The 115,343-nt window shown below is 45.8% G+C and carries 81 protein-coding genes and 2 pseudogenes (2 of these 83 running past the window's edge); 36 read left to right on the top strand and 47 right to left on the bottom strand.

Annotation, left to right across the window (positions count from 1 at the left end):
• Window positions 1-192 carry the 5' portion of a DeoR/GlpR family DNA-binding transcription regulator gene (locus D7D25_RS04835; RefSeq protein ID WP_122967812.1) on the bottom strand. It extends 594 nt beyond the left edge of the window, so only the first 192 of its 786 coding nucleotides appear in the window; its start codon is at window positions 190-192; its stop codon lies off the left edge, out of view.
• A 345-nt stretch (window positions 193-537) separates the two neighbouring features.
• Here D7D25_RS04835 and D7D25_RS04830 point away from each other — a divergent pair, with 345 nt between their 5' ends.
• The 13 genes from D7D25_RS04830 to D7D25_RS04770 all read left to right on the top strand — a co-directional run bounded on the left by D7D25_RS04830 (window position 538) and on the right by D7D25_RS04770 (window position 20,125).
• Window positions 538-1,665: an SIS domain-containing protein gene (locus D7D25_RS04830; RefSeq protein WP_122967811.1), complete on the top strand. Its 1,128-nt coding sequence runs from the start codon at window positions 538-540 to the stop codon at window positions 1,663-1,665.
• 7 nt (window positions 1,666-1,672) lie between these two features.
• A complete protein-coding gene (locus D7D25_RS04825) occupies window positions 1,673-2,902 on the top strand; it encodes a class II D-tagatose-bisphosphate aldolase non-catalytic subunit (protein ID WP_122967810.1) in 1,230 nt (409 codons plus the stop codon).
• Window positions 2,899-3,852: a carbohydrate kinase family protein gene (locus D7D25_RS04820; protein ID WP_122967809.1), complete on the top strand. Its 954-nt coding sequence runs from the start codon at window positions 2,899-2,901 to the stop codon at window positions 3,850-3,852. The genes D7D25_RS04825 and D7D25_RS04820 overlap by 4 nt, the downstream gene beginning before the upstream one ends.
• Window positions 3,853-3,856: 4 nt before the next feature.
• The gene (locus D7D25_RS04815) at window positions 3,857-4,675 is read left to right on the top strand and encodes a class II fructose-bisphosphate aldolase (protein ID WP_122967808.1); all 819 of its coding nucleotides are present in this window, start codon (window positions 3,857-3,859) and stop codon (window positions 4,673-4,675) included.
• 95 nt (window positions 4,676-4,770) lie between these two features.
• Window positions 4,771-6,825 (top strand): glycoside hydrolase family 36 protein, encoded by a 2,055-nt coding sequence (locus tag D7D25_RS04810; protein WP_122967807.1) that lies wholly within the window; start codon window positions 4,771-4,773, stop codon window positions 6,823-6,825.
• An 81-nt stretch (window positions 6,826-6,906) separates the two neighbouring features.
• Complete coding sequence (locus D7D25_RS04805; RefSeq protein WP_158602541.1) at window positions 6,907-9,894, top strand: SusC/RagA family TonB-linked outer membrane protein; 2,988 nt, start codon at window positions 6,907-6,909, stop codon at window positions 9,892-9,894.
• A 13-nt stretch (window positions 9,895-9,907) separates the two neighbouring features.
• A complete protein-coding gene (locus D7D25_RS04800; protein ID WP_158602540.1) occupies window positions 9,908-11,578 on the top strand; it encodes a RagB/SusD family nutrient uptake outer membrane protein in 1,671 nt (556 codons plus the stop codon).
• A gap of 31 nt (window positions 11,579-11,609) precedes the next feature.
• Window positions 11,610-12,491, top strand: coding sequence for a PKD domain-containing protein (locus tag D7D25_RS04795; protein WP_122967804.1), 882 nt, complete (start codon window positions 11,610-11,612; stop codon window positions 12,489-12,491).
• 83 nt (window positions 12,492-12,574) lie between these two features.
• Window positions 12,575-13,978, top strand: coding sequence for a DUF4832 domain-containing protein (locus D7D25_RS04790; RefSeq protein ID WP_122967803.1), 1,404 nt, complete (start codon window positions 12,575-12,577; stop codon window positions 13,976-13,978).
• A gap of 281 nt (window positions 13,979-14,259) precedes the next feature.
• Window positions 14,260-15,003 carry an HAD family phosphatase gene (locus D7D25_RS04785; protein ID WP_122967853.1) on the top strand — a complete coding sequence of 248 codons (744 nt, stop codon included), beginning with the start codon at window positions 14,260-14,262 and terminating at the stop codon, window positions 15,001-15,003.
• A gap of 60 nt (window positions 15,004-15,063) precedes the next feature.
• Window positions 15,064-16,485 (top strand): transglutaminase family protein, encoded by a 1,422-nt coding sequence (locus D7D25_RS04780; RefSeq protein WP_255417183.1) that lies wholly within the window; start codon window positions 15,064-15,066, stop codon window positions 16,483-16,485.
• A 194-nt stretch (window positions 16,486-16,679) separates the two neighbouring features.
• On the top strand, window positions 16,680-18,641 hold the full coding sequence (locus D7D25_RS04775) for an NAD(+) synthase (RefSeq protein WP_185140215.1): 1,962 nt from the start codon (window positions 16,680-16,682) through the stop codon (window positions 18,639-18,641).
• 59 nt (window positions 18,642-18,700) lie between these two features.
• Window positions 18,701-20,125, top strand: a complete 1,425-nt coding sequence (locus D7D25_RS04770) for an RNase adapter RapZ (protein ID WP_122967801.1) — start codon at window positions 18,701-18,703, stop codon at window positions 20,123-20,125.
• 33 nt (window positions 20,126-20,158) lie between these two features.
• Here D7D25_RS04770 and D7D25_RS04765 read toward each other — a convergent pair whose 3' ends face one another.
• The 3 genes and pseudogenes from D7D25_RS04765 to D7D25_RS04755 form a co-directional block, all read right to left on the bottom strand.
• Window positions 20,159-20,581 (bottom strand): hypothetical protein, encoded by a 423-nt coding sequence (locus tag D7D25_RS04765; RefSeq protein WP_122967800.1) that lies wholly within the window; start codon window positions 20,579-20,581, stop codon window positions 20,159-20,161.
• A 103-nt stretch (window positions 20,582-20,684) separates the two neighbouring features.
• Window positions 20,685-20,930 (bottom strand): annotated as a pseudogene (locus D7D25_RS04760) (integrase); the annotation flags it as partial.
• A gap of 110 nt (window positions 20,931-21,040) precedes the next feature.
• Entirely contained in the window at window positions 21,041-22,240 is a 1,200-nt protein-coding gene (locus D7D25_RS04755) for a dicarboxylate/amino acid:cation symporter (protein WP_122967851.1), read from the bottom strand.
• A gap of 280 nt (window positions 22,241-22,520) precedes the next feature.
• Here D7D25_RS04755 and D7D25_RS04745 point away from each other — a divergent pair, with 280 nt between their 5' ends.
• A complete protein-coding gene (locus D7D25_RS04745; RefSeq protein WP_255417182.1) occupies window positions 22,521-25,139 on the top strand; it encodes a DEAD/DEAH box helicase in 2,619 nt (872 codons plus the stop codon).
• A 4-nt stretch (window positions 25,140-25,143) separates the two neighbouring features.
• Entirely contained in the window at window positions 25,144-25,980 is an 837-nt protein-coding gene (locus tag D7D25_RS04740) for a nucleotidyltransferase family protein (protein WP_122967797.1), read from the top strand.
• Between the two features lie 73 nt (window positions 25,981-26,053).
• Here D7D25_RS04740 and D7D25_RS04735 read toward each other — a convergent pair whose 3' ends face one another.
• Window positions 26,054-27,343, bottom strand: coding sequence for an ATP-binding protein (locus tag D7D25_RS04735; protein WP_122967796.1), 1,290 nt, complete (start codon window positions 27,341-27,343; stop codon window positions 26,054-26,056).
• A gap of 458 nt (window positions 27,344-27,801) precedes the next feature.
• Between D7D25_RS04735 and D7D25_RS04730 the strand changes: the two genes are divergently transcribed.
• The 11 genes from D7D25_RS04730 (at window position 27,802) to D7D25_RS04680 (ending at window position 46,390) form a co-directional block, all read left to right on the top strand.
• Complete coding sequence (locus tag D7D25_RS04730; RefSeq protein WP_122967850.1) at window positions 27,802-29,004, top strand: AGE family epimerase/isomerase; 1,203 nt, start codon at window positions 27,802-27,804, stop codon at window positions 29,002-29,004.
• Between the two features lie 121 nt (window positions 29,005-29,125).
• Entirely contained in the window at window positions 29,126-32,407 is a 3,282-nt protein-coding gene (locus D7D25_RS04725; RefSeq protein ID WP_122967849.1) for a TonB-dependent receptor, read from the top strand.
• Between the two features lie 27 nt (window positions 32,408-32,434).
• Complete coding sequence (nanU, locus tag D7D25_RS04720; RefSeq protein WP_122967795.1) at window positions 32,435-33,994, top strand: SusD family outer membrane lipoprotein NanU; 1,560 nt, start codon at window positions 32,435-32,437, stop codon at window positions 33,992-33,994.
• A gap of 90 nt (window positions 33,995-34,084) precedes the next feature.
• Entirely contained in the window at window positions 34,085-36,178 is a 2,094-nt protein-coding gene (locus tag D7D25_RS04715; RefSeq protein WP_122967794.1) for a GDSL-type esterase/lipase family protein, read from the top strand.
• Window positions 36,179-36,238: 60 nt separating this feature from the next.
• Window positions 36,239-38,206 (top strand): family 20 glycosylhydrolase, encoded by a 1,968-nt coding sequence (locus D7D25_RS04710; protein ID WP_122967793.1) that lies wholly within the window; start codon window positions 36,239-36,241, stop codon window positions 38,204-38,206.
• 7 nt (window positions 38,207-38,213) lie between these two features.
• Window positions 38,214-39,422 (top strand): cyclically-permuted mutarotase family protein, encoded by a 1,209-nt coding sequence (locus tag D7D25_RS04705; RefSeq protein WP_221407954.1) that lies wholly within the window; start codon window positions 38,214-38,216, stop codon window positions 39,420-39,422.
• A gap of 29 nt (window positions 39,423-39,451) precedes the next feature.
• Window positions 39,452-40,726: an MFS transporter gene (locus D7D25_RS04700; RefSeq protein ID WP_122967847.1), complete on the top strand. Its 1,275-nt coding sequence runs from the start codon at window positions 39,452-39,454 to the stop codon at window positions 40,724-40,726.
• A 58-nt stretch (window positions 40,727-40,784) separates the two neighbouring features.
• Window positions 40,785-41,711 carry a dihydrodipicolinate synthase family protein gene (locus D7D25_RS04695; RefSeq protein WP_122967792.1) on the top strand — a complete coding sequence of 309 codons (927 nt, stop codon included), beginning with the start codon at window positions 40,785-40,787 and terminating at the stop codon, window positions 41,709-41,711.
• Window positions 41,712-41,817: 106 nt separating this feature from the next.
• On the top strand, window positions 41,818-43,446 hold the full coding sequence (locus D7D25_RS04690) for a sialidase family protein (RefSeq protein ID WP_122967791.1): 1,629 nt from the start codon (window positions 41,818-41,820) through the stop codon (window positions 43,444-43,446).
• A gap of 256 nt (window positions 43,447-43,702) precedes the next feature.
• Window positions 43,703-44,557 (top strand): sugar phosphate isomerase/epimerase, encoded by an 855-nt coding sequence (locus tag D7D25_RS04685; RefSeq protein ID WP_122967790.1) that lies wholly within the window; start codon window positions 43,703-43,705, stop codon window positions 44,555-44,557.
• Window positions 44,558-44,674: 117 nt separating this feature from the next.
• On the top strand, window positions 44,675-46,390 hold the full coding sequence (locus D7D25_RS04680; RefSeq protein ID WP_122967789.1) for an FAD-dependent oxidoreductase: 1,716 nt from the start codon (window positions 44,675-44,677) through the stop codon (window positions 46,388-46,390).
• Here D7D25_RS04680 and D7D25_RS04675 read toward each other — a convergent pair.
• The 13 genes from D7D25_RS04675 to D7D25_RS04615 form a co-directional block, all read right to left on the bottom strand.
• Entirely contained in the window at window positions 46,360-46,668 is a 309-nt protein-coding gene (locus D7D25_RS04675) for a type II toxin-antitoxin system RelE/ParE family toxin (RefSeq protein ID WP_122967788.1), read from the bottom strand. The two genes, D7D25_RS04680 and D7D25_RS04675, sit on opposite strands and share 31 nt — an antisense overlap.
• The gene (locus D7D25_RS04670; RefSeq protein ID WP_255417180.1) at window positions 46,661-46,942 is read right to left on the bottom strand and encodes a type II toxin-antitoxin system ParD family antitoxin; all 282 of its coding nucleotides are present in this window, start codon (window positions 46,940-46,942) and stop codon (window positions 46,661-46,663) included. Before D7D25_RS04670 ends, D7D25_RS04675 begins: the two co-directional genes overlap by 8 nt.
• 2 nt (window positions 46,943-46,944) lie before the next feature.
• The gene (locus tag D7D25_RS04665) at window positions 46,945-48,219 is read right to left on the bottom strand and encodes an ATP-binding protein (RefSeq protein WP_122967787.1); all 1,275 of its coding nucleotides are present in this window, start codon (window positions 48,217-48,219) and stop codon (window positions 46,945-46,947) included.
• Between the two features lie 161 nt (window positions 48,220-48,380).
• Window positions 48,381-48,836, bottom strand: coding sequence for a hypothetical protein (locus D7D25_RS04660; protein ID WP_148038853.1), 456 nt, complete (start codon window positions 48,834-48,836; stop codon window positions 48,381-48,383).
• 285 nt (window positions 48,837-49,121) lie between these two features.
• Window positions 49,122-51,641: a hypothetical protein gene (locus D7D25_RS04655; RefSeq protein ID WP_255417179.1), complete on the bottom strand. Its 2,520-nt coding sequence runs from the start codon at window positions 51,639-51,641 to the stop codon at window positions 49,122-49,124.
• A 139-nt stretch (window positions 51,642-51,780) separates the two neighbouring features.
• Window positions 51,781-52,074 carry a hypothetical protein gene (locus D7D25_RS04650; protein ID WP_148038852.1) on the bottom strand — a complete coding sequence of 98 codons (294 nt, stop codon included), beginning with the start codon at window positions 52,072-52,074 and terminating at the stop codon, window positions 51,781-51,783.
• A gap of 309 nt (window positions 52,075-52,383) precedes the next feature.
• Window positions 52,384-53,103 carry a DUF1080 domain-containing protein gene (locus D7D25_RS04645; protein WP_255417178.1) on the bottom strand — a complete coding sequence of 240 codons (720 nt, stop codon included), beginning with the start codon at window positions 53,101-53,103 and terminating at the stop codon, window positions 52,384-52,386.
• 5 nt (window positions 53,104-53,108) lie between these two features.
• Complete coding sequence (locus D7D25_RS04640) at window positions 53,109-54,419, bottom strand: Gfo/Idh/MocA family protein (protein WP_255417177.1); 1,311 nt, start codon at window positions 54,417-54,419, stop codon at window positions 53,109-53,111.
• Between the two features lie 414 nt (window positions 54,420-54,833).
• Entirely contained in the window at window positions 54,834-56,159 is a 1,326-nt protein-coding gene (locus D7D25_RS04635) for an Ig-like domain-containing protein (RefSeq protein WP_122967781.1), read from the bottom strand.
• A gap of 31 nt (window positions 56,160-56,190) precedes the next feature.
• A complete protein-coding gene (locus D7D25_RS04630) occupies window positions 56,191-57,123 on the bottom strand; it encodes a BT_3987 domain-containing protein (protein WP_122967780.1) in 933 nt (310 codons plus the stop codon).
• A 26-nt stretch (window positions 57,124-57,149) separates the two neighbouring features.
• On the bottom strand, window positions 57,150-59,132 hold the full coding sequence (locus tag D7D25_RS04625) for a RagB/SusD family nutrient uptake outer membrane protein (RefSeq protein ID WP_122967779.1): 1,983 nt from the start codon (window positions 59,130-59,132) through the stop codon (window positions 57,150-57,152).
• A 12-nt stretch (window positions 59,133-59,144) separates the two neighbouring features.
• Window positions 59,145-62,279: a TonB-dependent receptor gene (locus tag D7D25_RS04620; protein ID WP_122967778.1), complete on the bottom strand. Its 3,135-nt coding sequence runs from the start codon at window positions 62,277-62,279 to the stop codon at window positions 59,145-59,147.
• Window positions 62,280-62,307: 28 nt separating this feature from the next.
• On the bottom strand, window positions 62,308-63,627 hold the full coding sequence (locus tag D7D25_RS04615) for an IPT/TIG domain-containing protein (RefSeq protein ID WP_122967777.1): 1,320 nt from the start codon (window positions 63,625-63,627) through the stop codon (window positions 62,308-62,310).
• A gap of 1,081 nt (window positions 63,628-64,708) precedes the next feature.
• On the opposite strand from D7D25_RS04615, the gene D7D25_RS04605 reads away from it, so the two are divergent.
• Window positions 64,709-65,542 (top strand): DUF4377 domain-containing protein, encoded by an 834-nt coding sequence (locus tag D7D25_RS04605; protein ID WP_122967775.1) that lies wholly within the window; start codon window positions 64,709-64,711, stop codon window positions 65,540-65,542.
• A 90-nt stretch (window positions 65,543-65,632) separates the two neighbouring features.
• On the opposite strand, the gene D7D25_RS04600 is transcribed toward D7D25_RS04605, so the two are convergent.
• The 19 genes from D7D25_RS04600 to D7D25_RS04510 all read right to left on the bottom strand — a co-directional run bounded on the left by D7D25_RS04600 (window position 65,633) and on the right by D7D25_RS04510 (window position 92,019).
• Entirely contained in the window at window positions 65,633-68,125 is a 2,493-nt protein-coding gene (locus tag D7D25_RS04600; protein ID WP_122967774.1) for a glycoside hydrolase family 2 TIM barrel-domain containing protein, read from the bottom strand.
• 171 nt (window positions 68,126-68,296) lie between these two features.
• Window positions 68,297-69,469 carry an AGE family epimerase/isomerase gene (locus D7D25_RS04595; RefSeq protein ID WP_122967773.1) on the bottom strand — a complete coding sequence of 391 codons (1,173 nt, stop codon included), beginning with the start codon at window positions 69,467-69,469 and terminating at the stop codon, window positions 68,297-68,299.
• Window positions 69,466-70,851 carry an MFS transporter gene (locus tag D7D25_RS04590; protein WP_122967772.1) on the bottom strand — a complete coding sequence of 462 codons (1,386 nt, stop codon included), beginning with the start codon at window positions 70,849-70,851 and terminating at the stop codon, window positions 69,466-69,468. Before D7D25_RS04590 ends, D7D25_RS04595 begins: the two co-directional genes overlap by 4 nt.
• A gap of 69 nt (window positions 70,852-70,920) precedes the next feature.
• A complete protein-coding gene (locus D7D25_RS04585) occupies window positions 70,921-72,081 on the bottom strand; it encodes a glycosidase (protein WP_370453829.1) in 1,161 nt (386 codons plus the stop codon).
• A 239-nt stretch (window positions 72,082-72,320) separates the two neighbouring features.
• Window positions 72,321-73,997, bottom strand: a complete 1,677-nt coding sequence (locus D7D25_RS04580; protein ID WP_122967770.1) for a glycosyl hydrolase — start codon at window positions 73,995-73,997, stop codon at window positions 72,321-72,323.
• A 68-nt stretch (window positions 73,998-74,065) separates the two neighbouring features.
• A complete protein-coding gene (locus tag D7D25_RS04575; protein WP_122967769.1) occupies window positions 74,066-75,310 on the bottom strand; it encodes a glycan-binding surface protein in 1,245 nt (414 codons plus the stop codon).
• Window positions 75,311-75,319: 9 nt separating this feature from the next.
• Window positions 75,320-77,119: a RagB/SusD family nutrient uptake outer membrane protein gene (locus tag D7D25_RS04570; protein ID WP_122967768.1), complete on the bottom strand. Its 1,800-nt coding sequence runs from the start codon at window positions 77,117-77,119 to the stop codon at window positions 75,320-75,322.
• A gap of 21 nt (window positions 77,120-77,140) precedes the next feature.
• Window positions 77,141-80,350, bottom strand: coding sequence for a TonB-dependent receptor (locus D7D25_RS04565; protein WP_255417176.1), 3,210 nt, complete (start codon window positions 80,348-80,350; stop codon window positions 77,141-77,143).
• A 252-nt stretch (window positions 80,351-80,602) separates the two neighbouring features.
• A complete protein-coding gene (locus D7D25_RS04560; protein WP_122967766.1) occupies window positions 80,603-81,496 on the bottom strand; it encodes an AraC family transcriptional regulator in 894 nt (297 codons plus the stop codon).
• Between the two features lie 46 nt (window positions 81,497-81,542).
• Window positions 81,543-82,700 (bottom strand): molecular chaperone DnaJ, encoded by a 1,158-nt coding sequence (dnaJ, locus tag D7D25_RS04555; protein WP_122967765.1) that lies wholly within the window; start codon window positions 82,698-82,700, stop codon window positions 81,543-81,545.
• A 1-nt stretch (window position 82,701) separates the two neighbouring features.
• Entirely contained in the window at window positions 82,702-83,307 is a 606-nt protein-coding gene (locus D7D25_RS04550) for a nucleotide exchange factor GrpE (protein ID WP_122967764.1), read from the bottom strand.
• A gap of 332 nt (window positions 83,308-83,639) precedes the next feature.
• The gene (locus D7D25_RS04545; RefSeq protein WP_122967763.1) at window positions 83,640-84,176 is read right to left on the bottom strand and encodes an HD domain-containing protein; all 537 of its coding nucleotides are present in this window, start codon (window positions 84,174-84,176) and stop codon (window positions 83,640-83,642) included.
• Window positions 84,177-84,340: 164 nt separating this feature from the next.
• The gene (locus tag D7D25_RS04540; RefSeq protein ID WP_122967762.1) at window positions 84,341-84,802 is read right to left on the bottom strand and encodes a hypothetical protein; all 462 of its coding nucleotides are present in this window, start codon (window positions 84,800-84,802) and stop codon (window positions 84,341-84,343) included.
• A 668-nt stretch (window positions 84,803-85,470) separates the two neighbouring features.
• Window positions 85,471-87,879 carry a TonB-dependent receptor gene (locus D7D25_RS04535; RefSeq protein WP_122967761.1) on the bottom strand — a complete coding sequence of 803 codons (2,409 nt, stop codon included), beginning with the start codon at window positions 87,877-87,879 and terminating at the stop codon, window positions 85,471-85,473.
• 496 nt (window positions 87,880-88,375) lie between these two features.
• Window positions 88,376-88,762 (bottom strand): hypothetical protein, encoded by a 387-nt coding sequence (locus D7D25_RS04530; protein WP_122967760.1) that lies wholly within the window; start codon window positions 88,760-88,762, stop codon window positions 88,376-88,378.
• Between the two features lie 107 nt (window positions 88,763-88,869).
• A complete protein-coding gene (locus tag D7D25_RS04525; RefSeq protein WP_122967759.1) occupies window positions 88,870-89,814 on the bottom strand; it encodes a hydrogen peroxide-inducible genes activator in 945 nt (314 codons plus the stop codon).
• Between the two features lie 9 nt (window positions 89,815-89,823).
• Complete coding sequence (locus D7D25_RS04520) at window positions 89,824-90,798, bottom strand: dihydroorotate dehydrogenase-like protein (RefSeq protein WP_122967758.1); 975 nt, start codon at window positions 90,796-90,798, stop codon at window positions 89,824-89,826.
• 109 nt (window positions 90,799-90,907) lie between these two features.
• Window positions 90,908-91,570, bottom strand: a complete 663-nt coding sequence (locus D7D25_RS04515; RefSeq protein WP_122967757.1) for a YggS family pyridoxal phosphate-dependent enzyme — start codon at window positions 91,568-91,570, stop codon at window positions 90,908-90,910.
• A complete protein-coding gene (locus tag D7D25_RS04510) occupies window positions 91,570-92,019 on the bottom strand; it encodes a DUF4494 domain-containing protein (RefSeq protein ID WP_122967845.1) in 450 nt (149 codons plus the stop codon). The genes D7D25_RS04515 and D7D25_RS04510 overlap by 1 nt, the downstream gene beginning before the upstream one ends.
• 132 nt (window positions 92,020-92,151) lie before the next feature.
• Here D7D25_RS04510 and D7D25_RS04505 point away from each other — a divergent pair, with 132 nt between their 5' ends.
• Complete coding sequence (locus D7D25_RS04505; RefSeq protein WP_122967756.1) at window positions 92,152-92,829, top strand: DUF554 domain-containing protein; 678 nt, start codon at window positions 92,152-92,154, stop codon at window positions 92,827-92,829.
• Window positions 92,830-92,869: 40 nt separating this feature from the next.
• On the opposite strand, the gene D7D25_RS04500 is transcribed toward D7D25_RS04505, so the two are convergent.
• Complete coding sequence (locus D7D25_RS04500; protein WP_122967755.1) at window positions 92,870-95,248, bottom strand: TonB-dependent receptor; 2,379 nt, start codon at window positions 95,246-95,248, stop codon at window positions 92,870-92,872.
• Between the two features lie 355 nt (window positions 95,249-95,603).
• On the opposite strand from D7D25_RS04500, the gene D7D25_RS04495 reads away from it, so the two are divergent.
• The 4 genes and pseudogenes from D7D25_RS04495 to D7D25_RS04480 form a co-directional block, all read left to right on the top strand.
• Window positions 95,604-96,077: a radical SAM-associated putative lipoprotein gene (locus D7D25_RS04495; RefSeq protein WP_122967754.1), complete on the top strand. Its 474-nt coding sequence runs from the start codon at window positions 95,604-95,606 to the stop codon at window positions 96,075-96,077.
• 18 nt (window positions 96,078-96,095) lie between these two features.
• Window positions 96,096-97,226, top strand: coding sequence for a TIGR04133 family radical SAM/SPASM protein (locus tag D7D25_RS04490; RefSeq protein ID WP_122967753.1), 1,131 nt, complete (start codon window positions 96,096-96,098; stop codon window positions 97,224-97,226).
• Window positions 97,227-97,309: 83 nt separating this feature from the next.
• Window positions 97,310-97,855 (top strand): nicotinamidase, encoded by a 546-nt coding sequence (locus tag D7D25_RS04485; protein WP_122967844.1) that lies wholly within the window; start codon window positions 97,310-97,312, stop codon window positions 97,853-97,855.
• A 57-nt stretch (window positions 97,856-97,912) separates the two neighbouring features.
• Window positions 97,913-98,053 (top strand): annotated as a pseudogene (locus D7D25_RS04480) (DUF3037 domain-containing protein); the annotation flags it as partial.
• Between the two features lie 18 nt (window positions 98,054-98,071).
• Here D7D25_RS04480 and D7D25_RS04475 read toward each other — a convergent pair.
• A complete protein-coding gene (locus tag D7D25_RS04475) occupies window positions 98,072-99,229 on the bottom strand; it encodes a dipeptide epimerase (protein ID WP_122967752.1) in 1,158 nt (385 codons plus the stop codon).
• The gene (locus D7D25_RS04470; protein ID WP_158602539.1) at window positions 99,226-100,335 is read right to left on the bottom strand and encodes a C40 family peptidase; all 1,110 of its coding nucleotides are present in this window, start codon (window positions 100,333-100,335) and stop codon (window positions 99,226-99,228) included. The genes D7D25_RS04475 and D7D25_RS04470 overlap by 4 nt, the downstream gene beginning before the upstream one ends.
• Before the next feature lie 269 nt (window positions 100,336-100,604).
• On the opposite strand from D7D25_RS04470, the gene D7D25_RS04465 reads away from it, so the two are divergent.
• The gene (locus D7D25_RS04465) at window positions 100,605-101,369 is read left to right on the top strand and encodes a protein-L-isoaspartate(D-aspartate) O-methyltransferase (protein ID WP_255417175.1); all 765 of its coding nucleotides are present in this window, start codon (window positions 100,605-100,607) and stop codon (window positions 101,367-101,369) included.
• A 77-nt stretch (window positions 101,370-101,446) separates the two neighbouring features.
• On the opposite strand, the gene D7D25_RS04460 is transcribed toward D7D25_RS04465, so the two are convergent.
• From D7D25_RS04460 to D7D25_RS04440, 5 genes are all read right to left on the bottom strand, one after another.
• Window positions 101,447-102,721 (bottom strand): LVIVD repeat-containing protein, encoded by a 1,275-nt coding sequence (locus D7D25_RS04460; protein WP_122967750.1) that lies wholly within the window; start codon window positions 102,719-102,721, stop codon window positions 101,447-101,449.
• Window positions 102,722-102,815: 94 nt separating this feature from the next.
• Window positions 102,816-104,189: an outer membrane beta-barrel protein gene (locus D7D25_RS04455; RefSeq protein WP_122967749.1), complete on the bottom strand. Its 1,374-nt coding sequence runs from the start codon at window positions 104,187-104,189 to the stop codon at window positions 102,816-102,818.
• Window positions 104,190-104,201: 12 nt separating this feature from the next.
• On the bottom strand, window positions 104,202-104,738 hold the full coding sequence (locus D7D25_RS04450; protein ID WP_122967748.1) for an RNA polymerase sigma factor: 537 nt from the start codon (window positions 104,736-104,738) through the stop codon (window positions 104,202-104,204).
• 269 nt (window positions 104,739-105,007) lie between these two features.
• Window positions 105,008-106,486: an IMP dehydrogenase gene (gene guaB / locus D7D25_RS04445; RefSeq protein WP_122967747.1), complete on the bottom strand. Its 1,479-nt coding sequence runs from the start codon at window positions 106,484-106,486 to the stop codon at window positions 105,008-105,010.
• A gap of 216 nt (window positions 106,487-106,702) precedes the next feature.
• Window positions 106,703-107,896, bottom strand: coding sequence for a pyridoxal phosphate-dependent aminotransferase family protein (locus D7D25_RS04440; RefSeq protein ID WP_122967842.1), 1,194 nt, complete (start codon window positions 107,894-107,896; stop codon window positions 106,703-106,705).
• Window positions 107,897-108,120: 224 nt separating this feature from the next.
• On the opposite strand from D7D25_RS04440, the gene D7D25_RS04435 reads away from it, so the two are divergent.
• Together D7D25_RS04435 and D7D25_RS04430 are read left to right on the top strand one after the other, a co-directional pair.
• Window positions 108,121-108,642 carry a ferritin gene (locus tag D7D25_RS04435; RefSeq protein WP_122967746.1) on the top strand — a complete coding sequence of 174 codons (522 nt, stop codon included), beginning with the start codon at window positions 108,121-108,123 and terminating at the stop codon, window positions 108,640-108,642.
• A 196-nt stretch (window positions 108,643-108,838) separates the two neighbouring features.
• Complete coding sequence (locus tag D7D25_RS04430) at window positions 108,839-109,753, top strand: TraB/GumN family protein (RefSeq protein WP_122967745.1); 915 nt, start codon at window positions 108,839-108,841, stop codon at window positions 109,751-109,753.
• Window positions 109,754-109,789: 36 nt separating this feature from the next.
• Here D7D25_RS04430 and rlmD read toward each other — a convergent pair whose 3' ends face one another.
• Together rlmD and D7D25_RS04420 are read right to left on the bottom strand one after the other, a co-directional pair.
• Complete coding sequence (rlmD, locus tag D7D25_RS04425; RefSeq protein WP_122967744.1) at window positions 109,790-111,199, bottom strand: 23S rRNA (uracil(1939)-C(5))-methyltransferase RlmD; 1,410 nt, start codon at window positions 111,197-111,199, stop codon at window positions 109,790-109,792.
• A 137-nt stretch (window positions 111,200-111,336) separates the two neighbouring features.
• A complete protein-coding gene (locus D7D25_RS04420) occupies window positions 111,337-112,860 on the bottom strand; it encodes a glycoside hydrolase family 172 protein (RefSeq protein ID WP_221407953.1) in 1,524 nt (507 codons plus the stop codon).
• Window positions 112,861-113,640: 780 nt separating this feature from the next.
• Between D7D25_RS04420 and D7D25_RS04415 the strand changes: the two genes are divergently transcribed.
• Window positions 113,641-115,343, top strand: partial view of a hybrid sensor histidine kinase/response regulator transcription factor gene (locus D7D25_RS04415; RefSeq protein ID WP_122967742.1) — the beginning only. 2,251 nt of this gene lie beyond the right edge of the window; 1,703 of the gene's 3,954 nt are visible here — the first part of the coding sequence; it begins with the start codon at window positions 113,641-113,643; the stop codon falls past the right edge of the window.

Here is a 115,343-nt window from a genome sequence, read left to right as displayed (position 1 = left end):
TGACGGAATACGAATGGCTCCACCCCGAATCCGAAAAAGCAAGTGGCGCTTTTTTAAGATCTCCAAATCTTTTCGTATAGTTACTTCCGACAAACCATACCTTTCGCAGAGTTCCGAAATTACAACTCTGTCTTTTTGATTAAGTATCTGGATGATATCGGCTCTTCTCTCGTTAGTTGAATAATTCTCCATCGTTTTTAGGTGCAAAAATAATGCTTTTACTTTAAAGCGAAACACATCAAAAGATATATTTAAGAAATAAACTCTTTCGAAACATTTCGAAATAAAAACCCGATGCACAATATATTCGTATTATGCTTATTTTCAGCATATTGACAAACAAACAGCAAATATATGTTTTATAACATGTATTCCGATAATTTCGCTTCTTTCGCTAAAGACTACTTTTGCCATAAATTATATTTTAACTCAACTTTCGCAAGTGGCATGATTGCGACTAAAGGTTTCCGCTTTAGTTGCATACATTTCAAACTTACATGCGAAACTTGAATATCTTAATAAAAAAAACAAGAGATTATGCTAAGTATTGATTGCTCCGGCACCCATACTCATCGGGAGATATTTCAACAACCGGCAATGTGGAGGAAGACCTATAACCGCATTCTTGACAAGAAAGAAGAGATATCATCCTTTTTATCCACTTATTATAATGATGAGGTTACCATCATATTCACCGGCGCGGGCACTTCATCATTTATTGGCAACATCCTCATATACATGTTGCCGAAGTACAATATATACAATATAAAATCAGTACCAACCACTGATATTACGACCCATCCGAGTGCCATTTTTCAAAAAAACAAAAAATATATGCTGGTTTCACTCGCCAGATCGGGTAACAGTCCGGAAAGCATAGCAGCTGTAGACTCTGCGAACTCTATCTGTGGAGATCATATAGCCCATATCTTTATCACATGTAACGCGAATGGCAAACTGGCAAAAAAAGCTCAAAATAAGAATAGTCTCTCACTGGTTCTTCCTTCTGAAACAGACGATAAAGGTTTGGCAATGACAAGCAGTTTCACCTCCATGCTTTTGGCTTCGATATTGATTTTTGACATTGAACATATCGAAGCTAAAAAAAACGGTATTGACATATTGAGTGAAAAGGCGAGAAGCATGCTTACCGATCATACGGGTAAAATCGAGGAAATTGCTGCTTATGAATTCGAGAGAGCCGTTTTTCTGGGTTCAGGTGAAAAAAAAGGGATTGCCGAAGAGTGTCATTTAAAATTACAGGAATTAACCGACGGTAAAGTTATTTGTCAGTTTGATTCATTTTTAGGATTCCGCCACGGTCCCAAAGCCGTACTAAATGAGAAAACACTACTTGTTTATTTGTTTTCGGAGGATGAGAAAGTTTTTCAATACGAGAGGGATCTGGTAATTCAGATTAACCAACAGGCAAAACCCATAGCGCAAGTCTATGTAGCACAAAAAAAACAACAGATAATGGATATTGAATTTGATATGGAGATGATTCCGGGAATTCAAATTCAAACTGAATACGATGCAATATTATATGTACTTATCGGACAAATGCTTGGAATGCTTAAATCAATGATATTTGATCTTGATCCCGACAATCCATCAGTCAACGGAAAAATATCCAGGGTAGTAGAAGGTGTAATAATATATTAATAATAAAATGGCAAAAACAGAAAAAATACTGGAGAGAATAGAAGAATTAAAATCACAAACAGGTGTTCCCCGAACATTATTTGCTGTTTGTCCAAACTCCATGTCCGTCATAAAAGCCTCATTCAGGGCGGCAAAACGGAACAACGCGCCGATTAAGTTTGCAGCCACACTCAATCAAATCGATTCGGATAAAGGGTATGTGGGCATCACGCAGAGAGAGTTCACCAAACTGCTTGCGGACGAAGCCAGATCGGTCAATTTCAATGGACCTTACATTGTAGCCATAGATCATGGAGGTCCCTGGTTAAAAGATAAGCAATCGCAGGAGAGATGGGATTTGGAAAAAGCTATGGCAGGAGTTAAAAAATCGTTTGAAGATGCCATCGAAGCCGGATATGACCTGATCCACGTAGATCCGACTGTAGATATTTTCGTTCCCGCTGGAGAGATCATTGATATCCGGATTGTTGCTCAAAGAACGGTAGAGCTAATCAAGCACAGCGAAGAATTCAGGCGTCAGCGCAATTACCCGGCCATCTCCTACGAAGTGGGCACTGAAGAGGTCCATGGCGGCCTTGCCGATGAGAATACTTTCGACACATTTATCGAGCTCCTGAAAACCGGCCTGGAAGAGGAAGGATTACCCGAGGTGTGGCCCTGTTTTATTGTGGGAAAAGTAGGCACGGACTTACATACAACCACTTTCGATAAAGAAATGGCTACCACGCTCGCCCAAAAAGTCCGTAAATTTGGGAGTTATATTAAAGGGCACTATACCGACGGGGTTGTGAACCCTGATGATTACCCGATTTGTGGAATTGGAGCCGCGAATGTAGGTCCTGAATTCACCATAAGCGAGTATGATGCCCTGATCGAGCTCGAACAGATAGAGAAAGCTTTATTCCGGCAGAATCAGATTGCCGTGCTTTCAAACATGAAAAAAACACTATGGGAGTTGGTCGTTGAGTCCAACCGTTGGAAAAAATGGTTGCAGGCAGATGAGAGGGATATACCATTTGAAAATATCTCCGCCGAAAGGAAAGAATGGCTGATAAAAACCGGATGCCGGTATATCTGGCAAAACCCGAAAGCGCTGGTTGCGCGTTACCGCCTCTTCGAAAACCTGAAACGGAACGGTATAGATGCCGAAGAAGTCGTGCTCTCGAGAATAGAACATGACATGGATAAATATTTTAACGCGTTCAATTTGGTGAATCTAAATGATTATTTATTATGAATAAGTTCGATGTTATCGCGATTGGAGAACTCAATGTGGATGTGATTCTCAACAGTATTGACGGTGAGCCTGAGGTCGGGAAAGAGAAATTCGCAAAAGAGATGAATCTGACGCTGGGCAGTTCCACAGCCATTTTTGCGGCAAATATCGCTTGTTTGGGGTCAAGGACAGGTTTTGTCGGCATGATCGGCCGGGATACCTTCGGACATTTAATAGAGTCCAACCTTTCCGGTAAAGGCGTGGATACATCCATGCTCATAAAATCAGACAAATATTCTTCCGGCGCGACCATTTGTCTGAATTACAATGAAGACCGCGCAAATGTGACGTACCAGGGAGCCATGGATTTCATGACCTTTGACGATATGGATAAAACCCTTTTCTCGAAAACAAAACACATCCATCTATCCTCAATTTTCATGCAGTCCGGCATTAAGAAAGACTTGAGCGATATCCTGAAAACCGCGAGGGACAATAATGTGACCACTTCGCTCGATACCCAATGGGATCCCAACGAAAAATGGGATATGGATTATGAAAGTATCCTCCCGTATGTGGATGTTTTTCTTCCCAACGAAACCGAACTCAAATTTATCACACAAGCAACAACATTGGAAGAGGCGGTCGGGAAAATAGCTCCTTACATTCATATTTGCGTGGTTAAACGCGGCAGAAAGGGATCCCTGCTATTGCAGAGGAATCGGGAACCAATACATCTTGACGCTTTCCTGAACAATGATGTCATTGACGCCATTGGCGCGGGAGACAGCTTTAACGCGGGTTTTATCCATGCTTTCGTGAAAGGCGAAACAGCTGGAAACGCGCAGATCGTCGGGAATTTAACGGGTGCAATAAATACAACCGCAGCCGGTGGAACAGGAGCATTTACCTCAAAAGAAGCTGTAAAAGCTATTGCACGGACAAGATTCAACCAAACGCTAAAAATCTGATCGCATGACTTTACAGGAAAAACTAAAAGAGTATCAACGGGATCAAAAGGCGATCCTTGCGACCAATTTTTACAATCTGGAAACCCTTCAAAGTGTCCTCACGGCGGCGGAATCCTGCCGGCTGCCGGTCATTCTTCAACTGACCAGAAGTTCCATTGAATATATGGGACTGAGAGAGTCGGTGGCACTGGCACGGCAATCACTCGAAGACTATGGGGTAAAGGGATGGATTCACCTGGATCATGGCGATTCGGTAGAACTTGTGCAGGAATGTTTGGATGCAGGCTTTGACTCAGTGATGATAGACGCAAGTAACAAACCGTTTTCCAAAAATGTGGAAATTACGAGACAGGTGGTGGAAACAGCCCAAAAATACAATGCGAATGTTGAAGCAGAACTCGGGTATATAGCCAAACCGGGACAGGAGCAAACGGGCGAATTCACAACGGCCGATGAAGCGTCGGAATTTGTCGAGCAAACCGGGGTAGACGCGCTGGCAATCGCCGTAGGCTCAGCCCACGGATTCTATAAATCGGCACCCAACCTGAACATTGAAAGAATCGCGGAAATACACAAAGCGACAGACGCGATCCTTGTCCTCCACGGAAGTTCCGGCATTCCGGATCCGATGATACAAAGCGCGATTAAAAATGGAATCACCAAAATCAATCTCGCCACCGAAATAAAAGACACGTTTATGAAGGCACTCAAAAACACGCTTCTCACCACCGATGAGATCGACTTAAGAAAAGTCTTCCCAAAAGCGTGTAAGCCCGTGGCAGATTTGCTGATCCATAAATTCAAAATCGTGAACTTCAGCTGAGATATCCCCGCCTACCCATCAATTTGATTGCGGAAATAGAGGATAGATAATTACAAGAAACTAAAAACAAGCAACATAACAAACTCCAATATACGATGAAGAATATTAGAAAGTTTACATTATGGAGTTCCTTATGCCTCATCCTTTTGTCGTGCGGAAATGTGTCTAACAACCTATCGAACGGGAATTTGGGATTCGAGATCAATGACCGGATGCGAACCCGACTACAATGGATACCGGCGAATGCGAACCAACTGGTTGATTTTAATTCCTCGGATCATTTGATCATGGACGACGGGACTGAATATGAACTGTTTGTCCTGAACAAAAAAATAAAAGCCCCGATCTCCGATTCGATAGGAAAGGGGGAGGTTTATTCTTTTACAGGCGACACAACATTGCATAACGGAAGGTTGACCAAGATACTGACTGTTATTAAATACCGCGATTTTCCGGACATGTTGTTGACCAAAACCTCCTATATCAATCATACGGAAGGACCGTTATTCGTCAAGGGCATAAGGAATAACAACTATGAAATAATCGGAGGATCCGCCACTCCCGGCTTCTGGTCTTTTCAGGGTGAGTCGACTTCAGAAAGGGCTGATTGGATACTACCGGTAGAGGGTCAGTTTTTCCAGCGCAACTACATGGGGATGAACAATTCCGATTATGGCGGAGGAATCCCGGTCACCTGCTTATGGCGTCCCGACATGGGCATAGCCATAGGGCATGTTTCAAAACATCCCGAACTGGTTTCATTGCCCGTGGAGAAAAAAGACAACTCTGACAATGCTACCATCGCCATGGAAAAAATGTATGACGATGCGAAAGAGCTGTTGCCCGGGGACACCATATCTTCACTGCTGAGTTTTGTGCAGTTATACGAAGGGGATTGCTTCAGGCCCTTACGCCAATACGCTGAATTGATGCGGAAATCGGGGATCGTGATGCCCGAATCGGAGCCGGCCGCGTTTGAATCGATGTGGTGCTCCTGGGGCTATGAACGTACGGCTACTTTTCAAGAAGTCTTGGGCACTTTGCCAAAAGTAAGGGAATTAGGCATTCGATGGGCTACAGTCGACGACGGTTATCAGATTGCCGAAGGCGATTGGGATCTGGATCCCAATCGCTTCCCCGGCGGGGATCAGGAGATGATAGATTTAGTCAGAGAGATGAAAAAAGACGGATTAAAAGTCCAGCTTTGGTGGGCACCGCTGGCTGCAGACCCCGGAACAAAAATACTGGAAGAAAATCCTGAGGTATTGATGCTTTCCAAAGAGGGAGAGCCTTATGGTATTTCATGGTGGAATAGTTATTATATGTCTCCGCTAGCCGGTAAAACCATTGAAGAGACCAAAAGGCTTGTGCATAAGTTCTTATCGGTATATGATTTTGACGGATTAAAACTCGACGGCCAACATCTGAATGCCGTGCATCCCGACTACAGCGCGGCCAATCATCCCCAGGATCCGCAATTATCGGTAAGGGAACTGCCTGATTACTTCAAACTGATTTATGAAGAATCGCTGAAGGTCAAGCCCCACGCAGTTGTCCAGAATTGCCCTTGTGGCACCTGCATGTCTTTCTACAATATGCCCTATTGTAACCAGGTGGTTGCGTCCGACCCATTGAACAGCAGCCAGATCAGGTCAAAAGGCTATATCTACAAGGCTTTAATTCCGAAAACGGCATATTTTGGCGATCACGTGGAATTAAGCGACCACGGAAACGATTTTGCAAGTTCGTTTGGTATTGGCGCGGTATTGGGAACCAAATTCACTTATCCGAAAAACAATCCTAATGTCAAAGAAGATTATCTGTTAACACCTGAAAAAGAGAATATATGGAAGAAGTGGTTCTCATTATATGACGAGAAAAAGCTTTCCACAGGGACCTATCTTGGTGGACTTTACGACATAGGCTTCTTCAAACCGGAAGCACACGTAATTGAAAAGGATGGCAAAATGTACTACGCATTTTACGCCGATGAATGGAGTGGTGAAATAGAATTGAGAGGATTAGAAAAAGGCCGGGAATACACCGTCGTGGAATATACCACCGATGAAAAAAGGTCTTACACCATCAACGGCGACAATCCTGTCATAAATCGGGATTTTAAAGCCAATTACCTGATTGAGGTATATTAAGCGGATACGAGACAGGTATCATACGTATCTGAACATATTATAGGGAGACTGGAATAAAACACAATTTTACACTTTATGATCATGCGAAGTAGATTTAAGTTAACATGCCTATTGATTCTTTTGTTTTCATTAGGCTCCTATGCACAAGTTACGGTTCGGGGGACAGTCACGTCAGCCGAAGATCAACAGTCACTGCCAGGAGTGAGTGTAGCCATAAAGGGAAGCACCGCCGGAACCATTACCGATATCGACGGGAACTATTCCATCGAGGCAAAATCCGGCGACGTACTTCTCTTCTCGTATGTGGGGTTTAAAACCCAGGAACGTGCCGTAGACGGGAGAGAGATCATCGATATTGCTCTCGAAACCGACACATATTTGATGGAGGAAGTCATTGTAATGGGATACTCCAGCCAGAAAAAAGCCGAACTTTCCAGTTCATTGGTGACCCTGTCGTCGGAACAATTGACAGACGTGAACACTTCCGATGTGGGAAATATGCTGCAAGGAAAAGTAGCCGGTGTTGTTGTCTATAACTCCACAGGACAACCCGGAGCGAATGCCGAGATACGCGTTCGCGGGACAGGCTCGATCACGGCGGATGCTGATCCGCTTTATGTGGTCGACGGAATACCATATGGGACATTCAATCCGAACGACATTGAGACTATCACGGTACTGAAGGACGCGGGTGCGACCGCTTTATACGGTTCCGCAGCGGCAGGAGGTGTAATCGTTGTCACCACCAAGTCGGCCTCAAAAAACCAAGCAACAAAAGTGAACTTCAAAACAAAGGTCGGACAGAAAAGCCCCTTGTTCGGGAACTTTAAAATGATGGACTCAAAAGAGCTGTTTTTAATGCACAAAGACATGCTAAGCGCGTCATTGTTCAAGCAGCTTCGTCCATTCTATCTCTTGGGACAGGATTATAACTGGCAGGACGCATTCTTCTCTCCGGGATGGCTACAGAATTATTACACATCCATTTCGGGAAGTACGGGAAAGATAGGCTATTTTGCCAGCGTAGATTATTATAACGAAGAGGGAACACTGATTAATACCAATTTCGACAAGATCTCCACCCGTCTGAATCTGAATGCTCAACTCTTTTCGAACTTGGATATGAATATCCGGCTGGCATATACGACCTCACGCGACCGGAGCGCGTCGAGCTGGACCACACTCAATGACGCATACACCAAGATGCCTTGGGACAACCCCTATGACGCCAACGGAGAGATTGTCAAGATCACAAGCGCAGTCAGGCCTGATAACGGGAAGACATGGTATTCTCAGGATAAATGGAATGCCCTGCACAATGAGCAGTACAATTACAGCAAATCCAAATCATATGGGATCGTTGCCGACGTACAGTTCAACTGGTCAATCCTGCCATGGTTGATATTCACAACCACAAACAGATTCTCCCAGAACACATCGAAATATGATCAATTCATAGACCCAAGGTCATACAGCCCCTCTTACGCAAAGGGTTATTTGCTGAACAATGCCACATTAAGCAACTCTTTTGGCACTACGAATATTTTAAAAGCCAGTAAAGAAAGGGGGAATCACTCCCTAAACGGACTCATCGGATGGGAATATGGCATATACGGCACTGACTACATGTCGGCATCAGGGATCGGCATGCCCAATGGAATGGATGCATTGAATGCCGCCGCAGTCTATAAAATCGGCGGATACAAAATTCCGGGAGCCGGATGGTCTGCCTTCGCGCAGGCCCAATACAGCCATTCAAACCGGTACTTCGCCACCGCTTCCTACAGAATGGATGCCAGCTCCACCTTCGGGCCGGAACGGAGGATCGGCTACTTCCCCTCGGTTGCCGCTTCGTGGCTGTTAAGCAACGAAGATTTTCTGAAAGGCAACGACGTGATTTCATTTTTAAAGCTTCGGTCGAGTTACGGGGTCACGGGAAACTCAAACATCGGGTCTTTCCGCTATCTCTCGACATTCTCCCTCAACAGCTCCTATCAGAACCAGGTCGGCGCAACCCCCGAACGTTCAGGGAATCCCTATCTGGGTTGGGAGACCGCCTATATGGCCGGCGTGGGGGTGGATGTCAACCTGTGGAAAAACATCGAATTGAATTTCGACCTTTACAATATCGAGAACAAGGATCTGCTGTTGGCCGTACCCCGGAAACCTTCCACCGGTTTCTTCGAAGGAATGGAAAATATCGGCAGCGTGCGTAATCAGGGAATGGAGATACAATTAAACACCAAAAACATCCAACGCCCCACTTTCACATGGAACACCATGTTCAACATAGGATTCAATAAGAACACCGTGATGGGAACTCCCAACGATGAACATTTCTTGCTTACAAGGAATATGGTCTACCAGGAAGTAAAGCGTGGACAGGATATCTACAGTTGGTACATGCCCAAATGGTTGGGCGTGGATCCTGAAAACGGCGATCCGTTATGGGAAAAAATAGTGCGGGACGATAACGGCAATATCACCGAACGGTCAAGCACGAATGATTTTACCCAGGCAGATCCGCAAGTTGTCGGAAAAGCAACCCCAAAATTCAGTGGAGGGTTCATCAACAACCTCACGCTCAAAGGGTTCAGCCTCAACATCAACACAAATTTTGTTTACGGAAATAAAATATTCAACTATAACCGTTTATCGACAGATGCGGACGGGGCCTATCTGGGATATAACCAATTGTCCATCGATGACAACCGGTTGGGATGGGTAAGATGGAAACAACAGGGCGATATCGCCACCCATCCGAAAGCGGTCATGAATGGAAATAAGGGATCGAACAACATATCATCGCGTTATCTGGAAAACGGCAGTTTTTTCAGGATAAAAAACGTCACATTGGGATACAATCTTCCGCAAAGTTTACTGAAAAAAGTGTCTATATCTAATTGTAAAGTATACATATCCGGTGACAACCTTCTCACTTTCACCCGTTTCTCGGGAATGGACCCGGAAGTAAGCCTTAAAACGACCGAATATTCGCTCGCCGGATTGTATGCCGATAATTACCCTATCAGCCGCCAGGTTTTGGCAGGTGTGGAAATCAACTTTTAATAGAGTGAAATTTATGAAAAAAATAATACGATACGCCGTATCATTTCTTTTATTGGCGACAGTATCATGTAATCTGGACTATTTTCCGTCCGATGCCTTGACCCCGGAACAACTTTCAAAAGATCCGGGAGGAGCGATATATATTACCGACGGTAATTATTCGATGTTCAAAGATGAATATGAATATAAGGGGTTGTACGCAAGCGGGAATACCTATATCCGCCATTACATGCAGATGACCGAATATCCGAGCGACAATGTGACTCTCTCGGGACGTACCACCGACCCGTTGTATGAGGCGACCGTCTATCGGACGAACAATACATTGAAAAACGTCTCCACTGTCTGGTGGCTGGGCTACAGGATTATCCTCGGTGCCAATTCCGTCATTGAGAATGTACAGGACGGAGCATCGGTAGAATCGGACCATATCAAAGGAGAAAACTATTTCCTGAGGGCAATTACGCACCTGCATCTGGTAACCCTCTATGCAAAGCCCTATTCCCACGGCAGGGACAATCAGGGGATTATATTAAGAACAAGCACTAACACCATGGAGGCTTCTTTTGCTACCGTGGGAAAGGTATATGACCAGATAGCGGAAGACCTTCTGCGCGCCATTCAGCTTATGAGTACGGGCTCCCGCAGGGGAAATGCAGGATACGTGTCGAAGGAAGCCGCACAAGGATTGCTCTCGAGGGTATATCTGTATATGGACAAAAATCAGGAAGTGGTGGATCTGGTGACCGATGAAATGTTGAACGGAGCATCACCTGAATCGAAACTGGAACCCACCGCCTCCTACCCTTCCTATTTTGCCAATGCGCTGTCCTCAAAAGAGACGCTTTGGGCAATTGCACACACATCGCTGGAGACAAAAGGACAATCGTCCATCGCCTCCATGTATATCAACGACGGCATGGGATGGGGAGAAGTGTTTTCATCCGATCCGTTGAATAACCTGTATGAGAGATACCCGCAGGATGTGCGATACACCTCTTACGTGATCCCCAAATATGACAGTGACGGATCGGCCATGATGATCAGCTGGCCGGTAGAAAGCGCCGGAGGCGACGATTTCCGGACAAACGAACTGAGGGATGTGGAATATGATGCCATAAGCAGAAAATATTTCTTTACGGAGGGTTCACAGAATATAAATGTGGAAACCGAGACTGTCAATGGGTATCCTCAGCATTATATCACATCGGATGGAAAAAAACACGATGTCCGGCTGACAAGGAAAATGCAGCACAGAAATAGTTTCCCGCTATATTATATCAGCAAGTTCTCTTATCAGGACCAAGATCCGATGCTGAGCTCGCCGGTAATGTTACGATGGGGCGAAGTATTGCTCAACCGTGCCGAAGCGTATGCCAAACTGGGAAAGGACTCCGAAGCGCTGGCCGATGTAAATGTGATCCGTCAACGGGCAGGATTATCGGGAGACGCGCTTTTCACGACCCGGAACTTCAGGGAAAAGGGATATGAATCGGCTCTCGACGTCGTATTGGATGAAAGGCGACTGGAATTGGCTTTCGAAGGACATCGCATGTTCGACCTCTATCGCAACAAAAAAGATATGGATCGCCGTTTTGCCGGAGTACAACCTTGGGAGATCGTAAAATATGACGATCCGAAAATACAATATCCCATTCCGTTTGATGAAACCTCGGTGAAGTAGAAACAAATAATCACAATTAAATAGTAAAACAATGAAAAATTACATTCAATTTTCGCTTATAGGCCTGATCGCGTTCATTGTTGTCTCCTGTGAGAAAACAGAAGCCCCTATGGCCTTGTTTGACTACCAAGTCGATGGAATAAAGGTGCAATTCACCAATTATTCCACCGACGCGACCGAATATCTATGGGATTTCGGGGACGGAAATACATCGACCGAGGAAAATCCGCTCCATGAATACTCGGAATCGGGAAACTTTATCATCACGCTGACAGTGACAGGAAAAGGTGGAACCAAAACAATCAAAGAGATGCTTAAGATCCAAAAGCCGGCTCTTATACAGATTGACGGTAATTTCGAGGACTGGAGGGCGGTTTCCTCCGAACAGTTATCTTCCTCTACCAGTTCTTCAGGAGCGTCACTGACCGCACTTCGGGAAATGAAAGTTTGTGCTGACGATAACTATATCTACATATACTTGGTATATGACCAGAGTAATGTGGCTCCTTTAGATATCTTTATCAATACCGATAACGATCCGGCGTCAGGCGGAAATTCATGGTTATGGGATCCCTGCGGTGCCGATTTCCTGATTGAAGGGTTCTCCACGAAGAAAATGGAAGACGCGGTTGTCTATAATTGGCCGCCAGACAAACCCCAAGATGGATGGGAATGGGTGGAGGTGCTCGGTGCCGGTAGCGGGATCGTTAATATGTCTGAACCCAAAACCGTCAACGGAACCATTGTGGAAACGGAGATGAGTATCATTAAAGAGATGCTGCCCACCACACTTGCTTCCGAAATCAGCATCGGCATATTCTCTTCGAACGAAGACTGGGCGGAAACAGGTTCATTGCCAAACGCCTCTTCGGGTGAACCGACTCAATCACTCATGAAAGTAAAAATCCAATAACATCAGACTATTTCTGAACCCGGCAAAGTAATTGAATTTACGTCTCGACCGATGAACGAAATAGCGCGATAAACAACCGTAATATGCGAAGAAAAAAACAATTCACTTTTGCCTGGCTACTTCCCTTTATCATTATTGCCTCTGCTTGCGGCCATTCGGGGCCGGAAAACGGAGGCGAAAATGACGGGGGTATGGTCAAGGTCACATACAAGGAGTCGGACGAAGCCATCATCAACCCTGAAAGAGGTTTCTACAACTATAACTCATTCAGCACCAAGGATGACAACGTGCTGACCGCCGAACAGGTAAAAAGGAACCGGAACGCAGGCAGATCTTTGATGTTGAATCTCTATTATCTGTATGATTTCCGGGACAAACCTATCTCCTCCGAATTTCTGAACAGGATTGAAATCAACATGAAAGCCCTTCGTGAAGGTGGCGGAAAATGTGTTCTTCGATTTGCCTATTCGGATAGCGAAGGGGACAAACCGTGGGATGCCCCTCTCGATTTGGTGTTACAACATATTGAACAGTTGAAGCCGTACCTCACCCATTACGCTGATGTGATATTTGCTGTCGAGGCCGGATTTATTGGCGCGTGGGGTGAATGGTATTATACCGATCACTTCAACATGAATCCCCAGACACCGCAGGATTATGTCCCGCGCAAAAAAGTGCTGGAAGCGTTGTTGAACGCCCTGCCAAAAGAAAGGATGGTTTGCGTAAGGACACCCGCATACAAACTTCATTGTTTCAACATCGGTTATCCGGACACAATCACAGCGGCAAAAGCATATAACGGGTCACTCCTGTCGCGGATCGGTTCGCACAACGATTGTTTCCTGGCCAGTTCAAACGATGTAGGCACATTCCACAATTCACAGGAGAGGACATTCTGGGAGAGTGAGACAAAGTATACAGTAATGGGTGGTGAGACTTGCGGTTTGTCAAGTTACTCGGCATGTGAGAACGCTCTTCTTCAGATGGAGAAATATCACTGGTCGTACCTCAACTCCGATTACCACCCGTCTGTCCTCTCGGATTGGAGAACCAAGGGATGTTTTGAGGAAATCTCTAAACGGATGGGATACAGGTTTGTCGCCACAGAAGGTGAATTCACCAAAGAACCCCGCGCGGGAGAAAAATGGAGTGTGAAACTGAAAATTAAAAATGTCGGATTCGCGGCCCCGGTCAATCCCAGAAATGCGGAATTGTTGTTGGTCCCTGAATCGGAAACCGGGGAGACCTTTACTATTAAGATAGAAACAGATCCCAGGAAATGGTTCGCGGGAGAAGAACAATCGTTGGATGTTACCCATACCCTCCCTCCCGCAACGAAGGACAACAAATATGCAGTCTACCTGAATCTGCCCGACCCGGCCTCTACCCTTTCTGTCAGACCCGAATACAGCATCCGGATGGCCAATCAGGACATGTGGGAGGCGGAAACAGGGTATAACAGGATTCACACAATCGCTGTAAGATAAGCGAAAATATCAATGGGGTTAAGTGCCTGTTGTTGGATGATGTTGTATTTCGTCCATAAGGGCGTTGATTTTTGAAAGGATTGATTTCTGCCCCGTTTTTTATGTGACGGCAAAAGGATATCAACAATGCCTTTTTAAGGCAAAATGCTAATCTGTTAAAATAGAATTAAATAATAAAATGGTTAGTGGAGTGGCGGGACAAAAAAGGTTCCGCCCTTTTTAATTTATATATCAGGAAAAAGGTTGTAAATTTGCTTGTTGTAAATCCCTTTTCCAAAAAAATGAGAATTCCTTTCTTAAACTATCTGAAGCAAAATCATTATACTGGTTTCGATCTCAAAGCAGTACTTTTTGACATGGACGGTGTTTTATATGATTCCATGCCCGCACATGCCAGATCATGGCAAGAAACGATGGAGCAACGGGGATATACTTCAACAACCCCCGAAGAATTCTATTTTCACGAAGGGAGGATAGGTTCCTCCACCATCGATATTATTACCGAGCGGGAATTCGGCCGCAATGCCACCGAAGAGGAGATCCGTGATATTTACGCAAGAAAATCAGCGCTTTTTGCCCAATATAATCAAGGTGAAATTCTTCCCGGAATAAAAGAAATAATTGGATGTGTGAAGTCGCGCGGACTTGAACCCGTGCTGGTCACAGGATCCGGTCAACCTTCCCTACTGGATCGGCTCGACATACATTTCCCTGGAGTGTTCACACCCCAAACCATGGTGACTGCTTTCGATGTGGAACACGGCAAACCCGACCCTGAACCCTACCTGATGGGGCTACAGAAAGGCGGCGACCTAAAGCCCAACCAGGCCATCGTGATAGAAAACGCGCCCCTCGGGATCGAATCGGCCGTCGGGGCAGGCATCTTTACCATCGCCGTGAATACAGGCCCCCTCCCCGACTCCGTGCTGGGCGACGCGGGCGCGTCGGTTGTTTTCAGTTCCATGGAAAAACTGCTTGAAAGAATGCCGGAAATACTACGGCTCACACAGACAATCAGTATTTAGACCCATTCTCTCCCTGAATAAAAAACTTCAACTTTACAATCACCACCGATGAGAACTATTTTGAGCTTATTTATTCTGCTATTCCTGCTCGATTGTTCATCTCCAAAACAACCAGATACCACTGGAGAGATCGACAAAGAGATTGCCTCAGGCAATTTCACAAGAGCCGCGGGACTGATCGACTCGCTTATCGCGGGAGGGCAGGTCAGCGAAGACCTACAACACGCTCTTCTCTTTACGCGAGACTCTTTGCACAGGGTAAAACTGGATTTCAACAGAACAAAGGATGAAATAGTCGATTGGATCGAAAAAAACTGGATGTTTACCCCCTCCGATTCACTTTTGGATACCTGGGAACGTTCAAAGACGCTTGAATTCAGGATCATTGACGGCGAGAAACGATATTTCCGGAATGCCGCGCCCAATATATTCCGGGTAGATATATCGGCAAGGAATCTGACTCAAACACCTTCCCCGAAAACTGACACGCCCCTTGATTCATTATTGATGGATGCTTTCGAAAACAAAACCGGTAGCGCCACTAAAGGGAAATACCTTCTGCCTAAAAAGACAATGAAGGCGCGTTACACACTGACAGTAAACGCGGATGCCGTCCCCGACGCGGAATTATTGAAAGTCTGGTTGCCGTTTCCAAGAGGAGATGTTCGCCGGCAGACGGATGTCAAATTACTTGCCACCTCGCAACCCGACTATACCCTATCGGACGACAAGACAGCACATGCCAGCCTGTATATGGAGCAAAAAAACCTCAGGGGCAAGCCGACGGTTTTTTGGGCCGATTTCGAATTCACTTCCCAGGGAGAATGGTTTGATCTCTTTGAAATAGAGGTAAAACCCTATGACAAAAATGATCCTCTGTTCCTGAAATATACCGCGGAACAAAAACCACATATTCAGTTTTCAAAAGAGATCCGGAATCTGACCGACAGCGTGACCGAAAATGCGCAAACACCAGTGGAAATCCTTCAGGCGGTTTACCGTTACATCGCCTCCAACTTTCCTTGGGCAAGCGCATTGGAATATTCCACCATTGCCAATATCCCCGAATATGTTATCGAAAACCGCAAAGGCGATTGTGGGCAGGTAACACTCTTGATGATGACTATGCTGCGATACAAAGGCATTCCCGCGCGTTGGCAAAGCGGATGGATGACTCACCCGGGAGAAGTGAACCTGCACGACTGGGCGGAAGTCTATTTCGAAGGTGTCGGTTGGATTCCGGTCGACATATCCTTCGGCCGCGGCGACTCGGTGTCTATCCCGCCGGGACGCGGATTTTTCATGAGTGGCATCGACTCCTACCGGTTGTATATCAATTCCGACTTTTCCGGGGATTTCTTTCCTGAAAAGCGATTTCCGCGCAGTGAAACTGTCGATTTTCAACGAGGCGAAGTGGAGTCCGACCGATGGAATCTTTATTTCGATCAATGGAAATATAAGATGGATTTGATTTACCGATAATGGATTCTATTCATTATCTTTGCAATAAAGATTGCAACTCCATCAGAAAAGAAATGGATAAGCAATCAACTATCACACAGCGACATGTAAAATAAAAAACACACTAAAGCCGGTTATTTTAATTTGTCATACCGGTGAGTGAGTATTTTAAACATCAAGGTTTCACACACCGAATTAAAAAACAAAATAATCAAATGAACATCAATGATTACGGGTTTCTGCGTGTGGCAGCAGCGTCACCTAAACTCAAGGTGGCGGACTGCGATCACAACACCGAAGAAATAAAACGGGTTATAAAACAGGCACAGCAGGAAGATGTGCAGATACTTTGTTTTCCCGAATTATGCCTGACAGCTTATAGCTGCGGCGATCTGTTTTTCCAGAAAGCGCTGCAACAGAAAGCGCTGGAGTCGTTATCCAAACTGGTCCGCTTTTTGGAAGAGAGGCCATCGATTATCACCATCGTGGGGCTTCCCCTGCATATCAAAAACAATCTCTACAACGTGGCTGCCGTATTGTCTGGTGAGGGTATCCTTGGCTTTGTCCCCAAAACCTATGTTCCCAACAATAATGAGTATTATGAAAAAAGATGGTTCACATCCGGAAACGATCTCACCGATCTCACGGTAAATATCGAAAGCGACAAATTCGACCTGACAGTGGATAGTGAAAGCAGCAAGGTGCCGATCTCCTCGAAAGGGTTGATCTTTCATACCTCTTTCGGCAACTTCGGCATCGAAATCTGCGAAGACCTCTGGATGCCTGTTCCACCGTCATCCGCACTGGCCATGCAAGGGGCTGACCTCATCTTTAACCTCTCGGCAAGCAATGAGCTGGTGGGCAAGAACCGCTACCGGAAATCACTCGTGCGACAGCAATCGGGCCGGTGTAACGCGGCTTATATCTACGCTTCGGCGGGTTGGCACGAATCTACTACCGATATGGTCTTTTCCGGAGCCTGTCTCATTGCCGAAAACGGCACCTTATTGGCCGAGTCGGAACGGTTCTCCCCGGTAAGCGAACTGATCATTGCCGATATCGACATCGAGGCATTACGCCACGACCGATTGAAAAACACCAACTACACGTCAATGACATCATCCAGCGAGACCACCGGAATCGACTGCTATATCGATTTCGTCACTCCCGACAAGATGTATCGCAGCTTCAACCCGCATCCTTTCATCCCTTCAAAAGAAACCAGAGACGAGAGCCTCTCCGAGGTTTTCAATATCCAAACACATGGATTGGCGAAACGACTGCTGCACACTGGCATGGAGAAAGCCACCATCGGCATATCGGGCGGGCTGGATTCTACGCTGGCACTGCTGGTAACCGTCAAAGCATTCGACCTGCTGGGCCTCCCCCGCGAGAATATCCACGGCATCACCATGCCCGGTTTCGGGACTACCGCCAGGACCTACGGCAACGCCGTCGCCCTGATGAGATCACTGGGGGTGACCGTGAAGGAAATACCCATTGTGGATGCTGTCACCCAACATTTCAAAGATATCGGCCACGACGCCGACAACCACGATGTAACCTATGAGAACAGCCAAGCCCGCGAACGCACCCAGATACTGATGGATTACGCCAACAAAATAGGAGGGCTGGTGGTAGGCACCGGGAATATGTCGGAACTGGCCTTGGGATGGGCCACCTATAACGGAGACCATATGTCAATGTACGGCGTGAACACAAGCGTGCCGAAAACGCTCGTCGCTACCCTTGTGAGGTGGATTGCCGATACCCGGACAAACGAGGAGGCTTCCGGAAATATCTTGCATGATATTCTCGACACTCCCTTCAGCCCCGAACTGCTACCGGCCGGCAAAGATGGCGGAATCGCGCAGAAAACGGAACATTTCGTGGGGCCTTACGAACTGCACGATTTCTTTTTGCACCGTATGCTCCGGTATGGAGACTCACCCTCACGCATACGATTTATGGCAGAACAGGCATTTGCCGGACAATACCCCGCCCAGGAAATAGTGAAATGGCTGAAACTGTTCTACAGACGTTTCTTCGCCCAACAGTTCAAACGCTCCTGCATGCCCGACGGACCTAAAGTAGGATCCGTAAATCTATCCCCCCGGGCCGACTGGCGCATGCCAAGCGACGCATCGGCAGACAGCTGGCTCGCGGAACTGGAGTAATTCCAATTCACAACTCATCGCACCCCCAATCAACCGGATCTGGAACCTATGTAAGAATAATGGATATGCAACAACTTATAACCCTTTTTACGACATTTACCGGCAAGGCCAATCCCACGCTGGAGGCATTGCCTTCTTCAGGATCGAACCGTAAATATTTCCGGCTGAAAAAGGATGACCTCTCACTTATCGGCGTGCATGGGGAGTCGCGTGAGGAGAATCGGGCATTCATCGCCCTGTCGCGTCATTTTCACAAACAACGGTTAAATGCCCCGCAAGTACTTGCCGTTTCAGATGATGACATGTTCTACATTCAACAGGACCTGGGAGACGAGATCCTGTTCGACGCCATTAAGGGGGGCCGCCTCACAGGCGTTTTCAGCCATGAGGAAAAGGCCCTCCTACACAAAACCATCGCGATGCTTGCCGATTTTCAGGTGAAAGGTGCGGAGAAACTGGATTTCAATGTCTGCCATCCCCTGCCGGAATTCAACCAGCGTTCCGTATATTGGGATTTGAATTATTTCAAGTATAATTTCCTGAAAACTACCGGCATGGATTTTCAGGAAGATCAGCTGGAGAATGATTTTGAAAAACTGGCGGAAAACCTGCTGCAGGACCAATCGGAGGCTTTCATGTACCGCGATTTCCAGTCACGGAATGTAATGCTGGTAGACGGAAATCCCTGGTTTATCGATTTTCAGGGCGGCAGGAAAGGTCCTGTCTATTACGATGTGGCGTCATTCCTCTGGCAAGCGAAAGCCAACTTTCCCGACGAGTTACGCAACGAGCTTATTCACACATATATAGAGTCATTAAAAAAATACCAACATGTGGATGAGTCCGGTTTTCTGAAACAACTCCGTCAATTCGTCCTTTTCCGCACATTACAGGTTCTCGGGGCTTACGGTTTCAGGGGATATTTCGAGAAAAAACCCCATTTTATCCAAAGCGTGCCATTCGCGCTTAACAATCTCCGGGATTTACTGAAAGAGGGTTTTGAGGAATATCCTTATCTCAGTGGCTTGTTAAGGGAGATGACCGAACTGAAACAATTTGCCGATTCCCGCAAGCGTGAACTGGAAGTACGCATTTACAGTTTCGCCTATAAAAAAGGGATCCCCGACGACACTTCCGGCAACGGAGGCGGATATGTGTTCGATTGCCGCGCCATCAATAACCCAGGAAAATATGAACGGTACAATAATGTGACCGGTCTGGATGAACCGGTAATCCAATTCCTTGAGGAGGATGGAGAAATGCTGGAATTCCTTGACAGCATCTACCCTTTGGTGGACAGGCATGTGAAGCGATACAAAGACCGCGGCTTCACCGACCTGATGATCTCCTTCGGGTGTACCGGCGGGCAACACCGCTCGGTCTACGCCGCCCAGAAAACGGCAGAACACATCTCCAGGAAATTTGGCATCAAAGTCTCACTGGTACACCGGGAACAGAATCTGGAGCAGGTTTTTAGAGATTGAATTGAATTTAATATTTTTGCACTCGGCAGTTTTTCACTTCTTTAAATATTCAATAAAAAGATTGATTTTGGCATTTTGCTTTTCTATATGGCACCTTTCTGCGTCTTTCCTTATTTCTTCTATGGATTGTTCCAGTATTTTTTCTTTTTGATTACACCTTGTTCCGTTGAACGTTGTTTCATTGGAAACATTATCATCTGTGATTGTTGAAGCCGTCTTCTGTTTATTCGGTAGTTTTTTCATAATCCACGGGACAATAACATGAGACAATGTTGCCAGGATAATCAGATACGCAACAACGCACACGCCAAGGATGATCACAAAGGTCAAATTTGCCGTACCTGTATCAACTCCTTTCTCAAGGACAATCAATCTGCCTACCATCGTTATTGCTAAACCAACAATAGAAACGATCAGTAGTAGAATGACATGGCTATTGATTTTACGATAATCCATGTTGATGTCGTTTTCCTAATTAAGCAAGATAAAACTAATAATCAGCAACTTAAATAAAATGTCGTTTTGCGAGTTAAGCAAGAAATCATTTTTACAAAGTTAATCATTCTAATAGATTAATGAGTTCTTTTTTCATCTCATCATCGATAGTCCGGTATCGGGCAAAAGCTTTACTGCCTTCTTTATGTTCGCTTAATGCTCCTACCAAATTGGGATCTTTGACTTTCTTATAGATATTACCAATAAAACTGCGTCTGGCCATCTGGGATGATGCCACTTCATATAATGGTCGTTGTACTTCCTGTCGGAATTGTTGATCCAATACCGTAACCATACGATAAAGTCCGGCTTTCAACAATCCGCCCACCATGTGGAAAGAGCACAACTTTTCTTCAAGGAACAACACTCCACCAAGGATAGTACGTATAGAGCATCATGCCCGCGTAGGCTTTGAATTCCTCACCGATCTTTCGCATTGAAATGATTTTTATTCATGGTGTCTCCCGCGACCCTCTCCATAATCAGCGCGATGGCTCCGTCGCCCGTTACGTTGCAAGCGGTCCCGAAACTGTCCACCGCAATATAAAGGGTCATCATCAACCCGATCATCTGTTCGTCAAAGCCCAGTATGCTCTGGATAATCCCGATGGCCGCCATAATAGCTCCGCCGGGGACACCCGGCGCCGCGATCATGGTGATCCCCACCATCACGATAAACCCGATAAAAGTGCCCGGATCGACCGGTACGCCGAAGAAATAGAGGATCGCCAGCGAAAAGCCGGCAATTTTCATCACGCTTCCGGCCAGGTGAATGGTGGCACACAGCGGGATCACAAAAGAGGCGATGCTGGGATTGATCTTATTGTTGAGCGCGCATTGCAGCGTCACGGGGATGGTTGCTGCCGATGAGGCTGTTCCCAGTGCCGTCATATAAGCCGGCAGCATCCTCTTCAACGCTTTCAGCGGATGACGCCGCGAGACGGCGCCTGCCACCGCATACTGGATAACCAGCAGCAGGATATGCAGCACGAAAATCACCGAAATCACTTTCAGGAAAAGCATGATCACGGAATAAACCTGCCCGGTGATGGAGATGGAGAGAAACATGCCAAAAACATAAACGGGCAGCAACGGAATGATTACCGCGCGGATAATCATCGTCACAATATCGCGGAAATCCGAAAAAACTTTCTGTAACGTGTCGCCTTGGATGAGTGAGAGCCCGATCCCTATGCAAAACGACAGAATCAATGCCGACATCACTTCCATCACGGGAGGCATCCCTATACTGAAGAATGTTTTCACGGCGCCCTCCCCCATGCCCTGTAGCGATTCCGCGTCGATGGCGCCGGTTATGATATTCGGAAAAACCGCCCGACACGAAAAATAGGTGAAAAACCCCGAAAAAAGGGTGGACAGATACGCGATAACCGTTGTGATCAGCAGAAGCCTCCCCGCTCCTTTCCCCAACTCGCCAATCGCGGGAGCCACCAGGCCGAGAATGATCAGCGGAATGATAAACGAAAGGAAATTACCGAATAAATCGTTAAACGTGGCAAAAATCCGGGCAAACCACACCGGCACAAACTGCCCAAGGAGGATCCCCGAGAGGATGGCGATAACCACGCGTCCCAACAAGGGTATTTTAGATAGTTTCATTTTTCCGGATAAAATATTCAGCGCAAAAGTAAATCTTTTTCCGGATAAACCACGCTTAATCTCCATTGAATTGGGCATCGCCCTCATCGTTGTCTGAAAATAAATGAGTATCCGGGGGCTAAATCATCCTCCATGGCAGATGCGAAGCGCTTTCTTCCTAAATATAAAAGTAAAAGACACCGGAATATTATTTCATCATCCCGCATCATTTTATGGTTAATTTATTACTTTTGCACCGTGGCAACAACAAGGAACCCGGACAAAAACTTCATGGACAACTATGGCGACCAAAACAACCGCGTCAAAGAGTACGACTACACGCAAAAAAAACAGTAAAAAGAACAGTAAAAAAACACTCCCGAAAGTATCCTTACTCCAGCGGCCAGAAGGAATGGGCCTGGAAGAATGGCAGATAGCCCTTCGTAAGCAAGCTGCCCAGAAAGAGTTACTCACCATTGAACCTGTCGACAAAAAACTGTCGCCCGGCGATTTTTACGTCCGCAATCCAAAAACCGACCATGTATATAAGGTGGCGTTCAGGGGAACCGACAGCGCGTGGAACTACTGCTCGTGTCCCGACTTCAAAACCAACCAGCTCGGCACCTGCAAACATATAGAGGCGGTGCGACTCCATCTCGGGAAACAACGGGAACGTCCAGCCAAGGAACTCATACCGCCCTACACTTCCGTCTATTTGTCGTACCGGTCCGAACGCGACGTGCGTGTCCGTATCGGGTCGGACAACCGTGAAGCGTTTACCGCACTGGCAAGCCACTACTTTACCGAAGAGGGTGTGTTGGACGAATCAAACTATGCGCGGTTCTACGATTTCTTGCAGAAAGCGAGACAGATAGACGACACATTCCGTTGTTATGACGATGCCTTGGACTTCATCATTGAAAAGAGGGCGACCCTCTACCGGAACCAGGTGCTGGACAACAAATATCCGGACAACACATTGCCAGGTTTGCTCCGCGCACGGCTCTACCCTTATCAGGAAGAAGGCATCCTGTTCGCCGTGCGCAAGGGGCGCAGCATCATTGCCGACGAGATGGGATTGGGGAAGACCATCCAGGCCATCGGGGCGGCCGAGTTGCTGCGAAAGGAATTCAATCTCTCGTCCGTGCTGATCCTCTGCCCCACTTCCCTCAAATACCAATGGAGGAAAGAAATCGAGAAATTCACCGGCGACACGGCGCTCGTGATCGAAGGAAACCACCTGAAAAGACGCGAACAATACAACCGGGATGTGTGCTATAAAATCGTGTCGTACCAGAGCGCGAATAACGACATAAAAATACTGAAAACGCTATCCGCCGACCTGCTTATCATGGACGAGGCACAACGGCTCAAGAACTGGAACACACAAATCGCGAAAGCCGCCAAAAGGATAGAATCGCAATACACCGTGGTCTTGTCCGGGACGCCACTCGAAAACAAGATCGAAGAACTCTATGCCATAGCGCAGTATGTGAACCCCTATTGCCTGGGACCTTATTATAAATTCATCGACAAGTGTTTAGTCCGGTCCGACACTGGGAAAACCGTCGGATACAAGAACCTGAACGAAACGGGCAGGATGATCCGCAACATACTGGTCAGAAGACGGAAACGGGACGTAAACATACAACTTCCGGCACGCATGGATAAAATCCTGTTCGTCCCTATGACCGCCGAACAACGCGGGATGCACGACGAGTTCAAAAGCAGCCTGGCACAACTGATCATGAAATGGCAGAAAATGCGTTTCCTGAGCGAAAGCGATCGCCGCCGGCTGTTGCTGCTGATGAACCAGATGCGTATGGTGTGCGACAGCACCTATATCCTGGATCAAAAAACACGTTTCGACACGAAGATCGATGAGCTGATGAGTGTATTGGATGAGTTTCTTGAAGAAAGCGATGAAAAGACGGTCATCTTCAGCCAATGGGAACGCATGACCCGCCTTGTGGCCGCCGAATTGGACAAACGGAATGTCGCCTACGAGTACCTGAATGGAAGCGTGCCGTCGGCAAAACGCAAAGAGCTGATCGACAATTTTACGGAGGAACCCGATTGCCGCGTATTCCTCTCCACCGACGCCGGAAGTACGGGGCTGAATTTACAGGCCGCCTCGTTGATCATCAACCTGGATCTGCCGTGGAACCCGGCCGTGCTGGAACAGCGCATCGCCCGCATCCACCGGATGGGACAAAAGAACAACGTGCAGGTGATCAATTTTGTATCCGCGGGCACCATCGAGGAACAAATGCTCACGAAACTCAACTTCAAATCATCAATGTTCGAAGGCATCCTTGACGACGGCGCCGACTCCATCTTCCTTGAAGAAAGCAAGTTCGACAAGCTGATGCAGACCGTGCAGGAATTTGCCGCCAACGGAACCGACGCGGATACGGATGAAAATCTCACCTACGGGATCAATGCCGATGAGCGGGAAACACCGGTTTCGGAAGATGAGCGGGGCAGTAACGAAGAACCTCTTCTGAGCGAAACGATGATCCCCGACGTGGAACCGGAGGAGGAACAAAAGATATCCGCCATTTCCTCCGATGCAAGAGAAATGTTACCCGGCCTTCCTTCGGATGCCGGTACAGGGGAAAAGAGCCCCGGCCGTTCTGGCGGCGATGACGCGGAAGAAGAACCATCCCGGACGCCGGTTAAACCGACCGGGGTAGTGGACATCGGCAACACCGATTCTCCCGAGCGACTGATTGCACAGGGGATCCACCTGCTGGGGGCTTTCGCCCGTACGCTCTCGTCGCCCGAAGCAACCGGCAAGTTAGTCGATTCGCTGGTCGAAACAGATAAGGAGACAGGAAAGACCTCGCTCAAAATACCCGTCCCCGACCGCGACACGGTGGTGCAGGTGATGAGTGTAATTGCTAAATTGTTTAAATAACCGGATGAAAGCGATGATATTTGCCGCGGGACTCGGCACGAGACTGAAACCCCTCACCGACACTATGCCCAAGGCGCTGGTGCCGATCGGGGGAAAACCGTTGTTGCAACATGCCATTGAAAAACTGAAAGCCGCCGGGTTCGATGAGATCATCATCAACGCGCACCATTTCGCCGGACAGATTATCGACTTTGTGGAGGCAAACCGCCATTTTGGCATTCATATCGAGTTTTCCGATGAACGGGAAAAACTGCTCGATACGGGAGGAGGGATCAAAAAGGCGTCCCCCTTCTTCAACGACAACAAGCCGTTTCTGGTGCATAACGTCGACATTCTCTCCAATATCGACTTACGGAAATTATACGAAGCACACGCGCGGAGTAGGGTCCCGGATTCGAAAAACCTGTCCGCCCCACCCGCTCATGCCGGATCCAAACCACAACCCGCTCAAGCCAGCCCTTCCGCGCGCGCCGCCCAACCCAATCCCCTTGGGACCCTTGTCTGCAACGAGCGGAAAACCACCCGTTACCTCCTGTTTGATGGCAACAACAGATTGAAAGGCTGGATCAACGAAAAAACGGGGGAAGTGAAATCCCCTTTTCCCGGTCTCGATCCCAGGCACTACCGGAAATTGGCCTTCGCGGGGATCCAGATTCTCCAACCATCCATTTTCCAATACATGGCCGGCCTTCCGGATCGTTTCCCTATCATCGAATTCTACCTTTCTATCTGCGATAAAGAAGAACTCACCTGTTATATTCCGGATAACCTGAAACTGGTCGATGTGGGAAAAACGGACTCACTGGAAGAAGCCGCGCAATTTTCGGATACACTCTTCTGAGAATTTTACGGTAAATAGCAGTACGGCCGTCTATACCGGAAATAACACTGAATATCAAGTTTGCATGCTGTTATCAGATACAGAAAGCCGCATATAAAGGCACTGATTTTATTCCGTTCTCAAAGCCAAAATTCTTTTTGGATATGCGGATGCCATAAGTGCATTTATATTGTGTCATAAAAATATGCATACTTTTAGAACGGACCCGTACTCCGGCTTTCACTTCAACCGGAATCACATCTACTCCTTTTTGGATCACAAAATCCATCTCGGCAGTATTGTTGTTTTTCCAATAAAGTAGCGGAATTAAATTTGCGGAAAAAGCTTGTGCAACATAGTTTTCAGCAATGGCTCCCATGAACGGGGTTTCTATTTCAAAAGGGGAGAGAATAGCTTGTGCTGCCATGCCCGATTGCATGATAAGCATACCAACATCCGACATATACAGTTTAAAATCACTCAAATCAACATGAACTTTTATAGGCATAATCCCCTGAGTCGTTTTCTGACATTTAAGGACAATTCCGGCATATCTGAGCCATTCTATTGATTCTCCGAAAATAGTAGCACTCCCTCCTTTTTGCACAACACTGTATTGAAACTTGCGATTCTCCTTTGCCAATTGAGCAGGAATAGATTCATAGCATGCTCGTATCTTAATACTTATGGAAGGTTCTGCATACTTCGCCATATCAGCAATATATTCGTTCAGAATTCTGTTTTGGATATCAGCAACCGCAACAAAGCTATTGGTGTTTATAAACTCCTTGACAGCGGCGGGCATACCACCCACAATCAGGTATTGATTATAAAGATCTACTGCCATCGAATGTACATCCAACGGTTCATTAGATTCATAATGTTCACGGATCAATTCTACAAAATTTTCTCTACCTAATGCCCATAAGAATTCCTCAAAATCCATTGGAAACAAGGTTATTTCATTGACTTTTCCAACCGGAAAAGAATATTTTTGCCGGTTTATAGCTACGCCAAGTAAAGAACCGGCCGCAACAATATGATATTCGGGGGCTTGCTCACAAAAATATTTTAGTGATGTAAGAGCTCTTTCACATGCCTGGATTTCATCCAAAACAATAAGAGTTTTACCCGGAGTGATCCGCTGCGAATGTGCCGATTCTAAATATTGGATAATAGTAGCAGGGGTAAAGCTTTCATCAAACTTCTCTACCAAAGCTTTATCTACTTCAAGGTTGACAATAATATAATTATCAAATTCTTGTTTGCCGAACTCTTGCAAAATATAACTTTTCCCAACCTGACGTGCTCCATTAACAATAAGCGGCATCCTCCCGGACTTGTTTTTCCAGTTGATTAACTCACTATATATCTTTCTTTTCATTGCCTTATCTATTTTTTTGCAAATATACGATTATCTATTAAAAAATAAAAACACCATATATTTATTCGTAGATAAAATTTGTTTTAATCCTAATAACTTTACACTCTATATTTTTTATTTGAGTAAAAATATATTTAAAACATATTTTTACTCAGATAAAATTATTTTTGATTGATTTATCCATTGCGGACTCTTATATCATCTGCAAAAAATCTCTATTGGCTATAACCTTTGCTGCGATTCAATATTAATAAAAACTTCATCTTTTAACTTAAATTCTTACTAATCACCCCACACCAAATAGTTAAATATGGTTAATAATACTATATATAATAAATTATTTTACTTTTATACTTGCATATATAAATTTATTAATTTTAATTTGCGGATATATTTAAAAACAATTGCATTGCACGGGATTAAAATAGAATTAAATTATTAGAAAAAAAATGGCGGGAATGAACAATTTTAACATATTGGCGTCGCAATATAGAACGGAATTATTGGAGAATGTGATTCCTTTTTGGCTGTCACGCTCTCAGGACAAGGAATTTGGCGGATACTTCACTTGCCTCGACCGGCGGGGGAACGTGTTCGACACCGACAAATTCATCTGGCTCCAGGGCCGTCAGGTCTGGATGTTCTCCATGCTGTACAACAAGGTGGAAAAACGCCCGGAATGGCTCGATTGCGCCATACAGGGCGCTGAGTTCCTGAAGAAGCACGGGCATGACGGCGACTTTAACTGGTATTTTTCGCTTACCCGGGAAGGAAAACCATTGGTGGAACCATACAACATTTTCTCCTACACTTTCGCGGCCATGGCGTTCGGGCAATTGAGCCTGGCGACGGGCAATCAGGAATACGCCGATATTGCCAAACGCACTTTCGACACCATCCTTTCCAGATGGGACAATCCAAAGGGGAGATGGAACAAATCCCATCCCGGCACCCGTCCGCTCAAAGGCTTCTCCCTGCCGATGATCCTGAGCAACCTCACACTGGAAATCGAGCACCTGCTCGACAAGGAAATCGTCGAACAAACCATGGAGGAATGCATCCACGAAGTGATGGAAGTGTTCCCGCGTCCCGAGTTGGGAGGGATCATAGTGGAAAACGTGAATCACGATGGCTCCCTGTCAGACTCTTTTGACGGACGTTTGATCAATCCGGGGCACGGAATCGAAGCCATGTGGTTTGTCATGGATTTGGGCGTGCGGCTCAACCGACCCGCACTGATCGAAAAAGCAACAGAGACTACCTTGAAGACCCTAGAATATGGGTGGGACAAAGAGTATGGCGGCATTTTTTACTTTATGGACAGGAAAGGGGTTCCTCCACTGGAGCTGGAGTGGGACCAGAAACTGTGGTGGGTGCATGTGGAGACACTCATATCGCTCATCAAAGGTTATCAGCTAACGGGATCGCAGGAATGCCTGAAATGGTTCGAAAAAGTACACGACTACACCTGGGGGCATTTCAAAGATCCGGATTACCCCGAATGGTGGGGATACCTGAATCGCCGCGGGGAAGTACTGCTCGACCTGAAAGGTGGCAAATGGAAAGGCTGTTTCCATGTGCCGAGGGGATTGTACCAGTGCTGGAAGATACTGGAAAAAATCGATGTGAAATCTAAAAATAGAAGAGTGATGACAAGCTAAAATCTGAAAACGAAACAAAGGATCGGATAAGACCTTGTAGGTTGGAATAACTATTCCTTAGCCAAATGCAGTATTATTATATATCAAAAACCATGTACAATGTCAAATTGAAAGGATGAAAATGAAAAATATTTTAAAACATTTACGAAAAGCGGGAATATTCAGTCTGTTCCTGCTATCTTATACAATTTCACTGTATGCACAAGACATCACAGTGAATGGAACTGTGACCGACGTACAAAACGAACCGCTCATCGGTGTTACGGTATTGGTAAAAGGCACTACCAACGGGACCATAACCGGCCCGGATGGAGATTTTCAACTGACAAACGTTCCCTCGAACGCCCAATTGGAATTCTCATACGTGGGTATGAAATCTCAAACAGTGGCGGTAAACGGTCAAACGACCATAAACGTTACGCTGTTAGACGATAGTGAATTGCTTGAAGAAGTAGTAGTAACTGGATATGGCGGATCACAAAGACGAGGAACACTCACCACAGCCATTTCAAAAGTAGATAACGCCGTATTGGAGAATGCAGCCTTCAGCAATGCAGGACAATCATTACAAGGAACGGTTACGGGTCTTCGTGTGGTAAATAAAACAGGGCAGCCGGGTTCCGAGCCGGACATCACGCTACGGGGTGGCGCAACGATTACCGGAGATAACAGCCGTGCCCTCATCGTGGTCGATGGTATTATCAGAAATAGTTTGAATGACATCAATACTTCCGATATCGAATCGATCCAGGTACTGAAAGACGCTGCTGCTACGGCCATCTATGGTTCACGCGCAAACGGTGGAGTTATTCTGGTGGAGACAAAAAGAGGAAAACAGGGTGTCACATCTGTCGATTATAAATTCAAAACAGGTGTGAATTTTGCCCGTAAGGGGTATGACTTTCTCAACGCGGAAGACTATATTTATTACAACAGGATCGGATACAAGCGGACCGGACGTACAGGCATAGACACTCAACAAGGCTACGGTGTCGGAAACAACCTTTTCGATATACGATATTTAAGTCCTGACACAAAACATCTATTAGAGGAAGGATGGCAGTCGATGAAAGATCCGTATGATGAATCCAAAACAATTCTTTTCAAAGACCATGCGGGTGAATTGGACAAAGAAGTATTCAACAACAGCGCGCTCACACAGGATCACTATCTCAGTTTAACCGGAGGAAACGAAAAAGGAACATTTGTGGCCAGCCTGGGATACTATAACGAGGATGGGCAAATCATCGGAACAGGATATGAACGCTATAACGGAAACCTGACTGGTACTTACCAGATATTGCCTTTTTTAAATGTTCAGGCCGGAACAACATATTCTTGGTCTCAACGTCCGGAATTATGGATTGGGACATTCGAAATGTTTTACCGTACCCGTTCTCAACGACCTACATGGAGTCCATGGCTTGAGGACGGAAGTCCTGCGTCCGGATTCGGCACAGGCGACGGAAATCCGGCGTATTATCGCGACAAACTCACTTCTGAAAACAGCACACGGCGTACCACATACGATTTGGGGTTTAGGATAGATATTCTCCCTGAAAAACTTGTTCTCAACACAAAAGGGTCGCTGTTGCATTACGATTATCAGCGTGAAAAATTCAATAAGTCGTATCAAACGCAGACGGCAGGCCAACCCAACAATACACGTCAGGCGGAAGCCCTTATAGAAAAGTATGTGCAAAAGCAATTGAGCTCCACGTTAAGCTATACCAATTCATTCGCACAGAAGCATAATATCGATGCAATGGTGGGAGGAGAGCTTTACATGTACGACGAGTTTAAACTGGAAGCCAAGACACAAAACTCACCAACCGACGATATACCTACACTCAATGCAGGTGCGAACAGGACCTATACTACAAGTAATAAGACGGCATACAGGATAATGTCGGGCTTCGGCAGAGTCAATTATAACTATGAAATGAAATATCTCTTATCGCTTGTGGCGCGTTACGACGGAATTTCACGACTGAAGGACAATCGATGGGGTTTCTTCCCCGGCATATCCGCAGGCTGGAATATCATGGAAGAAGACTTCTGGAGAGAGTCGAAAATCTCCAATTTCATCTCTAATTTCAAGCCAAGGGTAAGTTATGGAGTAAACGGAAATGTGAACGGAATCGGTAACTTTGAAATATATGGCTCCTACGAGCAGATAGATGCCTCCAATTATGCCGGAAGTTCGGCGTTCTATAACAAATTGCTGGTAAACAGCGCACTGCGTTGGGAGCAAAGCCAATCTTTTGAGGTGGGCCTCGATATCGGCTTCCTGAATAATCGCATCAACTTCATTCTCGATTATTACAACCGCTCCACGAAAGATCTTCTCACCAAACAAGCACTACCCGGATATACAGGATTTACAGAAATCATGACCAATATGGGGACATTGCGCAATTATGGTTTTGAAATGGAAATGAGGGCCAACATATTGAGCAGTGCAAACGGGTTTAATTGGAATGTCACCGCAAACCTGTCGACTGTAGCCAATAAAATCACAAGGCTCCCATACAACGGGAACGAATTTAACCGCGTGGGAGGTTATCAGGTCTGGGATGAATCCAAAGGTGGATTGACTTGGATCGGCGGAAGGCAAGAAGGTGGGAAACTGGGAGATCTTGTCGCCTATAAACAGATACGCATTCTGAGAGATTGGGACGATGTAAAACAATATGCCAATAATAGGATTGATAATGTGGCCAGTCTTTATGGCCCGGGTAAAGCCGCCGAATACGAAGGACGGGAGGGATGGAAGCCCATTGAGCCCGGTGATGTATTGTGGGAAGACCGTGATGGCAATGACGTTATAGACGGTTACGACAGGCGTGTCATCGGTAATATTTTCCCGAATATCACCGGCGGGTTCTCCTCAACGCTGTCTTACAAGAATTTTTCGCTTTACACGCGCTTCGATTACGCCCTTGGGCACACTATTTATAACGATCTGGCTGCCCGGTCTCTCGGCCAATACCAGGGTTCGTTCAATATCATTCAAGAGGTGAAAAATACCTGGTCCGAAGACAATCCCAATGCCGATCTGCCAAAATTCTATTATGCCGATCAATTGAGCAAGAAGAACATCACCCGCTCAAATAACGCAAACACGGCAGCGAATAATAACAGTTCCCGTTTCTATGAAAAAGGAGATTATCTGGCACTTCGCGAATTGACCCTCAGCTATGACCTCCCAAAAATATCCATTCGCAATTTCGACATATCCAATGCATCGGTATACGTTACAGGCCAAAACCTCTATTACTTCACCGGATATACAGGGGTTTCACCTGAGCCGGCAGTCGATACGACTTATGGCAGGGGTATTGATAACGGGCGCTACCCGACACCCAGAACCGTTTTACTGGGATTATCCTTAACTTTTTGATTTACAAATCATAAATACTCAAATATTATGAGAAAAATAAATATGTTCATCATATCCTGCTTGTTAATGGTATCGTTCACTGGATGCAATTTTCTGGATATAGACCCGGTAAGCTCCATAACGGACCAAAACTACTGGAAGAGCAAACCACAATTCGAAGCATTCAACACAGGAATGCACGGATTGTTTAGAGAATTGAGTTACAACTTCTTCCTGCTGGGAGAACCCCGTGCAAACATCTATGGCGACCAGCCCTTTGGCGGTGAAGCCACACAGGGGATTGAAAGATTGCCTTACAATACCCTGAATCGGGAAAATACCGTAGTATCTAATTTTGCGGGAATATACAGGGTAATCAACCAGATCAACCTGATGATTGCTAAAACTTCCGAGACAGGAATCCTTACCGAAGCTGAAAAGAATTTTTATCTGGGACAGGCATACGGAATGAGGGCGTATCTCTATTTTCAATTACTACGCTCCTGGGGCAACGTGATCATTCACACCGCTTATACGGAAGGATCGGGTCTCGATTTGTCAAATCTGGCAAAAGAAGCATCAAACGCAAAAGATGTAATGAATTTAATCAAGGCAGACATAGAGGCTTCTGAAAATGCTTTTGGAAATGACATGTCGTACAAATTTGGAAAACAGTACTGGTCGAAACCTGCCACCCTCATGCTCAAAGGCGAAGTATATCTTTGGAGTGGAAATCAGATGGGAGGGGGAGCCTCCGATTACAGGACAGCACAAAACGCACTGGAAACCGTAGGACAATCCGGCCTGACATTGCAATCCGATTTCAAAAGAGTTTTTGCTTATGACAATAAAAAGAACTCCGAAATTATCTTTACCATACATAATGGTAGAGATGAATATAATATGTGGAACGACAGTTACCGGATGAACCTTGTCCCTCAACAAGTCTACATTGGACAATATTACAACGAAGATTCCATATCTTTCTCCCAATTACCCGATGCACAATTCAATGGCCTGATTCGACTCCAACCCCGGTACGACTTATATCAAAAAGTATTCAGGGATAGTGACACCAGGAAAAGAGCATCACTGAGGGCCGTATATAAAAAAGAGGAAGACGACACTTTTACCTATCTGGCTCCCTTTGCCTATAAATTTCAAGGAGTGTTGCTCGAAGGCAGTTCTGTACGAAGTCTCCTGGACGACTTTCCAATTTACCGCTATGCAGATTGCCTGTTACTTTTAGCTGAAGCAAAAGTATTTTTGGAAGAAGATCCATCAGCAGAGATCAATCAAATACGCGAAAGGGCATATGGAAAAGACTTTTTCGATGCCAACAGGGCAACGCTGGCCTACCCCAACGATAATGGCGATTTCTATGCCGACAACAATTACGTGGGAGAAGACAATGACGCCATGGAAGCTATTCTAAAAGAAAGATTGCGGGAATTCATGTTCGAGGGGAAACGTTGGTACGATCTTCGTTTGGCAGGAGTTGAATATGTTACAAAATACTCTTCAGCTGATCCGAGCCGATTATTATGGCCGATCAACGAGGGTGCACTCACGGATAACCCCGCCCTGGTACAGACCCCGGGATATTAATCGTCAGAGCATACTACTCTACTATTTAAACCAAAGATAGACTTATTGGCAACGATAAGGACTATCTTTGGTTTTAAAAATCAACCCGAAATGAAACGAATTATTGCCATCCTTTCCGCCACCCTCCTTGTTTGCTTGCCCCTACTTCCGGACACGCCTGTCAGGGTAGCTTGCGTGGGCAATTCGGTGACTTTCGGGGCGGGTATCGAAAATCAGGACGAAAAATATCCTGCGCAACTACAAGCGATGCTGGGTGAGAAGTACCTCGTGAAAAATTTTGGACATAGTGGGGCCACCTTGCTCAGAAAAGGGCATCGTCCCTATAACACGCTGCCGGAGTATAAAGCGGCACTGGATTTTGAACCCGACATTGTTATCGTCCACTTAGGATTGAACGATACCGATCCGCGTAACTGGCCACGATTCCGCGATGAGTTCACGCGTGATTACTCACACCTGATCGACACATTCCGGCATCTAAATCCGGATACAGAAATAAAAATCTGCCGGATGACTCCTATCTTTACCGGCCACCGCCGTTTTACATCGAGCACCCGTGACTGGTTCTGGCAGATTCAAGATGCCATCAAGACCGCCGCCGAAGTAAATAATGTGGAACTGATCGATCTGCATACCCCGCTTCACCGCCGGCCCGACCTCTTTCCTGATGCATTACATCCTACAGGGGCGGGAGCCGCGATTATTGCGGAAACAGTGTATGGCGCCATCACCGGCCAATACGGGAAGGTAGAGATAGCTCCGATTTTCAGCAGTGGGATGGTGCTACAACGCCACCAACCCATCCGTTTGTGGGGAACCGCGAACGCCAATACCGAAACTACCGTCGTATTAGACGGAATAGAGAGATCAACACAGACCCACGGCTCCGGCAAATGGGAAGTCTGGTTTCCTGCCATGGAGGCAGGAGGCCCCTACAGTATCACCATTAAAAATGAAAATAAAAAAATAGAACTACAGGATATCCTGATAGGTGATGTCTGGCTCTGCTCGGGACAGTCCAACATGGAATTCAAATTACGCCACGCCGCCACGGCCGACGAGGATATCCCCACGGCGAATTACCCGGAAATCCGGTTGCTGAATATGCAGCCGATAGCCTACACCAACGACATTGCCTGGGACAAAGAGGTGCTGCAGGAGATCAATAACCTTCACTATTTCCGGCAGACAGGATGGCAACGGTGCACACCCGGGTCCGCCGCTGACTTTTCAGCCATAGCTTACCATTTCGGAAAAAGCATCCACACCGAGACAGGCGTACCTGTAGGACTGATACTCAATGCCGTGGGCGGATCACCGGCAGAGGCGTGGATCGACCGCCTGACCCTTGAACACCATCCCCGTCTGGTGGGCATGTTTCCAGATTGGAACAACAACGACTACATCCACGCATGGTGCCGGGAGCGGGCCACAAAAAATACGGAGTTAGCGGACAACTCTTCACAGCGGCATCCCTACCACCCCGCCTACCTGTATGAAGCCGGTATCCAGGGTATCACTCAGTTTCCCATCGCCGGAGTGATATGGTACCAGGGCGAATCGAACGAACAGAACGTGGAGTTGCACGAAGTAATATTCCCCACCCTTGTGGAAAGTTGGAGAAAAGCGTGGAATCTCAATCTGCCCTTTTACTACGTGCAACTCTCAAGTATGGCCATGGGAAGAGAGACATGGGGCTACTTCAGGGATAGCCAGCGCCGTTTGCTGTCAGAAGTACCAAACATGGGAATGGCAGTTTCGTCTGACCTGGGTGACAGCACCGACGTACATCCGCGGAAGAAAAAACAGGTTGGGGAACGATTAGCCCGGCTGGCACTGCACCACACCTACGGTATGAAAGAGATGGTTCCCTCGGGACCTCTCTTCCGGGAAGCAGAATTCAAGGAAGGAACGGTTTACGTGTCATTTGATTTTGGCGAGCAACTACAGACATCTGACGGCAAATCGCTCCGCGCGTTCGAATTAGCAGAATACCCGGGGCTCTTCTATCCGGCCACTGCCGAAATCGAAGACAACAAAATCAAGGTCAGTTCACCGGAAGTGAATAACCCCCGGTTTATCCGGTACGGATGGTCTTCCTATTCCGATGGCAACTTAATTAACGGTGAAGGCCTGCCAGCGTCAACCTTCACTACCGAACAACGATCCAATAAACAGAAGTAATATGAAACCGACATGTTTACAGTTCCATATGACACCATTGAAAATAAATATTTTAGTCATATGACAACAATATACCAAAGATATGTCCTATTCCTGTTTCTGGCGATCCTGTGCTCCTGTTCTCCGGAAAAGGGGCCAAAGGAGATGAACCTGCTTCCCATGCCTCAACAGGTGACGGTTACCGGCGCGGGGAAACATCCGATCCTTTCCGGATCGATCGATGAATCAGTAATCACCGAAAGGATCATAGATGAAATTCCCGAGGCAAGTATTAACGCTGAGGAAGCATACCGACTGACTGTCACGAGAGATAGCATCCTTATCGAAGCCGTTACCCAAAAAGGCATGTATTGGGCAAAACAAACTCTCCGGCAATTGATCACACAGGATAAAAAAGGTGAATTCTATCTTCCTGTCTGCCGGATAGTGGATTATCCCGCCTTCCGTATCCGTGGTTTCATGCATGACGTAGGCCGTAGTTTCATCCCGGCAGAAGAACTCAAAAAACAGATTGCACTGCTTTCCCAATACAAGATCAACGTATTCCATTGGCACCTGACAGAGAATCAGGGATGGCGGCTGGAGAGCAAAAAGTACCCGCAGCTGACCGACAGTGCCAACTTTGAGCGCCTGCCGGGGCAGTATTACACCATCGAAGAAGCCCGGGAGATTGCCCACTGGTGCTTACAACATAATATGCTGCTCATCCCCGAAATCGATATGCCCGGCCATAGCGCCGCCTTTGTCCGCGCCATGGGCGTGGATATGCAATCGAAAAAAGGGATGGAAATCCTGAAAAACCTGATGAGCGAAATCTGTACCGAAGTTTTCCCGGATATACCATACATACATATTGGCACCGACGAAGTGCAATTTACCCATCCGGGCTTTGTTCCTGAAATGGTATCACACATCCGGTCTTTAGGTAAAAGGGTGATTTCATGGAATCCCGGGTGGAACTATAAACCGGGTGAAATAGATATGACGCAGTTGTGGAGTTACCGCGGCAAAGCCCAACCGGGCATTCCCGCCATCGACTCCCGGTTCCACTACATCAACCACTTCGATGCGTTCGGCGACATCGTAGCGCTATACAACAGCCGCATTGCCGATGCAGAACAGGGGAGCGATGACATTGCCGGCGGAATTATCGCCGTATGGAACGACCGCCTTTTACCCGACGAAACAGATATTCTTCTACAAAACAATTTCTATCCTTCCATGCTTGCGTTTGCCGAACGCACATGGCTGGGGGGCGGTTCGGAATATTTTGACCGGAACGGCGTAATTCTCCCCGCCGATGAGAATGATGAGGTCTTCAAATCATTCGCGGATTTCGAGCGGCGGATGCTCCGCCACAAGGAAAATGTGTTTCAGAATGAGCCTTTCCCCTATGTAAAACAGACCAACGTGAAATGGCATATTACCGATGCGTTTCCGAATGAGGGCGATTTATCCGCTTCGTTTCCTCCGGAAAAATCGTTTGAAAACAGTTATCTTTACAATGGCAGAACATACAATGTCCGTCCCGCTGTCGGGGCGGGGATTTATTTACGTCATGTGTGGGGAACCCTTGTTCCCGCATTCTTCGATGATCCGCGGGAAAACCACACGGCGTATGCTTACACATGGGTTTATTCACCGGAAGCGCAAGATGTAGGCCTGTGGCTCGAATTTCAGAACTACAGCCGCTCCGAGCCCGATTTACCCCCGCCAGCCGGAAGATGGGATTATAGGGGTAGCCGCGCATGGTTGAACGACACCGAGATCCCACCACCTGTCTGGACGGCAACGCATGCTGAAAGATCAAACGAAATCGTTCTCGGTAATGAAAACCTGACAGCCCGTCCGCCCATCGGTGTACATCTGGACAAAGGGTGGAACAAAGTACTCCTGAAACTGCCCGTCGGTAAATTCTCACAACCCGAAGTGCGCTTGGTCAAATGGATGTTCAGCTGCGTTTTTGTGACACCTGACGGACAGAAAGCGGTGGACGGATTGATCTATAGTCCGGAAAAAATAAAATGAATTGAAAATGAATGGTCGAGTAATATGCGCACTGAAATCGATGTTGCTGGTGCTATTGGTCGGGAGCATGATTTCGTGCCACAATGAAAAGGATAAAAAAATGAAGATAAACTGGACACCATTACCTGTTGAAGGATTGGGTGGAAACTTGCAAAAAGGAGTCTCCGCCGCTTATGCCGCACTTATCGACGGAAATTTAGTAGTCGCGGGAGGAGCTAATTTCCCCGGAAAACCGGGATTTGAGGGCGGATCAAAAACGTTTTACGATGAGATAATGCTGTTTGACTCCTCCGGGAACTCGTGGAAAATCGCCGGACACCTGCCCCGACTTTCAGCTTACGGTGTTTCGGTACCCGTTTCAGATGGCGCCTTATGGATCGGCGGCAACACTGCCGCGGAATCGCTGGCATCCTGCTACAAGGTATCCCTGTCAGAACGCAAACATGTTGAATTGAAACCATTCACCCCGCTTCCCGCAACCATGGATAATCTTGCCGGATGTGCCATTGACGACATGGTTTTTGTGGGTGGAGGAAACGTGAACGGAAAACCATCGAATGCTTTTTATTGCATCCATGCAAAAAACGATTCTGCATGGAGAGCGCTTCCCGATTTTCCGGGAATACCTCGTGTGCAGCCGGTGATGGCCGCCATGGAAAAAGACGGAAAGCATTATGTATACCTGTTGGGCGGTTTCTTTGGAGGGAATGCCGATAGCAAACCGGCAATGGCAACCGATGTACTACGGTATGATGTGGCCGCCCGATCGTGGGAAACCGTCGGCGAACAAATCGATGCCGAAACGGGGAAACCGTTCTCGCTGGGCGGAGCAACAGCCATGCCGTTGGATAACGGATATATCCTCTGCCTGGGCGGTGTGAATTACAATATATTCCTCGACGCCATTACCAGGCAATATGCCATCGGAAACGATACCCACACGTCGGCAGAAGAAAAAAGCCGCCTCTATCTGGAGTTTTCCAAAAACTATATGACCCAACCGGTTGAATATTACAGGTTCAATCCCGAATGCCGGATCTACGATATAAGGACAAACAGGTGGGAAACTATCGATGTCACTCCCAATGCGGCCCGTGCAGGGGCTACACTGGTATCGGACGGCAATATCTTTTATGCGGTGCAGGGGGAACTGAAGCCGGGTGTCCGCTCATCGGAAACATGGAAAGGCGAAATACAACAGATCGATCTCCCATAAAGGACACTAAACATTAGAATAAATAAATGATGAAAAATAAAAAATATTATCCCTGGGTAGTCGTGGGGCTGCTTTGGATGGTGGCATTGCTTAATTATCTTGACCGGCAGATGCTCTCCACCATGCAATCATCGATGCAGTTGGACATCAAAGAGCTGGCTATCGCGGAGAATTTTGGTCGCGTAATGGGTATTTTCCTGTTGATTTACGGATTAATGAGCCCGGTAGCGGGAATGATTGCCGACCGGATAAATCGCAAGTGGCTCATTGTGGGGAGCCTGTTTGTCTGGTCGGCAGTGACCTATTCACTCGGACATGCACAAACATTCCAACAGGTGTATTGGTTACGGGCGTTGATGGGGGTAAGTGAAGCGTTATACCTGCCCACCGGCCTGGCCATGATCGCCGACTTCCACAGTTCCAAAACCCGGTCGCTGGCTATCGGGATTCACATGTCGGGACTCTACGCGGGACAAGCGCTCGGCGGATTCGGGGCGACCATTGCGGCCAACTACTCGTGGCACACTGTTTTCCACTGGTTTGGCATTATCGGTATCCTCTACGCCCTGGTACTGATATTCCTGCTGCATGACAAAGAGGGACATGCCGGTACCAGAACCGCAAAGCTGAACCCCAAGCCGGACAACTCGGGCATCAAAAAAGACTCCTTGTCCAACTCATTCGGTGTGGTGCTCGGCACGCTCTCCTTCTGGATATTGCTCTTCTACTTTATGGCACCCAGCTTCCCGGGATGGGCAACCAAAAACTGGCTCCCTACCCTTTTCGCCGAAAATCTGGGGATTGAGATGGCCAAAGCGGGGCCTATGGCCACCATCTCCATCGCCATCGCGTCCTTTATCGGTGTATTGATTGGCGGACCGATGTCCGACCGATGGGTGCAAAAGAATATCAGGGGAAGGATATATACCAGCGTTATCGGGCTGAGCCTCACCATACCATCCCTTATTTTACTGGGGTACGGACACACGCACGCGGGACTTATAGGCGCCGCCATGCTTTTCGGAATTGGCTTCGGCATGTTCGACACGAATAACATGCCGATACTCTGCCAGATCATCCCCCAACGGTATAGAGCCACGGCTTACGGTGTCATGAACATGATGGGGGTCTTCGCGGGATATACGGTAACGCTGATGCTAGGAAGCTCCACCGATGCCGGCAATCTGGGAGCCGACTTTAGCAAACTATCCATCGTGGTGCTCGCGGCGGTCGCGCTGATGCTGGCCTTCGTGAAACCAAAGCATGAACTGACTTACCCGGAAGAGGAGATAAAGCAAGTTTAAACCAATATGATCTCCCCGTGGAGGGAATCGATCGAAAAATCACACTAAAACAAATAAAATGAAACAGTTTGAAAAAATCAAGGGATTAATTGTCGCACCTTTTACCCCATTCGACAAAAAGGGCGAAGTGGATGCAGGCCCGATCACCGATTATGCAGCCCTGTTGCGAAAGAACGGCCTGATCGGTGTATTCATCAACGGATCGTCCGGTGAAGGTTATATGCTCACCGTGGAAGAACGGATGAAACTGGCCGAAAAATGGATATCGGCCGCCCCGGAAGGGTTCAAGGTGATCGTGCATGTGGGCGCCACCAGCATCAAAGATAGTTTCCGGATGGCGCAACACGCCAGGGAGACCGGCGCTTTCGGCATTGGCGCGATGGCCTCACCGTTCCCCAAAGCAGGGCGTATAGAAGAGCTGGTGAAATACTGTGAGGAAATTGCTTGCGGCGCGCCGAACTTACCTTTCTATTTCTATCACATACCGGCATTGAATGGCGTTTACCTGCCGATGCTCCCTTTTCTGAAAGCAGCCGACGGGCGAATTCCCAACTTGGCAGGGATTAAGTATACCTATGAGAGCCTCTATGAATATAACCAATGCATGCTCTACGAAAACGGGAAATTCGACATGCTCCACGGCCAGGATGAAACGATTCTTCCCGCTTTGGCGATGGGTGGCGCACAAGGTGGGATCAGCGGAACGGGAAGCTATATCGGAAACTCGCTGGTAAACATAATTAAAGAGTATAACAACGGAAATCTGGAAAAAGCACGTGATCATCAAAATTTCGCGCAGGAAGTTATCAATGTGATTGCCAGATATCGTGGAAATATTGTATGCGGGAAGCGGATCATGAAACTCATCGGTGTGGATTTGGGGATCAACCGGACACCGTTCCAAAACGTTACAGACGAAGAAGAATCCATTATCAGAAAAGAACTGGAATCAATCGGTTTTTTTGAGCGCTGTAATAAAATTTAAGGAAGTATAAACCATAGATATCATATTGATTAAGGAATAAAATTGTTGATCATCGGACATTTAAAATCTTATTCGGTGTGAACTCTAATACATAAAATAATTGATGATGAGAAAAGTATTCTTAAGCCTTTTATTTGCCTGTTTCATTTTCACCATCCAGGCCACAGACACGATATATGTAAAACAAGCAAGGGTTCCGGTCTTGATAGACAGACTGGATAATGTATTGCTCTACATTCGGATCGACGTCCAGAATTCAAAAATGCTGGATGAGATCAAACTCCGGTTTGCCGGAAACACCCGCCTGGACGAAATAGCATCCGTAAAATTGTATTACGGGGGTACCGAAGCGCCGGAACGATCGGGGGATATCCACTACGCGCCGGTGCAGTATATTTCGAGTCATAACGCGCGGGGGAAAACCCGTGAGGCGATCCCATCCTATTCCATCAAAGTAAACGAGCGACAATCACCGTCCGGGGAGGTGGTTTTTAAACCGGAATACAAACTGTTTCCTGGTATAAACTATTTCTGGGTGAGCATGCGGATGAAACCAAACACCTCCCTTCTTTCCACGGTTGAGGCAGATATCGTCTCGGCCAAACTCGACGGGAAGCGGGCTCCTGTAACAAGGCAGGATACACCGGCGGCCCACCGCATGGGAATCGGCGTCCGCCATGCCGGCGACGACGGGGCCGCCGCTTATCGTATCCCGGGGTTGGCCACCAGCAACGAAGGCTCATTGCTGGCGGTCTATGATGTCCGCTATAACAACAGTGTAGACCTGCAGGAACATGTAGATGTGGGATTAAGCAGGAGCACCGATAAGGGACAATCCTGGGAGGAGATGCGGATTCCCTTGCGCTTCGGCGAATATGGCGGATTACCGAAAGCGCAGAATGGCGTGGGGGATCCCGCGATATTGGTCGACACCAAAAGCGGCACAATCTGGATCATCGCGCTGTGGACACACGGCATGGGCAACCGGCGCGCATGGCACAACTCGCAAAGCGGAATGAAGGCTGGTGAAACCGGACAACTTGTGCTGACAAAAAGTACCGACGACGGCAAGACCTGGTCCGATCCCATCAACATCACCCAACAGGTGAAAGATCCCTCGTGGAGGCTTTTGTTGCAAGGGCCGGGGAGAGGCATCACCATGCGGGACGGGACGCTGGTCTTCCCCATACAATTCATCGACTCCACTTCCGTTCCCTTTGCCGGCATCATGTATAGCAAGGACGGCGGTGAAACATGGAAAATCCATAACCCGGCACGCTCGAACACCACGGAAGCACAGGTAGCTGAAACGGCGCCGGGGGTACTCATGCTGAACATGCGGGATAACAGGGGCGGCAGCCGTGCCGTTTCAATCACAAAAGATATGGGACGGACATGGACGGAACACCCCTCATCCCGGAAAGTGTTACCGGAGCCGGTTTGTATGGCGAGCCTTTTACAGGTGGATGCCAAGGACAATATCCTGAATAAAGACATTTTACTGTTCTCCAACCCAAACTCCACCAAGGAACGGAATAAGATAACGGTTAAAGCCAGCCTGGATGGGGGACTCTCTTTCCCTGAAGAGTATCAGTTACTCCTCGATGAGGATCACGGATGGGGATATTCGTGCCTGACGATGATCGACAGAGAAACCATCGGGATTATATACGAGAGCAGCGTGGCACACATGACGTTCCAGGCCATAAAACTCACGGATATTATCAGGAAGTAGTTCCCGTCATAGTTGAAGCAATAAACTTGTCCTTTGCCCGTTGGCCATACCAAAAAAATCCCCATGGTGGAATAATTGGGGCGCGGTGTCGGTCCCACCATACATGCAAAACATTTTAGCAAGTAATAGGGTGAAAAAATAAGCGTGAAATAATTACTCGTAAAATTCAATACAGTTTCTAACATTATATTATTTTTGTGAATGTGCAAATTAATTGCACCTATAATTATCGAAGCACGATAAATTTTTAAATAATATGAAACCGACAAAAATGGTATTTATCGCACTGTCCTGCCTTTTATTAAATGCCGGATGTGCACAAGACAGCACGAAAACAAAAGCGGAGAAACAGGGGTGGCATTTATCCATGCAATCCTATACGTTCCATCTGTTTACAGTAACTGAGGCATTGTCTAAAACCGAGGAGTTGGGAATCCGTTTTATCGAGATCTATCCCGGACAGAAAATGGGTGAGGATTTCGGAGATCTTGTTTTCGGCTATGATCTAAGTATGAAAGATCAGGAAAGGCTGAGAGTTCTGGCCGCAGGGAGTGGTGTCAAAATCATTTCCTCGGGGGTATGGACTGCCAAAACAGAGGAATGGGAGCCTATCTTCGCATTCGCGAAAAATATGGGAATGGAATTTATCAGCGCGGAACCGGCCCCTGAAGACTGGGACGTGGTGGAAGAGCTGGCTAAGAAGCACAACATCAAAGTGGCCGTTCACAACCATCCAAGTGAAAACTCCTATTGGAAGCCGGAAATACTACTCGCCAGCATCGGAGGCAGGGACGGTTTACTGGGAGCCTGTGTGGATGTGGGACATTATAAAAGAATGGGACTGGATCCTATTCCTTCTATGAGGCAACTCAAGGGAAAGGTCATCGCATTGCATTTCAAAGACATTGCACCGCAGGGGGAAGAACAAAACCTCGAAGATGTGGTATGGGGACAAGGCATCCTCAATGTGAAAGGAATGATGAAAGAATTAAAAAAACAAAAATTCAAAGGATATTTCACGATCGAATATGAAGCGGACTGGGAGAACAATCTGCCACAGATAAAACAATCGATAGAATATTTCAATCAGGTTGCGGAGAGTATACTATAGTTTTTCACCATGCTGAGAACTCTATTCTGAGGTACAATAATTACCTGCCGTGGGAATGAACTGTGTTGACAGAGGAATAACAACTGATCACCCAGCAAAGAAAAAATAAACCGTTTTATGGACAGAAGAAGTTTTATCACCTACGCTTCCCTCTTGGGAGGTTCTGTCGCGCTGCAGGGAAATCAGGGTGTGCCCACATCTGGAAAACGTGCCGGAAGACGTGAAACTTCCAGGGCACGTGAAATGCATGCAGATGTCGTCATTATCGGAGGAGGGATGGGCGGTTGTGCGGCGGCTCTTGCCAGTTGTCGCAACGGACTAAGGGTGATCATGACCGAGGAGACCGACTGGATCGGCGGCCAGGTATCCCAACAGGGTGTTCCCCCTGATGAACATCAATGGATAGAGACACACGGCGCACCGCAGTCGTATCGGGATTTCAGGAACAGGGTACGGGAATATTATCGCCATAACTATCCGTTAACAGACCCTGCCCGTGCCCGGCAATATCTCAATCCCGGTGATGGAAGCGTTTCCAGATTGTGTCATGAACCGAGGGTAGCGGTATCGGTATTGACAGATATGCTTTCACCTTACCTGAGCACCGGGAAACTGCGGTTACTGCTCAACTATAAGACAAAGAGCGCCGGCGTGAATGGTGACCGGGTTACGAATGTGGAAGCAGTGCATTTTTATTCAGGCGACAAGGTAATTCTCTCAGGCAACTCCTTTGTCGATGCGACAGAGTGCGGCGATTTGCTTCCGTTAACAGGCACTGAATATGTCACCGGCACTGAATCGAAACAGGACACAGGGGAACTGCATGCTCCGGAGAAAGCTGATCCGATAAACAATCAGGCTTTCACAGTCTGTTTTGCCATGGATTATCAACCCGGAAAAGACAATGTACAGGATCCCCCCAAGGAATACGATTTCTGGAAAAACTATATACCTGAGATGATTCCACCCTGGTCAGGACGATTACTGGATCTCTCTTACTCCGATCCACGTACACTGAAACCCAAAAAACTGGGATTTGACCCCACAGGTAAAGATCTGGAAGGTGTACTCAATCTGTGGAATTACAGACGAATTATCAATCGAAAGAATTTTACTGAAGGAACTTATGATGGTGACATCACTATCGTAAACTGGCCTCAAAATGATTTCTTCCCCGGGAATCTGATTGATGTTCCTGAAAAAGAGTTTCAGAAGAATGTCGACAGAGCTAAACAATTGAGTCATTCACTCTTTTATTGGCTTCAGACAGAAGCTCCCCGCCCGGATGGAAAACCTGGCTGGCGCGGGTTAAGGCTGCGCGGCGATATTATGGGCACAGAAGATGGAATGGCTAAATATCCTTATATTAGAGAAGCCAGAAGAATCAAAGCTGAATTCACTGTTCTTGAAGAACATGTGGGAGCGGAAAACCGGAAGCTGGTTGCCGGCAATATTGCAGGTAAGCGTGCCGCGGATTTCTATGACAGTATAGGAACAGGTTGCTATCATATCGATCTTCATCCCAGTTCGCGCGGCAATAACTATATTGATTTCTCCTCACTCCCTTTCCAGATACCGTTGGGAGCGCTTCTTCCGAAAAGAGTAAACAATCTCCTTCCCGCGAATAAAAATATAGGAACAACTCATATTACCAACGGTTGTTTCCGTTTGCATCCGGTGGAATGGAGCATTGGTGAAGCAGTGGGATGCCTGATCGCCTTTGCCGGCAGGAAAAACGTGCCGTTCCGCGCCGTCAGGGCGGACAAGAACCTTCTGTCTGATTTTCAGAAGGAAATTGAACGTCAGGGAATTGAAACAAAATGGCCGGAGTAATGATCCTTGCTTTCATGAAGGATTCTAACCATTTCTATCTCTTCGGGTTTCCCCGCCTTGTAAAAGATGATGTGTTTACCAATCCTGAGCCCCCAAATCTCGCTTGATATTTCCCTGTAGTTTTTTTCAATAGCCGGACTTTCGGCAATTCTCCGGCACGCATCGATGATCAGGTTATAATACTTGTCCGCTTGGTTTTCCGACCAAACTTCATAACTATAATTCCAGATTCTTGAAAGGTCTTCAACAGCTTTATTAGTGAGAATATAATTAGCCATTTTTTTTCTTATCGGCTTTCAATATTTCCAAGTGCTTTTTTGCATCGAAGTTTTTGGCTATTCCGCTGTCAATACCCTCTTGAATAGCATTCTTCAAAACCTGAGCTTTATTTTCCTCCTCTTCAAGAAGTCGAAGCCCGGCTCTAATAATCTCACTCGCATTGCGATATCGGCCTTCTGCAATTCGATTTTCAACAAAATCCTCAAAATAGCTTCCAAGAGAAACTGGATGTAATTCATGGTATCTTGAAAAGTAAACGGATGATATGGACAAATTCAATCTTCAAAGCACCACCGGTAGAAAGGTCTGATCCGTACGCCGTCCTCCTCTCCTTCCTGATTATATGTGATAATGCTGCGGGAAACAAGGTTAACTTGTTTATTGAGACCGTAGAACCCTTCGGCTTCACGCTTCCTGTTGACGGCTGTCAGTTCGTAACAGACCTGAAAGGCATGGAAAGCATTGTCCTTCTGAGCGATAAAATCACATTCTCCGTTTCTACGAACAAAAGAAATATTATTGTATCCCTTATTTACCAATTCGTTATAAACAGCATTTTCCAGCATCTTTCCTTTTTGCTCTGAGAAGCGGAAACTCACGGCATTCATCAATCCGTTATCTATACAATAAGATTTATGATCGGGATGCGCACCCGGTTTTACGGAAAAAGCAAAGTTTGTAGCATCCACCAGTATATAACTGCGGACCGCAAAAGACAAATAGCTCTTGACTGTATTTTCGTTACTGTCCAAAGCCTGGGCTAAACTGTTGTAATTAAAGAGCGATCCGGTATTTGTCAGCAGGTAGTGCATTAACCGGTAAAATAAGCCTATGTCTCTTACACGGTTACGGGTGATACAATCTTTCAGGACGATAGACTCGTAATAACTCTGCAACAATTCTGTTTTTATGTCATCTGACAGTTCATGTAACACAATTTCTGGAAAGGAGCCCCATAGCATATACCGATCGATCAGCCGCAAAGCTTCCGTTTTACGTGCCAATATCGAAAGATTGTCGTTGAAACCATGTACGCCAAACAGTTCTTTCACGGAGAACGGACGCACAACATTGCTGAAATATCGTCCCGAAAGCAGGGTGGAAAATTGTTTATCCAGCAAATCGGAAGTAGAGCCGGTAATATAAATCTTTCGAAAGCGGCGTGTGTCATACGCCCCTTTTGCGAAAAGTTCCCAGTTTTTCACCTGCTGCACCTCATCCAAAAAGAGATAGAGGGATTTGATACCCGTGAGCACTTCCGCCTTTTCTATAATCGAATACAGTTCAGAAGGATTATTCCACAAGGAAGTAAAAACAGGTTCGTCCAAATTCAAGCGTAAAATAGATCTTGAATCCACACTGGATGCAATCAAATCATTGATTATCAATTCAAAAATGGTTGATTTACCGCTACGGTGAATACCAGTAAGCACCTGGATATGGGGTAAATCTTTTTTCTTAAACAATTGATTTAACAGCTCCCTTCTATACAGTGAAAGATATGGCCGCCCCTCCCAATGCCTGTTCAATCGAATAAGTGTTTCTTCCATAGAATGATGTATTTACGATTAGAGATCAAAGTTAGTTATTTTTATTTACACGAAACATACTTCGTATAAATAAATAAATATTCTAAGTATAATTAGAATAACCGGAAGTAAAAAACAGGCCTTCTTTATTGTAATTTTTTCAATGAATAATATGGGTACGTTCAATGAAATTTTAAAACAGATTCTATATCTTTCCGGTATTTTTCCTGATTGGAAAAACCCTGATCGGTGTAATAGCCATACAGAGTCAACACTTCATCACCTTTTCCTATGATGATCACTTGCTTATGTTTATAATCTTTTCCCATAAAATAAATGTTGTCAAGTGTTATTTCCATCCATTCCGCATCGGTATTATTAAATTGCAAGAGGTTGTGTCCGTCCGGTTGAAGCGAAAAAACAAGGGAGTCGATAAATCTTTCACTTTCACCGTATAAATAGAGCTTAAGCGCCAAAGAATCGAGTCTGCGGCTTTTAAAATCGAACGAAATGGAAATACTGTCCCTGGGCAAGGGTACGCTGTGTTGTAATTCGAACTGTAAGAACGGGTGATTTTGAAAGAGGAAGTTCGGCTCGTAAATGGCTTCAAACATATTGCCGGATTTTAGATCGATCACACTTCGAAATCCATTTGGAATATAATGCCAGCATTCAAAATCACGGAATTGTCCGGTCAATTCCTGAGGTTTTGTTGTAAAACAAACACAAATCAATATGCATGATAAAATTAATCTCATTCTGTTGTAATATAATGTCGCACTTATACAATACGTTACTGTTTCAAAGTTATACATAAATTTTTTCGCAATTTTCATCAAAAAAATATACGTAACTACTCAGCCTCCAATTTTTGAAACTTGAGTAATAAATATTCCATTTGGTATAAGGGGGTGCAATTTGAGTTATTCGTTTGCAAAAAGCCCGATTAACCCTTCCGGTGTAACAGTTTCCGCGCTTATACTGAATTTCGTGCATCTGCTGTTGTTATAAAATGCTATTTTTGCATTGCCGTTTTTGTCGGCTGTTACCATGGGATTCCAGTATAAAGTACGCCGATAGTCATTTGGTTCAGGTGGTAACATAGAGTAATCAGGGTTGTAAAATTCACTCACCTCGCTATATCCTTCCAACCATGTTTTCCGTACTCCTTTGGCGCCGCTGACAGGAATTTTCCCTTCATACGTTTCTATAAATACCACACAGCCATAAATAGAACAGTCTATTTTAAGGTCTTTTGGTGCGTAATGACATATTATGTCCCGATTTTCATTGATATAGACAGATTTAATGGCATCAAAATTCAAATATTGATGTATGTAACTGTCGAATTTCGGGTCATTATAACTGGCGTGTTTATAATTGATGATAAAAAGCGGAGGCTTCTGTTTGTATAATAATTGTTCTTTATCAAAAACACTTTTAGTAAAATACTTATTCATTTTCATCAATAACCGGTCTAAATCATCACCTATATATTCGCCTTGGTCAAAAATATTATCCATTTCTGTGTGTACATCATAATAGGCTACCGATGTGGAACGGTTGCGTAAAATATCCCGTTCTTTCGTATTTCTTTTGCCTATTACGGTTACTTCATCTAATAGATGCGTTTTTTCATCTATTCCCAAACCGGCTATTGAATCTCTATTAGCGTTGAGAGACAAGTCCGAATTATCATTCTCCTGTCCGGCTAATTCTTCTTCACCCATGGGTTCGTGATCCTTACCGGCAATGATCACCTGCATATCTGCATAGCGGTACTTCTTACGTTCGGGGCTAAACGCCCTGTCTAATAATATCAGGTGGTCTTTCTTCTTTCCTTTTTCACTTACCGTCAATATCATGCTCCACCTGCCGGATAAATTCGACACAAAAGAGAAACCTCCCTGTTCATCGGTAACAAAGGATTTGATAAAATCACCTCCAACCGCATTTTCTTCCCTTTTTTTAGTCAACATCATGGAAACATCAACCTCTGGCTGTGGCTTTTGTCTGCCTAAGGAAACCACCTTTCCGTGAATTTCGATTCCCTGTTCCGGGAGATACTTTATGTCAATCGGCTCAAGTCCGGACATTTGCTTCCACGAATAACGCCTCCATCCCTGTACCATCAGTAATTCATCAAGCGCACGTTCATCGCCTTTTTCAAAATAATATACAGGATTTCGGACAAACCCCCTAATTTCCGACATCAATAAAAGGTCGGTTAAAATATTTTGTTGATGTAAAACCTCATTTTCGCCATCCCTTACCGAAAAGGAAAAAACGGCACTTAACGGATTCGCTTTCTTATCGGTTACAGATATTTCCATATTAACCTCTTCGAAAGGTTTGTATGTGGATTTTCCGCTTTTTATTTTGAAATGTAAAAGGTCGTTATTCAAAAATTCTTTCATATTGATAAACACCAAACGGTCGCAAAGAATCTCTCCATTTGCATTAAACAATACAATTTGCGAAACTCCGGAAGAAAATTGTTTCTTATCTATTTTAAAAATAAAAGCGGCTTCTTCAACGTAGGAAAAAAAAGCGTTTTGTAGTTTTCCTCCGTTTAAAACAGCTATGCCGAGTATTTCTGCAGGGGTAGAGGCGTTTTTTCGTAGCGTAACGGCAACACTGTCGGTATGCGATAAATGATCCACCTCCATCACAACCCCCTGCGGTAAAGCGGTGGGCAATTCAAACCTGTATTTTTTCCCGGCGTATTCAACTTCGGCAATATCCCTTTGTCTTCCATGCACATCTGTCGGGGTGTACGTGAAAACACCCCTTCCTTCGTGCAGGGTAATGATGCGGCCTACTTCCCGGTCCGTGGCGTCCCTCACCACACCTGTGACATCTACCGGACTCCCGATTTCATCCGTAGCCTCAAAAGCAACACGTGACGCAACTCCCTGAACCAAATTGCCCCCTTCGGGGAAAAAGCGCAAATTCAATTTTTTCTCCTTTTTCTCTATTTTCCGAATAACCGTATAATTGCGAATACCCCATCGGGTAAAATTCAACATCCTTTTTTCTTCAAAATTACCTTCTTTTTTGGGTATGTCGAAGACAGGTATCAATCGTGAAAAGATAATGTCTTCACCAAAATTAAGCATATACTTAGTGTAGGCGCGAACTTCGAAAAAACCCGAATAAAACAGAAGGCGATTCAAAGTAAAATCACCATGACACACTCCGTTCTTAATCGGCAAAATTCGTTTGTCAACTATTTCACCGCCCGGATTTAGCAGTTCCACATACAGCGTTTTGCTCAATAGGCTTAATTGGTGCTGCCCCGAAGTAACATAACATTTAAACCAGATTTTATCGTTCTGATAATAAGATGTATTGTCGAAATGCAGGTACACCTTTTCCTGCGGAATATTTTTGGAAAAATTTTGAAGTGCTTCAATATATGGAGATAACTTTTTTATCTCCATATCTAATTCTTGTCCAAATACCTGGGTGCCAATAATCAACAAAAAAAACGATAACAGACATTTCATAATACTTATACGAATGAAACTTTATAATACATCTTTCGGTCAGTCTTTTTGAATGTTTGCCTTTCTAACTCGTTCACATAGTATGTGGGACGTTTTTACTGAATAATTTCCGGACAATCCCGGCCTTTTCCCGCCAGAGATTTTGAGAACCGTGTACCGACTCCCCAAGCCCGATAATTTTTTTCTTTTCCAGTTCATCCAACCCGGTAATTTTTTTCAGCGGGTACAACGATTCCACATTTAGATCAAAGTTAAACGACCGGAACCATTCATCCAGATGATGATTTTTAGCCTCGATACGGGCATCCAATATTTGAAAGGAAACGGTATCGTGTCCTAAAGTGCCTCTTTGTCCATTGAGTGTCACCTCGACCCATTCGGCCCCGGGAAGGTTATTGAAATGCGAAATTTATGATGACAATATCTTCGGTATTTGTTTGACCGCTACTGCAGGTGCAACCATCAAGAAAATTCCCAATATGCTATTAGCATAGACAGCATTGACCCCATTTGAATTATATACATATTCTGCTGTTTAGAATTGACGGCAAATCACTCGAAGATATCGATCGCTTCTGGATAAATGAGGAGAAGCAAGCCAAGCTTAATTTTTCAATTCGATTTCATCAGGCGTTTTCTGCGCTCGGCAAAGTAAATAAATTCACTTTGCGCTCGCTTAACGAAAACGTTCTTTTATCCGGATATTTCTGAATTTGACAACAGAATTGTGCCCCAAAAAAGCGATATGACCCCTTTCGTAAAATAACGAAGCGGGGATTTTATCGGCAGGAGTCCCTTTTGTGGCTTCTCTTAAATTGCCGTCAACGATTACCGTTCCGTTCAGAATGACTTTGATATGATCGCCGTCGGCAACCACCTCCTGATAATTCCACTCCCCGGAGGGTTTCAGGAAGCCCCGTTTTGCGGGTATCCAGCCATATACCGATCCATGGTACTGATAAGGCTTTAAATCTTTATATATAGGCGCTTCATTATCCAGTATCTGCAATTCCATGCCATCGTACCCGCTTTGTGCAGTTATCATTTTATGCCGTAATCCCAATCCGCTATTCGCTTCAGGAGTAAGTAAAAACTCAAAACGCAAAATAAAATTATCAAACTGTTGTTTTGTATACAAATTCCCATGCCCGGTTTTCGGATACATGACAATGCAACCGTTTTCCAGAACATATTCATCTGTATTGCTTGTCCATTGCGACATGGATGTACCGTCGAAAAGGATCCTATATCCCTCTTTTTTCTCTTCCTTTGAGAGGCGAAATCCAGTTCCTTTATCCATCGTTGTCTGTTGTGAACCGCTGTTTTTGGATACCTGACAAGTGACAGTCGTGAAAAAAGCCAGTAAAAAGGCAAAAATAATCTTTACATGTTTCATCTTGTTTATTTTCTTATTTTGAGTTCTTGGGCATCCCATTCAATGGCTTTATTGCGTAAATAGCTTTCATAACTTAACAGCGCCGGAGCTGCCGTTCTGACAGCGAAGAGGACGTCTGCGGTCAAGGGTATGTTGTTCCTGATTCCATTGATGAAATTAAAATGATGGTCATAATGTCCTCCTCTATACCCTTTCTCCGCATAAAAGACAAACTCCCGTGGAGATACTTTTTCGGGAACATCCATCCCTTGCCCCAATTGTCGTAATATCTCAAAATCCCTGGTATTCACATCTTCGATTGTTTTCAGGACAACTTTATCCCAACCGACATCCAACGAACCTTTCGAACCAACAATCCTGAAATCCATACTTCCCCATTTCCTGGATACGCCATCCACATAATTGGCTCCTAACTGCACCGTAAAAGCTCCCGAATTATTTCTATCCGGATAATCGAAATATCCCAACATAACATCGGGGGTATCACGTAACCCATCCGTATAGTACCGTATTCCTCCGGTAGTATACACCTTCTCCGGACCTATCGCATCCATGATATAATGAATACTGGAGAGGACATGCACAAACAGGTCTCCGGCTATGCCCGTTCCATAATTTTTCCAGTTTCTCCAGGCAAAGAAATGTTGTGGAGTAAAGGGTATTTTAGGTGCATTCCCCAGAAAACGGTTCCACCAGATAGTTTCTTCAGAGGCATCATCCGGGGCGGTAAAGGCATTTAACCTGCCCGGTGCCGCGGTGAACTGCCCGTCAACAAAATTGACAGGGCCGATAATTCCCTGTTGTACCAATAACCTGGCCGCCCTATTTCCTAATGAAGCCATACCCTGACTGCCCACCTGAAACAGTACTCCGCTTTTTTTCCGCGCTTCAATCAGGGCTTTTCCCTCACCCAATTTATGGATGACCGGCTTTTCGCAATACACATGCTTACCGGCCCGCATCGCCTCAATGGCTATCGGTTGATGCCAATGGTCAGGAGTAGCGATTATCACCGCATCGACATCTTTCCGTAAAAGAATCTCCCTATAATCTTTTGTAGCGAAAATTTCATTCCCCCATTGCGCCTTGGCATCCTTCAAACGTTTGTCATACAGGTCGCACACGCCCACCAACCGCACACCCTCAACCGTCAAGGCCGTGTTGGTATTGGCCGTTCCCATACCTCCTTTGCCTATCAGGGCTATATTGACAAAAGAGTTGGGAGATATGGACGTTTTCACCCCTTTAACCATTTTCTCACCGGCGGCGGAAAGCAATGAAGGAACCGAATTGAGCGCTGCGGCACTTATCGCCATTTTTTTTAGAAATTCGCGTCTGTTTTGCATATTTGTTTAGTTAACTGAAGTTAGAAACTGTTTTGAATTTTACGAGTAATTATTTTACGCTTATTTTTCCATTTTTTCATATGATTATTTTATTTTTTTATTTCGGTATACGGAACCTTCGATGTTCAAAATAATCATTCCCTTCGGGTATTTGATGATTATTTTAAACATGTCGGTTTCATATTGTTTTTTGCCCTTTTTCGCGCCTTTGAACTTTCATTGCTTTTAAGTGGCCCGCCACATTTCAATCAATGAAAATCCAAATCCATCAAAAAATGGCTAAAAAACAATCGATGAAAAAATTCAAAACAACTTCTTAGTTTTTATGAAAGGAAGATGTTTGGAAAAGAGGTCTCTTCCAGACATCTTCCATGCAATGTCAATCTATTCTTCCCCATACACATTAAATTCGGCTATGTCGCATTGCGCTCCGTTTTTAGTAGGAACAAAAAAGTCACTGATTACAAATTTGATGTATCGTGCCGAAGAGCCATCCTGGGTGAAAGTGTGTTCACGTGGCGCATTGCTGTTCACACTCCAATCAGACAACTTCGTCCAAGTGACATTATCATTACTGATCTCGAAATAGCCCTTTTTGACATTTCCTCTCCAAGCGTCGTTGGTGGGCTTAGTGAAACTAATTTTGTATATCTTATACGCACTCTTCATGTCGAAGATAAAAAAATAAGGAAGTGGCTTGGGATCATCCCATTTCGATCCCCAAAAAGTGGTTGTATTCCCATCGAGCATTTTTTCTGGGATACGATTAAGACCTACATACTGGGGTTCCTCACTGATACATGAATTCCAATCAATGATTTCCCAATTTGAGCGGTCGAGAAAGCGGGGGTTTAATCCAACAATTATTGGTATTTCCGCATTTACGGAAGGATTACTATTAAGTGAAACAGTAACCATAGCTGAACCCATACCAACCGGTTCGATTTCGCCATCTTTCACTTTCACAATGGATTCATCGGAAGATTTCCAAACGAGAGAAGAATCTCTCACCGCATAGTCTGACGGCAATATAATGGGAGTAACACTTTCTTTTACATTCAGCGTCAAAACCAAACCACCCTCCACTTGAATGGCAGTTATAGGATTCTCCAAAACTTCAACGGGAATAACTTTCCTTACAGATGGTTTATCCGCAACCGTGACTGTGATTTCAGCATTTCCGTAATAAACGGGTGTTACTATTCCATTCTCATCAACTCTCACAATGCTTTTATCTGAAGATTCCCAAATGATGTTGAAAGGAATTTTCTCATTGTAATTCGATGGTATAGGACTTGCTGCCAATGCGATTGTTTTTCCCATTAGTATTGGGAGAGCGTCTATAATTGCAAGATTCGCTTTGTTGGACACTGAAATCCCTTCAATCGGCAAACTTTTTATCACATCTACAGGTATCGATTTTTTTAGACCTTCGCTACTTGTTATATGAATAAAGCATGCCCCATCGCCGATCGCACGTACCAATCCTGTTGAGCTGACCGTGGCCACTGAAGCGTCGGTAGTTTCCCATGTAAAGGTCTGAGTTGTGGGACTTGCGGTGATTTGAAACTCCTCGCCTTCTATCAGTTCTATTGTAGAATTGGTGGTGTAAATAGTATATTCCACATCTCTTTCCGGACCATAGTTACAAGCTGAAAGCATCAACAAACCGGCAAAAATGAATGATACCCGATATAAAATTCTATTCATATTCTTTTAGCTTTTATCAGTTTTTAATTTGTCATTTGTCTTCTACCCGAATCAATCTTTCCTCCACTTCTCTCCATTCCGTAAAGCTTCCATTGCTATTTTTAAGTCGAAAACGGTAGTTCAAATAGAAAACTTTTTGCTTACTTGTGCCTTGTAAAAGGTCAGGAACATATCTGTTGTAACCTTTTACTTTATCAAGCATTTCTACTTCCATAGAACCATAAGGAGTAACCAAAAGTGTATTGTCTTCCTTTATCTGTACCACAACAGAGAGTCTCTCGATGTCGGCAACGGAGGTACTACTCCCATAGGTTTCGTTTCCAATAAACATCCTCACCTTATCTTTTTCAAGCGGCTGTACTAGCTTTGTGCCACTCAATACGGTGGTGGGGTTTGTCATGGTGCCACTTTTTGCATAATAAGTGGACACTAATTGTTCGGCATAATCATTCTCAATGGCTACACGGAACAGCACATCACTTTTGTCCGGATTCACATCATAATTTGAAACACTCCTGATCCTCAAGGGGATGAAATAAATCGAATCTGGTGACAAGCCCAACGGGCGCACTTTCACAGGCACCCTCGCATAATGATAATCCGAATTAGCAGGTAGTGTTACCGAATAGGAATCAATTGTGTACCTGTCTGCGGATAATAATCTGGCATACTCATTCTCATAATTATAATTCAATCTATTGAACTTGTCAAGCATTTCCGGATTCGGCTCGAGCGTTATCGTGATATCCTTTTCATTGCTGTTTGAACCTCCGCATCCAATGGAAACATACCTGACAGGTTCTTCTTCATTGAGTGTATAGGATGCGGCATAAACATTTTCAGAGCCACTTAACAAATAAACCAATGTTTTATATTGTTCTTCCTGATAGATGATGTCAGTGTTGCAACCGGCCATGCTAAGTGCCAGAATGCAGGTAATCAATATGGATAATGATATTTTCATATGACTATTTTATTTTTTTATTTCAATTAATACTGGTATCCAGGGTTCTGATCCATCGAAGGGGATTTTCTTACCTCGTTCAATTCAATGGGAACGAGAATCAACTTTTTATCCACCACTCTATTCCTGGCTACTGTCTGATTGACAGGGACAATATTATAAAATGCCAAGCCATCAGCATCCATGTCCATGCCCTGAATGGGTTCTCTTTCCGTAATTTCGTATTTACCCCAGCGCCGCACATCCCAAAAACGAGCATTTTCGTGAAGTAGCTCTACCATCCGTTCGCGTTCTATCAGACCCTGCATGGTTTCTTGAGAAGCAAGCTCAGCATCCGTAAGCCCGGGTAATCCGGCCCTAAAGCGAACCATGTTGAAATAATAACGCATTTCTTCTATATTCCTTGACAGTTGATAATCACCGACGGTATGAGTAGATGTCAGATTATTTAAAGCTTCCACATAAGCGAGTAAGATTTCCGCATACCGGATTATAGGATATGCCTTCTCTAACCGGCGGGAATTTTCATAACCTGTTCCTTGTCCCGGAGCTCCCCATGAATCTTCCGGGTGCACAAATTTTTTCAACGAGTAACCTGTCGTGTTTACGTTGTATGGCAGATTTCGGGTAGAATTTTTGCCGGCGTTACCATTCAGGTTATACCAAAACTGGACATTCCTCTTGCTTAAATTTGAAGTGGAAAGCATTGGCCAAAGTGCTCCGCTGAATCCGATGCTGGCATAGAACCTCAATTCGCGGTTTACATACATTTTATGGACATTCCCTTTTAGCTTATAGCCTGAAAAATCCAGATCAGTTCCATTATTCCATATACCATCGGTAGAGTAAGGATAGCTTTCACTCGAATTTTCGATAGTTCGTCCGTCCGCCATCAAATAGGCATCAATCACTTTTTGCGGTATCGCTACAGTGCCATATCCATTATATGTTTCATAGGGAAAAGCGTGTCTCGAATAGTTTTCCAAACCGGATGACCTCTGCGCCCACAGGTACTCAGGATTACGCGCAAACGGCGATTCTCCTGTGAACATATCAGCATATGACCGGAACGGGTCAATATCTCCTGCGCCTAACGGAAAATTATGTTGCGGCACATTATCGGGCAGGGGTGCAGTATCCGTCATTTTTTTCACGGTATGCAAAGCATAGATATTCATGTCTATGATACGCTTGCAAACCGCAGCTGCCTGAGCCCATTTACGCTCGTCGTATGTTTGTGAAACATAATTGACATTATCAATTGATCTTTTCCATGTTCCGTACGTTCTACGGGCTGCCGATCCGCCATTCCAGAGTGGACTTGCCTGGATCAACCGCAGACGGGCGCTCAACCCCAGCGCAGAGCCGGCAGAGGGACGTCCGAAATAACTGGGTGTGACTTCTACCGGCATGAGGCCTGCGGATCGTTCCAATTCGCCGCAAACATAATCCACCGATTCGTCGAATGTGGCTCTTGGACGGTCGTAGTAATCTTCCGTTTCATTTGTTTCCAGCACGTCGTCGCCCAATATCACAATGGGACCATAATACATCATCAATCGGTAATAGGCATAGGCGCGCATAAAATAGAGATAGCCCATAAGTTCATCCTTTTCCTGTCCGTTCAAGTCTTTGGCTTTGTCTATGTTTTTAAGTATCGTATTGACTTTGCGAACAATGATATACATACTGTTCCAAATGTTAAACGACCTGAGATTGGTAGGAGTTATGTTTCCCTGTACAAAATCCAATGAGGTATAGTCGGAAACCATGATCGAAAATGCCTCATCGCACGCATATGAACCCAATTTGTCAAATTTGTAACCCTCATCGGGGAACAGCGACGCGATATTCCATACGTAACGTTCCAGATTTGTTTTGTTGACAAAAATGGAATCATACTTAAATGCTTCTTCAAAATTATCGGCCACGTCCAGATAATTGCAAGATGACAACGTCATCAGAACTACGCAGGCACAAACTATGGTGTGTTTAAATATATTTCTCATCCTCTTATATTTTTAAAAATTAAGGTAAAGTTGCAGCGTATATCTCGCCGGTATCGGATAAGCGCGTCCGTTTCTATAACCCTGTTCCGGATCCCACTCTTTCACCTTGTCCCAAACATACAGATTATTCCCGACTAACTGTATATCAGCAGATGTCAAGCCAAATCGTTTAAGAAAGTTCGCTTTGAGATTGTAATTGAGTGTTACCTCTTGTAAGCGTATGTAACGGGAGTCATTCTTCCAGAAGGTGGACAACTGTGAATTATTAGCATTATATCCGTATGAAAGGCGTGGAAAACGGGCATTGGGATTTTCCGCCAAAGCCGGATCAATACCATTTGCCAAAGCATAATCCATCGGAATCCAACGGTTGGCGGGATCATTGACCATCGTCAGCACATTGCCGATTTTCCCATTGTTGAAAGGCACGTAACCTGCTCCATTGCCGCGATACCCCACGTGATAAAAATCAGTTTTTCCCGTCCCTTTGAACAGAATGCCTAAGGTGAAATCTTTGTATTTCATCTCTCCACCGAATCCAAACATTAACCGCGGGTAGGTGGGATCCGACAGGAACACCATGTCATCGGTGTTGATCACGCCATCCCCGTTGATATCTTTGTATTTGATATCGCCGGGCATCACCTTGAACCCCCCGAAGGACTGAGTGGCGCTAAATGCAATATCGTCCTCGTCGGTGAACAGTCCCGTGGCAATGTAACCGCGCAATGCGGATAAAGGGTATCCGTTATAGGGTTGGTACGGATATCTTGTAGGAGGTTGTTCCCAATTGATGACTTCGTTTGCCGAATAGGTATAATTTCCCCGAATTGTAAAATTCCAGTCTTCTCGGATTTTATGTGTATATGAAATATTACCATCCGTTCCATAACTGCGCATACTTCCCACATTACCATAGGGACGCGCAGAATAAACCAACCCCACATAGCCGGGGATCGTTTCCCTTCGTTGGAAAATATCTTCGCGCTTATCGTTAAAAAAGTCCACTACAAAAGACAATCGATTATCCAACATATTTGCTTCAACACCAAAGTTGGCCTTTAATGATTTTTCCCACATCAGGTTATTGGCTCCGAATTGTAATTCGCTCACCCCGTTTAGCGTACTTCCCCAACCTACTGGCTGATTTTCTCCAATGATAGTCATAAAAGGGAACCTGAAATCGGCAATTCGGTCACTACCTACCGATCCGTATGAAGCACGTAATTTAAAATGATTAAGCCAACTCATATTATCCGTCACCCATTGATAACTGGTAGGGACCCATCCAAGCGCTATTGAAGGGAAGAACCCGAACTGTTTTCCTGGCTCAAAGTTTTCCGAACCGGTGTAGCCGAAATTAAAATCGATCATATAGGTGTCTTTGAATCCGTATGTGAGCCTGCTGGAGAGCCCTTGGTACCTTTTCGGAAGAGCTTCCAACGCGCGACGACCTGCACCGGCGTTATCGGCATCTCTTGTATCTTGTTCGTCGCTCATATAATAATAAACCAGCGCACTTACGCGATGGTCGTCAGCGATGAGTTTGTCCCAGGTTAGTGTGCTTTCAAAATGATATTTACGGGACTGCCGCTGGTAATTCGAGTATTGGGGACTCACAGCATCATAACTCTTTGCTCTTTGTAATTCGCCCCAGTTAGTACGACCACTCGCCAGATATAATTCGGGCATCACGTATCTTCTTTCGTCTTTCCAAGAAACATTATCGTAGGCTCCTTGCATTCTCAATTTCAGATCTTTGATCAAATAAGAGAAGTCATGTGATAAGGCCAGCGTTGCCTTGCCTATATAATTCTGATTGGTTTGTTTTCCGGTGTAATTTAGCAGGACATAAGGCGATACGCCGCTACCTCCATACGCTGAACTATAAGCCGGTAATTCTCCAGTCGAATATCTGATCGGAACAGTAATGGGTGTAAGCATCGACTGGGCTTCCCACATGGCATCGGTATCGGCAAAACCGGGTTGCGTCCTTAGTGACATGTAACCGTCCGAGCCAAAATACAAAGTGGTGCCTTTGGTCAGATCAATATCCAGATTAATGCGGTAATTATAGGTGTTATAACCAACACCGGAACGAATGGTGTTTTCAGGAGCCACCTTGTAGGCCGCATCTTCAATCGAGGTTCCTAAGCTAATAAAGTAACGTGCCGCTTCGCCGCCTCCCTTGGCACTCACATAATAAGTTTGCTGGAACCCGTTTCGCTTTATGATCTCATCCTGCCAACTGATATCGGGATAAAGATCGTCATCCAAATGATTTTTGATGAGTTTCAGCTCCATATCGTTATAAAGAATCTCTTCGTTACGTACTGCCCTTGCTTCATTGGCTAAAACGGCATAATCATATGCCCTCAGATATTTTGGCATCCTCTTCAGGTGTGACACTGTATAATTGGCTCTTGCATTAATTTGCAACCTGCCGCTTTGCCCGCGTTTAGTTGTAATTAGCACTACCCCATTTGCTCCGCGAACTCCGTAAACAGCCGTTGCGGAAGCGTCCTTCAGAATGGAGAATGATTCGATGTCGGCCGGGTCGATGGAGTTGATATTGCCCTCCAAGCCGTCTATCAATACCAATGCCGAACTACTCGCTCCAAATGTTCCAATACCACGCACCCAGAACTCCGAAATATTTTTGCCCGGTTCGCCACTGTCCAAAGTGGTAATAATACCGGCAACGCGGCCTCCAAGCATATTGGTAATTGAGGTGGCAGGCGTTTGGATATCTTTTACCTCCACTGATGTGATGGCACCTACAACACTTATCTTGCGTTGGGTTCCCAAAGCGGTAACAACCACCTCTTCAATTTCAGTGGCAGTTGGAACCATTGTGACTTTTATTTTATCATTTTCAGCATCCACAAGATATTCCTGGTTTTCATATCCTATATATGAAAATACAAGCACATCGCCCTTGGAAGCCCTGATTTTAAATTTACCGTCGACATCGGTTGCTGTGCCAATCATGGCTTGCGCCTTCAGAAAAATGCTAACTCCGGGAAGGGTCTCCCCTTTTTCGTCATAGACGGTACCTGCCATATTATACGTCTGCTGTGCCGCAGCCAATGATGGAAGCAAACACAGTAAACAAAAAACCAGAATATTTTTATAATTAAATTGCATAATATACTTTCAGTTATTAATGGTAATTTTATTCTATGGTTAACTTCCTGACAACATTGTTGCCGAGGTCTGTGATATAAATGTTGCCATCCGGCGTTACGGCGACACCCCTTGGTTGATTGAAAAGGGCATCCTCGGGATTTCCGTCCTGATAGCCGGCAACGCCTCCTTTGCCTATCACGGTTGACACCACTCCTCCACCTTTACCGTCGAGGGTAATCATGCGGATGCAATGGTTATTTCTGTCAGCCAGGTATAGATTACCATTGGGAGCAACTATCAACTGGTTGGGAGCATTGAACCTTGCTTCCGACAATGGCCCGTCTTGCCATCCAGCCTCACCGTTTCTGCCGGCAAAAATAGTATGCTCTTTTTTTTCGAGGTCATATTTTCCGATACAATGCAAGTGATGATAGGCTATATATAAAATATTGGGATTGACAGGATCAAAAACGAGGTAAGAATCGGATGAAGTTAACGTTTCCGCGACTAATGAACCCTCCCTTGTGTTGGGATTTACCTTAACAAGATGTCCTGAGGCGTAATAACGGGTATATAACTCTCCCGTCACCGGGTGAGCCGCAAGACTGTGCGCCGTACTGAATGTAAAGGGAGCTCCTCCTGCTCCTGCTGGCAGTATTGAGCGTTCTCTTGGTGTCCAGCCTTCAATAGGATCAAAAGTGAAAAAAGTTCTACCATTATCGGAGATCGCGGAAACTACTCCATTTGCATCTACTGTCGGCGCACCAAATGCATATTTGGTGTCAGTATTACTTCCAGGAGCAAGAGCTTCTACAATGTTTTCCTCTTCGTTAATTCGGACAAAACAAAACGGAACGCGCCAATGGGATATGAAGATGTTCTTTTGTGCATCCACTGTTATGGTGGAAGGTTGATGAAACTCAGCCTCCGACAATTTTCCCGCCTTGAACTGTGTCGTTCCTTTTCTTCCAGCAATGGTTTGAATGACATACATTGTACGGTACAGGTATTTCTTTTTGGTAAAAGCAGTGGAGTCGCCATTCACCACGACGGATATGACGTTTTCCCGGCCCGGCTGTCGTGGAGTAATCGTGTAAATGTGTTTCCCGTCAGAACCCACCACCGGTGCGGGCACATTGTTGAAATACACTTTTATTTTGGATACATCCGAACCAAAGTTATTCCCTGTGATAAATACTTTAGTAGACATTCCCCCCGAATCGGGTTCAAAGCCGGTAATTTCAACCGGTTTTGACGGATCGTATTTTTCCCGACCAAAATTATCGGTTTTGTTGCTTTCGCATGACCAAAAAAGAATAATGGCCATGACAAAATAAATGATACTTAATTGCTTTTGTTTTTTCATGTTAAAATAATTATATGAATTTGTTTAATTTATCAGACGGATTAACTCTTATTTCAAAAGCTCCGACCATATCCATAGGCACTCTCTTGTAGAATTCTCAAGAGGCCAACACCCGGCAAAGGTTCGTTTGTCTCTGCCTCAACAACCTTACCCCTTACCTCTATTTCTTGCTGTACAACTAGGAAGAGAGGAAAAAGATGAAAAATAAATAAGAAAAAAAGTTCAATTTCCCTTTTCATTTCATTTTAAATTAAAAGAATAATTTATTAGTAATTGGCTCACTTTTGTTCTCTTGGTTCAAGTGTTTCCCATTTTTTGCGTCTCATTTAAATCATGATACGGATTGTCCTCCTGACCGCAGATATAGAGACTCCATATCCTGTAATACATCAGCAGGAATCTGGCACTCCACACGATCGTGGACAATACAGTTTATATGACCCGTTTGGATTGTCTACACAAGGGCTCTCTCCCCCCTTTCCAAAAGGGAGATAAATGAAAAGAAAAAAATCACAGAATTGATTAATTTGCCATGGAACCAGGAAAGAGCGGAGAAAGGAAAACTGCGGTAACTGAAGAGGGAAAGAATTATACGGAATTACCCCCCCCCCGTTAACTTTGATTAACAAAAGAGAGGAAGCTAACATGGATGTAATTCTTAAGTTCATGTATTTATATTTAGTTATCAGGATTAACGGCAAAAATGATATATTGGACAAAGATAGCTATATTTTTAAATAAAAAAATATATATTGGAATTTTATATGAATTAAAATCATATTGTCTCTTATAAATTATTTATTTGCGCCATTTGAAGATAATTTAACGCAAGAATTCATTAAAAGAGGGTTTTATTTCATAAATTCATGTTTTTCAAAACCTATTGTAGAAAACTGACACCGGAAACCGCCGGTAAATCACTCTAAGATATCGAACGGTTCTGGATGAGGAAGAAGTAAATGGTGTATCGGAAAAAAATTTTTTTTACTTATAAGAACTTTGTAGTATATTTGTTATGCTAATGATAAGCATGTTACGCACATGGCAAGGAATATGAATTGATTAATTAATTCAAATAATTATGACCACAATAAATATTAATGCAAAACACTTTGTCTTATGGTTGCTTTTAGCGGCCATTGCTCTTTGTTTATCCTCATGTAGTGATGACGACGAGCTAAAAGACAAGTCAAAAGTTATAAATATGTCTATCTCGTCAGATACCGGGGTGATGTATAATATTTTTGATGAAAGAGGTATTTCACCAATGGAATGCATGCTGGTGAGCGAAGAGGGGGGAAATGGGGAATGGAATACAATGGCATTCGGCACAATCCAGGGGTTTGACTATGAAAAAGGCTATGAATATGAGTTAAGAGTTAAGAAGACCACATTGGGCAATCCTCCCGCCGATGGGAGCTTACATACGTATGAGCTTCTGACGGTTCTACATAAGAAAAAAATTAAAGAGCCGGAACCCCCCATTGAAGTGATTGTCAATACCGAAGAAGACATACCTTTTAAGGAAGGTTGTCCTACCCACATCTATGATGTAATGTATCCCGAAATAACTGTGGACAAAGATGGCAACATACTCGCAGGCAATCATAGGATGTCTTATGAATGGACACGCGTGCATCTAACTTATACCCTCAAATACGGAGACCAGTTTTACAATCAATTGATGTATATGACAACCGGAGCATACGTGATTTCACCCCTATCCGAGAAAATAATCAAGATTCATAATAAAAGCTATGGAGGCCCATTGCTCAAAGACGTTATTCCTCAAGAAGAATTCGACTCTATCAAAGATCAAGCTAAAACTGGAGATTCATTCTCTTATAGGCTTGTGCTTATCAATGCACAGGGACTTGGGCTGCAAACCGTCAGTTTTAATCTAAAAAAAATGTAAGGGTCCGTCGCTCATATAGGTTAAAGGAATCTTCGAAAAAGCGCCTATGCAGTGCGAAAGGTGGAGACCCACATAATAAACTCTATAAATTCAATCCTTTTTTGCCTTTATCTTGATACTCGTTTTTCTCAATCCATTCGACGTTGCTTCCAGCGTAATGGCACCGGGCACCTCCGTCGATTCAACGACCGCTACCAGTTTGCCGTTAAAAAGGTGCATCTGCGGCAGATGAAAAAGATCGAGACTCGTGGGATCACCATTGGCGCCGGCACGGTAGCTGCCCGCCCCTTTCACGTTGAACTTGACCAGTTGGTTTACATCGGGACAGGGATTGCCGTCTTTATCTACTACTGATACCGTAATAAATGCCAGATCCTTACCGTCGGCGTTGATGATGGCACGATCTGCTTCGAGCACTAATCGATGGGGTTTTCCGGCAGTACGGATCTCCTTTTCAGCCACGGCATTTCCCTGCTCATCGTATGCCACCACCTTCACCGTTCCCGGCTCATACCGGGTATCCATCCACATCAGCCGATACCGTCTCTGCCGCTCAAAATTCTTTTGTGCCTCTTCTGTATAACTCCCTTCAAGCGAAACAGAAAGGTCTTTGGTCCTTTTTCCCTGGCTCTTCCCGTTAATAAACAATTCGGCCGAAGGCCAACTGGTATACACAAAGACAGGGATTACCTCGCCTTCCCTCCCTCCCCAGTTCCAGTGGGGGAGGATATGCAATGTCTCTTCTTCTTTGTTCCAGTGGCTGCGATAGAGATAAAACCGGTCCTTGGGTATACCGGCCAGATCCACGGCCCCGAACAATGAACTGTGGCTGGGCCACGCACTGTAATAAGGAGTGGGTTCTCCCAGATAATCAAAACCGGTCCATATAAATTCACCCATTGTGTAGGGCAGGTCGTCGTGCTGGATAAAATCGTCTTCCGGCAGGTTCGACCATGCCGCATGCTCCACATCGTATGATGACGCCTGATGATCGTCATACATTGCCATCGACCTTCTCTCCACCGGAAATTTATACACACCGCGGGAACTCAGGGCGGAGGTGGTCTCGCTTCCCAACACCAACTGCTGGGGCAATCGCTCATAGGCTTCCTGATAGCGGAAAGAACGATAATTGAACCCGGGCACATCCATGATTGCCGCCATGTGATTGGAGAACACATGGTCGGGGCGGTCCATCCCGTTGGTCACGGGACGGGTGGGGTCTTCCCGGTGGCAGATATCCTGCAAGAAACGGGCCACCCTGGCGCCCTGCTTATTGCTTTGTTCTTCCACTTCGTTACCGATGCACCACATCACCACGCTGGGATTGTTGCGGTAATGATGGATGACATTCACAATATCCTTTTCAGCCCATTCATCGAAATAGCGGTTATATCCATTCTTCACCTTGGCAATAGCCCATTCATCAAAAGTTTCCACCATCAGCATCATTCCCATCTCATCGGCAATACGCACGTACTCCGGAGCCGGCATATTATGAGAGGTACGGATGGCGTTTACTCCCATATCCTGCATAATCCGTATCTGCCGACGGATAGCCGCTTCATTCACCGCGGCACCCAGCGGCCCCAGGTCGTGATGAAGACAAACGCCCTGAAACTTCACTTTTCTGCCGTTAAGGATAAATCCTTCGTCAGCCACAATTTCAATGGTACGGATACCAAACGGGGTACTGTATTCATCCATCAGTATCCCATCTTTATACAATTTTGAGATTACCCGATACATATTGGGCTGCCTGATATCCCATAGTAATGGATTTTCGACAAATAGATCGCGGGAAATTTCACCAAGATCATATGGGCTCACCCATGCTTCATCTGACGCGACGACACGCGACGACGCATCATTAATTTCTGTCACCAGCCTGTAATTTCCTTCTCCTGGAGTGATCACTTTAGTTTTCACATTCACCCGCGCGAATTTCCCGTTCACTTCGGGAGTGGTCACGTAAGTACCCCAAACGGGGATATATGCCTCGTTGGTAGTAATGATATGCACGTTACGGTAAAGCCCTGCCCCGGGATACCAGCGCGACTGCTCTTCGAAATTCTCCAGACGTACCGCCAAGAGGTTATCCTGCCCGTCATTATGCACTAAGTCCGTGATGTCAAAGCAGAAAGCATTGTAGCCATTGGGCCAGTAGCCGGCCTCCTTCCCGTTGACAAACACCCGCGCATTGCTCATGGCGCCATCGAACCGGACGATCACTCTCCTACCTTCCCGATGGCCGGGTATGGTAAAAGTGTTCCGATACCACCCCACTCCTGTGAAAGGCAGCCCCCCGGTCCTGCCATAATGCTCGATGGCAGTAGTTTGTCCATCCTGCACAATCGCCATCCGGTGAATATCATTCTCCTTGGCGAAAGGACCGTATATTGCCCAGTCGTGAGGCACACGCACGGTCTGCCAGTTGCTGTCGTCATACACGACCTCCGATGCTTTGGGATCATCGTTGCGGGTAAATTTCCACCCCTGTTCAAGGGAGACAGTCGACCGGGTAGCACACAAAGCGCTTAGCACGATCAGAAGTGCAATCCAAACAGATAAAAACCTCTTCATACAATTATTTTCCAATATCAGTTTTATTCAAAGCCGTGAAGATACTAAATTTATCGCACTTATCACACCCTCCCCGGGCTGATCTCTTCCGCGATTTCGGGATTGACCGAAGGGTGATATCTCCCAGGTCGGACTGTTCTCCTTGGGCGACTTTTCCGGTGCCAGGTGAAATTATCCCTCATCAAACCGCTCCATCATCTCCAGGCACATGCGCCCGTTGTGGTAAGGACATTTCCAGAACCCCGCCTTGTCGTCTTTCCGGTTGATACTGCCGTCGGGGAAACGGCTCCAGTGCCATTCCCCGTCCTCCTTATCTATGATATGGTTCCGGATATATTCCCACACGCCGCAGGCTTTTTCTTTATAACGGATATCTCCCGAATTTGCGTATGCATACATGTAGCCGACCACCGCTTCCGCCTGCACCCACCAATGCCGTTCGCTATCCGTGTAGTCTCCCCCTTCCTCATACGACATACTACCGTCGGGATTCAATCCTTGGGAGGCGGCGTCCGCAATTCTCAAAGAGAGTCCCCTCACCTTTTCCAACAGTAACCTGTCGCCCAGTATTTCCGCAGCCTCGAACAGCAGCCATGAAGCCTCGATATCATGCCCGTAAGACACGGTTGTGGATCTTACGTTCCACTCCTCGTCGAAGAACAGGTTCAGGTGGTGGCCTCCTGTTTCCCTATCGAGTATTTTCGTCGTAAAGATATCTATCAGCCGCCGCTGCGCAACGATCAACTCTTCATCTCTCCAAATCCTGAGCAGGTTGGTATAAGGTTCCAGGATATGCAGGTGGGTATTCATCGTCTTTTTCTCATTGGCATCCTTCACGCTCAAGCGCATATCCTCAATCGGTTGCCAATCGCGGCTATAAGCTTCAGGATAGCCACCCCACTGGCTGTCATAACACTTTTCTATCAAACGGAAAAATTCTTTTGCCAGTTCCAATGCCTTCGGATCACCCGTCGCGCGGTAAAACTCCGAAAAACCGTACAGCATAAACCCCTGCACATAGGTCTGTTTCTTCCTGTTTACCGGATTTCCTTTATAATCCAGTTCCCAATAAGCCCCACCATATTCCTTGTCGATAAAAAAGGCACAAATATAATCGAATGCCCTTTGGGCGACATCGAGGTATGCCGGTTCTTTTAACAAGCGATACGCAGCCGAGAAAGTCCATAATACGCGGGCATTGAGTATGGCCCCTTTATTCGCTTCGGGATGCAACCGGCCTTTCCCGTCTATCCGCCCGTAAAAGCCACCATGCCGGTTATCCCGCATCCGGTTGATCCAAAACGGCAGTATATTGTCTGTCAATTCTTTCTTAAAGCCGTTCATGGTTGATGTCTTCTTTTCTCCAGTTCCGTCGTAATAGCTTTCAATCCTTTTTCCGACAAAGGGTAAAAATAGATAAATATTACCGAAAGCGCAGCACCGACAGCCGGAAAAATACTCATAAACATTTTGATGCCGCTGATGGTCTCCGCATTCTGCACCTGGTTGGCTTCAAACCCGAAATAGGCCAACAACCAGCCGGTCATGGCCGTACCGATGGCCCAACCCAGCTTCTGGCTCATCGAAGAAGAGCTGAATATCAGTCCGGTTGCCCGGTTGCCGGTCCTAAACTCCGAAAAATCAGCGCAATCGGCATACATTGACCATAATAAAGGGAAGATACTTCCCGCACAAATACTGATCAGCGTCTGAAGAATAAATATAAAAGCGAGATTATGACTGCCCAGCCCGTAAAAGAGAATACTGAGCACCATGGCAATCGCCATCGCCCCCATATAGGTATACCGTTTACCGATCCGGTTACCTACCGGCGCCGCGAGAATAACGCCAAGGAGATTGGCCGCCTGTCCCAAGGCAAGATACAACCCGCTAAGGACGAATGGAATATTCAGGATATCAACCGTCCCGAATATATCCTCTTCGACATAATATTTAAAGTAGTAGATGGTCGCGCCGTCGCGGATGGAATTGAATACAAGGGCGGAAACACCTGCCCCCAGAAGGATCCACCACGGCCTGTTGCTGAGAAGGTCTCTCAGGTCGTCTCCCAGTGGGGCTTGTTTCTTACGGATGGGTTTCACACGTTCCTTGGTAAATGCAAAACAGAGCAAAAACAAAACAGCACAGGCAATAGCGATCACAATGACAGCCATGAACCATCCGTGCCGTTGGTCTTCAACCATTTTGCTATTACCACTGAAATAGTTGACCATCGGCATAAACAGGAGCAAGGTCAGAAAGCTGCCGATATAGGCAAAGGCCATCCGGTAAGTAGACAGCACATTTCTTTCCTTCGGGTCGGGACTCATCACTCCCAGCAACGACGCGTAGGGAACATTTATTCCCGAGTAGGCAATCATCATCAGAGAATAGGTAATATAGGCATATATCACCTTATCCGCGGAAGAGAAAGCCGGAGTAAAAAAGGTGAAGACCCCGATCACCCCGAACGGAATGGCCAGAAACAACAAATAGGGTCTGAATTTTCCCCATCGGGTTTCGGTGCGATCGGCTATCACCCCAACTACCGGATCGAAAAGCGAATCCCATACCCGTGTGATCAGGAACATCGTCCCCACTGCCGCCGCCTCCATCCCGAACACATCGGTATAGAAGAAGAGGAGGTACATGCCGAATAATTTCCAGAACATCGACGATGCCGCATCGCCGAATCCATATCCTACTTTCTCCTTGAGTGTTATCATAAATAAGGTATTTTGGTTCAATAGCCAATGTCTTTGTAAATATTCAACCCGCAAACGGGGTCAATCGGGTTATCTCGATCTTTCCAAAAACCGCAGATTCTTGTCGATCTGCTTATTCAGTGTCTGTACCGACGAAAAAGAGGTCAATCCGTCTTCGGGAGTTTGGAAGCAATAATCTACCAACCGATCCAGCGTTGAGGTGGCCACGTGCATCCGCGTGTCGGACGAAGCATAATAGATGAATACCGTTCCATCGTCATCGGCGATCCAACCGTTGCTAAAAAGCACATTTGAGACATCACCCACACGTTCTTCACCTTCAGGAGCCATAAAATAACCGCCCGGAGAGGCAATGGGTTTTGAAGGATCTTCCAGCGAAGTCATATACAAATATAACACATATCTCAGACCTGCGGCACATGCTCTTACGCCATGCGCCAGATGCAGCCATCCTTTGGATGTTTTAATGGGTGCCGGCCCCTCTCCGTTTTTCAATTCCTTGATAGTATGGTAGAAGCGCGGGTCGACAATTTTTTCTTCGGAGATGACCGCCCGGGTTATATCCTCCACCAGTGTCCAACCGATACCCAATCCGCTGCCGGCACTGATAAAGCCATCCTGCGGACGGGTGTACAGCGCATATTTCCCTTCGACAAATTCAGGGTGAAGCACCACATTGCGTTGTTGGCTTTTCGACTCAATATCCGGTAATCGCTCCCATTTGATCATATCTTTTGTCCGTACTATTGCCGCGGATGCTTTCGCTTTCGAAAGGTCTCCCTCCTCAGCTGTTCCATCGAACCGTTCCGCACAGAATACTCCATAAATCCATCCGTCCTCGTGGAGGGTCAATCTCATATCATATACATTGGTCACAGGATCATCATTTTCGGGAATTACTATGGGGTAATCCCAAAAACGAAAGTTATCGATGCCGTTAGGGCTTTGGGCAATGGCGAAAAAAGATTTCCGGTCGACCCCTTCCACACGCGCCACAAGCAGGTAGTTTCCATTCCATTTGATGGCACCTGCATTCATCACGCCATTCACGCCGATCCGCTCCATCAGGAAAGGATTTGCTTCCGGATCCAGGTCGTATCGCCAGAACAGAGGCGTATGAGCTGCGGTGAGCACCGGGTTTTTATATCGTTGAAACCAGCCGTTATTACCGGGTAATGGACTGTTTCTTTTACCGGCCAATGTCTCATAGTCCTCCAGTAACGCTTGCATTCGTTGGTTGAACAGATTCATATCATTCAATCTTTATGGTTGTACAATAGTGTATATCTTCTATATAAAAACAACGGTTTTATATTGTTTTTTCATTTTTCGGGGAAAATGGTAACTTTGCAAAAAAGTGTTTTGGAATGCTGATAAAATGCAATAAAATCTGCTTCTGAAAGATGTCCGGGACAAGGAGCATAAAAATGAAGATGGCCATCGTCAGACTGGTTGCCCTCCTATTTTGATCATTTTAAGTCAGGCATTTGGTCGCGGGTAATGACCTTATCACTATTCAGGAAACTATTCAGGAAAGTTGCGCCGTTATGCTTATCGTCGCGGGTATAATTACCGTTCCAAGGCATCACCCACGACCATGTATCGCCATAGTCGAACATAACATCCACTGAGGGTATGGACCCGCATTCGCTCAAAGCCAGTATTTTCCGGCATTCAAATAATGCTTTGACTTTATCGAAGTTCACATATTGAGAGCCATGCTGATTTTCCCCGGGATATATGTCCATCCCGATCACATCCACATAAGCATCACCAGGGTACCAATCGACGGCGCTATCTGAAGCGTCCGAGGTCCACACCCAAATCAGGTTATTGAGTTGATGATGGTCCACAAACCTGTCGAACATAAGCTTCCATAACATTTTACAAGGAGCAGCGCCTTTAGCGCCCCACCAGAACCAGCCGCCGGAAGCTTCATGCAACGGACGCCATAAAACAGGAATATTTTTCTCTTTGAATTGTTTCAGGTAATCGGCAATCGCGTCGATATCTTCTACCATGGCTTGGTGTTCATCGGAATTCGAATCACCGATTTTCGAGATATCGAAGGATGTTTTTTCGGTATAGAACTCATCGGTCTTCTTCAAGGGATCGCGCCAATGCCACATGATGGAAACAATTCCATTGTTGTGCCACCAGTCTTCCACGTTGGCAGTCATTTCCGTATAATCAGCCATTCCCCACGATGTAGTATAATTGATAAGGTCGAAGCAGGCCAAAGCGGGCCATCTACCACTATTTTCACACATCCATCGGGCCTCTTCGATCCCGGTGCTGTAATTGGCCATAGCACCTGAAATTACTTTTTCCCCGAAATTTTCTTTTAAAAAATTATACAAATTCATTGCTTCTTTCGACGGCGATAACGTTGCCAGATCCGGGGATATATTAAATGGAGTGGCTTCAGGAGCAGGATTGATTTCAATATAATCATAGTAAGTCCATCCCCAGTTCTTTTTTATGGTAACCGTATTGGTTCCCTCACGCAAAAACAGATCGAGGGAATTGCTTTTCCAGTTGGAAGTGGCGTCAAAAACAATGGAAGAAAGCTTCCTGTCATTTACCCATAAGTCATTCTCTTTTCGCTGGTTGTCATTGGCATAACGGAAGAGAATCTCATACTTTCCCGATTGGGGAACCGTCACTTTAAAAACCAGATCACCTTCCTTTTGATTGACATATCCTGAACCGGAATAGCCGCTGAGGACTTTTTCTATGGCCGCATTACCTGTCAGTGCCGCCTCTTCCGCTTCATAGCGGTTGTTATCAGAAATGGTGGTAAATGAAAAACGAACAGCAGCGGCTTTACTTCCGGAACTATCACGGACAGCCCCTTCTGGTATTACCACCTCATATGACTTGCCGGCCTGCAGGGTAAGAAAAAATAACAACTTTCGACTATTGGCCGTAACATTCGCCTTTTCATTGTTTACTGTAATCCCGTGGTTATCCGCCAGTACTATTTCGGTATCATAGCCCACACTCACTTCCTGGTTCAACGGCACACCCACACTTTTATCATCAGGCCTCGTATAAAGAAATAGAGGCGGATCGACTGCGTCTTCACCTTTGCACGAGGATCCAAAGCATAATACCAATAACACATAAAAGAAAAAGTTTTTCATATACTGACAAATCTACTTCCCACGAAGCGTTTATGGAAAATCCATAATCGCCTGTACCATTAATCGGATTATTCACCCGGTACTACACGGACATTGTCTATCAAAATAACAGGATCACAATCGGTACCGGCGGCATCTGTCCTTCCCCTGTTGTAAATATACATATTCAATGAACCATAATGTGTGGGAATCTTTTCCAGATCCTCTCCCGAACCGCTTAGCCTAAAATCGGCGATGGGAATGGAAACGGTTACCCATCCGTCGGTTTTGTAGGCTCCACCTGCCTCTTTCCAGGGTATCCACTGCGCGCGGGGGGCAGAATCGTCCCATAAGAGGGCCTCCTCTGATTTTTGCGGTCCGAAGAAAATATTCATCGGCAACGCGCTCCACTCTTGCAATACATTCACTTCAAATTTCAGGATAGATGTAGCCGGATCGCTGGGGAACAGATTTCCAGCAGGCATGCCATTATCCTCACCCCAGAAGTTACACTGATAATTGTCACCCGGGCTCACCCATTCACCTGCCAGCAGTTCACCCCTGAACTTCATATAATTGCCTGAAAGGGCATCGGGTCCCGTCTCAATAAGGGTCGGACGCCCCCAACCGGGCACGATCGGATAATCGTCAAAATTAAAAAGAATACCCCGGTCATCGTGGAATACAAATTTAGTACGGCCACTATTGCCATAAGCCGTGGTGACGGAAACAGCACCTTTTACATCCATAGAAGGAGATTTAAAGGTGACCTGTGTCTTCTGTATATCCACTATATCACTCTTTGGGACGATATAATCGCCGATCACAATCGTCAAAGGTACCGTCTGGTTGTCGAAGAAATAATCACCGTAAAGAACCACATCTTCTCCTTGAGGTACTTGCTCGCATTTAATGCTGGCCACTTCCGGAGCGGGAATTCGTACAATAAAGTCATATTCGGCTTTCTCTCCTGACTTGAGTATCATCACTATTTTATCTATCACTTCATTCGGGACTTCCCTCGGGATGGTCACCAACAAGGTGTTTCTGGTAATAAAATTGATATTAAGTAACGCCTTTACGTCATTGAAATAAATTTCCTGGATACTGGTCAGGTTATCACCCACCAAGCAGATGGTTTCTCCCATAAAGGCTCCGACCAACAGTGAATCGGCCTTTTCGATGTCGGGTAGACGGACGTAATCGATAGTGGGTACCCCGTCCGTCATTTCATATTTTCCCTTATTGCCGTCATCACAGGCAACAAAGAATGCCAGGGTTGCCGTAAGCAACACGAAGGAAAAAGGCTTGATAATATATATATTGTTCTTCATATCTGTAATTTATTCGTATGAATATTGACTTAAATCATAATCTACCGGATCTTTCGCCAGATTGGGGTTCATCGCCAAATCTGTTGATGGGAACGGTAAGGTAAATTTGTCGATAGTATAGGGCTTACCGTCAGGTTGTTCAGCATTAATACGGGGAGAGGGTTTGCCATTATCGTCTTTGGGGTAACTGTTCTCACCACCCTGCCCCCAGGTTTTCCAGCCCTGATCCTGGTAATAGGCATTTAATCCCGTATAATTTTTGCGGTTTTGGGCATTCAGTCTGGCCAACGCCTCATCGGGCTTGTAATAACTCAGTCGTACAAAATCGTACCAGAAATCACCTTCGAAAGCCAATTCGAGGCGTCGCTCCTTGAATATATCATCGAAAGTGATGGATGTTTTTTGAGCAACACCGGCACGTTTCCGTATTTCATTAAAGGCATACAAGGCTTCGGGATCGGAAGTGGAAGCATTATTTCCCAAGACCGCTTCGGCATATACTAAATACACATCTCCCAAACGCAAAATATGGGTAGCCAAATTACTTTTCCTGTCCATCATCGGAACGCCGAATTCGGCAAGATGGTCTGCGTTATTGCCCACAATATGTTTCACACAGTTGGCTCCGGTGGAGCTATTGAAGTCCCCCACCACTTGTCCGTAGAATTTTGCAAAATCAAATCCGTTCGGGAAACTCACCGGTTGTCCGTCAGCTCCCTCCTTGGTAGGATGATCCCGCCAGAAATACTCATACACGTCGCCATACATCATCATAGTTGCCTTCCGGCGTTTATCAGTATTTTGGCGGTTAGGCGAGATGGCTCCCGAAAGGGTTGATCCGTCAAATTTTTCGCCAAACGCTTCCTGTAAATCGAGTGAAGGACCACTCCAGCTCCCCCAACCACTGAATTCACTGAAGGCACTGTGTACCAGGTCAGCCTGCAGGTCGTTGGAAGCAGTCCAATAGGTTTCACCCGCCACCACCCAACGCCATGCGATAAGGCTTTCGTCGGAAACATTCTTGCTACCACGGAAAATATCGGCATACACGGGTTCCAGCACTTTTCCACTTTCACGAACCACTTTTCGCGCATATTCTTGGGCTTTATCAAGGTCATCCTGCTTACGCGTGCCATTTTGCCCATAACCCGATTTGGCCAGGTATACTTTCGCCAGCAGTCCATATGCGGAATATCTATCGATCCGGCCGGCCTGACGCGCCTTTTCCGGCAACCATTCGATGGCTTTTTCCAGCGTCATGACAATGTAATCATACACATTGTCGATTTTGGCGCGGTATAGGTTATTGTATTCCCCGGTGGCCAGCAATTCCGTATTATTATGGACAATCGGGACAGCCCCATAGATCCGTACCATGTAGAAATAAGCCATTGCCTTCCATACCAATGCCTCACCTTTGGCGGCATTGCGTCCGGCTTCGGTCGTGCCGGATCCGGCATAAAGGTTGATATTTTCCAGTACGGTATTGGCGCGGGCATTCACAGCCCATAGCGAAGCCGACATACTTTTCACCTCTTCCATATCCTCATTAGGGGTGAGCATCCAGAAACCGTTACCATCCATGAAGTAATTGCCGGATTGACAATCGCCTACACGGAGCCATCCACGGAAAAAATCGAACCAGGGCACAGTATAAAGCGGATTTACCGCCTGGAAACATTGTTCATCGTTCTGATAAAAATCAGACAATGTATAATTGGCTTTGTCGGGACGATTTAAAAAATCCTCGCAGGAGATCATCCCTGTTGTTATCGCTACAATAAGAAGCAGTTTATTTATCCTTTGCATATGACTGTAAGGTATTATATATTAAAACGATAGATTAACCCCAAAAGTGATAATCCTGGGAGCCGGATAGCGCCCCTGATCAAACCCGAATGTATAGCCGGAAGCATCCTGCGGATTTACCCCCACTTCAGGATCGTAGCCCGAATATTTGGTAAATGTCCATAAATTCTGGATATTGGCATATACCCGGATATTATCGATCTGTGCTTTGCGGATTAATTTCCGCGGAAGCGTATACCCGAGTACAATATTTTTCACCCGCAAATAGGATCCGTCCTCTATATATCTGGTACTGATACGTTGATTATTGTAAGGCAAGCTCTTACCGGCACGCGACATTTTTGTGCCGGGATTTGAAAGTGTCACATTATCGATATCCTCAAACCAGTTATTGATCACCGCTCCGGGATTATAAGGATTCTGTACCGGATATTGCTTGTCAGGATCTATGGGGACAAGATTGGCATAATCCATCGCCTTTTTCAACTGGTTGCTCCAGTATCCCATACCAGTAAGATCGCGGCTTAAAGCATTAAATATTTTATTGCCGTAGCTGCCTTGCATGAACAAAGTAAAGTCAAAATCTTTATAGCTGAACGTATTCGTCAGTCCGTAAGTGAATTTCGGGAGTGGCGAACCTATACTCGTCCGGTCGTAAGTATTGATCTTACCATCCGGTTTTCCTTCGGGGCCACTGATATCCCTGTATTTTATATCACCTACGAAAACAGTAGCGTAACGGTCATAACCGTTCTCAGGTATCTCACCCCACAAATGATTTTCTATGTCCGCTTTGTCTTTATATACACCATCGGCTATATAGCCGTAAAATTCATACAGCGGACCGCCTATTCTCGAAAGGCTTACCACATCGCTCCACTGTCCGTAACCTTCGATTCCGGAAGCGTCAGTTCCCGAAAGTGCGACCAGTTTATTCTTGTTAAAGGATATCTGGAAATCGGTATCCCACCTAAAGTCACCGGTAAAATTGCGGGTATTTAATGAAATTTCCAATCCTTTGTTATTGATCGTTCCATAGTTCCCCATTGGAGCTGTCAACGCCGAATTGGCATTCCCTCTCGAGCCGAAATAAGAAGGCAATTGCAACTGCATCAACATATCATTGGCAGTCTTATCATAGAGGTCAACGACCAGATTAATCCGATCATGGATAAAGCTGAGATCAAGCCCCAGGTTCCATTGTTCCTGTGTCTCCCATTTCACATAAGGATTGGCAATCTGGGCCTGTTTGTAACCTGCGCCCAAACCGGTAGGGAACATCTGAAGGCTGGCACCCCATAACCCCCCTCCTATATTGGAGTTCCCTGTCTGTCCCCAGCCCAAACGCAATTTGCCGTTACTGATCACGTTATTGAGCGGGCTAAAGAAGGTTTCGTTCGAGAATCGCCAGGAAGCGGCAACCGAATGGAATCCCGCCCATCGGTTCTTCGGGCCGAAATTGGAAGAGCCGTCATAGCGATAAGTATAAGTCAGCAGGTAGCGATCGTCGTAGTTATAGGTTTCACGCGTGAAAAAAGAAACCATTGCCGCGTCGCCCATTCCGTCGGAAATCTGGTAGGTATCCGGATCGCCCAACTGGGGATTACGGATCTCATTGCCGGGAAGATTATCGGCTCCTATCCGCTGCCATTCCCACGATGACTCCCAAGCTTCCTGCCCGACCATCGCGGTAAATGAATGTTTCTCTACCCGGCCGTTATAAGTCAAATAATTCTTAAGTTGCCAATACATATTATTGTTCCGCTGCCAATATATCCTGTTTATGGGCCGTTGTACGGCAGGACCAAAATCATAGGTCGGTTGCCATTGCTCGGAGCGTGAGTTGCTGATGTCATAACCCAATTCGGCATGCCAGGTCAAATGTTTCAAAGGGGTTATATCCATGAAGATATTGCCGTTCAGTTTCTGGCGATCCAACAGGTTCTCGTCCAGTTCGGCAATGGCAATCGGATTGACACGTGTGTAACCTTCCCTTACCGTGGAGGCATAGTTGCCATAAGCGTCATAAATCGGTATATCGGGAGGGGTAAGAAGAGAATAGGTCAAAACCCCTTCGGTCCCTTCGGCGCGTCCCAGCCGTTCACTTGTTTTTGAATACATGGCATTCAGACCTAACTTCATCCACGGTTTCAAGTTGGCATCCAGATTCACCCTGAATGAATAGCGGTTGAAATCGGTTCCTATAATCGTCCCTTCCTGATCCATAAAAGAACCGGACACGTAATATTGCACGGCATCCACACCTCCCTGTGCCGACACAGTATGCTGGGTCATCCATGCCTGACGGAAGATCGCATCCTGCCAGTCGGTTCCTTTACCCAACAGGGAAGGATCACGGTACTCGGGAGTGCCGTCCGTCCCTCCCGTGGTGGCAGCAATGGAATTATTATATATAGCATACTCACGAAGGTTCATCATATCCAAGCGACGAACCTGGTCTTGCACACCGAACATTCCTTCGTAAGTAAACTTCGCCTTTCCCGATTGCCCCCGCTTGGTAGTGATCAGGACAACCCCGTTAGCGCCCTGGGCACCATAAATAGCGGTTGCCGAGGCGTCTTTCAATATCTCCATGGATACAATGTCGGAAGGGTTCAACGTTGAGAGTGGAGAGATGGCTCCCCTACCGTTACCCAGATTCAAGCCCAAACTGTTTCCGGTAGTACTGCCTCCCTGAAAGATAACTCCATCGACCACATACAGGGGTTCCGCGCCCGCATTGAGAGTCGCTTGTCCGCGAATCCGGATAGATACCGCCGAACCCGGGGCACCCGAAGTCATCACCGAGCTAACACCTGCCGCGCGTCCCTGCAGCGCCTGATCTAAGTTGGTGATGACAGAACTTTTGATCTTATCCTCACCTACTGATACGGATGCTCCGGAGAGATCGCTTTTTCTCATAGTTCCATATCCCACCACCACCACTTCGTCCAACATTTCGGTATCCTCCTCCATGGTGATACTCAGGCTGGACCGGTTTCCGACACTGACTTCAATCGTCTTATATCCGATACTGGACAAAACCAACACCGGATCTTGGGTTGTCACATTTAAGGAAAAGCTTCCATCGATATCGGTAACAGTACCGTTTAAAGTTCCTTTTTCCATAATATTCACACCAATCATCGCAGAATGGTCTTTACTGTCGACCACAGTCCCGTTTATCCCGCGCTGCTGTGCGATTAACGAAAAGCTCATTATCAGAGCCATACACAACATCACAATGTTTTTCATACAATGAACAATTATTATAAAAATTTAAAAAATCGCATTCATGTTACAAAAATAGACAAGCGGGCGTGTAAATTCAAGTATTATATTATCTTATAATGATACTTTTCAATCCACTAGATCAATAAAACCGCCCATCAGTATCATGGTAGAAGAATGCAACCAAAAAATGGATGGACTTGCAGCCTGTTTACGTCCAGAATGGAATAAAAACGGGATGGAACAAAACAGTCAGATAATGCGTTTCAATTTCCGGTAGTTTTCCCTGAATTCTTTTGGCGAGCAGCCTTTTCTTTTCTTGAAAATACGATTAAAATTCGATAAATTATTAAAACCGCATTCATAGCAGATTTCGGCAATGGTATGAGAGGTGTCCACCAAAAGTCGTGATGCATGTCCCAAGCGGATATCGATAATATAATCGGAGACAGTTTTTCCGGATCTAAGTTTAAAAAAGCGGCTCAACGCCACAGGAGTCATTCCTATGATACCTGCAAGGTTTTCCAGCCGTATCTCCTCTTTATAATGGTTGTTGATATACTCATATATTTTCCGCACACGCCGGCTGTCGGAATTCTCATCGATATGGGCGAATGAAGTGCTGGCCAAGGTGCGGTAATTGTCGCATAAGGACAGTTCATAGAGGATGGTCAGCAACTTTATCACGGCATGAAATCCCGATTTTTCAGCGGAGAGCGTGTCGAGCAGGGGATAGATCTTCATAATGGTCTCCATCGGAAAGTTAATCCCCTTCTGCGCGTTGTTTAGCATCTTTCTGATACTATCGAACTGATTCTTATGGATAAGATTCCCGAAAAAAAAATCTTTGGAGAACTGAATAGTGATCTCCCTGATATGCTTGGAAGTACATTGGTGCTGTTCCCAGACATGCTCGAGATCCTCACCGGCGATAAGAGTAAGGTCGTACTTGCCGATAATTTCGACCGAATCGCCGACAACGCGCCTTACACCTTCGGCATTTTCAATATAATTGATCTCGAACTCACTATGGGAATGCAAAGGATAGGTGAACTCCGATTTCCTCCGGTCGGCAATATAAAAGCAATCCTTATCCGACAAAGGAGTAATTTCATGCATGATATATCTGTTATCGGGAGCGGCCATCGACACCTAACCATTAAGATCCCCTAATCATTTTATAAAGACAATACTAATCGAACATTCTTTTGAATTTATCGAACACTTTTCTGCGCTCCGTCTTAGAGGGGACGAAATTCTCCGACTTATCCATCTCCTGGAGCCACTTGCGTTCCTTGTCGCTCAAGTTTTCCGGGACATACACGTTCACGTTGATCAATTCGTCACCTTTGCCGAAACCATTCACAGAAGGAAGTCCCTTATTCCGTAAACGCAATACTTTCCCCGGTTGTGTCCCCGGCTCTATCTTCACTTTTGCGACCCCGTCGATGGTAGGCACTTCCACCGTTCCTCCCAGGGCAGCGATGGGAAAACTGAGGAAGAGATTGTATATCACATCGTTCTCGTCACGGATCAGGTTGGGATCCTCTTCTTCCTCCACGACGATCAACAGATCACCGTTGATGCCTCCCCGCCGGGCCGCATTCCCTTTCCCCGACATGGAGAGCTGCATTCCTTCGGCCACACCGGCGGGTATCCTGATAGAGAGTATCTCCTCGTCACGCACGATCCCCTCGCCGTTGCAATAGGAGCATTTTTTGGTAATGGTCGTCCCCTCGCCGTTACAGGTGGGGCAGGTGGAGGAGGTTTGCATCTGGCCGAGAATTGTGTTTGTCACCCGTGTCACCACTCCCGAACCGTTACAGGTAGCACAGGTGGAGGTAGAATTCCCGTTTTCGGAGCCGTTCCCGTTACAATGTGAGCAGGAGACATATTTCTTCACCTTGATCTTTTTCTCCACGCCGTTAAGTATCTCTTTGAGGTTCAGTTTCACCTTTACCCGAAGATCGGATCCCCTGTTGACTCTCCTGCCCCGTTGGGAACCACCGAAGCCGCCAAAACCGCCGAAGCCGCCAAAATGACCGCCAAAGATATCTCCGAATTGAGAGAAGATATCCTCCATCGACATGCCTCCACCGCCAAAACCACCCGAAGCGGCTCCACCCACGCCGGCATGCCCGAACTGGTCGTAGCGCGCACGCTTCTGCTCATCGCTCAGCACCTCATACGCTTCAGCCGCTTCTTTGAACTTCTCTTCCGCCTCCTTATCCCCGGGATTTTTATCGGGGTGATACTGAATGGCTTTCTTGCGATAAGCTTTTTTTATCTCATCGGCAGTCGCTGTTTTGGATACTCCCAGCACTTCATAAAAATCTCTCTTTGCCGCCATCTTATTCTCCCACAATTACTTTCGGAAATCGGATAATCTTGTCGTTCAGCCGGTATCCTTTCTGGACACAATCCACTATCATCCCTTTCCGCGACGCTTCCGGCGCCGGAATGGTGGTAACGGCCTCAAAATGGTCGGCATCGAACGGCTGCCCGATGGCTTCGATCTCGCTCACTCCATGTTGCTTGAGGAAAGCGATAAATTTCGCATAGATGAGATCCATCCCTTCCAGCATGGCTTCTCTGTCTTCTGTCTTATGTAATGATTCCAGTGCACGATCGAAATCGTCCACCAGCGTTATAATATCAAGCAAGACGCGCTCCCCGCCGCTTTTGATCAGGTCGGCCTTTTCCTTCAACGTACGCTTGCGAAAGTTATCGAATTCAGCGTGCAGGCGAAGATAACTATCATTCAGCTCATCGTATTTCTGCTGAAAATCTTCCTCTGCCGGTTCAGGGCGGTCCACGGTATCTTCAGTCGCGTCCACCTCTGCGGCGTCATCTGCCATTTTGTCTCCGACTTCGCCGTGTATGGTCTCTTCCCAATCTTGGAATTCCTTTTCGTTGAACTCTTCGGGATCTTTGTTCGATTGATTGTTATTACCCATATAGTTGTTTTATTTGATTTCGTTCATATAATTGAGACACTCCGAAAAATCTTTTTTACCCAAATTTCCCTCAAAAGGACCATTGATTTTCAATGAGTTGAAAACCTGTAAAATCGGTTTTTGGGAATTTCGGAGCAGACTCATAATTAAAGTGACAACTTAAGCACCCGGAAACTTGACCACTCATGGACACAGGTCTCCAGGCACTTTCTCATCCCTCCACCTCTAACACTGCAAATAGTCTGCCAAAAATAAAAGTGGACAGAAGCGAGTTCAAAATAAACAATTAGCTTGGATTGAAAACCCCTCGTGTTACGAATAGACGGTGGAGACTAAAGAAAAAGTTCACACCACTCGTCGAATACCTCCACCTGATGCCAGCCATGACCGGCAAGGTGCTGCCTGATCTTTTTCAACGGCTTTTCTTTTCCCAGTTGTGACTTTGAGAAGAATTTATCGGCAAAGCAAATGATTTTCTCCTCCAGGCTCTGTGGCCGCATATCCCTGCGGGGGATCGGTAATTTACGGTTGATAATGGTTTCCAGACTTAAGCCGGTACCTGTATGCCTTTCGCACACCAATCCGTGTTTGGGGTACCCTTCTTCCGTAAGCAACTCACGACCCAGATAACCATGGCAAATATAGGGATAACTGCCTTCACAGGCAATATGCGGCGCTTTTGTCAGGAAAATGCCGATATCATGAAGCATGCCGGCTTCCTCGATAAACCGGACATCCACCGCCAATTCAGGATGTTTCTGGGCGATCGAGAGAGATTTATTGGTCACATCCGTCACATGTGAGATGTAAATATCGTAGAGTTTTGTCCCCGCCTTGTAATATTTATTGATGATTGCCTGTATATCCATAAAATTAGCTGCCCAATTGCCGTTGTGGCAGGATTGCAAAAGTAATATAAAAAACTCAAACTATCAACAAAGCAATTTAACTTATGGGATATCACAGATACATGCGCTGGAAAGATACTTATCTATTAATTGATATTATTGAGTTTTTCATAGCGGCTTTTTATTTAATTTTCCAACATAACTTCCTCAATTTCAAATTCAATATCAGCAGATTTGGGAAGTTTAGGGACAATAATACCATACCGGTGTGAACCCGGAATAGTTGCATCACCTCTTATTATTTTCAACAAATAAGAGTATGTAGTCGCTCCTGTTTTTGAAAATGAATGTTCAACTATAGACACATTGGTACTAGAGACTACATAACCTGTGAGTAGCGTGTATCTCGAAAAGTCTATTTGGCGTAACTCTTCAACACGGTCCAATTCACTTTTATCAAACAGGGCTTCCAGCTCTTTTTGGGAACGAATAACCAGCGACTTTGTATTGTTACCCATACCCATCCGGGGTAGCTCCTTTACAATTGTTGCTTCGGGGTAAGTATCATTTTTGTCATCTTCACACCCGACCATTCCTATTAAATGTAACAGCAATGGAATTATTAAAAGAGTTTTCATTATTTTCATAAGACTAAAATATTTATTTTCAATGGTGTCATATGGAATTGAGCGAAGCGAAATCGCCGACTTCCATTGATATCAAAACCGGAGGCAACATCGCTTTAGTCATGATCTTGTGTGATAATGATTATCATGCTCGTTTCATTTTATATTTTTCATGAAGAAATTTACTTTCAAATTATTCAAAATATAATCTTTCGCCTGCAAACTTATGTTACAAGCGGTAAAAATTGTCTGGAGGAGTATCCCGTTTCATGTTTCGATTAATTTTAATTTGCCATAAGAGTTAAAAAAACAATTGCCACCCAAACCTCTAATGAAATGTAAGCATCTATTTGCAAGACGAATAAAAACGAAAAACGTTGCACGGATTATAGTTAAACTTTCATTTATTTTTAAACATTTCGGTGGGAACTAAGGAAACAAACTGACAAGAATTATCAGAAATGAAATTATTCAAATCTTGATGAATCTCCCCGCCGCAAGCGGTCGGGAGATCTTAGGGGAATAAAATTAGCTACCCAATTGCCGTTGTGGCAGGATTGCAAAAGTAATATAAAAAGGTGAAACGATAAGGGGATATAACATTTATCCGGGCTTCCTCCCGGCAAAGAGGAGAGAAACCCGGATAAAACAAACCTTTTCCCGGCGAATAACCGGGCGAAACGACAAGCCTACAAATTACCGAACCGGAAACCAACATTGATGGTACGCGGCTGGGAAGGGCCGTAAATGTAAGAAGCATCACGGTACATCCCCCGGTCGTAGTCGTTTTGCATCTGATTGAAGATATTCTTCACACCCGCAAAGAACTCCAACGCAGTTTCTTTGCCCAAGTGGAAATCATAGGAGAGTCGCAGGTCGGTCACCAGGAAGCTGCGGGTTTTCTCCAGCCTTTCCCCTTCGATGATGTCGCCCCGCTTAATCGCAGCCAACTGTGCGGCATCGTCAGGGTCTCCGCCGAGATGCGGAACGTACATGGGTCCCGAGTAATTGAGCGACAGGGAAGCATTGAGATGATGTGTCGGCTTCCAGATAAAAGTCGCGTAACCATACTGGCCCGGAGTCCGTAGAAACTCTTTCGAGACACTGGATTCATCTTTCCCCCATGCTTGTGCTGTTTTATAGCGGCTTGCCTGGAAAGTAAATCCGACTTGCGTTTCTATCCGGGTGGAAAAAAGCGACTTCAATTCGAGATTGATCCCGGAAACATAAGCGCCATCTTCGGCATTCACCCGCTGGTAGTAAAAACCACGGGATTTATCATTCTCATCGATCAGCGCAAATTCATTGGCGAACGGGTCATTCAACAGCGTATAAAACCCTTCGGCCAGGAAATCGTGGTAGGTTCCTCCCCAATCGAATACAGCGTTGAAAGAGGTGGTAAAAGCGTTGGAGGTCTCTTGTTTCAAGTCAGGGGCATTCCTCGTCTCCACCCGCATGGCACCTATCAACTCTATATGAAGGTCTTCGTTGAAGATCTGCGGGGCGCGGTAGCCCCTGGCATAGCCTACCCGGAAGCGTAAATCAGGCGTCAACTTATAGAGGAGGCCCAAGCGCGGCACTAATACCCCGCCTTTCGGATCATTTCCGGTGCTTGTAGCGTCTTTGATCCGATAGTAGTCATAACGCAAGCCCAAAGAAAGGTTTACCTTGTCCGATTTCCAATCCTGCTGCACGAAAGTTCCCAACGTATTCACGGTCTGGTCGGCGAGTTTGGTGTTCTCCTGTCCCGCCGCCCCCAGCTTCACGTCATGCAGGTTGTCATTGGTGTTATCGATCCCGAAGACGGTAGTGGAGGGTGCGAACAAAAACCGGTCGCTATTCAGGTTATACTGCACCCCTACCGATGAAGTCAACCCCTTTGTATTTCCATAAGCGCCAGGATTCTGCTCCGCGCCATAATAGGAGCCACGCGCCACATGCTGGGCCGACGCATAAAGGCTCAACTTGTCATACTTGCCATTGGTAAAGAGATCATAGGAGAGGTTCCCTCCCGTGATGAGGTGGTTAAGCTGCTCGGCGATATCCGCCTCGTGGGGAAGATAATCAAGCTTATTTCCTCCCCGCCGGTATTCGCTGATCCGGTATCCGTCGAGTGATATTTTACTCTTACTCCCGGGTTTATGAAACACATTGAATCCGAAGGTGGTATTTTTCATTTCCACCTGTTCGCTGAAACCGTCACCATTGGCATCATACGCCCCCCGGTTACGCAGCATGGTGTAGATATATCCTCCCGTTTTCCGGTCGTCGGTGATTACAGACGCGTTGACGTTCAACTGCGCGTCAGCCTTGGTGTTAGAGCCTTCACGTCCCCCCACGTTGATGGCTCCGAGCCGGCTCTCGACATTGAATGAGTTCCTGGCCGGCTCCCTGGTGATGATGTTGACCGTTCCGGCAATGGCGTTTCCGCCAAACAAGGCGGAACCGCCGCCGCGCACCACTTCCATCCGCTCCACCATGTTGGTAGGAATCAGTTCCAGTCCATACACACCGGCCAGCCCGCTGAATACCGGGCGGCTGTTCAACAGTATCTGGGTATAGGGGCCGTTCATCCCGTTCATCCGCAGTTGGGTGAATCCGCAGTTCTGGCAGTTGGTCTCCGTGCGAAGCCCTGGCGTAAAAGAAAGTCCCTCGGCTATATTCACCGATTGGGTGCGCACCATCAACTCCGGAGAGATAGACGAGACAACAACCGGCGCCTCGGCACGGTTGGTCTGGTTACGGTCGGCGGTAACCACCACAGTTTCCAATTGCAGGCGATCCTCCTCAATCACAAATTTGATCTCCTCGGTTGTGTTGGCTTTCGTGGTTACTTTCCGGGTCACGCTTTTATAACCAATTCCGCTGACGCGTACGGTCAATTCCCCTATAGGCAGGTCTATTAACTGGAAGTGTCCGGTGGCATCGGTAGAAGTGCCGATGGTCGTACCATCTATTGACACAGTCACATAGGGAACATGTTCCCCCCGGCATTGCACATCGCCTACGATATTGGCATCCGTGCCCGCGTGTGCTTGCGCCTTTCCCGCAACCACAGTAATAAAAAGGATTATGGTGATTAATATAATTTTTTTCATATGATTATTTTATTTTTTTATTTCGGTATATGGAACTCGCTTTTTTAGTCATGATCTTGTGTGATAATGATTATCATGCTCGTTTCATATGATTATTTTTTTAAACTCAACACCCGCTAAAGCAGGCGGGTTATACTTCGGCCAAAGCTGGCCAAAGAATAAGCGGCTAAAGCCGGCGGTTTTGACCGCAACGTTTAGAAATAAATTACTCAACTTTCGCCAGTGGCATGACTGCAACCAAAGCGGAGACCTTTAGATGCATACATTTCAAACTTACATGCGAAACTTGAATAAATTATAAACATGTCCGCGTTATGCCATAGAGAGAACCCATATTTGAGAAGCAAGCGACTCAAATAGTCCCAATGGAAAAAGCAGAATAATTTAAAAAAAGCCTGAAGAAATAGTTTAATTTGAATGGACCATGCTGATTGATAACCGAAAATCAACACGAGCCGACACGGCCCACGACCGTTTCCGGCCAGAGAAAGAAAATTCACAAAATCTGCAGATCCATCCCGGGTTGAGAGGGAGGAGAGCGGCCTCTTGATTTTTCAAAGCATTTAAGATGTAGTGAAGGGTAGAGATAAGAGAAAACCCTTTTGCAGCCCATTCTGAGGAGAGTGGCGGTCAGCGTGACTAAAACAAAGAACAGAAACTGAAGTTGAGCCAAAACAAACAGTTCCGCTGCCGTATGATGGTGTGTTTTAACAGGGGCAGGATCCTGGCTCTTTTTATAGGGGTGGGCATGCAGGATGACTTGTCCATCGGACAAGCGGTGGGCATGCAAAAAAACGGCATTGTTCAGGATAAACAGACCGAGCACCGCGATTAACAACCGGGCGATCTGTTTTGCTATGCTGTTTCTGAATGCCAATTTCATCTTGCTTCACCGCTCACGAATTACAAAAGTACAAATTTAGACTCATCTAACAAATTTTTCCGTCAGAGAAGAACATTTTTTTTCGCATCCTTCTCGCGGAGCGGGCATTACAAGGGCACGACGTATTTCTTCATTGCGGTATCCTGGAACGATTTGGGGACCGCCGATCTCACCTCGTCGATAATAATACCGATCATACGTTCCCGCAAAAATTCCGGTCGGGTGACCAGGCTGATTTCACGTACCGGCGTGGTGTTTTTGAAAGGACGAACATTCTTTTTTTGTTTCTCGCCCATATTGGCAAGTGCCATCTCAGGGATCACGGTAAGCCCTTCGTTCTGGTCCACGATATTGATAAGGGTATCGATACTTCCGGCTTCATAGGAAAAAACAGAATTGTTATTTCCTCGCTTTTTCTTCAAATTACACAAGTGCAATATCTGCGTCCTAAAGCAGTGCACTTCATCCAGTAACCACAATCTGGCGGCACTCAAATCACTTTCGTCAAGTGTGGTTTTGGCAAATAGCGCCTTCTCCAACGGGGAAACATAAGCGAAAAACCGCTCGTAATAGATCGGATATTCCTTGATGGAAGGTTCTTTCAGGGGTGTAGCCAGAATACCTCCATCCAATGAATCATTGGAAAGTCCTTTCAGTATCTGATCCGTGGTCAATTCAGAGATAACGATGCGGACATCATACTTGTTCTCACGATGGACTTGCATCAGTTTCGGCAAAAGATAAGGTGACACAGTGGGAATAATACCCAAACGGAAGACACCTTTCACAATACCTCTCTCCTCCTGGATAATCTCCTTGATCTGACTTACCTGCGCCACCGCAACACGCGCCTGGTTGATGATCCGCTCGCCGATATCGGTAGGCTGCACCGGCAATTGGGAGCGGTCGAAGATTTTCACGCCCAGTTCTTCCTCCAGTTTCTGGATCATCATGCTCAACGTAGGCTGAGTCACAAATGAAGCCTCGGCGGCTTTGGAAAAATGGCGGTAATTATCTACCGCGATGATGTATTCTAACTGCTGGATGTTCATCTTATTATCTTACTTGTAACTGGAGAAATATTTCATGAACTGCACCCGTTCGTAGAGGGCGGAATCCTTGATGTTGGCATAGTTCAACTTGCCCTTGAAATCATCAATCCGGGCATAGTTGTTTTGGAGCATCCATTCCTCCATGCACATGAGAGTATCTTCTATCACGTCGGGTCCTTGCTCGTAAAGCAGGCTGCAAAGTTGAATAGCCCCCGCCCCGGCCAGAATCCCCTTGACAGCGTCTTCCCAGGAATGCACTCCATAGGAGCAGGCAATGTCGAAATCGGGCACGCGCCCCGAAACGATGGCCGTCCATCGAAGGGTTTCACTGAAGTCGGAAGGATTACTGAATACCGGACCGGGGGTGATTTCCAGATTTTTGATATCGATATCGAGTTGATAAAAACGGTTAAAGAGCACTACTCCGCCCGCACCCAATGCTTTGAGTTTTCCTACGAGCCCCGGCAGGTTGCTGATATTCTTGGCCATCTTTATCACCACAGGGATACGGATAATCTTCCTCAATTCCCTCACAATATTCACATAAGAGTCCTCCAGATAGGTATCTCCCAATTCGCCCGCGTTCAATACAAACAGGTTCAGTTCTATGGCATCGGCTCCGGCATCCTGGATGGTCTTGGCAAATTCAACCCAACGGCTTAATTTATAGCAGTTGATGCTGGCCACGATAGGAATGTCACACTCTTTTTTGGCTGAACGGATCAGATCGAGATACTTCTCCATGTGATTCATCTCGATATATGTGTTGATATAATCGGCCGCTTCAGGGTAATCGGCGATCCGGGAAAGTTTTTCGGAATGATTCTCGATCTGCTCCTCGAACAGCGATTTCAACACAATTGCCCCTATACCGGCATTTTCCAGCTCTTTCATTTTCTTTACTGAATTAGTAAGACCGCTACTCGCCGCTACTAACGGATTCTTTAACCGTAACCCTGCGAAGGTTGTTTCTAAATTGACCATGAAATCACGATGTTTTTCAAAAAATTTATACTCAACAAAAATAGGCATTTTATCGATAAGATCAATACCTTATATCGGAAATAAAAGGGGATTAACCCGAAGTGCGGCCTCAACGGCTCCCAAAGATCAGTGTACCAATCCGTACCATGGTACTTCCTTCCTCGATCGCGACCTGATAATCGCCCGTCATTCCCATGGAGATTTCCTTGAATGCGGGATCATCCGGGAAATAACCGGTTTTCAATTCGTCGAACAACGATTTCAATTGGCGGAACTCTTCGCGTACCTGATTTCGGTCATCGGTAAAGGTAGCCATGCCCATTACTCCTGCTATCCGTACATGCGGACATGCTTTCCATCTACCCTCTTCAAGGAATTGGCGGCATTTGTCGCGTGAGAACCCCGATTTGGTTTCCTCCTCGGCAATATGGATCTGCAGCAGACAGTGAATAACCCTGTCATTGGCAGCCCCCTGCTTTTCGATCTCGAGCATCAACCGCTCATTGTCGAGGCTATGGATGAGGGAGATAAAAGGAGCTATCTGCTTCACTTTGTTGCGTTGCAGATTGCCGATAAAATGCCACTCTATATCTCCGGGGAGTAGTTCTTTCTTGGCCACCAACTCCTGCACCCTGCTCTCTCCAAAGACCCGAAGCCCGGCATCATAGGCTTCCCTGACCGTCTCCGCGGGATGGAATTTGGAAACCGCGACCAGCGTCACGCCCGGCGGAACGGTTTCCCGCAAACCGTCGATATGGGATCGTATAGACACTACTCTTGATTTTGATTTTTCTCTTCGCCATAAGGGAAGACATCCATGATGGCTGTCTCGGTTACCGAAGCGATGGCATAATCGATCATGGTCTTTTTCATTTCCGCCTCCACAATCTCCACGGCTTCTTTCAGCATGGAAGCCTGCACCAGCATGTTGACCGCCGTTTTCTTTTCCGAACCGCTCTTTTCATCGAGGGTAATGAAATAGAGCTTCGCCTTATAGTAACGGTCGCCCGTTTCATTGAAGAACGATTCGGCATATTTCACCCGTTTAATATCGGACACCGAAAATTCACCCGATATAAAAGGTTTGATCTCTTCAATAATCCTCGCTTCCGCCTCGGTGAACGACAACGCGTCTACCAGATAGGGTTCAGTGACTGTTTTCTGCATGCCGGTCTCCAGCATCTTGTCATATCTTATCTTGCACTCAAACCAATTGTACATATATTTTTTATTTGCCGGTTGCATCCTTTCGCAACGCAGTGCAAAGTTATGATTTTCCACCATTGATTTCAACCCTCATGGGTGCTAATTATCTCAAAAAAAATGATACTTTTGCAGATTATCGGTTAAAAAATGATTGGAACCCTTGCAAATACAGTGGCGGTAGCGGGCGGAGGCATCATCGGCCTGCTCCTCAAAAAACGAATGCCGGAACGTGTCACCACCATCTATTTCCAGGCAATCGGCTTGTTCACTTTGGCCATTGGCGCATCCATGGCCATCGAGATGGAGAAGATATTGATGGTGGTCAGCAGCCTTGCCATCGGCTCCCTGTTGGGGGAATGGGGCGATCTTGAAAAAGGGACCGAGCAGATGAGCGGGTGGCTGAAGCACCGTTTCCGCATCGGCAGTGAAAAATTTTCGGAGGGGTTGGTTACCGCATTCCTTCTTTTTTGCGTGGGGTCCCTCACCATCATCGGCACCATTCAGGAAGGGACAGGCGGTTCACCGGACCTGCTTTTCACCAAGTCGCTGATGGACTTTTTCTCTGCCATACTGCTGGCCTCCGCGTTTGGGGTGGGTGTAGTCATATCCGCCATTCCGCTTTTCATCTTCCAGGCCTCTCTCACTTTATTGGCCAAATATGCCGCCACCCTCTTCACCGACGACATCATCCTGGGCCTTACCTCCACCGGCGGCATATTATTGATTGGATTAGGGATCAACATACTGGGTATCAAAAAGCTACGCATCATGAACATGCTTCCCTCACTGGTCATCGTTGTGCTGCTGATCTGGCTATTCGGATGAACGGAGAAGCATAGGACAAGTTGGGAAGGATCGATGGAAATTACCTGTCAAAGGTGTAGCGAAGCGTAGCGCCGAAACGGGTGGGATATCCACGCTGCACAAATACATTTACCTGCGCGGTTGTCATATCTTTCGCTTCGAACAAAAATGAGTCATACTTCGTGTTAAAGAGATTCTCCACCCAGCATTCCAATCCAAAGGCACCTTTCTCCACCGCGACACTCGCATTGGTTATCCCATAAAAGGGTTGATAAAGGTCTTCCGTTCCGCCATCATTTTGATTCGATTCCGTCCAGTAGATCTTCCCGACACCCTTGTATTGCATATTTCCGACCACCCGGTCGACAAATGAGCCGTAGGGAAGGTGATGTACATAACTGGCCCCTAAGCCCAATGTATGCCGTGGGGCGAAAGGCACATGTTTTCCCGAATAGTCTGCCTGACCAGGCCCTTCCTCCCCAATCTTATACTTCACAAAACGGGCATCGGCAAATCCATATTCTGCAAAAAGCGACAGATTGGCCACCGGCACATACTTCAGGCTTAACTCAAAGCCTTTACTTTCCGATTTCCCGGCATTGGCGATAGTACGTCCCGACGTACCCTGTTTCGCCAATTGGGTGATCTGCAAATTATCCACATGGGTATAAAAGAGAGCGTAGGTAAGGGAAAGTTTCCTATCCAGCATCTCATACCGACCTCCCAACTCGTAAGTCCAACTGGTTTCGGGATCGTACGAGAGTTGGCTTTCTACGGGCGCCATAGGGGGGATCTCGGGAAGTTGAACGTTGCCAGGCACATAGGGTTTAAGGTTCCTAATCAATGATTCCATAAGCGCACCCTGGAGCACATCCGAGAAGACCTGTTCATTGTACCCGCCGGTTTTGTATCCTTTTGAAGCGGAAAGATAGATTTGTGAGGTAGGTGACATTTGGTATTTCAGCGCGAACTTAGGCAATATTTTCCAGAAGTCTTTTCGAAAAGATCCTTCCAGCAAGGTATCTCCCTCCACAAATATGGGATCGACAGGCCTGGGAGTTTGAAACACCATGTTAACATCTCCCCCGTCGCTTTTTGTGGAGTAATCGAGACCGGTATGTTCGTAGTCGAACCGGATGCCGGCTGTGGCTGACAACCCCTCCACACCAAAAAGATTATTGAGTGTGGACTGGTGGAATAAAGCGGCGCCGCGCGAGGGTTTGGCATATACTCCGGGCAGGTCGATCCGGTCACGGGCATATACCAGGCGAAGGGGTGCTCCAAGGTTCCCCATAAGGATGTCCAGAGGACGCTGCAATACCTTTATCATATCTTCCTTCAGCGCCACCGGCGTATCAATCTCCCGATGGTCAATAAAACCGAAGGCGCCCACCACCCAACGGTAGTTTCCCGGCTTGTCAGATTTTACGGTAAACTCCTGGCTTACGGAACGTTGTTTCTGTTTCTGGTGGATAGAAAACACGGATTTTGGGCTGTAATCCTGGTCCATCTTCATATCATCCTTCAGGTATTGGAAACCGGTAGTGGAGTGAATGGTGTAACCATTTCCGGTGAAATTGAGCGACAGCCCGTTGGTAAACAGGTGACGGTCGTACGACGACGGCTCGTTAAAACTGGCAGCCGTGGAATCCTTATGCATATAGGGGAAAGCACCACCGGCCAGATAATCATAATTGCCGAAAAACATTGCTTTGAACGAGGGAGAGGCCTGCCACTCCAGTTTAAACCTGCCACCGGCATTTTCAGAGGCATCGACTTTCTTTCCGGCGTGGCTGTTCATGAAATAACCGTCGTCTCGTTTGTAATAGCCCGCCAAGGAAAGGCCGAACCGATCGGAAAGTTTTCTGTAGTCCGACCCTTTTACCGAGAACTGCCCATAATTACCTCCGCTCACCATCAGCTTTGTGCCCTGAAAAGTGAGTGGCGAAAGGGTGTAGATATTCACAATACCACCGATGGCATTTCTTCCGTAGAGCGTGCCCTGTGCCCCCCGAAGCACCTCGATCCGCTGGATATCCTGAAATTCAAAATCGAATGCAGAGGGATTGAAGCTGGGCACATTATCCACATAGAGGCTTACCGTCTGTGCCCCGAGGCGGGCGCCCACACCACGGATATAGATTGGCGTGGAGACTTTCGCCCCGTAGGAAGGGATAAAAAAGTTAGGAATAAAAGTACTCAGCCCGGGCAACGACTCAATACGGGCATCCTGCAATTGCCGGGGAGACACCACCGACACAGCCGTAGGCAGATTCCTCAATTCATTGGTCTCTTTGACGGAACTGCTTACCACTACCTCATTAAGGTAGTATACTTTTAGCGTATCATTGGGATGAATCTCCTTAGCCCGATCATTATCATCCGCAAACACGAAAAGAGTACCGCGCAAAATAAATATTAGTAAAAATAACTTTTTCATCTGTTTATATTTTTTTATTTTCCTGTTTTCGGTATATGGAACCTTTGATGTTTCGATTCCCCGCTATGGCAAAGGGCAAACAAACCTGTCCTTTGCCAGTTTTGGCAAATAACTATTGCCCGGCATGTCTCGAGCAAGATAGAGATAGCTCTCGTGCAAGCGTTCTTTTAGCTTAACGAAAATATTCGGGGACAAAGGAACGGAAAAATGGCATACCGGTCAATCACCACAATTAGTGATTTTTTTCTTCAAGAAAGATATTTGTAAAAAAACAGCTCTTTTGATGCAACGTTTTCCTCTTTTTTTCATCTATAAATATATAAGTATAACTTTTTATGGCTCTCAATGATAACCTATGAGAAGATTTGTCTTAAAAACCTATGGAAAAGTGATCGCCTGGATCTTAACTGCTTTAGGGCTTTACACCTCTTGCGATATCATATCTCCCGCGGAGTATGGCACCCCCACCGCGGACTTCATCGTCAGGGGAAATGTCAACGACGCACATAACATGCAACCCATTGAGGATATGGCTGTCATCCGTAAATCCCGTACGCCACCTTACGGGAATGACACCGTAAGAACCGGCGCGGACGGAAATTACGAATTGGAATTCACGGAAATCGCTTCCGGCCCGGAAGATATCACGGTGTACACTTCGGATACCGGGGAGGGGAAATACCTGTCCGATACTATACGGATAAAAGCGGATGAACTAAAGCAAATTAAAAAAAGAAATAAAAAATGGTATAACGGTAAATTTGAAGGTAAGGCTGATTTTTCGCTTAAAAGAGAAACCGGTCCGGCACCCGGGCACGACGAAGAATAAAAACTCAAACCAAGTTGTATGGATCCGAAAAAGAAATTCATTCTTTCTCTTTACCAGCAGCATAAGGCCACGCAAACCAAACTGCATAACCTATCATACCTTTTCTGGGAGTGCACTTTACGTTGTAATTTCGATTGCCTGCATTGCGGAAGCGATTGTACCAGACAGTCCGCCGTAGCCGACATGCCCAAGGAGGATTTTCTGAAAGTTCTTGAGGATATCCGTCCACATGTAAATCCGCACAAAACCATGGTTGTGGTTACAGGTGGCGAACCATTGGTACGCAGGGATCTGGCAGAGTGCGGGCAGGCAATGTACGATATGGGTTATCCATGGGGATTGGTGACCAACGGTTGGGGATTGAATGAAAAAAGATTACAGTCTCTCCTTGACTCAGGACTACGCTCTGTGACAGTCAGCCTTGATGGTCACACGGAAGAATCGCACGACTGGTTCAGGGGGAAGAAAGGCTCCTGGCTACGTGCGCTGAATGCGATATCAGGAGTTGCATCAACCCCCGGCCTGGTGTATGATGTGGTAACATGTGTCCACAAAAGAAACATCGCTGAGCTGCCAAAACTACGTGATTTGCTCATCTCCCTCGACGTCATCCGCTGGCGGCTTTTCACTGTTTTTCCGAAAGGGCGCGCCAAAAACAATCCCCTCCTGAAACTCTCTACCGAAGAGTTTCTACAAATGATGAATTTTATTCGTGACACTCGTCGCCAAGGAAAAATCAGCCTGTCCTACGGTTGCGAAGGATATCTGTCGGATTATGAGATGGAGGTGCGCGATGCTCCCTTCTTTTGTCAGGCGGGTATTCATATCGCCTCAGTGCTTGCCAATGGCGATATCAGTGCCTGTCCGAGCCTCAGGGGCGATTATGTGCAGGGTAATATCTACCGGGACGACTTCTGGACTGTCTGGAACACCCGCTACCAGATTATGCGCGACCGCTCATGGACAAAAACAGGGAAATGCGCGTCCTGTAAATCATATCACTATTGCCAGGGGAACGGCCTCCATCTTCGTGACGAAAAGACCGGAGAACTGTTGCAATGCCATCTGGAGATGATGGGCATCAACCCGTGCACGCAAAAAAGGTTGGTCAATAACAAGAACTTTATAAACAAAACAGCCGTCCTCTGAAATACACAACAGAGCGATTTACCCGTAAATCGAACAGGAATGATTCTTCATTGTTAAACAAAGAAGTGGAAATGATGAATCCTATGAAAAAAGCGTTACTTATTGTGGATGTCCAGAACGATTTCTGTCCCGGAGGCGCCCTGGCCGTAAAGGATGGTGACAAGATAATACCTGTAATCAACCGGATCATGGATCGGTTTGGCATGGTGATCTCATCGCAGGACTGGCATCCGGCCGATTCAGTGCATTTTGAGAAGTGGCCGCCACATTGTGTCGCCGGAACCGAGGGTGCCGAATTCCATCCTGATCTGGAGACCAATAAAATAGACCTGCGACTGTTAAAAGGGACGGACAATAAAGACGACGGCTATTCCGCTTTCGAGGCCACCAACACATCGCTTGCCGATTTTCTTCGCGAAAACAATATCCAGCACCTGTATGTTTGCGGTCTCGCCACAGATTATTGCGTGAAAGCTTCTGCCATTGATGCGGTCACACAAGGGTTCCATACCTATGTGATCACCGATGCCATCGGCGCGGTAAATGCACAACCCGGCGATGACGAAAAAGCATTACATGAAATGCGCGGCAAAGGATGTATCCTGATTGAATCTGGAGAAATTCAATGATGGATCATCGTATCATTGCTACCCCAGGCGTCGATGCTCGATGCGGCGGATCAATTCGCACAATTGGATATCCCCGAACGTTTCCGCTGGCTGACGGCAATACGCAGTTCCATTATCCAGACATCACGTCCGCATCCCAGGAATACGGGCGACCTGGATAAAACATTTGACCGTTTGTTTGAAGAGTTGGTGAAGTGAGAAGTAGGAACAAGATTTTTATCTTTCAAAGGACAACTCTTTGATCGGTTTTACCCCGATACCGGGCTGGTCGGAGGCGATGATCTTCCCGTTCTCAAGTTTTGCCCCCTCGAAACAATCATTCCCTATCAGGAGCGCTCCGTCGAGATCGGCAAAATCCATTCCCGCATAGAGCTGGGCGGCAGCAGATATGGCACAGGAAGTCTCTGTCATACAACCTATCATCACCTTCATCCCCAATGAACAGGCCAGTTCCCGCATTTTCCACGCTTCAAGCATGCCTGTGCACTTCATCAACTTGATATTGATCCCTGAAAAGACGCCTTTCATACGCTCCACATCGGAGAGCCGCTGTACCGACTCATCGGCAAAAACGGGAAGGGGGCTTTCTTCGGTAAGCAGGGCAATGTTATACAGATCGTGCTTCGGCATGGGTTGTTCCACCATCACTACGCCCCTCTCTTTCATCCAGAAAATCATATCGAGTGCCTGACGGCGGTCTTTCCATCCCTGGTTGGCATCCACCGCCAACGGGAGATCGGTTTCAGAGCGGATGGCTTCGATCATCCTCTTATCGTCCGGACCACCCACCTTCACCTTCAGGATATTGAACCGGCCAAGCGCTTCACGCGTCTTTTCGCGCACCACCTCATCGGTATCGATACCGATGGTAAAAGTGGTATCTGGCACATCATATTTGTCCAATCCGCGCATCTTATGCCACGGCGCCCCCTCGATTTTCCCCACCAAGTCATGCAAGGCGATGTCCACAGCCGCTTTCGCCGCGGTATTGCCCACGGCAATGCCATCGACATACGACATGATTTCTTCGATATGACCATTGGGGGTGAAAACGGAAAGATCCACTTTCTTCAGGAATTCGATCACCGAGGCCTGTGTTTCACCCAGATAAGGTGGCAATGAGGCTTCGCCATACCCTTCCAGGCCGTGGTATTCTATTTTGGTCAACACGATGGGTGTGGTGGTACGTGAAAACCCGGAAATGGTAAAAGTATGATTCAACTGCAAGTGGTAGGGAGTCCAGGATAGTTTCATTTTATCAGTGGAAATTTTAGATAATTTTTTCACGGATGCGATCGCGGGAAATGATGGCGCCGCCAATGCCATCGTCGCCAACGCCGATGAACGTATAAATTGACGTCTGTTCTGTGTCATTGCTTATAAAATTCATTTTCAAAAATATTTTCAATCCCCGGCGTACCCACCTCACCAATAATCCTTTTGGTGCGCAGGTAACGGTTCGCGTTAAATTCATCATACAGCGGATCGGCAGGATCCAGGCTGTTGATATGGACATAATCGGAAGCATGGATAAACCGCTTATTACCCATATATATGCCGACATGCACTACACGCTCTTTCGGACTATCATCAGTGGCTTTCGAGCCGAAAAACAACAAGTCTCCGGGCAAGGCGCCACTGAAATCTCCGGAGGAGTCTATCAGCTTCCCGCAATGAACCTGCTGGGAGGCATCCCGTGGTAGAATAATAGCGTGCATAAAATAGACTGTCTTGGTAAATCCGCTACAGTCCAAGCCCTTGGAAGAGGTCCCTCCCCACAGGTAAGGCACTCCCATAAACCGGTACGCGCTATTCACAATACTTTCGCCGGCCAGGTCCATACTTTTCAACCAGTCAGTCGTTTCTTTGGCATCCGATTTGCGGACATAGGCTTCACGCCCGTCAGGGTATACTACCTGATAAAATCCCTCTTTTTCACCTTTTACAACCAGCATGTTGCCGACCACCAGGTCGGAAACCGGGGGAAAATCGCTGTCCGCCCTTTGCTGGGATCGCGCAAAAACGGATGTAACAACAACCTTCGGTTGCCGCAGATATTGCTGCCGTTCCGACTGTGTCATCGCCCTTACCGATCCGTTGATCCAGCCGATGTATTTATCCGGGGTCTGAATGCGGCACCATCCTCCACGCTTTTCCAATATCTTTACCGGCATGCCCAGCAGTCCCTGCGACACCAGCTCGGAACCGTAGCGGGGTTCGGCACGAAGCGTCCCGACAGAATTATAAATCACACCCCATATTGCGTCACCCAGTTCCTTATCGGGTAAAAGGCGGATACTCTCTTCCATCTGCCCTGGCATACTGCCGGCCAGCAGGATCAATTCCTCATAAGCAGGCATACTGGTCGTTTCACCTTGAAGCACAATGGTATCCTTTCTCTGTGTTGCCACAATGTCAAACACCTCCACACGGCTATCAGGGGCGTGTTTCTCCTTTAAGCGTTGAATCACAGAGTCCATGTCACAATGCTGAGGCGTAACAGATAACGTTGAAAAAAGCATAAGAAATAAAAAAACCGTTTTTTGCATTTTAATTACCGCTATTAGGAAACCGTGAAAATCCAAATCCATCAGAAGAATGCTGACAATGGATTAAAAAATTCAAAACAGCTTCTAAAATTGTGCGAAATATACGACTTTTTATTGAACTGAAATTAATTGAACGAAAAATTTAGATAAGACACAGAATATCATTATCTTTGCTTTTATCACATCAGAACTCGCATATTATGAGAAGAGTAAAGCAACAACATCTCATTCCGGTATTCATTATCGTCCTTTGTGGTACAGGGATGGTCACCTGTGCGTCGAACCATACAAAAAAACAGCAGAAAAAAACAGATATCCCTATGACAGATCTCTCCCGGCCGCACCGCGAAGCCAAAAAACTTGCCAAAGAATTGAGAAAAAAAGGTATTTCCGACGAACGTGTCTTAACCGCTATTGGTAACGTCCCGAGGCATTCCTTTATCGATGAACAACTCTGGGCATATGCTTATCAGGATCGTCCGTTACCCATCGAAAGCGGACAGACCATCTCTCAACCCTTCACGGTGGCCTATCAGACCCAACTACTTCAACCGCAAGCAGGCGAAAAAGTGTTGGAGGTAGGCACAGGCAGCGGATATCAGGCGGCAATATTATGTGAGATGGAGGCGGAGGTCTACACTATAGAGAGGTATCACAATTTGTATCAGACCGCCCAAGAGACACTCAATAAACTGGGATATTATCCGCACCTCTTTTTTGGTGACGGCTTTGAAGGGCTCCCCGAACATGCGCCTTTTGATAAGATCCTGATCACCGCCGCGCCGGAGAAGATCCCGGAAAAACTCTTGCAACAATTGCGGGTGGGAGGATGGATGGTGGTTCCTGTAGGTGGGAGGGCCGGACAAAAAATGACCGTTATCCGACGGGTGAGCGAGAATGAATTCAAGGAATCGGAACACGGGGATTTTATCTTTGTCCCCATGCAGGAAGGGACTGTAGAATAGAAAATCCCTTTCACCAATAAAGAAGCTGCCGTTGAATTTCTCCAACGGCAGCAGGCAATTGAGCCAACAGGGAAGTTTTATTTACCGATTGGCAAACGGCTCAATTGCCTTATATGCCGCACATCGGTATAATCGTACTGGTATATGCCGTCTTCGGCTATCATCATCAACACATTATTGAAGGGAATCACGTCAAGCCCGTTTATTTCCTTGAAATGCGCCAATATGTTATCCTTGTGCATAATGGTGGTGGGATCTTCCGCATTGAATATCCTCAGGCCGTCGTCACAGACAAAAAGCGTTCCATTGTCTATTCCCAGGCCCTTCGGGTTTTGCATATTGTAAGTCACAATGTGTTTGGGTTGCTTTACGTTGCTCACATCCACAATAATCAATGAGTTGGCATTTTGTCCGCAGAAAGTCCCCGAACGGATCGTCACATAAGCGATATCGTTCTCCACCACTACGGGGTCGCAGCCGAACACGTGGGTAATCATAGACTGGTATTTGGGTTTTAACGGATCTTCTACCGAATAAATGATCATCCCCGTGGGAGTGCCCATGAACAGGCAATTTTTATAACTGAAAATCGTTTCCACGTTAAATCCCACAGGCACATCGTCAGCCACTTTCCCAGGTGTCACTTCCGAGAGATCGAAAATGCCAAGCCGGTTGTTTATCACCGTATAGAGATTGTCCTGATAAATAGCAAACCGCGACATGGAACCGACGGCTCCCACACTTCCTCCCCCATACGAAACGGGATCGTTGTAGACCATCTTTTCGGTCAACCCTCCCCAACTCCACCAGCGGGGTTTATAAGTGCGGACAAGCTCTTTTCTTTCCACGGTTCTCCATCCGACCACAATTCCGTTGTTCCGATCCATCACTTTTTCGTAATCAACATCAAATCCATTTTCGGTGGGAGGTAACGCCTGCGGGAACACCTCTTCTTTCCGTCCTTTGAATAGCGGTTTGGCCGGATCGCGGATGTCGAACCATACCAAATCGATATATGAATCGGCATACAGCACATTATTACGGACGTGCATATCCGCATTTCCCAATAATTCAATAAAAGCAACGTTCCGCGGATTCGACGGATCGCGATTATCCACCACATGGATTCCTTTTTGCGGCTGGGAGATATAGAGGTAACCGTCATAAAAGGCTATCTTCCCCTGTTTCTCAATAGGTCTGGGTTGCTCTACATTCACAGCACTTCTGAATTCGGAAGCCGGCATAAAAACAGGTTCATTCTGTGTGTAGGTTACATATTCATCTACATAATCCCTGCACCCCGGCAAAGCAAACAGGCCGGTCATCAATAGCAAAAAAGTCAGTTTCTTCATTCTTCATTCTTCATTTTTAATTCTTCATTATTCATTCTTAATTATTCATTCTTAATTATTCATTTTTCACTATTCATTCTTCATTCTTCACTTTTCACTTAACCTGCAGCCTTATCCCCATATTCAAGCCGAATATCAACGGATTTTCCGTGCGGGCGCTCATGGGTTGGTTATTGTTAAAATAATATACGATTCTGGGCTCGCCAAACAAGCTCAGGTTACCCTGCAAGCGATAGCTGAAACCGACTCCGCCCTGGGCGGAGAACTGGAATCCTTTGATGTGGCTATACAGGTTGGTGTGGTACACAACGCCGCCATTGCGCTCAATCTCCTGTTTGTACACAGACCGCAGCCCCTTTTCGATACTTCCCCCACCCAACAGATACACTTTCCACGCATCATTCTGCCACAGGGTATATCTCAGGTTCACCGGTATGCCTATATAATGTTGTCGTAACGCGCCCCTATAGATGAAATCATCATTGCGCCGGTAACGTGAAAACAGGTAAGTGTATGACAATCCGGTTTCCAGACTCATATCCTTGGCAACCGCAAAATCAGCCGTCAGGCTGACCGAGACGGGGAGATGATGCACGACCTCAGTATAATCGCCGGGATTAAGCAGATTATAATCACCACCTGAACCCAATCCATTTCCACCATTAAACTTGCCACCCGGAAAATGATAGTCGTGTTGCGGATAAGCCGCATCATAACTTCCTAAAGAGAAATCGAGAGGGGCACCTCCGCTACCCAATGCGGCGATCAGCGACCGAAGCCCCGGTTGTTCCCCAAAACCCACCGTATCTGTTTTCACCATCTCTCCCGGATATGGCGTTCTTTCCGTTGCCGGAAATTCCTCCAATTTCACAGTTGCGGCCAACACCCCAATCACATCGGGCTTTGTTGTCCTTTCGGGAATCATGATCTCTTCCGGTTTTGTGATCTCTGTTGACTTCTCCCTTTCTCTCGGTGCAGAAGCTTCTGCCAGCCCCATAGTTTCTGCCGGCCGTAGTTTCTTTTCCGGTTCTGATGTTTTTTGGGATTCTGATGTTTTTTGGGGTTTCGCAATCCCTACTAATTCCCTATTTTTGTCCGGCTCCCTGCTGTTATCATCAACAATTTGTTTCAAGTCCAACTCTTTATCTGTCCGGCCCTCTGTTTCATCTGATATGATTTCCGGAACGGCTTTCTCTTGTTGGATTTGTTTTTTGGGTTGCGAATGCTCTGTAAGCAACGATTCGTCAGCCAAAGGATTAATCAAAAACAACAACACCACTGCCACGCCTGCTATGCCGGCAGCCGCCCATGGCCAATAGGTAAAAACAGCTCTTTTGGGTGTCGGGAGTCTCTCCGTCAACGAGTCCCACACGCCTGAATCAACAGGCATCTGATGCTCGCGCAGCTTCACCCCGACCCTCCTCGAAAAGTCATCCGGCTTGTCTGTATATTTATCGTCTGACTGCATATTTGCTACCTGTTATTTGTGATCCATTAACTCTGTGACTTTCTTTTGTAACAATTGCCTTGCCCTGAAAAAAAACGACCGCGACGTGCTTTCGGGTATATTCAGCAATGCGGCAATTTCCCGATGGCTAAAGCCCTCCACCGCAAAGAGATTAAAAACCGTCCGATGGGTGTCGGGAAGCTCGTCGATGCAACGGATTAAATCGTCAGCCGTGACCTCTGCCAGATCGGGAACACTCCCGAAACATTCTATCTCAACATCCGTTAACAGTTCCTTTTGCTTCAAGCGATTCTTTTTCCGCATATAATCAAGCGAGGTGTTCACAAAAATTTTCCTTATCCAACCCCCGAAAGAACCTCTTCCCGAATATTGCCCTATCTCGATAAAAATCTTCAAAAACCCTTCCTGCAACACATCTTTGGCATCTTCCACATCGGAGACATAGCGCCTGCATAAAGCCATCATGGACGGAGCGTACTGATCGTACACCTCTTTCCTCGCCCACAATTTTCCCTGCCTGCAAGCAAGTATTAATCGTTGTTCCGACATAAAATTTCCCTGTTTATTATAAAGACGTTCGTTGAAAGCAAAACGTTGCAGAGATACAACAAATATTTGATTAATTTTTTTAGTCTGAGCGTAATTCGAAAAGTGTATGCGTTTAGGCAAAGGAAAAGGTTAACATGGCAATGCGAGAATGAGACGACACGAGAATTAATAATCGGCAGATTTATCAATCCACTAATCAATAAATCAGTAAATCAATAAATCTGCTAACCAATGCACGCTAATAGCTAATATCGCTATTCCGGAAAGGGTCACTCGCTCCCCTTACTGTAATTGGGCGCTTCACGCGTGATCATCACTCCATGTGGGTGACTTTCAACATATCCGGCAGCGGAAATACGGGTGAATTTGGCCTGATGCAGTTTCTTAATATTCTCCGCCCCGCAATAACCCATACCGGAACGAAGTCCACCCACCATCTGATAGATCACCTCCTGCAGTGTCCCTTTGAACGGCACACGGGCTTCGATTCCCTCCGGAACAAGTTTCTTGATATCATCCTCCACATCTTGGAAATAACGGTCTTTCGAACCCTGCTGCATGGCAGAGAGTGATCCCATTCCCCGATAAGATTTGAATTTACGGCCATTAAAGATAATCGTCTCGCCCGGCGACTCTTCGGTACCGGCAAGCAATGAGCCCATCATCACCGAAGAGCCTCCGGCGGCCAACGCTTTCACAATATCTCCCGAATAGCGCAATCCCCCGTCGGCAATCACAGGCACACCCGTGCCTTTCAGCGCGGTAGCCACTTCATAGATAGCCGACAACTGGGGTACCCCTACCCCCGCAATTACACGGGTGGTACATATCGATCCGGGACCTATTCCCACCTTTACGGCATCGGCACCGGCATCGGCCAGAAATCTGGCGGCATCTCCGGTAGCAATATTACCCACCACCACATCGATTTCGGGGAAGGTCTTCTTCACCAGTCTAAGCATCTCTGCCACCCCTTTGGAATGGCCATGCGCGGTGTCGATGACAATCGCATCCACACCCGCCTCAATAAGGGCTGTCGCCCTTTCTACGGAGTCGCGCGTCACACCAATTCCCGCCGCCACACGCAGCCGCCCCTGTTCATCTTTGCAGGCAAACGGCTTATCCTTGGCTTTTGTGATATCTTTATAGGTGATCAGACCGACCAACTTATTATTGGAATCGACCACGGGTAATTTTTCGATTTTATATTGCTGAAGAATCTCCGCGGCATCCTCCAGGTTAGTCGTCTGACGGGTAGTGACCAGATTCTCCTTTGTCATCACTTCACTGATCCGCTTGTCCATCGACTTCTCAAAACGGAGATCCCGGTTCGTGACGATACCTTCCAGTTTATTGTCCCTGTCCACCACGGGAATTCCGCCGATTTTGAACTCGGCCATCATGGCCAGCGCATCAGAGACTTTCTTGTCAGGGGTAATACTGATAGGGTTCAGGATCATTCCGTTTTCGGCACGTTTCACCGCACGCACCTGTTTGGCCTGCTCCGCAATGCTCATATTCTTATGGATCACACCGATCCCTCCCTCGCGGGCAATAGCGATAGCCATCGTGGTTTCGGTCACCGTATCCATGGCTGCCGAAACCATGGGAATATTAAGCGATATATTTCTGGAAAACTGAGTGGAGAGATCTACATTCTTGGGGAGCACCTCCGAGTAAGCGGGGACTAACAGAAGGTCGTCGAAAGTCAACCCTTCCATGATGATTTTATCTGCAATAAATGACATAAGATTTTACCTTTATTTTTTATTGCATACAAAAGTAGGTATTTTTTCGCGAATTAATGGGATAGAGGATGTTAATTTTAATGACAGATTCGCTTAAGTCCGGGAAACAGCCAATATTCGGCACGAAGTCATACGAATAAAAGAATTATTCATTCGTCATATAAACAAGCTATTATCAACAGCGTCATTGAAGTTCTTGTCTACAGAGTTATCGCGCTAGGGCAAGATACTCAATTTTTTAAATATTTTGGTAATATGCTCAATAGAGTAATCGACCTGCTCTTTGGTATGTGTGGCCATCAACGAATAGCGGATCAGGGTGTCGCCGGCAGAGACTGCCGGTGAAACTACCGGATTGACAAAGATACCTTCTTCGAAGAGAAGCTTGGTGACAAGGAAAGTCTTGTCATTGTCACGCACATAAAGCGGCATAATGGGTGTCGCGGTCGGACCCAGTTCAAAACCTCTCTCCTCAAATTGTTTGATGGCATAATGAGTCAGCTCCCATAATGTTTTCACCCGTTCGGGCTCCGCCTTCAATATATCCAGGGCGGCGGATGCGGCGGCAGTGGCTCCGGGAGTAATACTTGCGCTAAATATGTTTGTACGGGCGTTGTGACGCAGGAAGTTGATAACAGGGTAATCACCGGCAATGAATCCGCCTATCGACGCGAGTGATTTGCTGAAGGTGCCCATTACCAGATCCACATCATTGAGCAAACCGAAATGATCGCACACCCCCCGCCCGCTGTATTTCCGGCCGAGAACACCCAGACTGTGGGCCTCATCGACCATAATATTGGCGTTGTATTTCTTGGCCAACTTCACAATCTCGGGCAGATTAGCCAAGTCTCCCTCCATGCTGAAGACACCATCGACAACAATCAACTTCACCTTTCCCTGGTGACACCGTTTCAACTGTTTCTCCAAATGCGCCATATCGTTATGGCGGAATTTAAACTTTGTCGAATAAGAAGTGCGAAGTCCCTCTATAATGGAAGCATGGTCTCTTTCATCCCAGATAATGAAATCATCCCTTCCTGTCAGACATCCCAATACGCCTTCGTTGACGGTGAAACCGGTTGAAAAAACAATAGCCTCGTCCTTATTCATAAAGTTGGCTAATTTCCGTTCCAACTCCAGGTGAATATCGAGTGTGCCGTTCAGGAAACGGGAACCGGCCATTCCGGTACCATATTTTTTGGTTGCGGCAACGGCCGCCTCTTTCACTTTAGGATGATTGGTCAACCCCAGATAGGCATTTGAGCCGAACATCAACACTTTTTTCCCGTTGATGACGACCTCGGTATCCTGATCGCTCTCAATAGCCCGGAAATAGGGGTAGATACCCGCCGCCTTTGCACGCTGCGGAGCATCATATTTCATCATTTTTTCCCTTAAAAGATTCATCTGAAAAAAATTTAAAGAATAAGCCCCCACTTAAAAAAGTACCGGAAGCATCTTTTCAATCATGAACGCAATCAATTTGCAAAGATAGCAATTAATTTAATTCTTGAAGTAGGGTTAATTTTTGAAATATGAAGGATACCTTTTGAAACTATGCCCTTTTAAACATTTTAATCTGAAAAACGTTTTAACATCAGCAGATATTAATATGATAAACAAGAAGAACTATGGTAAGTAAAGAATTAGAAGTGGCAATCAACAAACAGATTAATGCCGAACTCTGGTCGGGTTATCTCTATCTTTCCATGTCGGTACATTTTGCGCACCAAGGTCTCCCGGGTTTCGCCAACTGGTTCAAGGTGCAATTCAAGGAAGAGCAGGATCATGCCCATAAGTTGATGAATTATCTTATATCGAAAGGAAACCGGGTGGAATTACAACCCATCGACAAGGTAGACACCTCGTGGGATTCGCTACTGCACGCCTTCGAAGTGACATTGGAACATGAAAGGGAAGTGACCGCCCTGATCAACAACTTGGTAGGCATGTCTCGCAGAGAGAATGATTTTGCCACCGAGAATATGCTGCAATGGTTTGTTCGCGAACAGGTGGAAGAGGAAGAAACAGCCCAGGGCATGATTGACGGATTAAGGCTGATCGGCGATAATGGTTTTGGTATTTACACGATGGACAAGGAGTTGTCCGAAAGGAGTTATACTCCCCTCGACACCACTGACGGCAGCGAATAATTTTCACACCGTGCCGGCTACCGACGTGATACCCTCTTTCACGATCTTCTGGTTGCTGTTTGATTTTCTGGGCATGGGGAAAGAAAAAGGTCATTTCGGGAAAAATCCCAAAACCGGTTTCGTAAAAGTGCGGCAATAAATACAAGTGCCATTCAATAGCAAATAATTCCATAACCACAAAGAATATAATAATCGTATGCATTACAAAAAGGTTTTGGTCGCCGTAACAGCGATATTTTTATTGCTTTCCTGTTCCTCCGGAGCTTCAAACAAGACAGAAAGTTCCCTCTTGTGGAAAATATCAGGAAATGGATTACAGAAACCATCCTATATTTTCGGGACACATCACCTTGTCCCCGTCTCCTTCCTGGAGAGCATCGCGGGAATCGAGGCTGCCTTTGAGGAGACAGAACAGACCGTGGGTGAACTCGACATGCGTAATATGACCGAGATGCAGATGAAAATCATGGGTGAAGGCATGCTGCCACCCGATGTCACCTATGCGACATTACTCTCCGGCGAGGACGCGGCCCTATTGGACAGTATGCTCCACGCCGTAGTGGGAGCAGGTCTCGACCAACTGGGGCAACTCAAACCGGCCATGTTGTCCAATCTGATCTCCATCTCACTCTACCAGCGATATTATCCTTCCGTAGCTTCGGCACAAAACATCGATTATTACTTTCAGGAAGAGGCACTGAAGCGGTCGCGCCCCGTGGTGGGGCTTGAAACCGCTGAAGACCAGATCTACCTCCTGCTGAATTCACAAACCTTGGAGCGTCAGGCAGAAATGCTGGCCTGTATGATAAAACATCCGGAACTGCTGAAAGAGCAGATGGATGAAATGCAGGCCGCTTACCATGCTCAGGATATCCAGTCCCTGCGGAAACTGTACGAAAAGGAAATACCCGACGATCCCTGTCCTTCCACGGAGGAGGAGAAAAAGATGCTGAACGGCGACCGCAACAAGAAGTGGTTAGAGAAATTACCCTCTATCATGGAGGAAAAATCCGCGTTTATTGCTGTCGGCTGCCTGCACCTGCCGGGAGATGACGGACTGATTGAAGGACTGAAGAAATTGGGATATAATGTGGAAGCGGTCAGCCGATAACTTTCCATTATCTATTCTCGCCAGACCGCACAAAATTTATCTTTTTTCCAGCAACACCACATTCTCCACATGATGCGTGTGGGGGAACATGTCGACGGGTTGGACACGGGCAACCCTGTACTTTCCGTCGAGCAAACTCAGATCGCGCGCCTGTGTGGCAGGATTACAACTTACATACACAATCCGCGCCGGTTCAGCCACAAGGATCGCGTCGATCACGTCGTTATGCATGCCTGCCCGGGGCGGATCGGTGATGATCACATCGGGACGCCCGTGCTCAGAAATAAACTCGGCGGTGAGCACATCTTTCATATCGCCTGCGAAAAAGAGTGTGTTGCCGATTCCGTTCCGTAGGGAGTTCTCCTGTGCATCGCGGATGGCTTCCGGCACGTATTCTATCCCCACCACCTTTCCGGCATTCCGCGCCACGAAATTGGCAATGCTGCCGGTACCGGTGTAAAGGTCGTAGACCGTCTCCTTTCCTGACAATTGTGCAAAATCACGCGCTACTTTATAAAGATTATACGCCTGTTCGCTATTGGTCTGGAAAAACGATTTGGAACCGATTTTGAATTTAAGCCCTTCCATCTCTTCGTAAATATGATCACGTCCGCGCCATACAATCACTTCCTGATCAGTGATCGTATCGTTGGCTTTTTGGTTGACGATATAGAGCAATGAAGTGATTTGCGGAAATTCTCCGGCAATAAAATTCATCAGTTTCTCTCTTTTCTCCGGATCATCTTCATAAAATACCACAATCACCATCCATTCTCCAATGGAACTGTTGCGGATGATAAGCGTACGCATCAGTCCCACCTGGTTGCGAAGGTCGAAAAAGGTGTAACCGTTCTCCAGGCAAAACTCCCGGACTGCATTCCTGATCTGGTTGGAGAGATCATCCTGTAGCCAGCATTTATCGATATCCAACACCTTATCGAACATGCCGGGGATATGAAAACCCAGCGCATTCATATTGTCGAACGTCTCATTGCTTACGATTTGCGCCTCAGTCAGCCACTTTTTATTGGAAAAAGTGAATTCCAGCTTATTCCGGTAAAAGGTCGTAGCGGGTGCACCCAAGATAGGGTTAATGCCGGGCAGGTCGATTTTCCCTATCCGCTCCAGGTTATCCGTCACCTGCCGGTACTTCTGATTCAACTGCTCGTTATAAGGCAACATCTGCCACTTACAACCGCCACAGACTCCAAAATGGATACAAAACGGCTTGGTTCTCCTTTCCGAATACTTCTCAAAGCGCACCACCCTACCCTCGGCAAAACTGTTCTTTTTCCGCGTCAGCTGAATATCCACCACATCTCCGGGTACCGCAAAAGGTACAAAGACAGCCATGCCGTCCACCTTGGCAATCGCTTTACCCTCGGCTGCCACATCAGTAATAAGTATGTTTTCCAATAAGGGAAGTTGCTTTTTCTTTCTTGCCATCTGTCTCACTTTACAACTACAAAGATAAAATTTATCCACTGATTTCTTTTATACATCATAAAACAAAATCAGGTTTGTCCGTTGAAAAGGATTTCGGATACACGGCCTTAGCGCTCTTTGCAAATTAGTGTACTCTTTTAATCAGAGAGCTCAATAAAGTCAATACCGATCTGATTTTTATCCGCTGGCATCAAATATTCCATATTCAGGAGATTCCTCCCTCTATTAATCACTACATTCTTCAATGTATATTCATTGATTATATCATTCTCTTCGAATGAATCTATAATTACACCATCTCCCTGATTAATTGAAAGTGAAAAAGTTCCATACTTCGGACCTTTGGAAAATTGAATTGTCACATCAGACACCCGCTCCTCATTTGAGAAAAAAGATAGCGTAAGAGTATCTTTTGGTTTCATATCACTCCAAAAAACCTGCATATTATTACTCCATCCTCTGTTAACATTGTTGCTGTAACGAAAATTACCTCCTGTTACTTTTTCTAATATCATATTCTCAGCTTCTACCTTATTATTCACTATTACAGGTGAAACTACATCTTCGCGACTCATTGCTACGGGAAAAGATGCATCCGACAGGTTTGAACGAGGAATATTTTTTATATCTGTGGGACTGATGTACCAAAAAGTAATGGGTGAAAAATGGATCACAGCCTTTGTCCAATGCCACATCTCCATGTCAAATCTTAAAGATTTTTCGAAGGGTATTGCATCCAGTGAGCGAAACCTGACATTGTTTGTATACCCCGGATCAAAATTCCCACTGCCATCCGGTTGAGCTATAAAAGGATGTCCTGTAAATTTTTCCGGCCGACACCATGCGTATCCGTAATAATCTTCAGTTCCTGTTCCGAAATGCGAAGGAAAAGATTCACCGTCGACATATATTTTCTCATCACCTTCTCCCCACCATGCGTAGACAGTATTGAACAAAGTTAAGCAGTCCCCGACATACACTCCTCGTCCTTTTAACTTCACGTAATTTATATCGAAGGGAAAACCGTCTCCTTCATTATTTTTCATTTCCCCTGTTCTTAAAAAGCTATATTGTTTCCAGGTCGAACAAAAATACATTGTGTTTTTCGTCCATTTATAGGGAAGAGTGATGATCTCCGCATGGTCAATCTTCACATCTTGATCCCCTCTGTTTTCAAGCAAAATATCACATTTTCTCTTAAAAGGCATTACCCAATAACAAGACATAGTGCCGTCATCTTCAATTTTCGTGTACCATGAACTGTTTTTTCTTATTTTATACCCGGTCCCGAAAAAGTCGCCTATGGGACAACTAATTGCCTTCTTACCATCGAACAAAATATGAATTATTGTACTGCGTAATGCCTGTTCATAATTCCCGGCATTCATCCTGAGGGTTATTTTGCGTATTGCTGAATGATCGTTATGTATAGTCAAATTCAGATTTTCACCCACAGGAATTAATCCTTGCAATGTGTCTTTTTTCATTTCCTGTGAAATGAGGACATCCTTATCTGTTAGCTTTTTCTGAGTCGTATCTATCAGTTCTTTTGCGGCAAGCAACTGGGACATTTCAAAGGTTTTTACTTGCGTTTTACTTTCATATATACGATAATTTATATTGTAATATATGGCTTCTTCTTCCCCGCTTTTAGCTCCCATGCTCTTTATATTATCGCTCTCGTAAGTAATTTTGCATTTGTCGGAATAAGGTATTGGTAAATAAAGATTATGCCCTCTCATACCATAATCCGTCAGGTCCGATACGGAACTCGAAAGAGGCGCTCCTACCAATTGTCCCCCGCTGATAATGCTTAAAGCGTCGCCCTCAATTGCGGGGATAGAATAATCATCGAGATATATCCTTAATATCCCTCTCCCTGAATCTTTACCGGAAAAAGTCATCCATATACGGACAATTGCCCCGGGACCTTTTGCATCCATCAGGACATATTCTTTTCGATCATGATCGACTTCTGTTCTTAAAAACATGTTCCGGTCCCAATTGGCAAACCAGCTTTTGAGATCAGGATCTACAGATGCCCTGTCATAACTGCTGAATTGTCTACATGTATAAAATGGCGAGGGGTATTCCGCCAGATTTTCTCTATCTGTCATTTCTTGCAGAAGACTTTCGAATGACACAACCTGTTGGGTATAGGTAACGTTGAAACTTATCAGTAACATAAAAAACAATATCCCCAGTTGATGGACTGTTGAATTCATGCTATTTTCTTATTAAATACAAATTCATGAAAACCAAAGTTAATTCATAAATTTGCTGTTGAAGAAAATATTGTGCCATAAAAGTGTAATATTTTCTCATCAAAGTTCTATTTAACTGTTTTTATAAACCAGAGACCATTCACTCCTGCAAAGAAACATGGTGGTTGGATACTGGATGATACTGATTTGAATTTCAATTTATAAATTGTAAAGATCATGAAGCCGAAGGTACTTGTCCTGTTTTATTTGTGTTTTTTCAATGGTATCCTTGTGAAGGGTTCTGATTACTATTTCAGAAATATGGCTGTGGAGGATGGCTTATCACAAAATATGGTCTATTCCATCATGCAGGATAAAACCGGCTTTATGTGGTTTGGCACAATGGATGGTTTGAATAGATACGATGGCATACAATTCAGGATCTTTAAGAAAGGAAATGGAGAAGCATATACAATCGGTTCAAATAAAATTTTCTCAATACTTCAGAATGAGGATGAAAAAATTTGGATTGGAACAGCGAACGGGATTTACATCTACGATCCTTTATATGAAAGTTTCAGTCGATTCAATGTGCAATCGGATGAGGGAGGAGAAATAGATGGGATTGTAAGAGATCTGAAGTCGGATAAAGAGGGTAATGTATGGATAATAGTTCAAGACAAAGGAGTATATTGTTATTGCCAGGGTAATTTGAAAAGCTATCTATTAGGGGATACACATGTAAGAGAGCTCCTATTCGATACCAGGGATAACCTATGGGTCGCTACACACGGAAGGGGTTTGTTGAAAATCAATACCGAAAGTGCCGAAACTGCACAGTTTTTATTGGATGAAGAAAAAATAGACAGCCCAGACAATAGTATTAATGTAATTCTCTCGTACAATTCTCATTATATGCTCGTCGGAACAGTAAATAAGGGAGTGCAGAAATTCGATCTGGAAAATGAGACTTTCACTCCATTTCTGGAAAAAGGAAACGATGGAAAACCGCTTTTTGTAAGATGCATGATCAAGACGGAGAATCAGGAATTGTGGATCGGAACGGAAACAGGGATCTACATCTATGATCTTAAATCGGAGAAATATCTTAACCTGAAGCATATTTATAATGATCCTTACTCATTGTCGGATAACGCGATTCACAGTCTGTTTCAGGACAGGGAAGGCGGAATATGGGTCGGCACTTTTTTTGGGGGGATTTGCTATTTCAACTACGCTTTTTCACAGTTTGAGAAATATTATCCCATTGTTGGGGAAAATTCAATTAGCGGAAAAAGTATCAGTGAATTTTGTGAAGATTCTTCCAAAAAAATATGGATTGGAACGGAAGATGCCGGTCTTAACTGGTTCGATCCTCTAACGAAAAGTTTTGGAAAAAGCTTTATATCAGCCAAAAATATCCATTCACTGCTGTACGATAAAAACAGGCTTTGGGTGGGTACATTCTCTGAAGGGCTTTATGTTTCGGATCTCCTCACCGGAGAAATAAAGTCATATAAAAATTCATTATCTGAAAATTCCATTAAGGACGATAATATTTATTCCATTTATAAAGACTCTTCCGGTAAAATATGGATTGGTTCAATGACCGGACTTCAATATTTTGACGAGATATCCAGCAATTTCAGGAGAATCAATGAGGATATGATTAATAATCAGGTCAATGACATACTTGAAGATTATAAGGGAATATTATGGTTCGCTACTATTGGAGACGGAATCTTCTCCTACAACAGATTTTCAGACGAATGGTTCCATTATCCATCCACAGTAAATAATACCGACGATACGGGAAAATCTATCATTTGCTTATTGCAAGACAAAAAGAATAGACTTTGGATTGGTACCGAAGGAGCCGGTCTCGGGATTTATGACGTCAATACGAACTCTTTTAAAAGTGCAATCACATCTGATACCGG

It is taken from the genome of Proteiniphilum sp. X52 (genome assembly GCF_003712195.1).
GTDB lineage: Bacteria > Bacteroidota > Bacteroidia > Bacteroidales > Dysgonomonadaceae > Proteiniphilum.
Note: the sequence above shows the minus strand (reverse complement) of the source record. Positions and strands in the feature narration are given on the sequence as shown.

Excerpts from the sequence above, each read along its gene's own strand:
- D7D25_RS04830 (WP_122967811.1), top strand. The coding sequence starts at position 538 with ATGCTAAGTATTGATTGCTCCGGCACCCATACTCATCGGGAGATATTT.
- D7D25_RS04825 (WP_122967810.1), top strand. The coding sequence starts at position 1,673 with ATGGCAAAAACAGAAAAAATACTGGAGAGAATAGAAGAATTAAAATCA.
- D7D25_RS04820 (WP_122967809.1), top strand. The coding sequence starts at position 2,899 with ATGAATAAGTTCGATGTTATCGCGATTGGAGAACTCAATGTGGATGTG.
- D7D25_RS04815 (WP_122967808.1), top strand. The coding sequence starts at position 3,857 with ATGACTTTACAGGAAAAACTAAAAGAGTATCAACGGGATCAAAAGGCG.
- D7D25_RS04810 (WP_122967807.1), top strand. The coding sequence starts at position 4,771 with ATGAAGAATATTAGAAAGTTTACATTATGGAGTTCCTTATGCCTCATC.
- D7D25_RS04805 (WP_158602541.1), top strand. The coding sequence starts at position 6,907 with ATGCGAAGTAGATTTAAGTTAACATGCCTATTGATTCTTTTGTTTTCA.
- D7D25_RS04800 (WP_158602540.1), top strand. The coding sequence starts at position 9,908 with ATGAAAAAAATAATACGATACGCCGTATCATTTCTTTTATTGGCGACA.
- D7D25_RS04795 (WP_122967804.1), top strand. The coding sequence starts at position 11,610 with ATGAAAAATTACATTCAATTTTCGCTTATAGGCCTGATCGCGTTCATT.
- D7D25_RS04790 (WP_122967803.1), top strand. The coding sequence starts at position 12,575 with ATGCGAAGAAAAAAACAATTCACTTTTGCCTGGCTACTTCCCTTTATC.
- D7D25_RS04785 (WP_122967853.1), top strand. The coding sequence starts at position 14,260 with ATGAGAATTCCTTTCTTAAACTATCTGAAGCAAAATCATTATACTGGT.
- D7D25_RS04775 (WP_185140215.1), top strand. The coding sequence starts at position 16,680 with ATGAACATCAATGATTACGGGTTTCTGCGTGTGGCAGCAGCGTCACCT.
- D7D25_RS04770 (WP_122967801.1), top strand. The coding sequence starts at position 18,701 with ATGGATATGCAACAACTTATAACCCTTTTTACGACATTTACCGGCAAG.
- D7D25_RS04765 (WP_122967800.1), bottom strand. The coding sequence starts at position 20,581 with ATGGATTATCGTAAAATCAATAGCCATGTCATTCTACTACTGATCGTT.
- D7D25_RS04755 (WP_122967851.1), bottom strand. The coding sequence starts at position 22,240 with ATGAAACTATCTAAAATACCCTTGTTGGGACGCGTGGTTATCGCCATC.
- D7D25_RS04745 (WP_255417182.1), top strand. The coding sequence starts at position 22,521 with ATGGCGACCAAAACAACCGCGTCAAAGAGTACGACTACACGCAAAAAA.
- D7D25_RS04740 (WP_122967797.1), top strand. The coding sequence starts at position 25,144 with ATGAAAGCGATGATATTTGCCGCGGGACTCGGCACGAGACTGAAACCC.
- D7D25_RS04735 (WP_122967796.1), bottom strand. The coding sequence starts at position 27,343 with ATGAAAAGAAAGATATATAGTGAGTTAATCAACTGGAAAAACAAGTCC.
- D7D25_RS04730 (WP_122967850.1), top strand. The coding sequence starts at position 27,802 with ATGAACAATTTTAACATATTGGCGTCGCAATATAGAACGGAATTATTG.
- D7D25_RS04725 (WP_122967849.1), top strand. The coding sequence starts at position 29,126 with ATGAAAAATATTTTAAAACATTTACGAAAAGCGGGAATATTCAGTCTG.
- nanU (WP_122967795.1), top strand. The coding sequence starts at position 32,435 with ATGAGAAAAATAAATATGTTCATCATATCCTGCTTGTTAATGGTATCG.
- D7D25_RS04715 (WP_122967794.1), top strand. The coding sequence starts at position 34,085 with ATGAAACGAATTATTGCCATCCTTTCCGCCACCCTCCTTGTTTGCTTG.
- D7D25_RS04710 (WP_122967793.1), top strand. The coding sequence starts at position 36,239 with ATGACAACAATATACCAAAGATATGTCCTATTCCTGTTTCTGGCGATC.
- D7D25_RS04705 (WP_221407954.1), top strand. The coding sequence starts at position 38,214 with ATGAATGGTCGAGTAATATGCGCACTGAAATCGATGTTGCTGGTGCTA.
- D7D25_RS04700 (WP_122967847.1), top strand. The coding sequence starts at position 39,452 with ATGAAAAATAAAAAATATTATCCCTGGGTAGTCGTGGGGCTGCTTTGG.
- D7D25_RS04695 (WP_122967792.1), top strand. The coding sequence starts at position 40,785 with ATGAAACAGTTTGAAAAAATCAAGGGATTAATTGTCGCACCTTTTACC.
- D7D25_RS04690 (WP_122967791.1), top strand. The coding sequence starts at position 41,818 with ATGAGAAAAGTATTCTTAAGCCTTTTATTTGCCTGTTTCATTTTCACC.
- D7D25_RS04685 (WP_122967790.1), top strand. The coding sequence starts at position 43,703 with ATGAAACCGACAAAAATGGTATTTATCGCACTGTCCTGCCTTTTATTA.
- D7D25_RS04680 (WP_122967789.1), top strand. The coding sequence starts at position 44,675 with ATGGACAGAAGAAGTTTTATCACCTACGCTTCCCTCTTGGGAGGTTCT.
- D7D25_RS04675 (WP_122967788.1), bottom strand. The coding sequence starts at position 46,668 with ATGGCTAATTATATTCTCACTAATAAAGCTGTTGAAGACCTTTCAAGA.
- D7D25_RS04665 (WP_122967787.1), bottom strand. The coding sequence starts at position 48,219 with ATGGAAGAAACACTTATTCGATTGAACAGGCATTGGGAGGGGCGGCCA.
- D7D25_RS04655 (WP_255417179.1), bottom strand. The coding sequence starts at position 51,641 with ATGGAGATAAAAAAGTTATCTCCATATATTGAAGCACTTCAAAATTTT.
- D7D25_RS04645 (WP_255417178.1), bottom strand. The coding sequence starts at position 53,103 with ATGAAACATGTAAAGATTATTTTTGCCTTTTTACTGGCTTTTTTCACG.
- D7D25_RS04640 (WP_255417177.1), bottom strand. The coding sequence starts at position 54,419 with ATGGCGATAAGTGCCGCAGCGCTCAATTCGGTTCCTTCATTGCTTTCC.
- D7D25_RS04635 (WP_122967781.1), bottom strand. The coding sequence starts at position 56,159 with ATGAATAGAATTTTATATCGGGTATCATTCATTTTTGCCGGTTTGTTG.
- D7D25_RS04630 (WP_122967780.1), bottom strand. The coding sequence starts at position 57,123 with ATGAAAATATCATTATCCATATTGATTACCTGCATTCTGGCACTTAGC.
- D7D25_RS04625 (WP_122967779.1), bottom strand. The coding sequence starts at position 59,132 with ATGAGAAATATATTTAAACACACCATAGTTTGTGCCTGCGTAGTTCTG.
- D7D25_RS04620 (WP_122967778.1), bottom strand. The coding sequence starts at position 62,279 with ATGCAATTTAATTATAAAAATATTCTGGTTTTTTGTTTACTGTGTTTG.
- D7D25_RS04615 (WP_122967777.1), bottom strand. The coding sequence starts at position 63,627 with ATGAAAAAACAAAAGCAATTAAGTATCATTTATTTTGTCATGGCCATT.
- D7D25_RS04605 (WP_122967775.1), top strand. The coding sequence starts at position 64,709 with ATGACCACAATAAATATTAATGCAAAACACTTTGTCTTATGGTTGCTT.
- D7D25_RS04600 (WP_122967774.1), bottom strand. The coding sequence starts at position 68,125 with ATGAAGAGGTTTTTATCTGTTTGGATTGCACTTCTGATCGTGCTAAGC.
- D7D25_RS04595 (WP_122967773.1), bottom strand. The coding sequence starts at position 69,469 with ATGAACGGCTTTAAGAAAGAATTGACAGACAATATACTGCCGTTTTGG.
- D7D25_RS04590 (WP_122967772.1), bottom strand. The coding sequence starts at position 70,851 with ATGATAACACTCAAGGAGAAAGTAGGATATGGATTCGGCGATGCGGCA.
- D7D25_RS04585 (WP_370453829.1), bottom strand. The coding sequence starts at position 72,081 with ATGCAAGCGTTACTGGAGGACTATGAGACATTGGCCGGTAAAAGAAAC.
- D7D25_RS04580 (WP_122967770.1), bottom strand. The coding sequence starts at position 73,997 with ATGAAAAACTTTTTCTTTTATGTGTTATTGGTATTATGCTTTGGATCC.
- D7D25_RS04575 (WP_122967769.1), bottom strand. The coding sequence starts at position 75,310 with ATGAAGAACAATATATATATTATCAAGCCTTTTTCCTTCGTGTTGCTT.
- D7D25_RS04570 (WP_122967768.1), bottom strand. The coding sequence starts at position 77,119 with ATGCAAAGGATAAATAAACTGCTTCTTATTGTAGCGATAACAACAGGG.
- D7D25_RS04565 (WP_255417176.1), bottom strand. The coding sequence starts at position 80,350 with ATGGCTCTGATAATGAGCTTTTCGTTAATCGCACAGCAGCGCGGGATA.
- D7D25_RS04560 (WP_122967766.1), bottom strand. The coding sequence starts at position 81,496 with ATGGCCGCTCCCGATAACAGATATATCATGCATGAAATTACTCCTTTG.
- dnaJ (WP_122967765.1), bottom strand. The coding sequence starts at position 82,700 with ATGGCGGCAAAGAGAGATTTTTATGAAGTGCTGGGAGTATCCAAAACA.
- D7D25_RS04550 (WP_122967764.1), bottom strand. The coding sequence starts at position 83,307 with ATGGGTAATAACAATCAATCGAACAAAGATCCCGAAGAGTTCAACGAA.
- D7D25_RS04545 (WP_122967763.1), bottom strand. The coding sequence starts at position 84,176 with ATGGATATACAGGCAATCATCAATAAATATTACAAGGCGGGGACAAAA.
- D7D25_RS04540 (WP_122967762.1), bottom strand. The coding sequence starts at position 84,802 with ATGAAAATAATGAAAACTCTTTTAATAATTCCATTGCTGTTACATTTA.
- D7D25_RS04535 (WP_122967761.1), bottom strand. The coding sequence starts at position 87,879 with ATGAAAAAAATTATATTAATCACCATAATCCTTTTTATTACTGTGGTT.
- D7D25_RS04530 (WP_122967760.1), bottom strand. The coding sequence starts at position 88,762 with ATGAAATTGGCATTCAGAAACAGCATAGCAAAACAGATCGCCCGGTTG.
- D7D25_RS04525 (WP_122967759.1), bottom strand. The coding sequence starts at position 89,814 with ATGAACATCCAGCAGTTAGAATACATCATCGCGGTAGATAATTACCGC.
- D7D25_RS04520 (WP_122967758.1), bottom strand. The coding sequence starts at position 90,798 with ATGGTCAATTTAGAAACAACCTTCGCAGGGTTACGGTTAAAGAATCCG.
- D7D25_RS04510 (WP_122967845.1), bottom strand. The coding sequence starts at position 92,019 with ATGTACAATTGGTTTGAGTGCAAGATAAGATATGACAAGATGCTGGAG.
- D7D25_RS04505 (WP_122967756.1), top strand. The coding sequence starts at position 92,152 with ATGATTGGAACCCTTGCAAATACAGTGGCGGTAGCGGGCGGAGGCATC.
- D7D25_RS04500 (WP_122967755.1), bottom strand. The coding sequence starts at position 95,248 with ATGAAAAAGTTATTTTTACTAATATTTATTTTGCGCGGTACTCTTTTC.
- D7D25_RS04495 (WP_122967754.1), top strand. The coding sequence starts at position 95,604 with ATGAGAAGATTTGTCTTAAAAACCTATGGAAAAGTGATCGCCTGGATC.
- D7D25_RS04490 (WP_122967753.1), top strand. The coding sequence starts at position 96,096 with ATGGATCCGAAAAAGAAATTCATTCTTTCTCTTTACCAGCAGCATAAG.
- D7D25_RS04485 (WP_122967844.1), top strand. The coding sequence starts at position 97,310 with ATGAAAAAAGCGTTACTTATTGTGGATGTCCAGAACGATTTCTGTCCC.
- D7D25_RS04475 (WP_122967752.1), bottom strand. The coding sequence starts at position 99,229 with ATGACACAGAACAGACGTCAATTTATACGTTCATCGGCGTTGGCGACG.
- D7D25_RS04470 (WP_158602539.1), bottom strand. The coding sequence starts at position 100,335 with ATGGACTCTGTGATTCAACGCTTAAAGGAGAAACACGCCCCTGATAGC.
- D7D25_RS04465 (WP_255417175.1), top strand. The coding sequence starts at position 100,605 with ATGAGAAGAGTAAAGCAACAACATCTCATTCCGGTATTCATTATCGTC.
- D7D25_RS04460 (WP_122967750.1), bottom strand. The coding sequence starts at position 102,721 with ATGAAGAAACTGACTTTTTTGCTATTGATGACCGGCCTGTTTGCTTTG.
- D7D25_RS04455 (WP_122967749.1), bottom strand. The coding sequence starts at position 104,189 with ATGCAGTCAGACGATAAATATACAGACAAGCCGGATGACTTTTCGAGG.
- D7D25_RS04450 (WP_122967748.1), bottom strand. The coding sequence starts at position 104,738 with ATGTCGGAACAACGATTAATACTTGCTTGCAGGCAGGGAAAATTGTGG.
- guaB (WP_122967747.1), bottom strand. The coding sequence starts at position 106,486 with ATGTCATTTATTGCAGATAAAATCATCATGGAAGGGTTGACTTTCGAC.
- D7D25_RS04440 (WP_122967842.1), bottom strand. The coding sequence starts at position 107,896 with ATGAATCTTTTAAGGGAAAAAATGATGAAATATGATGCTCCGCAGCGT.
- D7D25_RS04435 (WP_122967746.1), top strand. The coding sequence starts at position 108,121 with ATGGTAAGTAAAGAATTAGAAGTGGCAATCAACAAACAGATTAATGCC.
- D7D25_RS04430 (WP_122967745.1), top strand. The coding sequence starts at position 108,839 with ATGCATTACAAAAAGGTTTTGGTCGCCGTAACAGCGATATTTTTATTG.
- rlmD (WP_122967744.1), bottom strand. The coding sequence starts at position 111,199 with ATGGCAAGAAAGAAAAAGCAACTTCCCTTATTGGAAAACATACTTATT.
- D7D25_RS04420 (WP_221407953.1), bottom strand. The coding sequence starts at position 112,860 with ATGGGAGCTAAAAGCGGGGAAGAAGAAGCCATATATTACAATATAAAT.